Annotated in this window: 112 protein-coding genes and 1 pseudogene (1 of these 113 running past the window's edge); 64 read left to right on the forward strand and 49 right to left on the reverse strand. The window is 58.8% G+C overall.

Going from position 1 to position 110732, the window contains the following annotated elements:
- Window positions 1-86 precede the first annotated feature (86 nt).
- Window positions 87-1307: a CaiB/BaiF CoA transferase family protein gene (locus ACM6I0_RS15090; protein ID WP_285431337.1), complete on the reverse strand. Its 1221-nt coding sequence runs from the start codon at window positions 1305-1307 to the stop codon at window positions 87-89.
- Between the two features lie 13 nt (window positions 1308-1320).
- Complete coding sequence (locus ACM6I0_RS15095; RefSeq protein ID WP_090177263.1) at window positions 1321-2502, reverse strand: acyl-CoA dehydrogenase; 1182 nt, start codon at window positions 2500-2502, stop codon at window positions 1321-1323.
- A gap of 158 nt (window positions 2503-2660) precedes the next feature.
- Between ACM6I0_RS15095 and ACM6I0_RS15100 the strand changes: the two genes are divergently transcribed.
- The 11 genes from ACM6I0_RS15100 to ACM6I0_RS15150 all read left to right on the forward strand — a co-directional run bounded on the left by ACM6I0_RS15100 (window position 2661) and on the right by ACM6I0_RS15150 (window position 12760).
- Window positions 2661-3560: a LysR family transcriptional regulator gene (locus ACM6I0_RS15100; RefSeq protein ID WP_285431341.1), complete on the forward strand. Its 900-nt coding sequence runs from the start codon at window positions 2661-2663 to the stop codon at window positions 3558-3560.
- 434 nt (window positions 3561-3994) lie between these two features.
- On the forward strand, window positions 3995-5116 hold the full coding sequence (locus ACM6I0_RS15105) for a Re/Si-specific NAD(P)(+) transhydrogenase subunit alpha (protein WP_414922711.1): 1122 nt from the start codon (window positions 3995-3997) through the stop codon (window positions 5114-5116).
- Between the two features lie 15 nt (window positions 5117-5131).
- A complete protein-coding gene (locus ACM6I0_RS15110) occupies window positions 5132-5455 on the forward strand; it encodes an NAD(P) transhydrogenase subunit alpha (RefSeq protein WP_003187010.1) in 324 nt (107 codons plus the stop codon).
- Complete coding sequence (locus tag ACM6I0_RS15115; protein ID WP_208670635.1) at window positions 5455-6891, forward strand: NAD(P)(+) transhydrogenase (Re/Si-specific) subunit beta; 1437 nt, start codon at window positions 5455-5457, stop codon at window positions 6889-6891. The genes ACM6I0_RS15110 and ACM6I0_RS15115 overlap by 1 nt, the downstream gene beginning before the upstream one ends.
- Before the next feature lie 180 nt (window positions 6892-7071).
- Window positions 7072-8565: an acetyl-CoA hydrolase/transferase family protein gene (locus ACM6I0_RS15120; protein ID WP_285431346.1), complete on the forward strand. Its 1494-nt coding sequence runs from the start codon at window positions 7072-7074 to the stop codon at window positions 8563-8565.
- Window positions 8566-8884: 319 nt separating this feature from the next.
- Window positions 8885-9100 (forward strand): DUF1127 domain-containing protein, encoded by a 216-nt coding sequence (locus ACM6I0_RS15125; RefSeq protein ID WP_090177277.1) that lies wholly within the window; start codon window positions 8885-8887, stop codon window positions 9098-9100.
- 259 nt (window positions 9101-9359) lie between these two features.
- Entirely contained in the window at window positions 9360-9569 is a 210-nt protein-coding gene (locus ACM6I0_RS15130; protein WP_285431756.1) for a DUF1127 domain-containing protein, read from the forward strand.
- A gap of 144 nt (window positions 9570-9713) precedes the next feature.
- Complete coding sequence (locus tag ACM6I0_RS15135; RefSeq protein WP_285431348.1) at window positions 9714-10031, forward strand: DUF2388 domain-containing protein; 318 nt, start codon at window positions 9714-9716, stop codon at window positions 10029-10031.
- Between the two features lie 105 nt (window positions 10032-10136).
- Window positions 10137-10454, forward strand: a complete 318-nt coding sequence (locus tag ACM6I0_RS15140; RefSeq protein ID WP_285431349.1) for a DUF2388 domain-containing protein — start codon at window positions 10137-10139, stop codon at window positions 10452-10454.
- A 27-nt stretch (window positions 10455-10481) separates the two neighbouring features.
- Complete coding sequence (locus ACM6I0_RS15145) at window positions 10482-10802, forward strand: DUF2388 domain-containing protein (protein WP_285431350.1); 321 nt, start codon at window positions 10482-10484, stop codon at window positions 10800-10802.
- Window positions 10803-10834: 32 nt separating this feature from the next.
- Window positions 10835-12760: a DUF4105 domain-containing protein gene (locus ACM6I0_RS15150; RefSeq protein ID WP_414922712.1), complete on the forward strand. Its 1926-nt coding sequence runs from the start codon at window positions 10835-10837 to the stop codon at window positions 12758-12760.
- A gap of 55 nt (window positions 12761-12815) precedes the next feature.
- On the opposite strand, the gene ACM6I0_RS15155 is transcribed toward ACM6I0_RS15150, so the two are convergent.
- The 3 genes from ACM6I0_RS15155 to trpB form a co-directional block, all read right to left on the reverse strand.
- On the reverse strand, window positions 12816-13271 hold the full coding sequence (locus ACM6I0_RS15155) for an anti-virulence regulator CigR family protein (protein WP_285431353.1): 456 nt from the start codon (window positions 13269-13271) through the stop codon (window positions 12816-12818).
- 121 nt (window positions 13272-13392) lie between these two features.
- The gene (gene trpA / locus ACM6I0_RS15160; RefSeq protein ID WP_285431355.1) at window positions 13393-14205 is read right to left on the reverse strand and encodes a tryptophan synthase subunit alpha; all 813 of its coding nucleotides are present in this window, start codon (window positions 14203-14205) and stop codon (window positions 13393-13395) included.
- Window positions 14205-15440: a tryptophan synthase subunit beta gene (trpB, locus tag ACM6I0_RS15165; protein WP_285431357.1), complete on the reverse strand. Its 1236-nt coding sequence runs from the start codon at window positions 15438-15440 to the stop codon at window positions 14205-14207. The genes trpA and trpB overlap by 1 nt, the downstream gene beginning before the upstream one ends.
- A 112-nt stretch (window positions 15441-15552) precedes the next feature.
- Between trpB and ACM6I0_RS15170 the strand changes: the two genes are divergently transcribed.
- A complete protein-coding gene (locus ACM6I0_RS15170; RefSeq protein WP_414922713.1) occupies window positions 15553-16446 on the forward strand; it encodes a LysR family transcriptional regulator in 894 nt (297 codons plus the stop codon).
- Here the strand turns inward: ACM6I0_RS15170 and ACM6I0_RS15175 are convergent.
- Entirely contained in the window at window positions 16443-16769 is a 327-nt protein-coding gene (locus ACM6I0_RS15175; protein ID WP_090177306.1) for a DUF883 family protein, read from the reverse strand. The two genes, ACM6I0_RS15170 and ACM6I0_RS15175, sit on opposite strands and share 4 nt — an antisense overlap.
- A gap of 158 nt (window positions 16770-16927) precedes the next feature.
- Here ACM6I0_RS15175 and ACM6I0_RS15180 point away from each other — a divergent pair, with 158 nt between their 5' ends.
- Window positions 16928-17143 carry a dodecin gene (locus tag ACM6I0_RS15180; RefSeq protein WP_222589230.1) on the forward strand — a complete coding sequence of 72 codons (216 nt, stop codon included), beginning with the start codon at window positions 16928-16930 and terminating at the stop codon, window positions 17141-17143.
- Window positions 17144-17264: 121 nt separating this feature from the next.
- Window positions 17265-17486: a DUF1161 domain-containing protein gene (locus ACM6I0_RS15185; RefSeq protein ID WP_285431361.1), complete on the forward strand. Its 222-nt coding sequence runs from the start codon at window positions 17265-17267 to the stop codon at window positions 17484-17486.
- Between the two features lie 67 nt (window positions 17487-17553).
- Here ACM6I0_RS15185 and ACM6I0_RS15190 read toward each other — a convergent pair whose 3' ends face one another.
- Complete coding sequence (locus ACM6I0_RS15190) at window positions 17554-18555, reverse strand: LLM class flavin-dependent oxidoreductase (protein WP_414922714.1); 1002 nt, start codon at window positions 18553-18555, stop codon at window positions 17554-17556.
- Between the two features lie 243 nt (window positions 18556-18798).
- On the opposite strand from ACM6I0_RS15190, the gene ACM6I0_RS15195 reads away from it, so the two are divergent.
- Together ACM6I0_RS15195 and ACM6I0_RS15200 are read left to right on the forward strand one after the other, a co-directional pair.
- A complete protein-coding gene (locus ACM6I0_RS15195) occupies window positions 18799-19230 on the forward strand; it encodes an OsmC family protein (RefSeq protein ID WP_222589227.1) in 432 nt (143 codons plus the stop codon).
- 220 nt (window positions 19231-19450) lie between these two features.
- Window positions 19451-19684, forward strand: a complete 234-nt coding sequence (locus ACM6I0_RS15200; protein ID WP_414922715.1) for a DUF1161 domain-containing protein — start codon at window positions 19451-19453, stop codon at window positions 19682-19684.
- Between the two features lie 6 nt (window positions 19685-19690).
- On the opposite strand, the gene ACM6I0_RS15205 is transcribed toward ACM6I0_RS15200, so the two are convergent.
- Window positions 19691-20113, reverse strand: a complete 423-nt coding sequence (locus ACM6I0_RS15205) for a hypothetical protein (RefSeq protein ID WP_414922716.1) — start codon at window positions 20111-20113, stop codon at window positions 19691-19693.
- 40 nt (window positions 20114-20153) lie between these two features.
- On the reverse strand, window positions 20154-20576 hold the full coding sequence (locus ACM6I0_RS15210) for a hypothetical protein (RefSeq protein ID WP_414922717.1): 423 nt from the start codon (window positions 20574-20576) through the stop codon (window positions 20154-20156).
- Between the two features lie 61 nt (window positions 20577-20637).
- On the opposite strand from ACM6I0_RS15210, the gene ACM6I0_RS15215 reads away from it, so the two are divergent.
- A complete protein-coding gene (locus ACM6I0_RS15215; RefSeq protein WP_414922718.1) occupies window positions 20638-21714 on the forward strand; it encodes an aminopeptidase in 1077 nt (358 codons plus the stop codon).
- Between the two features lie 122 nt (window positions 21715-21836).
- On the opposite strand, the gene ACM6I0_RS15220 is transcribed toward ACM6I0_RS15215, so the two are convergent.
- Entirely contained in the window at window positions 21837-22487 is a 651-nt protein-coding gene (locus tag ACM6I0_RS15220) for an HAD family hydrolase (protein WP_414922719.1), read from the reverse strand.
- A gap of 44 nt (window positions 22488-22531) precedes the next feature.
- Window positions 22532-23077, reverse strand: a complete 546-nt coding sequence (locus tag ACM6I0_RS15225; protein WP_414922720.1) for a gamma carbonic anhydrase family protein — start codon at window positions 23075-23077, stop codon at window positions 22532-22534.
- 62 nt (window positions 23078-23139) lie between these two features.
- Here ACM6I0_RS15225 and prlC point away from each other — a divergent pair, with 62 nt between their 5' ends.
- Together prlC and ACM6I0_RS15235 are read left to right on the forward strand one after the other, a co-directional pair.
- Window positions 23140-25218 carry an oligopeptidase A gene (gene prlC, locus ACM6I0_RS15230; protein ID WP_414922721.1) on the forward strand — a complete coding sequence of 693 codons (2079 nt, stop codon included), beginning with the start codon at window positions 23140-23142 and terminating at the stop codon, window positions 25216-25218.
- Window positions 25215-25499 (forward strand): YheV family putative zinc ribbon protein, encoded by a 285-nt coding sequence (locus ACM6I0_RS15235; protein ID WP_285431376.1) that lies wholly within the window; start codon window positions 25215-25217, stop codon window positions 25497-25499. The genes prlC and ACM6I0_RS15235 overlap by 4 nt, the downstream gene beginning before the upstream one ends.
- A 59-nt stretch (window positions 25500-25558) precedes the next feature.
- Here ACM6I0_RS15235 and ACM6I0_RS15240 read toward each other — a convergent pair whose 3' ends face one another.
- A complete protein-coding gene (locus tag ACM6I0_RS15240) occupies window positions 25559-26209 on the reverse strand; it encodes a dual specificity protein phosphatase family protein (protein ID WP_285431377.1) in 651 nt (216 codons plus the stop codon).
- Between the two features lie 293 nt (window positions 26210-26502).
- Here ACM6I0_RS15240 and ACM6I0_RS15245 point away from each other — a divergent pair, with 293 nt between their 5' ends.
- Genes ACM6I0_RS15245 through ACM6I0_RS15255 form a run of 3 tightly spaced genes read left to right on the forward strand, consistent with a single transcriptional unit; the run spans window position 26503 to window position 30347 of the window.
- Window positions 26503-27243, forward strand: coding sequence for a gluconate 2-dehydrogenase subunit 3 family protein (locus ACM6I0_RS15245; protein ID WP_414922722.1), 741 nt, complete (start codon window positions 26503-26505; stop codon window positions 27241-27243).
- 2 nt (window positions 27244-27245) lie between these two features.
- Window positions 27246-29030 (forward strand): GMC family oxidoreductase, encoded by a 1785-nt coding sequence (locus ACM6I0_RS15250; RefSeq protein ID WP_414922723.1) that lies wholly within the window; start codon window positions 27246-27248, stop codon window positions 29028-29030.
- A gap of 12 nt (window positions 29031-29042) precedes the next feature.
- Complete coding sequence (locus tag ACM6I0_RS15255; protein WP_414922724.1) at window positions 29043-30347, forward strand: c-type cytochrome; 1305 nt, start codon at window positions 29043-29045, stop codon at window positions 30345-30347.
- Window positions 30348-30408: 61 nt separating this feature from the next.
- Here ACM6I0_RS15255 and ACM6I0_RS15260 read toward each other — a convergent pair whose 3' ends face one another.
- Entirely contained in the window at window positions 30409-30714 is a 306-nt protein-coding gene (locus tag ACM6I0_RS15260) for a hypothetical protein (protein ID WP_285431383.1), read from the reverse strand.
- A gap of 225 nt (window positions 30715-30939) precedes the next feature.
- On the opposite strand from ACM6I0_RS15260, the gene ACM6I0_RS15265 reads away from it, so the two are divergent.
- The 3 genes from ACM6I0_RS15265 (at window position 30940) to ACM6I0_RS15275 (ending at window position 34590) form a co-directional block, all read left to right on the forward strand.
- Window positions 30940-31998 (forward strand): PA0069 family radical SAM protein, encoded by a 1059-nt coding sequence (locus ACM6I0_RS15265; RefSeq protein ID WP_414922725.1) that lies wholly within the window; start codon window positions 30940-30942, stop codon window positions 31996-31998.
- Window positions 31999-32241: 243 nt separating this feature from the next.
- Window positions 32242-32973 carry a carbonic anhydrase gene (locus tag ACM6I0_RS15270; protein WP_285431387.1) on the forward strand — a complete coding sequence of 244 codons (732 nt, stop codon included), beginning with the start codon at window positions 32242-32244 and terminating at the stop codon, window positions 32971-32973.
- 90 nt (window positions 32974-33063) lie between these two features.
- Window positions 33064-34590: a SulP family inorganic anion transporter gene (locus ACM6I0_RS15275; RefSeq protein ID WP_414922726.1), complete on the forward strand. Its 1527-nt coding sequence runs from the start codon at window positions 33064-33066 to the stop codon at window positions 34588-34590.
- Between the two features lie 120 nt (window positions 34591-34710).
- On the opposite strand, the gene ACM6I0_RS15280 is transcribed toward ACM6I0_RS15275, so the two are convergent.
- A complete protein-coding gene (locus ACM6I0_RS15280) occupies window positions 34711-35361 on the reverse strand; it encodes a hypothetical protein (protein ID WP_285431389.1) in 651 nt (216 codons plus the stop codon).
- Window positions 35362-35731: 370 nt separating this feature from the next.
- Here ACM6I0_RS15280 and coxB point away from each other — a divergent pair, with 370 nt between their 5' ends.
- The 4 genes from coxB (at window position 35732) to ACM6I0_RS15300 (ending at window position 40116) form a co-directional block, all read left to right on the forward strand.
- Window positions 35732-36859 carry a cytochrome c oxidase subunit II gene (gene coxB / locus ACM6I0_RS15285; protein WP_285431390.1) on the forward strand — a complete coding sequence of 376 codons (1128 nt, stop codon included), beginning with the start codon at window positions 35732-35734 and terminating at the stop codon, window positions 36857-36859.
- Between the two features lie 82 nt (window positions 36860-36941).
- Entirely contained in the window at window positions 36942-38534 is a 1593-nt protein-coding gene (gene ctaD / locus ACM6I0_RS15290; RefSeq protein ID WP_259157710.1) for a cytochrome c oxidase subunit I, read from the forward strand.
- Between the two features lie 117 nt (window positions 38535-38651).
- Window positions 38652-39203, forward strand: coding sequence for a cytochrome c oxidase assembly protein (locus ACM6I0_RS15295; protein WP_208670660.1), 552 nt, complete (start codon window positions 38652-38654; stop codon window positions 39201-39203).
- Between the two features lie 25 nt (window positions 39204-39228).
- Window positions 39229-40116: a cytochrome c oxidase subunit 3 gene (locus ACM6I0_RS15300; RefSeq protein WP_259157708.1), complete on the forward strand. Its 888-nt coding sequence runs from the start codon at window positions 39229-39231 to the stop codon at window positions 40114-40116.
- A 4-nt stretch (window positions 40117-40120) separates the two neighbouring features.
- Here the strand turns inward: ACM6I0_RS15300 and ACM6I0_RS15305 are convergent, their stop codons facing one another.
- Window positions 40121-40324 carry a twin transmembrane helix small protein gene (locus ACM6I0_RS15305; RefSeq protein WP_090177370.1) on the reverse strand — a complete coding sequence of 68 codons (204 nt, stop codon included), beginning with the start codon at window positions 40322-40324 and terminating at the stop codon, window positions 40121-40123.
- A gap of 70 nt (window positions 40325-40394) precedes the next feature.
- Here ACM6I0_RS15305 and ACM6I0_RS15310 point away from each other — a divergent pair, with 70 nt between their 5' ends.
- Genes ACM6I0_RS15310 through ACM6I0_RS15330 form a run of 5 tightly spaced genes read left to right on the forward strand, consistent with a single transcriptional unit; the run spans window position 40395 to window position 44300 of the window.
- Window positions 40395-41135, forward strand: coding sequence for an SURF1 family protein (locus ACM6I0_RS15310; protein WP_414922727.1), 741 nt, complete (start codon window positions 40395-40397; stop codon window positions 41133-41135).
- Window positions 41101-41694, forward strand: coding sequence for a hypothetical protein (locus ACM6I0_RS15315; protein ID WP_414922728.1), 594 nt, complete (start codon window positions 41101-41103; stop codon window positions 41692-41694). The genes ACM6I0_RS15310 and ACM6I0_RS15315 overlap by 35 nt, the downstream gene beginning before the upstream one ends.
- Window positions 41695-41704: 10 nt before the next feature.
- Window positions 41705-42781, forward strand: coding sequence for a COX15/CtaA family protein (locus tag ACM6I0_RS15320; RefSeq protein WP_285431400.1), 1077 nt, complete (start codon window positions 41705-41707; stop codon window positions 42779-42781).
- Window positions 42769-43668, forward strand: a complete 900-nt coding sequence (cyoE, locus tag ACM6I0_RS15325; RefSeq protein WP_222589203.1) for a heme o synthase — start codon at window positions 42769-42771, stop codon at window positions 43666-43668. The genes ACM6I0_RS15320 and cyoE overlap by 13 nt, the downstream gene beginning before the upstream one ends.
- Window positions 43665-44300: an SCO family protein gene (locus ACM6I0_RS15330; RefSeq protein ID WP_414922729.1), complete on the forward strand. Its 636-nt coding sequence runs from the start codon at window positions 43665-43667 to the stop codon at window positions 44298-44300. Before cyoE ends, ACM6I0_RS15330 begins: the two co-directional genes overlap by 4 nt.
- A gap of 172 nt (window positions 44301-44472) precedes the next feature.
- On the opposite strand, the gene ACM6I0_RS15335 is transcribed toward ACM6I0_RS15330, so the two are convergent.
- From ACM6I0_RS15335 to ACM6I0_RS15345, 3 genes are all read right to left on the reverse strand, one after another.
- Window positions 44473-45243: a MetQ/NlpA family ABC transporter substrate-binding protein gene (locus ACM6I0_RS15335; RefSeq protein WP_222589201.1), complete on the reverse strand. Its 771-nt coding sequence runs from the start codon at window positions 45241-45243 to the stop codon at window positions 44473-44475.
- 62 nt (window positions 45244-45305) lie between these two features.
- Window positions 45306-45980 carry a methionine ABC transporter permease gene (locus tag ACM6I0_RS15340; protein WP_131059102.1) on the reverse strand — a complete coding sequence of 225 codons (675 nt, stop codon included), beginning with the start codon at window positions 45978-45980 and terminating at the stop codon, window positions 45306-45308.
- Entirely contained in the window at window positions 45980-46987 is a 1008-nt protein-coding gene (locus ACM6I0_RS15345) for a methionine ABC transporter ATP-binding protein (RefSeq protein ID WP_285431406.1), read from the reverse strand. Before ACM6I0_RS15345 ends, ACM6I0_RS15340 begins: the two co-directional genes overlap by 1 nt.
- Window positions 46988-47252: 265 nt before the next feature.
- On the opposite strand from ACM6I0_RS15345, the gene katE reads away from it, so the two are divergent.
- Entirely contained in the window at window positions 47253-49391 is a 2139-nt protein-coding gene (gene katE, locus ACM6I0_RS15350) for a catalase HPII (protein WP_414922730.1), read from the forward strand.
- A 119-nt stretch (window positions 49392-49510) separates the two neighbouring features.
- On the opposite strand, the gene ACM6I0_RS15355 is transcribed toward katE, so the two are convergent.
- Genes ACM6I0_RS15355 through zur form a run of 4 tightly spaced genes read right to left on the reverse strand, consistent with a single transcriptional unit; the run spans window position 49511 to window position 52313 of the window.
- Window positions 49511-50227 carry a PA5502 family lipoprotein gene (locus tag ACM6I0_RS15355; RefSeq protein ID WP_285431410.1) on the reverse strand — a complete coding sequence of 239 codons (717 nt, stop codon included), beginning with the start codon at window positions 50225-50227 and terminating at the stop codon, window positions 49511-49513.
- Window positions 50228-50264: 37 nt separating this feature from the next.
- A complete protein-coding gene (gene znuB / locus ACM6I0_RS15360) occupies window positions 50265-51053 on the reverse strand; it encodes a zinc ABC transporter permease subunit ZnuB (protein ID WP_090177401.1) in 789 nt (262 codons plus the stop codon).
- Window positions 51046-51831, reverse strand: a complete 786-nt coding sequence (gene znuC, locus ACM6I0_RS15365; RefSeq protein WP_285431411.1) for a zinc ABC transporter ATP-binding protein ZnuC — start codon at window positions 51829-51831, stop codon at window positions 51046-51048. The genes znuB and znuC overlap by 8 nt, the downstream gene beginning before the upstream one ends.
- The gene (gene zur, locus ACM6I0_RS15370) at window positions 51831-52313 is read right to left on the reverse strand and encodes a zinc uptake transcriptional repressor Zur (RefSeq protein ID WP_285431413.1); all 483 of its coding nucleotides are present in this window, start codon (window positions 52311-52313) and stop codon (window positions 51831-51833) included. Before zur ends, znuC begins: the two co-directional genes overlap by 1 nt.
- 66 nt (window positions 52314-52379) lie before the next feature.
- On the opposite strand from zur, the gene znuA reads away from it, so the two are divergent.
- Window positions 52380-53300 carry a zinc ABC transporter substrate-binding protein ZnuA gene (gene znuA / locus ACM6I0_RS15375; RefSeq protein ID WP_414922731.1) on the forward strand — a complete coding sequence of 307 codons (921 nt, stop codon included), beginning with the start codon at window positions 52380-52382 and terminating at the stop codon, window positions 53298-53300.
- 90 nt (window positions 53301-53390) lie between these two features.
- Here the strand turns inward: znuA and ACM6I0_RS15380 are convergent, their stop codons facing one another.
- Both ACM6I0_RS15380 and ACM6I0_RS15385 read right to left on the reverse strand, forming a co-directional pair.
- Window positions 53391-54341: a homoserine kinase gene (locus tag ACM6I0_RS15380; protein WP_414922732.1), complete on the reverse strand. Its 951-nt coding sequence runs from the start codon at window positions 54339-54341 to the stop codon at window positions 53391-53393.
- A gap of 58 nt (window positions 54342-54399) precedes the next feature.
- Window positions 54400-54690, reverse strand: coding sequence for a DUF2782 domain-containing protein (locus ACM6I0_RS15385; RefSeq protein ID WP_201199341.1), 291 nt, complete (start codon window positions 54688-54690; stop codon window positions 54400-54402).
- 74 nt (window positions 54691-54764) lie between these two features.
- On the opposite strand from ACM6I0_RS15385, the gene polA reads away from it, so the two are divergent.
- Window positions 54765-57536, forward strand: coding sequence for a DNA polymerase I (gene polA / locus ACM6I0_RS15390; protein ID WP_414922733.1), 2772 nt, complete (start codon window positions 54765-54767; stop codon window positions 57534-57536).
- 284 nt (window positions 57537-57820) lie between these two features.
- Here the strand turns inward: polA and yihA are convergent, their stop codons facing one another.
- Window positions 57821-58465: a ribosome biogenesis GTP-binding protein YihA/YsxC gene (gene yihA / locus ACM6I0_RS15395; RefSeq protein ID WP_285431419.1), complete on the reverse strand. Its 645-nt coding sequence runs from the start codon at window positions 58463-58465 to the stop codon at window positions 57821-57823.
- 191 nt (window positions 58466-58656) lie between these two features.
- Here yihA and ACM6I0_RS15400 point away from each other — a divergent pair.
- The 7 genes and pseudogenes from ACM6I0_RS15400 to ACM6I0_RS15430 all read left to right on the forward strand — a co-directional run bounded on the left by ACM6I0_RS15400 (window position 58657) and on the right by ACM6I0_RS15430 (window position 65951).
- Window positions 58657-58947: pseudogene (locus ACM6I0_RS15400) on the forward strand (c-type cytochrome).
- Window positions 58948-58993: 46 nt separating this feature from the next.
- Window positions 58994-59605: a c-type cytochrome gene (locus ACM6I0_RS15405; protein ID WP_222589190.1), complete on the forward strand. Its 612-nt coding sequence runs from the start codon at window positions 58994-58996 to the stop codon at window positions 59603-59605.
- A gap of 200 nt (window positions 59606-59805) precedes the next feature.
- Complete coding sequence (locus ACM6I0_RS15410; RefSeq protein ID WP_285431421.1) at window positions 59806-60447, forward strand: thiol:disulfide interchange protein DsbA/DsbL; 642 nt, start codon at window positions 59806-59808, stop codon at window positions 60445-60447.
- A 14-nt stretch (window positions 60448-60461) separates the two neighbouring features.
- Window positions 60462-61340 carry an endonuclease/exonuclease/phosphatase family protein gene (locus ACM6I0_RS15415; RefSeq protein WP_222589188.1) on the forward strand — a complete coding sequence of 293 codons (879 nt, stop codon included), beginning with the start codon at window positions 60462-60464 and terminating at the stop codon, window positions 61338-61340.
- A complete protein-coding gene (locus ACM6I0_RS15420; protein ID WP_414922734.1) occupies window positions 61337-63379 on the forward strand; it encodes a diguanylate cyclase in 2043 nt (680 codons plus the stop codon). The genes ACM6I0_RS15415 and ACM6I0_RS15420 overlap by 4 nt, the downstream gene beginning before the upstream one ends.
- 103 nt (window positions 63380-63482) lie before the next feature.
- On the forward strand, window positions 63483-64262 hold the full coding sequence (locus ACM6I0_RS15425; RefSeq protein WP_414922735.1) for an N-acetylmuramoyl-L-alanine amidase: 780 nt from the start codon (window positions 63483-63485) through the stop codon (window positions 64260-64262).
- A 75-nt stretch (window positions 64263-64337) separates the two neighbouring features.
- Window positions 64338-65951 carry an EAL domain-containing protein gene (locus ACM6I0_RS15430; RefSeq protein ID WP_414922736.1) on the forward strand — a complete coding sequence of 538 codons (1614 nt, stop codon included), beginning with the start codon at window positions 64338-64340 and terminating at the stop codon, window positions 65949-65951.
- Window positions 65952-65966: 15 nt separating this feature from the next.
- Here the strand turns inward: ACM6I0_RS15430 and ACM6I0_RS15435 are convergent, their stop codons facing one another.
- Complete coding sequence (locus ACM6I0_RS15435; protein WP_414922737.1) at window positions 65967-67757, reverse strand: KinB sensor domain-containing domain; 1791 nt, start codon at window positions 67755-67757, stop codon at window positions 65967-65969.
- 10 nt (window positions 67758-67767) lie between these two features.
- Complete coding sequence (gene algB / locus ACM6I0_RS15440; RefSeq protein WP_222589184.1) at window positions 67768-69114, reverse strand: sigma-54-dependent response regulator transcription factor AlgB; 1347 nt, start codon at window positions 69112-69114, stop codon at window positions 67768-67770.
- Between the two features lie 439 nt (window positions 69115-69553).
- Here algB and ACM6I0_RS15445 point away from each other — a divergent pair, with 439 nt between their 5' ends.
- The 5 genes from ACM6I0_RS15445 (at window position 69554) to ACM6I0_RS15465 (ending at window position 74072) form a co-directional block, all read left to right on the forward strand.
- The gene (locus ACM6I0_RS15445; protein ID WP_285431430.1) at window positions 69554-69841 is read left to right on the forward strand and encodes a hypothetical protein; all 288 of its coding nucleotides are present in this window, start codon (window positions 69554-69556) and stop codon (window positions 69839-69841) included.
- Window positions 69842-69923: 82 nt separating this feature from the next.
- The gene (locus tag ACM6I0_RS15450) at window positions 69924-70088 is read left to right on the forward strand and encodes a DUF1328 domain-containing protein (protein WP_003177151.1); all 165 of its coding nucleotides are present in this window, start codon (window positions 69924-69926) and stop codon (window positions 70086-70088) included.
- 2 nt (window positions 70089-70090) lie between these two features.
- Window positions 70091-70555, forward strand: a complete 465-nt coding sequence (locus tag ACM6I0_RS15455; protein WP_285431432.1) for an inhibitor of vertebrate lysozyme family protein — start codon at window positions 70091-70093, stop codon at window positions 70553-70555.
- A 703-nt stretch (window positions 70556-71258) separates the two neighbouring features.
- Window positions 71259-72590 (forward strand): glutamate/aspartate:proton symporter GltP, encoded by a 1332-nt coding sequence (gltP, locus tag ACM6I0_RS15460; RefSeq protein WP_285431433.1) that lies wholly within the window; start codon window positions 71259-71261, stop codon window positions 72588-72590.
- Window positions 72591-72842: 252 nt separating this feature from the next.
- Window positions 72843-74072 (forward strand): nucleoside recognition domain-containing protein, encoded by a 1230-nt coding sequence (locus tag ACM6I0_RS15465; RefSeq protein ID WP_090177461.1) that lies wholly within the window; start codon window positions 72843-72845, stop codon window positions 74070-74072.
- A 119-nt stretch (window positions 74073-74191) separates the two neighbouring features.
- Here ACM6I0_RS15465 and ACM6I0_RS15470 read toward each other — a convergent pair whose 3' ends face one another.
- The 12 genes from ACM6I0_RS15470 to ACM6I0_RS15525 form a co-directional block, all read right to left on the reverse strand.
- Window positions 74192-74818: an ABC-type transport auxiliary lipoprotein family protein gene (locus ACM6I0_RS15470; protein ID WP_285431435.1), complete on the reverse strand. Its 627-nt coding sequence runs from the start codon at window positions 74816-74818 to the stop codon at window positions 74192-74194.
- Entirely contained in the window at window positions 74815-75753 is a 939-nt protein-coding gene (locus ACM6I0_RS15475) for an MlaD family protein (protein WP_285431436.1), read from the reverse strand. Before ACM6I0_RS15475 ends, ACM6I0_RS15470 begins: the two co-directional genes overlap by 4 nt.
- A gap of 1 nt (window position 75754) precedes the next feature.
- Window positions 75755-76558 carry an ABC transporter ATP-binding protein gene (locus ACM6I0_RS15480; protein ID WP_222589178.1) on the reverse strand — a complete coding sequence of 268 codons (804 nt, stop codon included), beginning with the start codon at window positions 76556-76558 and terminating at the stop codon, window positions 75755-75757.
- Complete coding sequence (locus tag ACM6I0_RS15485; RefSeq protein WP_414922738.1) at window positions 76555-77703, reverse strand: MlaE family lipid ABC transporter permease subunit; 1149 nt, start codon at window positions 77701-77703, stop codon at window positions 76555-76557. The genes ACM6I0_RS15480 and ACM6I0_RS15485 overlap by 4 nt, the downstream gene beginning before the upstream one ends.
- Before the next feature lie 54 nt (window positions 77704-77757).
- A complete protein-coding gene (locus ACM6I0_RS15490) occupies window positions 77758-78786 on the reverse strand; it encodes a DUF5924 family protein (protein WP_414922739.1) in 1029 nt (342 codons plus the stop codon).
- A 117-nt stretch (window positions 78787-78903) separates the two neighbouring features.
- Complete coding sequence (locus ACM6I0_RS15495) at window positions 78904-80292, reverse strand: M16 family metallopeptidase (RefSeq protein ID WP_285431441.1); 1389 nt, start codon at window positions 80290-80292, stop codon at window positions 78904-78906.
- A 121-nt stretch (window positions 80293-80413) separates the two neighbouring features.
- The gene (locus ACM6I0_RS15500) at window positions 80414-82072 is read right to left on the reverse strand and encodes a Na/Pi cotransporter family protein (RefSeq protein WP_414922740.1); all 1659 of its coding nucleotides are present in this window, start codon (window positions 82070-82072) and stop codon (window positions 80414-80416) included.
- Window positions 82073-82355: 283 nt separating this feature from the next.
- Window positions 82356-82988 carry a hypothetical protein gene (locus ACM6I0_RS15505; protein WP_285431443.1) on the reverse strand — a complete coding sequence of 211 codons (633 nt, stop codon included), beginning with the start codon at window positions 82986-82988 and terminating at the stop codon, window positions 82356-82358.
- Window positions 82988-84145: a DUF2515 family protein gene (locus ACM6I0_RS15510; RefSeq protein WP_285431445.1), complete on the reverse strand. Its 1158-nt coding sequence runs from the start codon at window positions 84143-84145 to the stop codon at window positions 82988-82990. Before ACM6I0_RS15510 ends, ACM6I0_RS15505 begins: the two co-directional genes overlap by 1 nt.
- Before the next feature lie 18 nt (window positions 84146-84163).
- Window positions 84164-84661, reverse strand: coding sequence for a PAAR domain-containing protein (locus tag ACM6I0_RS15515; protein ID WP_285431447.1), 498 nt, complete (start codon window positions 84659-84661; stop codon window positions 84164-84166).
- A 281-nt stretch (window positions 84662-84942) separates the two neighbouring features.
- Entirely contained in the window at window positions 84943-85707 is a 765-nt protein-coding gene (locus tag ACM6I0_RS15520; protein ID WP_222589173.1) for a TerC family protein, read from the reverse strand.
- Between the two features lie 85 nt (window positions 85708-85792).
- On the reverse strand, window positions 85793-87100 hold the full coding sequence (locus ACM6I0_RS15525; RefSeq protein WP_090177490.1) for a CitMHS family transporter: 1308 nt from the start codon (window positions 87098-87100) through the stop codon (window positions 85793-85795).
- Window positions 87101-87419: 319 nt separating this feature from the next.
- Here ACM6I0_RS15525 and ACM6I0_RS15530 point away from each other — a divergent pair, with 319 nt between their 5' ends.
- Window positions 87420-87821 (forward strand): GFA family protein, encoded by a 402-nt coding sequence (locus ACM6I0_RS15530; RefSeq protein WP_414922741.1) that lies wholly within the window; start codon window positions 87420-87422, stop codon window positions 87819-87821.
- On the opposite strand, the gene ACM6I0_RS15535 is transcribed toward ACM6I0_RS15530, so the two are convergent.
- Entirely contained in the window at window positions 87822-88148 is a 327-nt protein-coding gene (locus tag ACM6I0_RS15535; RefSeq protein ID WP_285431452.1) for a DOPA 4,5-dioxygenase family protein, read from the reverse strand. It lies immediately after the preceding gene.
- Between the two features lie 82 nt (window positions 88149-88230).
- On the opposite strand from ACM6I0_RS15535, the gene ACM6I0_RS15540 reads away from it, so the two are divergent.
- Window positions 88231-88902: an NAD(P)-dependent oxidoreductase gene (locus ACM6I0_RS15540; RefSeq protein ID WP_285431453.1), complete on the forward strand. Its 672-nt coding sequence runs from the start codon at window positions 88231-88233 to the stop codon at window positions 88900-88902.
- Here ACM6I0_RS15540 and ACM6I0_RS15545 read toward each other — a convergent pair.
- Window positions 88889-89839: a choline sulfate utilization transcriptional regulator gene (locus ACM6I0_RS15545; RefSeq protein WP_285431454.1), complete on the reverse strand. Its 951-nt coding sequence runs from the start codon at window positions 89837-89839 to the stop codon at window positions 88889-88891. The two genes, ACM6I0_RS15540 and ACM6I0_RS15545, sit on opposite strands and share 14 nt — an antisense overlap.
- Before the next feature lie 114 nt (window positions 89840-89953).
- On the opposite strand from ACM6I0_RS15545, the gene betC reads away from it, so the two are divergent.
- The 3 genes from betC to ACM6I0_RS15560 all read left to right on the forward strand — a co-directional run bounded on the left by betC (window position 89954) and on the right by ACM6I0_RS15560 (window position 94191).
- Window positions 89954-91468 carry a choline-sulfatase gene (gene betC / locus ACM6I0_RS15550; protein WP_414922742.1) on the forward strand — a complete coding sequence of 505 codons (1515 nt, stop codon included), beginning with the start codon at window positions 89954-89956 and terminating at the stop codon, window positions 91466-91468.
- 16 nt (window positions 91469-91484) lie between these two features.
- Window positions 91485-92405, forward strand: coding sequence for a choline ABC transporter substrate-binding protein (gene choX / locus ACM6I0_RS15555; protein WP_285431458.1), 921 nt, complete (start codon window positions 91485-91487; stop codon window positions 92403-92405).
- Between the two features lie 217 nt (window positions 92406-92622).
- Complete coding sequence (locus ACM6I0_RS15560) at window positions 92623-94191, forward strand: SulP family inorganic anion transporter (protein ID WP_414922743.1); 1569 nt, start codon at window positions 92623-92625, stop codon at window positions 94189-94191.
- Between the two features lie 49 nt (window positions 94192-94240).
- On the opposite strand, the gene aroE is transcribed toward ACM6I0_RS15560, so the two are convergent.
- Together aroE and hemF are read right to left on the reverse strand one after the other, a co-directional pair.
- The gene (aroE, locus tag ACM6I0_RS15565) at window positions 94241-95062 is read right to left on the reverse strand and encodes a shikimate dehydrogenase (RefSeq protein ID WP_414922744.1); all 822 of its coding nucleotides are present in this window, start codon (window positions 95060-95062) and stop codon (window positions 94241-94243) included.
- Between the two features lie 13 nt (window positions 95063-95075).
- On the reverse strand, window positions 95076-95990 hold the full coding sequence (gene hemF, locus ACM6I0_RS15570) for an oxygen-dependent coproporphyrinogen oxidase (protein ID WP_414922745.1): 915 nt from the start codon (window positions 95988-95990) through the stop codon (window positions 95076-95078).
- A gap of 163 nt (window positions 95991-96153) precedes the next feature.
- On the opposite strand from hemF, the gene ACM6I0_RS15575 reads away from it, so the two are divergent.
- Entirely contained in the window at window positions 96154-97131 is a 978-nt protein-coding gene (locus ACM6I0_RS15575; protein ID WP_285431465.1) for an NADPH:quinone reductase, read from the forward strand.
- A 117-nt stretch (window positions 97132-97248) separates the two neighbouring features.
- Here ACM6I0_RS15575 and ACM6I0_RS15580 read toward each other — a convergent pair whose 3' ends face one another.
- From ACM6I0_RS15580 to ACM6I0_RS15590, 3 genes are all read right to left on the reverse strand, one after another.
- Window positions 97249-97806: an L-threonylcarbamoyladenylate synthase gene (locus ACM6I0_RS15580; RefSeq protein WP_008155669.1), complete on the reverse strand. Its 558-nt coding sequence runs from the start codon at window positions 97804-97806 to the stop codon at window positions 97249-97251.
- 54 nt (window positions 97807-97860) lie between these two features.
- Complete coding sequence (dprA, locus tag ACM6I0_RS15585; RefSeq protein WP_414922746.1) at window positions 97861-98961, reverse strand: DNA-processing protein DprA; 1101 nt, start codon at window positions 98959-98961, stop codon at window positions 97861-97863.
- Between the two features lie 80 nt (window positions 98962-99041).
- Complete coding sequence (locus ACM6I0_RS15590) at window positions 99042-100067, reverse strand: LysM peptidoglycan-binding domain-containing protein (RefSeq protein ID WP_414922747.1); 1026 nt, start codon at window positions 100065-100067, stop codon at window positions 99042-99044.
- Window positions 100068-100234: 167 nt separating this feature from the next.
- Between ACM6I0_RS15590 and def the strand changes: the two genes are divergently transcribed.
- The 5 genes from def to ACM6I0_RS15615 all read left to right on the forward strand — a co-directional run bounded on the left by def (window position 100235) and on the right by ACM6I0_RS15615 (window position 104953).
- Window positions 100235-100741: a peptide deformylase gene (def, locus tag ACM6I0_RS15595; RefSeq protein WP_285431471.1), complete on the forward strand. Its 507-nt coding sequence runs from the start codon at window positions 100235-100237 to the stop codon at window positions 100739-100741.
- 57 nt (window positions 100742-100798) lie between these two features.
- The gene (gene fmt, locus ACM6I0_RS15600) at window positions 100799-101758 is read left to right on the forward strand and encodes a methionyl-tRNA formyltransferase (RefSeq protein WP_414922748.1); all 960 of its coding nucleotides are present in this window, start codon (window positions 100799-100801) and stop codon (window positions 101756-101758) included.
- On the forward strand, window positions 101755-103065 hold the full coding sequence (rsmB, locus tag ACM6I0_RS15605) for a 16S rRNA (cytosine(967)-C(5))-methyltransferase RsmB (RefSeq protein WP_414922749.1): 1311 nt from the start codon (window positions 101755-101757) through the stop codon (window positions 103063-103065). Before fmt ends, rsmB begins: the two co-directional genes overlap by 4 nt.
- 23 nt (window positions 103066-103088) lie before the next feature.
- Entirely contained in the window at window positions 103089-104462 is a 1374-nt protein-coding gene (trkA, locus tag ACM6I0_RS15610) for a Trk system potassium transporter TrkA (protein ID WP_285431476.1), read from the forward strand.
- A 176-nt stretch (window positions 104463-104638) separates the two neighbouring features.
- Entirely contained in the window at window positions 104639-104953 is a 315-nt protein-coding gene (locus ACM6I0_RS15615) for a tetratricopeptide repeat protein (protein WP_414922750.1), read from the forward strand.
- On the opposite strand, the gene ACM6I0_RS15620 is transcribed toward ACM6I0_RS15615, so the two are convergent.
- From ACM6I0_RS15620 to tag, 3 genes are all read right to left on the reverse strand, one after another.
- The gene (locus ACM6I0_RS15620) at window positions 104954-105193 is read right to left on the reverse strand and encodes a PilZ domain-containing protein (RefSeq protein WP_414922751.1); all 240 of its coding nucleotides are present in this window, start codon (window positions 105191-105193) and stop codon (window positions 104954-104956) included. It abuts the gene before it with no gap.
- Window positions 105194-105265: 72 nt separating this feature from the next.
- A complete protein-coding gene (locus ACM6I0_RS15625) occupies window positions 105266-106153 on the reverse strand; it encodes a lysophospholipid acyltransferase (protein WP_090177553.1) in 888 nt (295 codons plus the stop codon).
- A gap of 40 nt (window positions 106154-106193) precedes the next feature.
- Window positions 106194-106751: a DNA-3-methyladenine glycosylase I gene (gene tag / locus ACM6I0_RS15630; RefSeq protein WP_285431479.1), complete on the reverse strand. Its 558-nt coding sequence runs from the start codon at window positions 106749-106751 to the stop codon at window positions 106194-106196.
- A gap of 81 nt (window positions 106752-106832) precedes the next feature.
- Between tag and glyQ the strand changes: the two genes are divergently transcribed.
- From glyQ to ACM6I0_RS15650, 4 genes are all read left to right on the forward strand, one after another.
- Window positions 106833-107786 (forward strand): glycine--tRNA ligase subunit alpha, encoded by a 954-nt coding sequence (glyQ, locus tag ACM6I0_RS15635; RefSeq protein ID WP_003213601.1) that lies wholly within the window; start codon window positions 106833-106835, stop codon window positions 107784-107786.
- A complete protein-coding gene (glyS, locus tag ACM6I0_RS15640) occupies window positions 107783-109837 on the forward strand; it encodes a glycine--tRNA ligase subunit beta (protein ID WP_222589153.1) in 2055 nt (684 codons plus the stop codon). Before glyQ ends, glyS begins: the two co-directional genes overlap by 4 nt.
- Before the next feature lie 4 nt (window positions 109838-109841).
- A complete protein-coding gene (gene gmhB / locus ACM6I0_RS15645) occupies window positions 109842-110381 on the forward strand; it encodes a D-glycero-beta-D-manno-heptose 1,7-bisphosphate 7-phosphatase (RefSeq protein WP_285431484.1) in 540 nt (179 codons plus the stop codon).
- An 82-nt stretch (window positions 110382-110463) separates the two neighbouring features.
- On the forward strand, window positions 110464-110732 hold the beginning of the coding sequence (locus ACM6I0_RS15650) for a lysophospholipid acyltransferase family protein (RefSeq protein WP_285431486.1). The gene runs 511 nt beyond the window's last position; only the first 269 of its 780 coding nucleotides appear in the window; its start codon is at window positions 110464-110466; its stop codon lies off the right edge, out of view.

Here is a 110732-nt window from a genome sequence, read left to right on the forward strand (position 1 = left end):
ATCAATAACTTGTAGAAGGCCTGGAAACAGGTCGATTTCCCTCTATATAGAAGCGCAAATTCACGCCTTCTATATAGAAGGCATCTTTAGAGCACTCCGGCGTCCCTGAAAGCCGCGACCGCATCAGCGTCCAGACCCAACACCCGCTGCAAAACCTCCAACGTGTGCTCGCCCAACAAAGGAGGCGCATTACGATACTCGACTGGCGTCTCAGACAGTCGAATCGGGCTCGCGACCTGCGGCACCATACCAGCCAGCACGTGTGGCAATTCAATTGCCAGCCCGCGCGCCTTGACCTGAGGATCGGCAAACATCTGAGCCAGGTCATTAATAGGGCCGCACGGCACACCAGCCTGCTCTAATTGCAGCACCCACTCCGCGGTGGTCTTGAAGACCGTCGCCTGGCGGATAAGCGGGATCAACACCGCACGATTGGCCACCCGCAGCTTATTAGTCGCAAAGCGCGGATCGTCCGCCCACTGCGGCTGACCAGCCACCTCGGCAAATTTTCGGAACTGCCCGTCATTACCCACGGTGAGGATGAAGTCGCCATCCGCTGTAGGAAAGTCCTGGTAAGGCACGATATTCGGATGCGCATTACCCAGGCGCTTGGGAGCATTGCCTGTCGTCAGGTAATTCATCGCCTGGTTAGCCAGACAAGCCACCTGAACATCCAGCAACGCCATATCAATATGCTGTCCGCCACCAACATGCTCTCGATGAGCCAGCGCGGCAAGGATCGCCACAGTGGAATAGAGCCCGGTCAGTATGTCCGTCAGCGCCACACCGACTTTCACCGGCCCTGCGCCCTCCTCACCCTCCGGTCGCCCCGTCAAGCTCATCAGCCCGCCCAAGCCCTGGATCATGAAGTCATAACCCGCACGCTTGGCATAAGGCCCGGTCTGTCCAAACCCGGTGATCGAGCAATAGATCAGGTTCGGATTGATGGACTTGAGCGTCTCATAGTCCAACCCATAAGCCGCCAGACCACCAACCTTGAAGTTCTCGATCAGGATGTCGGACTTGGCCGCCAACTCACGCACCAGCTTTTGACCCTCTGGCCGCGTGAAGTCGATAGTCACCGATTGCTTGTTGCGATTGGCCGACAAGTAGTAGGCGGCCTCGCTGGTATTCTCGCCATAGGCGTCTTTCAGGAAGGGAGGGCCCCAGGCGCGCGTGTCGTCTCCATTGCCCGGGCGCTCGACCTTGATCACTTCGGCGCCAAGGTCTGCAAGGATCTGCCCGGCCCAAGGCCCGGCGAGCACCCGCGATAAATCCAGTACCCGTAGATGCGAAAGCGCGCCCATGGCCGTTCTCCTATTAATAGAACGCCTGGATGCCGGTCTGCGCGCGACCGAGGATCAGCGCATGGACGTCGTGAGTACCTTCGTAGGTGTTCACCACTTCCAGGTTCACCAGATGGCGAGCGACACCGAACTCATCGGAGATGCCGTTGCCGCCCAGCATGTCACGCGCCATGCGCGCGATGTCCAGCGACTTGCCGCAGGAGTTGCGCTTCATCATCGAGGTGATCTCGACTGCCGCAGTGCCTTCATCTTTCATACGACCCAGGCGCAGGCAACCTTGCAGTGCCAGGGTAATTTCGGTCTGCATGTCGGCCAGCTTTTTCTGGATCAATTGTGTGGCGGCCAACGGGCGACCGAACTGTTGACGATCCAGGGTGTATTGGCGAGCGGTATGCCAGCAGAACTCGGCAGCGCCCAGTGCGCCCCAGGAAATGCCGTAGCGTGCCGAGTTGAGGCAGGTGAAAGGGCCTTTCAGTCCACGCACGTCCGGGAAAATGTTCTCTTCAGGGACAAACACGTTGTCCATCACGATCTCGCCGGTAATCGACGCACGCAAACCCACCTTGCCGTGGATTGCTGGCGCGCTCAGGCCTTTCCAGCCCTTCTCCAGAACGAAACCACGGATGTCGCCGGCATCGTCCTTGCCCCAGACCACGAACACATCAGCGATCGGGCTGTTGGTGATCCACATCTTGCTGCCCGTCAGGCTGTAGCCTCCTTCCACTTTGCGCGCACGAGTAATCATCGCGCCAGGGTCGGAACCGTGGTTCGGTTCTGTCAGACCAAAGCAGCCAATCCATTCACCGGTAGCCAGTTTCGGCAGGTACTTTTGCTTCTGGGCTTCAGTACCGAATTCGTTGATCGGCACCATGACCAGCGAGGACTGCACACTCATCATCGAGCGATAGCCGGAGTCGACACGCTCGACTTCACGGGCAATCAGACCGTAGCTGACATAGTTCAGGCCGCTGCCGCCGTACTGCTCCGGAATGGTCGCACCCAGCAGACCCACTTCTCCCATCTCGCGGAAGATCGCAGGATCGGTCTTCTCATGACGGAAAGCTTCAAGAACGCGCGGCGCCAGCTTCTGCTGAGCGAATTGCTCGGCGGTGTCGCGAATCATGCGTTCTTCTTCGGTGAGCTGTTGATCCAGCAGCAGGGGATCGATCCAGTTGAAGCTAGCTTTACCGCCCATGAGTGAGTCCTCTCGAATCGGGTCAAATTGCGTGGGACTGATCCTAGGCCGGGTTCAGCGTTACAGCAAACGAGGATTTTGCATACTGTTGTGCTAATTTCTCACTCCGTAACATCGTAAAGTGGCTTTTATGCGATGCATTAGTGAGGTAGAAGTACATGCGCCGGAAAATCCCTAGCACGACTGCGCTGATCAGCTTTGAAGCGGCCGCGCGCCACGAGAGCTTTACCAAGGCGGCGCAGGAGCTTTCGCTCACCCAGGGTGCAATTTGCCGACAGATCGCCAGCCTGGAGGAGTTCCTCAGCGTCGAACTCTTCCGGCGCTCGCGGCGGGGAGTCAAGCTGACCGAGGCCGGACTTTCCTACAGCCGCCGCGTCGCCACCCAGCTCGACGCTGTCGAGCGCGACACGCTCTCAGTGATGGGGCAACAGGGCGCCAATGTGATCGAGTTGGCCGTAGTGCCGACCTTTGGTACTCAATGGCTGCTGCCACGGCTGAAGGACTTCCAGCACAAACACCCGGAAGTGACCGTCAACCTCACCAACCGCACACGGCCCTTCCTGTTTGCCGACACTGATTTCGATGCCGCGATCTATTTCGGCGATGCGGATTGGTCGGGTACCGAATCCCACAGGCTGATGGGTGAAAATCCGATGCCAGTGTGCAGTCCCACGTTACTAGGCGATAAGACCTCCCTGTCAGCCGATGAAATTGCCGACATGCCCCTGCTTCAGCAAACCACTCGCCCCTATGCCTGGCGTCAGTGGTTCAACTCACAGAATCTTAATGTGCCGCGAGACATGACAGGACCGCGCTACGAGCTATTCTCCATGCTTGCCCAAGCGGCGATGCACGATATGGGGATAGCCTTGATTCCGCCCTTTCTGATTCAACGCGAATTGGCCGAGAAGCGCTTGGTGATTGCCAACCCCCAGGCACTGTCGAGCATCAAGGCCTATTACTTGATGATTCCGGAGCGAAAGGTCGAATCGGCATCATTACGCGCTTTTCGTGATTGGCTGGTGAACCAGGCGCAGAGCTACAGCCTAGAAGGATAAAGGGTTAGCGCTGTTTACTGACCGCGTAGTCAGGAATAACAAAACCCTACAGATATAAGTATTTGTCGCATATTCGTAGACTGTACCGAAATCAGTACAAACGTCCCACAAGCGCCTAGCCACGTGGCCTTGAGCCTCCATTGATGAGCAATGACCTCTCATTCACGGTGCCGATGCGTAAATTCTTTAAATTTCGCCGCAATCCTTGCAAGGCACGGCCTACAAGGGATTGAGGCGGTTGGTTGCGACATTCGGTCACGGGGTGACTTGTAGTTAATTTTCCGTCACCCGTCATAATCCCTTGAAGGGCACAAAGTTCGCCTGCAAAATGCCGCGCCCCGCCCTGATTTGGCGGGATCGTGCTGATCGGCCGCCCCAGCCGCACCATCCGTAGTGCCTGGGTTTACTCAATAAGATCACGCAGGAGATTTGACGTGCACATTGGTGTTCCTCTCGAAACCCAGACGGGTGAAACGCGGGTTGCTGCAACCCCGGAAACCATCAAGAAGCTGATCGGCCAGGGTCATAAGGTCACTGTACAAAGCGGCGCCGGCATTAAAGCCAGTGTTGTCGACAGTGCTTATGAAGCGGCAGGCGCGACCATTGGCAGCGCCAACGATGCGTTTGGTGCCGAGCTGATCCTCAAGGTAGTCGCCCCCAGCGACAGCGAGCTGACGCTGATTAAAAGCGGCACCGTTGTGGTGGGGATGCTCAACCCGTTTAGCAATGAAACCATTGCCAAGCTGGCCGAGTGCGGCATTACCGCGTTCGCGCTGGAAGCCGCGCCTCGCACCTCCCGCGCCCAAAGCCTTGATGTGCTGTCCTCCCAAGCGAACATCGCCGGTTATAAAGCCGTGTTGCTGGCCGCTCATCACTACCCTCGCTTCATGCCGATGCTGATGACTGCTGCGGGCACCGTGAAAGCGGCACGCGTGCTGATTCTCGGTGCGGGTGTAGCCGGTTTGCAGGCGATCGCCACGGCGAAACGCCTGGGTGCAGTGATCGAAGCGTCCGACGTGCGCCCTGCTGTGAAAGAGCAGATCGAATCTCTCGGCGCCAAGTTCCTCGACGTCCCTTACGAAACCGATGAAGAGCGCGAATGCGCCGTCGGTGTCGGCGGTTACGCGCGACCAATGCCTGCCAGCTGGATGCAGCGTCAGGCCCTGGCTGTGCACGAACGCGCCAAGCAGGCCGACATCGTCATCACCACCGCACTCATCCCGGGCCGCAAGGCTCCGACACTGTTGAGCGCCGAAACCGTGGCTCAGATGAAGCCTGGCTCCGTGGTCATTGACCTCGCGGCAGCCCAGGGCGGCAACTGCCCGCTGACCGTGGCTGACCAGGTCGTCGTCGAGAATGGCGTGACCATTTGCGGCCCGACCAACCTGGCCGGCGCGGTTGCAGCAGACGCTTCGGCCCTGTACGCCCGCAACTTGCTGGACTTCCTGAAGCTGGTCTTCAACAAGGAAGGTCAGTTCGAAGTGAACCTAGAAGACGACATCGTCGCCGCGTGCCTGATGTGCCGCGACGGCCAAGTCATCCGCAAAAACGCCTAAGCAGGGATTCAGACGATGGAAGAGCTTATCTCCCCCGGTATCTACAACCTGATCATCTTTGTGCTGGCGATTTATGTCGGTTACCACGTGGTCTGGAACGTAACGCCTGCGCTGCACACGCCCCTGATGGCAGTCACCAACGCCATCTCGGCGATTGTCATTGTCGGTGCCATGCTGGCCGCCGCACTGACTGTGACGCCACTGGGCAAGACCATGGGCACCCTGGCGGTCGCTCTGGCTGCAGTGAACGTGTTTGGTGGCTTCCTGGTCACCCGCAGAATGCTTGAGATGTTCAAGAAAAAAGCCCCGAAAGCCGTAAAAGAAGAGGCGCCCAAGTAATGAGCATGAACCTTGTCACGACGCTCTACTTGATCGCGTCGATCTGCTTCATCCAGGCCCTCAAAGGCCTGTCGCACCCGACCACGTCGCGGCGCGGCAACGTATACGGCATGCTCGGCATGGCACTGGCGATCCTCACCACGGTCGGCCTCATCTATAAGCTGGGCGCTGAGCTGGCCACCGCCGGTATCGGTTATGTGATCGTCGGCCTGTTGGTCGGTGGCACTGCCGGTTCGATCATGGCCAAGCGCGTAGAAATGACCAAGATGCCGGAACTGGTCGCCTTCATGCACAGCATGATCGGTATGGCTGCGGTGTTCATTGCCATTGCCGCTGTCGTCGAGCCGCAATCGCTGGGCATCGTCAAACAGCTGGGTGACTCGATTCCTGCCGGTAACCGCCTGGAGTTGTTCCTCGGTGCCGCCATCGGTGCAATCACCTTCTCCGGCTCGGTGATCGCGTTCGGCAAGCTGTCCGGCAAGTACAAGTTCCGTCTGTTCCAGGGCGCACCAGTACAGTTCGGTGGCCAACACAAGCTGAACCTGCTGCTGGGCCTGGCGACACTGGGCCTCGGCGTGACCTTCATGCTGACTGGCAACCTCAGCGCCTTCGCTTTGATGCTGGCCTTGGCCTTTGTCCTGGGCGTGCTGATCATCATCCCGATCGGCGGCGCAGACATGCCGGTTGTGGTGTCGATGCTCAACAGTTACTCGGGCTGGGCGGCGGCAGGTATCGGCTTCTCGCTGAACAACTCGATGCTGATCATCGCAGGCTCGCTGGTGGGTTCGTCCGGTGCGATCCTCTCGTACATCATGTGCAAGGCGATGAACCGTTCGTTCTTCAACGTACTGCTCGGCGGTTTCGGCAACACCGCGGATGCGGCTGGTCCAGCTGGCTCGAAAGAAGCCCGTCCGGTGAAATCCGGTTCGGCTGACGATGCGACGTTCCTGCTGACCAACGCCGACACCGTGATCATCGTTCCGGGCTACGGCCTGGCGGTAGCGCGGGCACAGCACGCGCTGAAAGAGCTGACCGAGAAGCTGACCCATCGCGGCGTGACCGTGAAGTATGCGATCCACCCGGTTGCCGGTCGCATGCCTGGCCACATGAACGTGTTGCTGGCGGAGGCAGAAGTGCCTTACGACCAGGTATTCGAGATGGAAGACATCAACTCCGAGTTCGGTCAGGCCGACGTGGTGCTGGTGCTCGGCGCCAACGACGTGGTCAACCCAGCCGCCAAGAACGATCCGAAATCGCCGATTGCCGGCATGCCGATTCTCGAGGCGTTCAAGGCCAAGACCATCATCGTCAACAAGCGCTCGATGGCCAGCGGCTATGCCGGTCTGGACAACGAACTGTTCTACCTCGACAAAACCATGATGGTCTTCGGCGACGCCAAGAAAGTCATCGAAGACATGGTTAAAGCAGTCGAGTAAAAACTGCTCCAATGCAATACCAAAAACCCCGGCCTTTAGTAGGCTGGGGTTTTTTTATTCCTCATGAAACCCGACCAAAGGCTCTAAATCAGGGCTCTGCATTCGACCATGGTAGCGGGAGGAATTTTTCTGAAATCACTAGACTGAACACCTTGCTTCCGTTACCCGAGATAACAATCCATGTACCGTGATCGTATTCGCTTGCCTTCGTTGTTGGATAAGGTGATGAGCGCCGCTGACGCTGCCGCTCTGATTGAGGACGGCATGACCGTCGGCATGAGTGGTTTCACGCGTGCCGGCGAAGCCAAGGCCGTACCTCACGCATTGGCCGAACGCGCCAAAATCACTCCACTGAAAATCACGTTGATGACCGGCGCCAGCCTGGGCAACGACCTCGATAAACAGCTCACTGAAGCCGGCGTACTGTCGCGACGCATGCCATTCCAGGTCGACAGCACGCTGCGCAAGGCTATTAATGCCGGCGAAGTGATGTTCATTGACCAGCATCTCTCGGAAACGGTGGAATCGCTGCGCAACCAGCAGCTCAAACTGCCGGACATTGCGGTGATTGAAGCCGTGGCGATCACTGAGCAGGGGCATATCGTGCCGACCACGTCCGTGGGCAACTCAGCCAGCTTCGCGATTTTCGCCAAACACGTGATCGTTGAGATCAACCTGGCGCACAACCCGAATCTGGAAGGCCTGCACGACATCTATATCCCGACCTATCGCCCGACGCGTACGCCGATCCCGCTGGTGAAGGTCGATGATCGTATTGGCAGCACCGCGATACCGATCCCGCCAGAAAAAATCGTTGCGATTGTGATAACCAATCAGTCCGACTCACCGTCCACTGTCCTGCCACCGGATGTCGATACCCAGGCTATTGCCGACCATTTGATCGGCTTCTTCAAGCAGGAAGTAGCCGCAGGGCGCATGACCAACAAGCTCGGCCCCTTGCAGGCCGGCATCGGCACCATTGCCAACTCGGTAATGTGCGGCCTTATCGATTCGCCGTTCGAAGACCTGACCATGTACTCCGAAGTGCTGCAGGATTCGACCTTTGACCTGATCGATGCGGGCAAACTGAGTTTTGCTTCGGGCAGCTCGATTACCTTGTCCAGCCGGCGTAACGCCGATGTGTTCGGCAATCTCGAACGCTATAAGGACAAGCTGGTTTTGCGACCGCAGGAAATCTCAAACCACCCGGAAGTGGTGCGCCGGCTGGGCATCATCGGCATCAACACGGCGCTGGAGTTCGACCTGTACGGCAACGTCAACTCTACCCACGTCTGCGGCACGCGGATGATGAATGGCATCGGTGGTTCCGGGGACTTCGCGCGCAACGCGCACCTGGCGATCTTCGTCACCAAGTCCATCGCCAAGGGTGGCGCGATCTCCAGCGTGGTGCCTATGGTCAGCCATGTCGATCACACGGAACATGACGTTGACATCCTTGTGACCGAGATCGGCCTGGCGGACTTGCGGGGCCTGGCGCCACGTGAGCGCGCCCGGGTCATCATCGACAACTGTGTGCACCCGGATTATCGCCAGGCACTGGATGACTACTTTACGGCTGCTTGCGCAGTGGGTGGACATACACCGCATATCCTGCGCGATGCCCTGAGCTGGCACATCAACCTGGAAGAAACCGGGCGAATGCTGGCTGACTGATTCAGGAAAAATACAGCTGACACAAACACAGTTGTGTCAGCTGCCCTTCGCCTTCTTCGATTCCGTTTAAAACTGTACTTCTGTACCGGTCATTTCCTACAGTATCGACCTACCAAATCGTGTGAAATGAGCATTTATGCTCTTTATTGGTGCAGACAGGTACAGTTGCCTCAATTTAGACCAGTACACCCCCTATTAACAGTTAACTGGTCCCTCACAATACAGGTGAACTGTATCTACAGGGACTGGCCAAACGAGAGGATCATTGGCATCAGTTAAACCACTACCTAATCCCGCCATAAGCGGAAGGATGTCAACCATGGAACGTACACTCAGTTCCGAACTGTTCTTCGAAGACACTGCTGCAAAATCCCAGGCTTCCATGCCTCTGCGCGTTATTGCCAACCTGATGTTGTGGCAGCGCCGCATCTCCAGCCGCCATCAACTGGCTCGTCTGGATTCGCGTCTGCTGGCTGATGCCGGGATTAGCGAAGCACAACGCTACGAAGAGCTGAGCAAGCCGTTCTGGCGCTAAATTAGCGTCGCTGGCCCTGACCCACCGGGTCCACTGCCAGCATCCAAATTGAAAAAACAGAGCCCGTCGTGGGAAAACCACGACGGGCTTTGTCGTTTTCGGCATTGGGCGGCGGCTATACAGAAGGGATAACGGAGAATAGTTACAGTTTAAGTATTTTATATATTGAACCAGTACAATTTCACCGCGGTGTATCTGTTACTCCATTACCAGCGGCATCAACATGAGCGTCCTGACTCAACAATTAAAGGACTGCGTCATGGATGACTTACTGAATGTTTGCGCCCCTCCCCTTCAAGCCAAGCTGCGATTCGGAAGGCTTAAACGATTGCTGACGGCGTTCGCTGATAGCCTTGAGCGCGCTCGAACCCGGCGTTTGTTGGGCCAAATGAATGAACATCAACTCTCGGACTTGGGCATTAGCCACGCCGATCGCCTGAGGGAAATGGACAAACCGTTCTGGCGTTGACGCTCTGCGCTGAAAGACAGGACTATTCGAAGCGATAAAAGCAGGCTTAATATCCAATCCGAACGTGGCGAGCGCTGAATGACAAGCGTCCGATACAACAGCTGCTTCATCACCTCACATTCGGTTTTCCAAAGGAGTTACACCATGTCCCGTCTTCGTCTGCTCAGCGCTGCAGCCCTGCTTGCCGTGGCTGCAAATTCCCACGCAACCAGCTTTATCGTGACCACAGATGCAGTGGTCGGCGCGCTGAAGTCCAGCTCCGATGCAACCTCCGATGTCACTTCTTCCTTTCGCGATGACAAGATTGTCCGCGCCGCCCGTGACGACGCCGCTAGCTACGTGGCCAGCGAAGGCGCCATTCGTGGTGTGAAACTGGAAAGCGCGTTCGACCACATTCGCCGCCAGGTCCCTCAACTAAACGCAACCGATGCACAACTGGCCCAGGCTATTCTGACCATCTAAGCGCTCCGTGCCATGGGATACGCCTGTCGTGTCCCAATGTTTCGACGCTGGCTCTACGCCGGGCGTTGAGCTAGCCTTGGGACTCGCTTTCGGCAATCGAGTCTCATGCGTTTTACTCCAAAGCTTGTTTTCATTTCGGTCATTCTCTCGGCTTTTTGGTCGGGCTCAACGCTTGCCTACGACGCCTTCAACCTGTCCACGCAAGGCATAGTCGCCACGGGTTACGCGACAAGCATGGTGACCGCTGCCCCCTTCGACCGTAAGCTGCTACTGGCTGCGCACGATGACGCTGCTGCGTTCATTGCCAGTGACGGCCAACTACGCGGAGCGCGACTGGAGTCGGCGCTGATTTACCTGCGCCAAACCCAACCAAAACTTCATGCAAGCGACCTTGAACTGGCGCAGGCAATTCTCGTCCAATAGTTATCCTTGTTCTTGCGGAGCTGTTCCATGCGCAACCCCCTGATTGCCGCCACTCTTGGCCTGCTGCTGTTGGCCGACATAGCCCATGCGCAAACCTTGGTTGCCACCAGTAACATCCTCATCAATGCCACGCGGCGCACGCTCGATTTCACGTCTGACACCACGACGTCCATCCGCGACTCCAAGATCGTCCGTGAAGCCCACGACGATGCAGCCAGCTTCGTTGCCAGCAACGGCGACATACGCGGCGCTCACCTGGAAGCGGCCCTCAATACCTTGCGCATCCGCGTACCGGAAGCCCGCGACGCCAGTGATCAGGTACTCGCCGAAGCCATCCTCGCGCTGTGAAGTTGCCCGGCGCCTGGCTCCTGGCCGGGGTAATGTTGCTGCTTTGCAACACGGCTCAGGCGAGCTTGCAATTACGGCTCAAGACAGAAGGCCTTAGCCCTGAACAACAGCAGGCCAGCCAAACATTGCTTGATGAAGCCATGCAGGCCTTGCCGCCACGCTTCATTGAGCAACTGGACCGGCGCATTGATGTCGGCTGGACCGATGACATGCCAAGCAATGCTTTCGGTCAGGCGTCGCTGGTCTCTGAGCTCGATCTGAACCGCAACTTGCTCGCCAGCCTCACCGATGGCAGTGCCGCGACAAAGAAAACCTATCGCCCCCACGGCACTGTCCGCCGCGAAATGCTCGCCACGGTGCTGCATGAGCTCACCCACATTTACGATCGCTCACGCCTGTGGCCAGACGCGGAGCGCAAGCTGATCCAGCGTTGTACCCGACGTAATGACAGTTCGGGCCTGATTGGCCTGCCCGATGAATGCCGAGGCCAGTCCGCACGGCGCTTTACCTTTAGCGATGACCCTCGTCTGCTGGATCTGGCCGGATGGCCGCAATACGTCGGTCGCCGTGGCGAGCGCGAACAGCACAACCGACAAATTGCCCGCAGCCCGGACATCTACGAGACGAGCAGCCCCAAGGAGTTCGTCGCGGTCAATATGGAGTATTTCCTCCTCGACCCGAGCTATGCCTGCCGGCGTCCCGCGCTGTATCGCTACTACAAGGAACATTTCGGTTGGGCGCCCGCCGCCAAAGACACTTGCGCCAAATCCTTCGCCTTCCTCAACGCCGGCAACGACTTCGCCAAACAACCGCTGGGGCAGGTCGATCCGGAACGGGTGTATGCCGTCGACTATCTGTTGGCCGAAGCCAACCAGAATTGGGTCAGCCGCTGGGGCCACAGCATGTTGCGCCTGGTGATCTGCGCGCCAGGGAGGCCAAGGGGACCGGACTGTCGTCTGGATCTGGACCAGCATCTGGTGTTGTCCTACCGGGCCTTTGTCGGTGACGTGCAACTCTCAAGTTGGGATGGACTAGTCGGCAAATACCCGTCGCGTCTGTTCGTCCTGCCGCTGTCCCAAGTAATCGATGAGTACACCAAAACCGAGCTGCGCAGCCTTGCGTCGGTGCCCCTGAACCTGTCACGTCGCGAGATCGAAGACGTGGTGGAGCACGCCGCCGAGATGCACTGGAGTTACGACGGCAATTATTTTTTCCTGTCCAACAACTGCGCGGTAGAAGGCCTGAAATTACTACGCAGCGGCACCAACAATGCGCAATTGGTCGGGCTCGACAGCATCATGCCCAACGGTTTGCTTGAAGTGCTCAAGGGCCGGGGGCTGGCTGATACCAGTGTACTGGATGATCCAAGAGAAGCCCTTCGCCTGGGCTATCGCTTTGACTCCTTCCGCGATCGCTACCAAGCGATGTTCGACGTGCTGAAAAAGCATTTGCCGATCAAGCAGGAAAAGGTCGAGGACTGGCTGGCGTTAAAAGCCGTCGAACGTCGGCAATGGTTCGAACAGGCTGATTTGCGAACCAGTGCGGCATTGCTGTTGCTGGAGCAGGCAAGCTTCCGTCAGCAGTTGGTGTTGGCCCAGGACGAAGTGAAACAGCGTTATCTGGGTGCAAGAGAGTTGAAGAACGGCGGAATGGACAAGGCCAATGCAACCTTGCAGCAGATTCTCGCCAATAGCGGCTTCCTCAGCCGTCCGGCAGAACTGCTGGGTACCGGCGGATATGGTTTGCCTCAGCCGAGTGAATGGCAGCGCCTGGAGTCGGAAAGCAGTCTGCGCCAGAAGCAGCTTCAGTTGCTCACTGGCGATCTGGACAAGGAAGTCCGGGCGCTGCTCGATCCGAGTCGTGCGGCTGAGATGGCCGCCAATGAAGCGAACCTGAAACAGATTGGCGAACATTTGCGCAAATTGCACAAAGCGGCTGGCGGATTGGAATTGCCATAAATAAAAAAGGCTTCGTGGATGATCCACGAAGCCTTTTTGTTACCTGCAGGTTAAATCAAAGCACGCCTTCCAGAATTTCATAGACGATCCCGGTGCCCACGGCGATCAATACAATGTCGCCGCCCGCACGGCGCCATTCGTAACCCGGGTAATACGGCAGTCGACCCAAGGCCCGGTTATCCAGGCGTTCGCCGTAATAGCCATGAGGCAACGGTCGGCCGCGAACCAGGTGAATACCTGGAGGTGGCGGCGCACCCCGTACGAAATAGCCGTGATTGTCATGAATGGTCTGACGCACCGGGCCGAAGTCTCGCGGTGGAGGGCCGCCGCGACGGTTGTCCTGCGGACCACGGTGATCATCACCATGATTGTCACCACGGTTATCGTAATGGCCCTGCTGCTGGCCGTCGCGGTCGTGATCGTCACGCTGATCGGCGCTCGCATGCAACAGAGGGGTGGCACTGAGCATCAGCACACCCAAGCTGGCAATCAGACGTTTCGGCATTTTCATCAGGTCTTTCCTCACTGCGCATACAGCAAAAAGGGCTCCAGAACGGTGTCCTGAAGCCCTCGGTCTTGCTATTTAGTGTGTGCCGCGAGGCGCTAATTCCTCTGTATCAGGAACTTTACCTTCAGCTGACGCGGGCCTTACGCACGCCATCGGCCAATGCCGCGCAAAGACTCAACACCCCATCCACTGCCTGTTCCGACGTCGAGGCATTGGCGATGTGGTCGATCAGTGCCGAACCCACCACAACACCATCCGCCAGGCGTGCGATGGCCGCCGCTTGCTCCGGTGTCCGAATGCCAAAACCGATGCTGATCGGCAGATCGGTGTGGCGACGCAGCCGCGCCACCGCTTCTTCCACGTGTTCCAGCGTCGCCGCGCCAGCACCGGTCACACCGGCAACGGACACGTAGTAGACAAACCCCGAGCTGCCGTTGAGAACGGTCGGCAGGCGCACATCATCGGTCGTCGGTGTCGTCAGACGGATGAAGTCCAGGCCTGCTGCCTGAGCCGGATCGCACAGCTCAGCGTTATGCTCCGGCGGCAAGTCGACCACGATCAGGCCATCAACGCCTGCCGCCTTGGCGTCGGCAATGAAACGCGGCACGCCATACATGTGAATCGGGTTGAAGTAACCCATTAGCACCAGCGGCGTGTCGCTATTGCCTTCACGGAACTCGCGAACCATTTGCAGGGTTTTCGCCAGGTTCTGCTTGGCGCCCAGCGCACGAATGTTCGCCAGTTGGATCGCCGGGCCATCAGCCATCGGATCGGTAAAGGGCATGCCCAACTCGATCACGTCGGCACCCGCACCGGGCAAGCCTTTGAGAATCGCCAGGGACGTGTCATAGCTCGGGTCGCCGGCGGTGACGAAGGTCACCAGAGCGGCACGGTTTTGTTCCTTGAGTTCGGCAAAACGCGTTTGCAGGCGGCTCATCAGTGTTTCTCCTGCTGGGAGTGCTCTTGTTGAGAGTGTTCCATATGGTGCATCACGGTTTGCATGTCTTTGTCGCCACGACCGGACAGGTTGACCACCATCAGGTGATCTTTCGGCAAGGTCGGCGCACGTTTGAACACTTCGGCCAAGGCGTGGGCGCTTTCCAGTGCAGGAATGATCCCTTCCAGGCGACAGCATTTATGGAACGCGTCGAGGGCTTCGTTATCGGTCACCGAGGTGTACTGGACGCGACCAATGTCATGCAACCAGGCGTGCTCAGGGCCGATGCCTGGATAGTCGAGGCCGGCAGAAATCGAGTGGGCGTCGATGATCTGGCCATCGTCGTCCTGCAGCAGGAAAGTACGGTTACCGTGCAGCACGCCTGGCACGCCACCGTTCAGGCTGGCGGCATGCTTGCCGGTTTCGATACCGTATCCAGCGGCTTCGACACCAATGATCTCGACGCTTTTGTCGTCGAGGAACGGATGAAACAGGCCCATGGCGTTGGAGCCGCCACCGATGCACGCCACCAGGCTGTCCGGCAGACGGCCTTCCTGGGCTTGCAGTTGATCACGGGTTTCCTTGCCGATAACGGCCTGGAAGTCACGGACCATGGCGGGATAAGGGTGCGGACCGGCGACGGTGCCGATCAGGTAGAACGTGCTGTCAACGTTGGTTACCCAGTCACGCAGGGCTTCGTTCATCGCATCTTTGAGCGTGCCAGTGCCGGCCACCACCGGAATCACTTCGGCGCCGAGCAGTTTCATGCGGAACACGTTGGCCTGCTGACGTTCAATGTCAGTGGTACCCATGTAGATCACGCACTGCAGGCCGAAGCGCGCTGCCACGGTGGCAGTCGCCACGCCGTGCATGCCGGCGCCGGTCTCGGCGATGATGCGTTTCTTGCCCATGCGCCGCGCCAGCAGAATCTGGCCGATGCAGTTATTGATCTTGTGCGCGCCAGTGTGGTTGAGCTCTTCACGTTTCAGATAAATCTTCGCACCGCCGCAGAACTCGGTCAGGCGCTCAGCGAAATACAGTGGGCTTGGACGTCCGACGTAATCACGCTGGAAGTAGGCCAGTTCTTCTTTGAACGCCGGATCTTCCTTGGCCAACTCGTATTCACGGGCCAAATCGAGCACCAACGGCATCAAGGTTTCGGCAACGTAGCGGCCGCCGAACGAGCCAAACAGGCCATTGGCATCGGGGCCGGTACGCAAATTAGTCTGGGTCATGGGTCGCTCCAGTTGGATTCGTGAGATGACAATGACGATCACTCTACCCCTGACGCCCTGGCCTGAAAACCGATAAGATCGCCACAACCTGTCAGGAAAACTCACAGATTCCATGAGCCACGATCTCCCCCCGCTGAACGCCCTTCGTGCTTTCGAAGCCACTGCCCGCTTGAACAGCGTCAGTCAGGCCGCCGAACAACTGCACGTCACTCATGGCGCCGTCAGCCGGCAACTCAAGGTGCTTGAAGAACACTTGGGCGTCAGCCTGTTCATCAAGGATGGACGCGGCCTTAAACTCACAGATGCAGGCGTGCGTTTACGTGATGCCAGCAGCGAAGCCTTCGAGCGTTTACGCACGGTGTGTGCCGAGCTGACCCGAAGCACCGCCGATGCGCCATTCGTCCTCGGTTGCTCGGGCAGCTTGCTGGCGCGCTGGTTTATTCCGCGCTTGGGACGACTGAATGCGGACCTGCCGGACCTGCGTCTACACCTGTCGGCAGGGGAAGGCGATCTGGATCCGCGTCGGCCGGGGCTCGATGCCTTGTTGGTGTTTGCCGAGCCGCCATGGCCGGCAGACATGCAAGTCTACGAGCTGGCCAGCGAACGAATCGGCCCTGTGATGAGCCCGCGCTTCGCGGGTTACGAAAGGCTGCAAGGTGCACCGGCCAGCGCGCTGCTGACCGAGCCGTTGCTGCACACCACATCGCGCCCGCAGGCCTGGCCGAGCTGGGCACAGCAAAACGGCCTCGACGCCAAGGCGTTGAAGTACGGTCAGGGTTTTGAGCATTTATATTATTTGCTGGAAGCTGCAGTCGCGGGGCTGGGCGTGGCGATTGCGCCTGAGCCGCTGGTGGCCGAGGACTTGAAGGCCGGTCGCCTGGTTGCGCCATGGGGTTTCAGTGAAACCCCGGCGCAACTGGCGTTGTGGCTACCCAAGCGCGCCGCGGACGGGCGCGCTCGGCAGTTGGCGCAATGGCTCAAGAATGAGCTGCGCCAACCCGATTAGTCACCGCGCTTGCACAGCAGGTACGCCGCCAGCAGACCGAGGGCACCGACAGCAACGCCAGCGGTAGTCCAAGGGTGTTCCTGGGCGTAGTCCCGAGTGGCAATCCCGGTTTCGCGGGTTTTGACTTTGACTTCCTCATACGCATCGCTAAGCAGATGGCGCGAGTGTTTCAGCGCGTTCTCGGCGTTGCTTTTGAGCGCTTTAAGGGTTTTACGCGACTCGTCCGAGGCATCGTCTTTCAGGCTTTCCAACGATTTGAGCAGACTCTCGATCTCGGCTTCCATGCTTTGCAATGAGGCTTTACGTAAAGAGGTGTTGGCCATGGTGGCTCTCCTTCATTGATATGAGTTGCGTGTGTTGGTTGGGACTTCAACGGTTCGAGAAAGTGCAGTAAATCTGAACTTATGCGTGGAATCAGCCGACAGAAGTAAGACGAAAAATCACTGCTAGGCTGTATTTCACACCCTGAGGAGAACGCCACATGACTGATCACCACACCTACAAAAAAGTCGAGCTGGTTGGCTCATCCACGTCCAGTATCGAAGACGCGATCAACAATGCACTGGCCGAAGCCAGTAAAAGCATCAAATACCTGGAATGGTTCGAAGTCACCGAAACCCGCGGACACATCAAGGACGGCAAAGCGGCGCATTTCCAGGTGACTCTCAAAGTCGGGTTCCGGATTGCCAGCAGCTGACTTTGAGCTAGTCTTCTGAACTTGCGCGCTGGCCGAGCGCCATAGGGAAATGGCAAGCGCTATATGAGTGCCTCTGGCCCGTGGCTGGATGCTCCCTTTGACCCGACCAGGAATGCGACCGATGAAGAATCTTATTTTGGCGGTAGGTTTGTTGAGCCTTGCGGGGACGGCCTTCGCTGATGGCAAATCGTGTGAAGCGCTGAAAGCAGAAATCGCGGCGAAACTTGATGCCAAGGGCGTTTCCGGTTATTCACTGGAAATCGTCGATAAAGGCGCCGAAGCCGGCGGCAAAAAAGTTGGCACCTGTGAAAAGGGCGCCAAGGTCATCGTTTACAAGAAGTAAGCGGGTTCCCGCGCAAATGAAAAAGCCGACGCAATGCGTCGGCTTTTTTGTAAGTCCATTTTGGGCCTCAGCCCTTCATGACCTGCGCCAGCAACTCATAGGAATGCACGCGGTCGGCGTGTTCGTACAGATCACAGGTGAAGATCAGTTCGTCTGCCTGGGTCTGCTCGACCAGCACGTCCAGTTTGGCGCGGATTTTCTGTGGGCTACCCACCATCGCAAGGCCAAGGAAATCGCCGACGGCTTCTTTCTCATGGGGCAACCACAATCCATCCATGCTCTTCACCGGCGGGCGCTGTACCAGGCTCTGGCCGCGCATCAACGCGAGAATACGTTGGTAGACCGATGTCGCCAGGTAATCCGCTTGCTCGTCGGTGTCGGCTGCGACCAGCGGCACACCGAGCATCACATAGGGCTTATCCAACACCGCTGAAGGCTTGAAGTGATTGCGGTAGACGCGAATCGCTTCATGCATGAAGCGCGGTGCGAAATGCGAGGCGAACGCGTAAGGCAAACCGCGTTCACCGGCCAGTTGAGCGCTGAACAGGCTGGAGCCGAGCAGCCAGACCGGGACATTGGTCCCGGTGCCCGGCATGGCGATGATCCGCTGGTCCGGCGTACGAGGCCCGAGGTATCGCATCAGTTCGGCGACGTCCTCGGGGAAATCGTCAGCACTGCCAGAGCGTTCACGACGCAGCGCCCGGGCGGTCATTTGATCGGAACCGGGCGCACGGCCCAGGCCCAGATCGATCCGTCCCGGGTAGAGACTCTCAAGGGTGCCGAATTGCTCTGCAATCACCAACGGCGCATGGTTTGGCAGCATCACACCGCCGGAACCGACCCGAATGGTCGAGGTGCCGCCGGCCAGATACCCAAGCAATACCGAGGTGGCCGAACTGGCGATGCCGTCCATATTGTGGTGTTCGGCGACCCAGAAGCGGTTGTAACCGAATTTCTCGACGTGTTGCGCAAGGTCCAGCGAGTTACGCAGCGACTGGGCCGCACTGCCATTCTCGCGCACGGGTACCAGATCGAGGGTCGAAAACTTGATATCGGACAGTCGTTTCATAAACCTGCTTCTCCAATTGAGGTCGCAGGTTTTTTTTCGCGAACGAAAACCTGCCGAATGCATAAGCGTGCTTCATGCAATAAGGGCATATACCCGAGTTTCAATAGCCACGGCAAAAAAACCTACGAAAACGGTAGGAATAATCAGATCAGGTGAACTTTGCGCCACCGTCTATCCTCAGAACCCTAGCAACCGAAAACCACAAAGGTGCGACGTTCCGCACCGGATCTTGAGGAGGCAGACATGGCTATTACGAAGAAAGCATCGGCTCATTGGGAAGGTGACCTGAAAACCGGCATCGGCTCGATCTCCACTGAAACCGGCGTACTCAGAGAAGCGCCTTATGGCTTCAAGGCTCGTTTCGAAGGCGGTAAAGGCACCAATCCCGAAGAGCTCATCGGCGCAGCCCACGCAGGCTGTTTCTCCATGGCGTTTTCGATGATCCTCGGCGATGCCGGCCTCAAGGCTGAGAGCATCGACACCAATGCCGAAGTTACCCTGGATCAGGTCGAGGGCGGTTTTGCGATCACCGCAGTGAAGTTGATCCTCAAGGCGAAAATTCCTGGGGCCACGCAGGCGCAGTTCGAGGAGTTGAGCAACAAAGCCAAAGAAGGCTGCCCGGTGTCCAAAGTGCTGAATGCGAAAATCAGCCTGGATGCAACGCTGGTTAGCTGATAACCAGGTACTGACGTCTTCACGAGCAGGCTCGCTCCCCACATTTGGAATCCATTCAAAATGTGGGGAGCGAGCCTGCTTGCGATGCGAGTTTATAAACGACACCCCCCAACGGCTCAACCTGTGAGCGATGTCAGAACTCGCTTTGCAAAACTGTGGTCGAATAAATGACAGCAGCTGAAACGCAGGTCCCTGCGTGCTGCCTCAATGGAGCCTCACAATGAAACGTTTTGCCTTGGCGATTATGTGTTGTGCACTGGCCACATCGGCTCTGGCGGCAACGAAATCCTGTGAAGAACTCAAGGCCGAGATCGAAGCCAAGATCCAGGCCAACAACGTCTCGTCCTATACCCTGGAAATCGTCACCAACGAAGAAGTGCACGATCAAAACATGGTCGTCGGCTCTTGCGAAGCCGGTACCAAGAAAATCATCTACCAGAAGAACGACCGCTGATCCGCCTCACATGAGGCAATAAGATTCTCGATCTTCGGCGACGATTTCCCGCTTGGCGTTATACAACCGGGCACCGGGGGTAAACGCCATCGACTGGCCTACCAGCACGTAACGCTGGCCGGCTTCGAAATGATCGTATCGGATGGTCAGGTAGCACAGCCGCTCCGTAGGCCCATCCATCAAACTCGGGCCACCCCCGCCGGGCACTTCGAAGTCGAATCGAACAATCAGCTCATGGCTGCCGGGCGTCACTTGAAAAAAACGCCCGTCAGGCATTCGCTGCTTATCCAGACGTTCGGCCATGAGCAATTTGTCGTTGGGGAACGGTGTGGAAAAATCCACCCAGGCCATTTGCGGGTTAACCGCCGGCAACGGGCTCTGGCAGCCGGCAACGACGCCGGCAGCGAGCAACAACATCAACCTGCGCATGATGAATGTCCCACTGATTGGTGATTCAGCATACCGCCGATCAGCTGCGTTGGCAGCCTGCCGGTGTGCCATGACCAATCACTTTTCGCTGCTGATCATAAAGTTTCGCCCACGGCCGAAAACCGATATTTCCCGCTTGCAACTGATACCGCTCGCCGGCGTTGAAGTCGTTGAATTTCACATTCAGCTGGCAGTCGCGCCACAGCGGCTTGGCGTCAGGACCGATGTTGGTGGGCTGCACCGCAAACTGGTAACGCACCGTCAACTCATGGCTTCCCGGCTGAACCTGGAAATAGCGTTTGTCGGGTGAAGCCTTTTTATCGACTTCCAGTGCTTGCAATGTGGTGTCTTCCTGCCGCGAATCCAGATCGATCCACGCTTGAGACGGATCATGGTGAGGGAATCCGAATCCGGCACAGCCGGTCAGCATCAATAAGCCTCCCGTCAGCATCAATTTGCGCATAGCGGAGCTCCAGTCAGGCGGGATAGTCTTGCGGGCAGACTTTCCATGGATGATTTTTATTTTGATCAGGCCGCTTCCAAGCCTTGGGTTACTTGATCGCGTTTTTCGGATTTTGTTTCCGGGTGTATTGCTTTTACTGCTCAGCGGCTGCGCCAGCGTCAGCTATTACAGCCAACTGGCCAGCGGTCAGCTGCAATTGCTGCGAGCCAGGGAGCCAGTTTCCAGCGTCATCGCCAATCCGCAGCGCAGCGAGCAATTACGTGCGCATCTGGCGCAATCACAAAAGGCCCGCACCTTCGCCAGCCAACAGCTGCACCTTCCGGATAATCAGAGCTACCGCCTGTATGCCGACATCGGCCGGCCGTTTGTCGTCTGGAACGTCTTCACCACGCCGGAATTTTCCCTCACCCCACAGAACCATTGCTTCCCCATCGCCGGCTGCGTCGCCTACCGCGGTTATTACAGCCAGAGTGCCGCCCGTGGCGAGGCTGCGTTGCAACGCCTGAAAGGTATGGACGTGTCGATTGGCGGCGTCGAGGCCTATTCGACGCTTGGCTGGTTCAACGATCCGATTATCAGTTCGATGATGGGCTGGGGTGACGAGCGGTTGGCGACGTTGATCTTCCACGAGCTCGCCCATCAACGCTTTTATGTGAAGAACGACACTGAATTCAACGAGTCTTTTGCCACCTTTGTCGAGCAGGAAGGCACTCGCCAATGGCGTGCATTACGCGGCCAGCCTCCGGACGATGGCGTGCAGTCACAACACCGGGATCAGTTCATCCAGTTGGTTCTGGACACTCGTAAACGGCTTGAAAAGCTGTACGCCCTGCCGTTACCCACAGACCAGATGCGCCAACGCAAAGCCGCTGAGTTCGAACGACTGCGCCAAGAGTATCGACAGCTGCGCGACAGCCGATGGGCCGGCGACAAACGCTACGACGCGTGGATCAATGCGCCGATGAACAATGCGCGGTTGTTGCCGTTCGGGTTGTATGACCAATGGGTGCCGGCGTTTGCCACGTTGTTTAAGCAGGTTGACGGGGACTGGGTGAAGTTTTATGCGGCGGTCGAGAGGCTGGGTGCGTTGCCGATAGGTGAACGCAAGGCGGCGCTGAAGGCTTTGGCGGGGTCATAAAATTTCAGTGGCTTAAAGGGCCTCATCGCGAGCCGGCTCGCTCCCACAGGTCCGTGTCGTGTACGAAAAATGCGTACGACCCAGATCCTGTGGGAGCGGGCTTGCCCGCGATGGCGATTCAACTAGCGCTGCAAAAACGCCTGATGCATCTCTTCCAGCGTTTCGAAGTGATACGCGGGCGCTTCAGCGCTCAACTCTTCCCGGCTGCCAAAGCCGTAACCCACCGCCGCCGCATCCAATCCATTACTACGAGCACCGATCAGGTCGTGTTTGCGATCGCCAATCATCAGCGTGCTGGCCGGATCCAGGCCTTCCGCGGCCATCAGGTGGGCTATCAACTCGACCTTGTTGGTCCGGGTGCCATCCAGTTCGCTGCCGTAAATCACTTTGAAGTGCTTGGCGAAATCGAAGTGCCGGGCGATTTCCCGGGCAAACACCCACGGTTTGGACGTCGCGATGTACAGCTGGCGCCCTTGCCCGCTCAAGGTTTCCAACAACGGCGTAACGCCGTCGAATACGCGGTTCTCATACAAACCGGTCACCTTGAAACGTTCGCGATAGAAATTCACGGCTTCCCAGGCTTTGGCCTCGTCGAACGCGTAAAACTGCATGAACGCCTGCAACAACGGCGGGCCGATGAAGTGTTCGAGCTTGGTCAAGTCAGGCTCATCGATGCCCAGTTTGTTCAGGGCAAACTGGATCGAGCGCGTAATGCCCTCACGCGGATCGGTCAGGGTGCCATCGAGGTCGAACAGTACGGTTTGGTAATGCATGAAAATTCCTGGGCAAGAGCGAAACGCTTTCCGTTAGTCGAGGCTCAGAGCGGGTCGTAGCCTTCGGCCATGTGCAAATCCTTGAGCTTCACGTAATTCGCCGCACTGTAGGTAAAAAAGGCTTTTTCCTTGTCCGTCAGCGCGCGGATCTGTTTCACCGGGCTCCCCACATAGAGGAAGCCGCTTTCCAGGCGTTTGCCCGGCGGCACCAGACTGCCGGCGCCGACAATCACATCGTCCTCGATCACGGCGCCGTCCATGACGATGCTGCCCATGCCGATCAGAATCCGGTTGCCGACGCTGCAGCCATGCAGCATGACCTTATGGGCAATGGTCACGTCGTCTCCGATCAGACAGGCAAAGCCATCCGGATTGAATGGCCCGGCGTGAGTGATGTGCAACACGCAGCCATCCTGAACACTGGTGCGCGCGCCGATACGGATGCGGTGCATGTCTCCACGGATGACGGTCAGCGGCCAGACCGAGCTGTCTTCGCCGATTTCGACGTCGCCGATCACCACTGCCGAACCGTCGACAAAAGCGCCTTTGCCCAGTAGCGGCGTATGGTTCTGATACTTGCGAAGGGTCACGATAGGGTTTCTCTCTGTTACCGATAGCTGCGGTGAGCGTCGATTGTAATTAAGATGGCCGCATGTTTCTTCCAGCCAAGGTGCCAACCGTGAGCGTGAACAACCCTCTTTTGCAGTCCTACGACCTGCCGCCGTTCTCGGCGATCCGCGCCGAACACGTGCAACCGGCGATTGACCAGATTCTGGCTGACAACCGCGCCGCCATTATCGAGATCCTCAAAACCCAGCGCAAACAGCCGACCTGGGCCGGCCTGGTGCTGGCGATGGACGAACTCAATGATCGTCTGGGCGCAGCCTGGAGCCCGGTCAGCCACCTCAACGCCGTTTGCAACAGCGCCGAACTGCGCGAAGCCTACGAGTCCTGCCTGCCGGCATTGAGCGCCTACTCCACCGAACTGGGCCAGAACCGCGAACTGTTCGAGGCTTTCGAAGCCTTGGCCAACAGCCCTGAGGCTGCCGGTTTCGACGTGGCGCAGAAAACTATCCTGGAACACTCCCTGCGTGACTTCCGTTTGTCGGGTATCGACCTCCCGCCAGCCGAGCAAAAACGCTACGCCGAAGTGCAGAGCAAACTGTCGGAACTCGGCAGCCGCTTCTCCAACCAGTTGCTCGACGCCACTCAAGCCTGGACCAAACACGTTACCGACGAAGCCGCCCTCGCCGGCCTGACCGATTCGGCCAAGGCGCAAATGGCTGCTGCGGCCCAAGCCAAAGGCCTGGAAGGTTTTCTGATCACCCTGGAATTCCCAAGCTATTACGCGGTGATGACCTACGCCCACGACCGCGCCTTGCGTGAAGAAGTCTACGCCGCCTACTGCACCCGTGCGTCGGACCAAGGCCCGAATGCCGGCCAGAACGACAACGGCCCGGTGATGGAAGAAATCCTCGACCTGCGCCAGGAACTGGCCAAGTTGCTGGGTTTCGCCAGCTTCTCGGAACTGAGTCTGGCGACCAAGATGGCCGAATCCAGCGATCAGGTGCTGAGTTTCCTACGAGACCTGGCCAAGCGCAGCAAACCGTTTGCCACCCGCGACCTGGAACAACTCAAGGCTTACGCCGCCGAACAAGGCTGCCCGGGCCTGCAAAGCTGGGACAGCGGTTTCTACGGTGAAAAACTGCGCGAACAACGCTACAGCGTTGCCCAGGAAGCACTGCGAGCCTACTTCCCGATCGACAAAGTACTGGGCGGTCTGTTCGCCATCGTCCAACGCCTGTACGGCATCGAGATTGCCGAGCTCAAAGGCTTCGACACCTGGCACCCGGACGTTCGCCTGTTCGAAATCAAGGAAAACGGCCAGCACGTCGGCCGCTTCTTCTTCGACCTCTACGCTCGCGCCAACAAGCGTGGCGGTGCATGGATGGACGGCGCACGCGACCGTCGCCGTACCATTAGCGGCGTATTGCAAAGCCCGGTGGCTAACCTTGTGTGCAACTTCACACCGGCCGACAGCGGCAAACCTGCGCTGCTGACCCACGACGAAGTCACCACACTGTTCCACGAATTCGGTCACGGCCTGCATCACCTGCTGACCCGCGTCGAACACGCTGGCGTGTCCGGCATCAACGGCGTGGCGTGGGACGCGGTCGAGTTACCAAGCCAGTTCATGGAAAACTGGTGCTGGGAGCCGGAAGGCCTGGCGCTGATTTCCGGTCACTACGAAACCGGAGAGCCGCTGCCGCAGGACCTGCTGGAAAAAATGCTCGCGGCGAAAAACTTCCAGTCCGGCCTGATGATGGTCCGACAGCTGGAGTTTTCGTTGTTCGACTTTGACCTGCACGCCACCCACGGCGACGGCCGCAGCGTGGCGCAAGTGCTCGAAGGCGTGCGCGACGAGGTGTCGGTCATGCGTCCACCAGCCTACAACCGTTTCCCCAACAGCTTTGCGCACATCTTCGCCGGCGGTTACGCGGCGGGTTACTACAGCTACAAATGGGCCGAAGTGCTGTCGGCGGATGCCTTCTCGAAATTCGAAGAAGAAGGCGTGCTGAACGCCGAGACCGGTCGCGCTTTTCGCGAAGCGATCCTGGCGCGCGGCGGTTCTCAGGAGCCAATGGTGCTGTTCGTCGACTTCCGCGGACGTGCGCCGTCGATTGACGCACTCTTGCGCCACAGCGGCCTGACTGAGGTCGCGGCAGCATGAGCGAGGGTCCTGTGATTACGAAGAAGCGCTTTATCGCCGGGGCGGTCTGCCCGGCCTGCAGCGAGCCCGACAAATTGATGATGTGGAATGAAGACGAGGTTCCGCACCGCGAGTGCGTGGGCTGCGGTTATTCCGACACGTTGAATGAACAAGGTCTGTCCGTGCCCAAGGAATTGGGCACGCGGGTCAATACATCGGCGCTGAAGGCGCCGGACGCCAAGGTTCAGGCGGTGCAGTTTTTCCCGAACCCGAAGCTGAAGAAAAAGCCTGACGAGCAATAATGAATCGCCACCGTCCACACCTTCAGGTGTGTGGACGGTGGCCTCATGATCCCTTCTTGCTATTTATTCTCGACGTTCGCCGATTTGAACCAGTTCTTCATCGAGCACATGGCGAAAGGGCTGGTACTGCAATCGCCATTGGCCAATGCGGTACGCAATTTGTCGGTATCCGCCTGCATCATGTAGCGAACACCGTCCTTGAAGTGGGTGCTGTCACCAAAACCGCCCTCGGTCATTTCGTTCAGAGCGTCTTCCTTGCTCCAACCCTGCACAACCACCCGATACATCGCTGCCATCAGGCCCGTGCGGTCGGAACCGTGCTTGCAATGCATCAACACCGGGCCTTTGGCCTCGGCCTCCTGAATCGCGCGAAGAGCAGCGATGACCTGCGCATCATCCACGTGATTGGTGCGATAGGGCAGCTGGACCTGGTTGATGCCTGGTGTAGACAACCAGCGCGAGTCCGACTCAGGCAGGAAGTTGATGACGGTTCCAACCTTGAGCTTTTCCAGCAGCGGCACCACTCCACTGTCCGGCAATGCGCTGCGGTAGAGAGTCGGGGACATCTGGAAGAGGTTGTACTTCGCCTCCACCGGCTGCGCCCATTCCGCAGGTCGCGATGGTGTGCTGTCGCCGGCCAGGGCCAGCGATACATTGAACAAGGCAACAAGCGACAGACACATCGCTGGGATAAAACGAGTAATGAGCATGCTCGGCGGCCGTAGGGAATAAGCGGATTAATGACATTCAGCTTCAGGCTTGAGCGGTCAAAGCACTGTGAGCCAACTGTCAAAGAATCGTGAATGCAGCAACTTTCGTCGCAAAACCCGGTTTATTTCAGCTGAATCGGTTCATCCTGATACTTAGGCTGCTACCATTTGTTACCAAAGTTTGCAGATGCGCAGCGCTCTCACGATCGCCAAGGATCCGCATCCCTGCCAAAACGAAAAGCCTTTCGACGAAACGGCTGAAAAAACCATCAATGCCTGATGAGGTGCCCCCCATGTCTGATCAAGATCGAGACAACCCGCGGCGTGAGTTTTTGCGCAAATCCCTGACCTTGATCCCGGTGGTCACCGTCGCCAGCACCGCGCTGGGCAGCTCCGTCCTGCTCGCCGCGCCAGAATCGACACCGACCACCCCTGGCAAAACTCCCGTCAGCACCAGCACCTATGAGCCCACCTACTTCACCGCCGAAGAATGGACATTCATCAAGGCCGCCGTTGCTCAATTGATTCCGAGTGATGCCCAAGGGCCTGGAGCGCTGGAAGCCGGCGTGCCGGAATATATCGACCGGCAAATGAACACCCCTTACGCCGCCGGTGCCCTGTGGTTTATGCAAGGGCCATTCAACGCCGACGCCGCGCCAGAAATGGGCTGGCAGAGCAAACTGGTGCCCAAAGAGATCTATCGCCTGGGTATTGCCGCCACGGATGCTTGGTCGAAGGCGTTCAACGGGAAAATATTTTCCGAGCAAGACAGCGCTACCCGAGACGATTTGCTGAAACAACTCGAGGCCGGAAGGCCTGAGTTCGATAGCGTCTCGTCAAAGATTTTCTTCAACCTGCTGCTGCAAAACACTAAGGAAGGGTTTTTCTGCGACCCGATCCACGGTGGCAACAAAGGCATGGTCGGCTGGACCATGATCGGCTTCCCCGGCGCCCGCGCCGATTTCATGGATTGGGTGGAACGCAACGAGCAATACCCCTTCCCGGCAGTTTCGATTCGCGGCGAGAGGGCATAAGCATGGCAACGGTAATGAAGAAGGTCGATGCAGTCATCGTCGGTTTTGGCTGGACTGGCGCGATCATGGCCAAAGAGCTGACAGAGGCAGGCCTGAACGTGCTGGCGCTGGAGCGCGGACCGATGCAGGACACCTACCCTGATGGAAACTATCCCCAGGTGATAGACGAACTCACCTACAGCGTGCGGAAAAAACTCTTCCAGGACATCTCCAAAGAGACCGTTACCATTCGCCATAGCGTGAATGACATTGCACTGCCGAACCGCCAACTCGGTGCGTTCCTGCCGGGCAATGGCGTGGGCGGCGCCGGCCTGCACTGGTCCGGCGTGCACTTTCGGGTCGATCCAATCGAGTTGCGGATGCGTAGCCACTACGAAGAACGCTACGGCAAAAGCTTCATCCCCAAGGACATGACCATCCAGGACTTCGGCGTCAGCTATGAAGAGCTGGAGCCGTTTTTCGATTACGCCGAGAAGGTGTTCGGCACTTCGGGTCAGGCCTGGACGGTGAAAGGCCAGCTGGTTGGTGAAGGCAAGGGCGGCAACCCTTACGCACCGGATCGCTCGAATCCCTTCCCGCTGGAATCCCAGAAGAACACGGTTTCCGCACAACTGTTCCAGAAAGCCGCTACAGCTGTAGGTTACAAACCCTACAACCTGCCGTCGGCCAATACGTCCGGTCCGTACACCAATCCCTACGGCGCCCAGATGGGCCCGTGCAACTTCTGCGGTTTTTGCAGTGGATACGTTTGTTACATGTACTCCAAGGCTTCGCCGAACGTGAATATTCTTCCGGCCCTCAAGCCGCTGCCGAATTTCGAGTTGCGGGCCAATTCCCACGTGCTGCGGGTCAACCTCGACAGCACCAAGAGCAAAGCCACCGGCGTGACCTACATCGATGGCCAGGGCCGGGAGATCGAGCAACCCGCCGACCTGGTGATCCTCGGCGCGTTCCAGTTCCACAACGTGAGATTGATGCTGCTCTCCGGCATCGGCAAGCCTTACGACCCGATAAGCGGCGAAGGCGTGGTCGGCAAGAACTTCGCCTACCAGAACATGGCCACCATCAAGGCGTTCTTCGACAAGGACACCCACACCAATAACTTCATCGGTGCCGGCGGCAATGGTGTGGCGTTTGATGACTTCAACGCCGACAACTTCGACCACGGCCCCCACGGCTTCGTCGGCGGCTCGCCGATGTGGGTCAACCAGGCCGGCAGCCGGCCAATTGCCGGGACGTCCAACCCACCAGGCACGCCGGCCTGGGGCAGTGCCTGGAAACGTGCCACCGCCGATTATTACACCCACCAAGTGTCGATGGACGCCCACGGCGCGCATCAGTCCTACCGTGGCAACTACCTGGATCTCGACCCTGTTTACCGCGATTCCTACGGCTTGCCACTGCTGCGGATGACCTTCGACTGGCAAGAAAACGACATCAAGATGAACCGTTTCATGGTCGAGAAAATGGGCAAGGTCGCCGAAGCAATGGGCCCCAAAGCCATTGCCGTGATCGGCAAGCAGGTCGGTGATCACTTCAACACCGCGTCCTACCAGACCACCCACCTCAACGGTGGCGCGATCATGGGCACTAATCCGAAAACCAGTGCCTTGAACCGTTACCTGCAGAGCTGGGACGTGCACAACGTGTTCGTCCCTGGCGCGTCGGCATTCCCACAAGGCCTGGGCTACAACCCTACAGGCCTGGTCGCCGCATTGACCTACTGGTCGGCCCGGGCGATCCGCGAGCAGTACCTGAAAAACCCCGGCCCGCTGGTTCAGGCTTAAGGAGCGATGACCATGAAAGCATTCGTTATCGCGACCTTCGCCCTGCTTGGCAGTGGCTCGATCAGTGCTGCTGAAGTTGATCAAAACCTGATCAAACAAGGCGAATACCTCGCCCGTGCCGGCGACTGCGTGGCCTGTCACACCGCCAAAAACGGCAAGCCATTCGCCGGTGGCTTGCCGATGGAAACGCCGATAGGGACGATCTATTCAACCAACATCACGCCGGACAAAACCGGCCTGGGCGACTACAGCTTCGAGGACTTCGACAAAGCCGTGCGCCATGGCGTCGCCAAAAACGGCAGTACTTTGTACCCGGCGATGCCGTATCCGTCCTACGCCAGCGTCAACGCAACCGACATGCAAGCCTTGTACGCCTACTTCATGCACGGTGTGGCACCGGTTGCTCAGGAGAACAAGACCAGCGATATTCCCTGGCCATTGAGCATGCGCTGGCCGCTGATGGGTTGGCGCTGGCTGTTCGCCCCGGCCGTGGCTGACGACAAAGCGGCGCCTGGCGCAGATGCCGTGGTCAGTCGTGGGGCTTATTTGGTTGAAGGCCTGGGACATTGCGGCGCCTGCCATACGCCGCGTGCGTTGACCATGCAGGAAAAATCCTTGAATGCCGGTGAAGGCAGTACGTTTCTGTCAGGCAGTGCGCCACTGGAAGGCTGGATTGCGAAAAATCTTCGTGCAGATCACAAGGATGGCCTTGGCAGCTGGAGCGAAGAGCAGCTGGTGCAATTCCTCATGACCGGGCGCAGTGATCGCAGTGCGGTGTTCGGTGGCATGAGCGATGTGGTCACCCACAGCATGCAGTACATGACCGACGCTGACCTGACCGCGATTGCCCGTTACCTCAAGTCCCTGCCGGCCAATGACCCCAACGACCGGCCGCACGAGTACGACAAACAAGTCGCCCAGGCGTTATGGAAAGGTGACGACAGCAAGCCCGGCGCATCGGTATACATCGATAACTGCGCGGCCTGCCACCGTACCGACGGTCACGGTTATACGCGGGTGTTCCCGGCGTTGGCGGGCAACCCGGTGTTGCAGTCGGACGATCCGACGTCGTTGATTCACATCGTGCTCAAGGGCGGGACTTTGCCGGCCACGCATACGGCACCGTCCACTTTCACCATGCCTGGGTTTGCCTGGCGGCTGTCGGATCAGGAAGTGGCGGATGTCGTGACCTTCATCGGCACAAGTTGGGGAAATAAAGGAGCGACCGTAAAGTCCAGCGAGGTAGCCAAACTGCGCAAGGATGATTTGAAAACAACTTCCGGCGACGATCTTGGCCAACTTACCCAGCATAACTAAGCTGTCGTGATGAAGTGAACCTGCATGAGCGATCATGCAGGTTTAATTAGTTATCCAACTATCAAGGATTGACGATAACGGAATAGGCCTTGGCCAGAGCCAGCAGCTTTTCCTTGTCATGACTATCGATATCACCGTCACCATCCACATCACTGCTGACTGTCCGGATGTTAAAGGATCGACCGCCATCCGCCGAGACTGCCGTGATGTAGACGGACTCCACCAGTGCTTCGGTCTGTACGCCATTGACAGCATCCCAATCCAACTCCTTGCGGGCAAGTTGCATCGATACTTGCGCTTCCTTTGGATTGACAATAGTCGGGGCCAACAACTGCAAAAAGATACCGCGCTGATTAAACATAGACATTTATTAATTCCATTTAATAAGTAATTCACGAAGGCTTCGTGTGCTGGAGATAGTACTTACCTCACCACACAACAACCTACTATTTATATGTTTCCCATGATGACGACAGACCTCGTTATTACTCCCGATACAAAAACAGTTTTGATGCGACAGATCGCCGAACGGCACTGGCCGAATTCCCAGAGCCCCTATACTGTATGCACATACAGTCAAGAGCAATAAATCATGGCCACCCCTCTGCCCCCACGCGGTCGCGGCACCGCCACCAACCCGCACAATCGCTTCGCACCGAATCGCTCGGTGTTCGAGGATGACGGCTGGTATCAGGAAGCGCCGGTCACCCAGGGCACCGAGGTGCGCATCGAAACGGCAAAAACCATCATCACCCGCAACAACTCACCGGATCTGCCCTTCGATCGCTCGATCAACCCCTATCGCGGATGTGAGCACGGTTGCATTTACTGCTACGCGCGTCCCAGTCACGCTTACTGGGACATGTCGCCAGGGCTGGACTTCGAAACCAAATTGATCGCCAAGACCAACGCTGCCGATGTGCTGGAAGAACAACTGTCCAAGCGTGGCTATCAATGCGCGCCCATCAACTTGGGCTCCAACACCGATCCTTATCAACCGATCGAGCGTGAACACAAGATCACTCGCAAAACCCTCGAAGTGCTGCTGCGCTACCGCCATCCGGTGACTATCATCACCAAGGGCTCGTTGATTCTTCGCGATCTGGACCTGTTGGCCGAACTTGCGGAGCAAAGGCTGGTGGCGGTGATGATCAGCCTCACAACCCTGGACGATGAGCTCAAACGCATCCTCGAACCCCGTGCCGCGGCGCCCAAGGCCCGGTTGCGCGCGATCAGGGTGATGCGTGAAGCGGGTATCCCGGTGGGCGTGCTGTGTTCGCCGATGATTCCGATGATCAACGACAGCGAACTCGAAAGCCTGCTCACCGAGGCTCACGCGGCGGGCGCGCAAAGTGCGGCTTATATGATGTTGCGTTTGCCGCTGGAAGTGGCGCCACTGTTCGAAGAATGGCTGGCGGCCCACTACCCTCAGCGTGCCGCGCATGTGCTGAGTTTGATTCGGCAAAGCCGCGGCGGCGAGCTCTATGACAGTCGGTTCGGTTCCCGGATGCGCGGTGAGGGGCCGTTTGCCGATCTATTGGCGCAACGATTTGCCAAAACCATCAAACGCTTGGGGCTCAATCATAGCGAAGGCTTTAATCTGGACTGCGATTCCTTCTGCCCGCCGGGTCGCCAGATGTCATTGATTTAAGGACAATGGGCGTATGGTTGAGGAATGGAAAATACACTTGGCCATGACGCCGGTCACGTTTTTTGTGACCTGGAACACACGTTCTAGAGCGTTCGATTCAGTTTGAGTTAAGTTTCGACGGCTACCTTGTTCATCGAGTGACTGACGGGTCGAGCTTCACGGCCTGGATGTTTTTTAAACAGCCACTGGCTTCACACCGGACAAAACGGGAAAATTCCCTGACTCCGCCAAAGAGGATGAATCATGAGTGACAAGGATAAACAGCCGTTGGCTGCGTCGGCTTCAGCCCAACACGAGGCGGAAACCGCCGATGCAGCGCTGAAACATATTGTTGACGGCTTTTTGCACTTTCATCACGAGGTTTTCCCGCAGCAGGAAGAACTCTTCAAAAAACTCGCCACGGCCCAAAGCCCACGAGCAATGTTCATCGCTTGCGCCGACTCGCGCATCGTTCCCGAGCTTATTACCCAAAGCGCCCCCGGCGACTTGTTCGTGACCCGTAACGTCGGCAACGTCGTTCCCCCTTATGGTCAGATGAACGGCGGGGTTTCCACGGCCATCGAATACGCCGTGCTGGCCCTCGGGGTGCAGCACATCATCATTTGCGGGCACTCCGATTGTGGCGCGATGCGCGCCGTGCTCAACCCGCAAAGCCTGGAAAAAATGCCCACGGTCAAAGCCTGGCTACGGCATGCCGAAGTGGCGAAAACCATGGTCCAGGAAAACTGCCATTGCGCTGATGAAAACGAGAGCATGCATGTCCTCACCGAGGAGAATGTGATCGCCCAGCTACAGCATCTGCGCACTCACCCTTCGGTCGCTTCGCGCATGGCCAATGGTCAGCTGTTTATCCATGGCTGGATCTACAACATCGAAACCAGCGAAATCAGAGCTTACGACGCTGATCAAGGGTGCTTCCTGCCGCTCGATGGCAGTCATCCGATTCCGGTGGCGACGCCCAAAGCGCGCTTCTAAATCCTCCTAAATCTATGTGTGGTTTAGCCGAGGCTGCTGATTAAGCAGTCTGGCTTTGCCATGCCTGAAGAAAACTTCGGGAGAATCTCCATGCGTGCTGCGCAATTGAAAGCTGTTCTGCCACGGGAGCTGCTGGCATCCGTGGTCGTGTTTCTCGTCGCCCTACCCTTGTGCATGGGCATCGCGATCGCTTCGGGTTTGCCACCCGCCAAAGGTTTGATCACCGGGATCATTGGTGGACTGGTCGTCGGTTGGCTTGCCGGCTCGCCTCTGCAAGTCAGTGGCCCGGCGGCAGGTTTGGCGGTGCTGGTCTTCGAATTGGTGCGCCAGCACGGTATTGCCATGCTCGGGCCGATCCTGCTGCTGGCGGGTTTTCTGCAACTGGTGGCCGGGCGCTTGAAGCTGGGTTGCTGGTTCCGGGTCACGGCGCCAGCGGTGGTGTACGGCATGCTTGCCGGGATCGGTGTGCTGATCGTGCTTTCACAGGTGCACGTGATGCTCGACGCCGTGCCCAAGCCTTCTGGACTGGACAATCTCTCGGCCTTTCCGGCTGCCGTAATGCAGGCCTTGCCGTCCTTTGGCTGGCAGGCAGGTTTGCTCGGGTTGTCGACGATTGCCGTGATGTGGCTGTGGGAAAAATTTCGCCCTCACTCATTGCGCTTCATTCCCGGGGCACTGCTCGGCGTCGGGCTGGCGACTGTCACTAGCCTGATCCTTGCGTTGCAGGTCAAACGGGTGGAAGTCCCGGCCAACCTGGCCGAGGCCATCGATTGGTTGAAACCCACCGACCTGCTCAACCTGGCGGACCCGACCCTACTGATCGCCGCTTTTGCGGTGGCCTTCATCGCCAGTGCCGAAACCTTGCTCTCGGCAGCAGCCGTGGACCGTATGCACAGCGGGCAGCGTTCAGACTTTGACCGGGAATTATCGGCGCAAGGGGTGGGCAATATGCTTTGCGGCCTGATGGGTGCGCTGCCGATGACCGGTGTGATCGTGCGCAGCTCGGCCAACGTTCAGGCCGGTGCCACCACACGTCTGTCGGCGGTGTTCCATGGTTTGTGGCTGCTGGCTTTTGTGTTGCTGTTGTCCAGCGTGCTGCAGAGTATTCCGGTAGCGAGCCTGGCGGGTGTGCTGGTGTACACCGGTTTCAAACTGGTCGACCTGAAAGCCTTTCGAGGCCTGGGCCGCTATGGCCGGATGCCGATGTTCACTTACGCGGCGACAGCGCTGGCTATCATCTTCACCGACCTGCTGACGGGCGTGTTGATCGGCTTTGGCCTGACGTTGGCGAAACTGGCATGGAAAGCTTCGCGACTGAAAATCAGCCTGATCGACCTGCCCACGGACGGTGAAATGGAGTTGCGCCTGATGGGCGCCGCGACCTTTCTCAAAGTACCGGCGTTGACCCAAGTCCTGGGGACCATCCCTGCAGGTACGACGGTGCATGTGCCGCTCAATAACCTGAGCTACATCGATCATTCGTGCCTGGAGTTACTGGAGGAATGGGGCCGGGCCAATGCGGCCAAGGGATCGAAGCTGATCATCGAAGCGCGGGGTCTGAAGCGCAGGCTGGAAGGGCGTTTGCGGACAACGTCCGGCGTGGGTTCAGCCGCGTAGAAAACAATGTGGGAGCGGGCTTGCTCGCGAAAGCGGTGTGTCAGTCAACATCAATGTTGAATGATCGACCGCATTCGCGAGCAAGCCCGCTCCCACAGGTGTTCGGTTTCTCCCGTTGGATCAAGCCGCCGGCTGATCCAGTTCAAGGCTCACGCCCAAGCGGCGCGACATGCACGGCCAACGCTTCCACGCGGCGCCAGTGTCCGGGCTGCTGAGCTTTTCACGGTAGGCCTCAACCGACTCCAGCGCAAAGCCTTCGTCGTTGAGCATCTCGTCCACAGCGTGATGTACCGCCTCGTCCAGCTGGTTGGCGAACGCCTCACCGATCAATTGGTGGGCAATCAGGTTGGCGACAGTCATGTCCAAGGGGATCAGTGGCTGGCCAAAATGCTTGATGTACAGGTCATTGACCTCTTCAACCAACCGATGTGCCAGATACGCCTCGTCCAGCAGGCCGTCCAGACCAACATGACCGGCCATGATCGCCGGCGGCTGAAGGAAATACTGTTCGGCAATTGTCAGCACCGGTTTGATCTGTGACTCGATACCCGCTTCCCTAGCGACTTCATTGGCTGCATCCAGCAGATCAGGCACTTCATTGATGTAAGCGGCGACGAAACGCGCCAGCACACCATTGGCATCCGCTTCCGGTAATTGGATCGATGGGTGTAAATGAGGCAGTTTGCTTTCCAGCTGACGAGTCAGCAGGCCGGTCTCGGCTTCATGTTGTTGGGCTTTTTGGATCTGCTCGCGCAATGCGGCGGTGTTCATGAAAACTCCAGGAAACAAGGCAATGAAATAGGGAAGACATAACTTAGCTGGCCTATGACGAACGCTAAGACGCATTTGTCATAATTATTTCATCCTTGAGACGCCTCCGTTATATCGGTTTGCCACCACTCGTCTGCATCCTTCTCCATTCGTGACCTTGAACGCAAGTCCCAGCTGTTTCAGGTCATTTACGCCATCACATTGCGAGGTCGCGGTCGCTGTCTATACTCGGGTTGGAATGGAGTTAGCTGATGACGCCCGACTGCACATGCAGCAAGGCACGGCAATTCAAGTTCGTAGTCTGAAAAAGCCGCTCCCTTGCCGCTGGTGTTTGCCGGCGGGATAACAAGAACGATAAGGGGAACCCGCAATGATGCGACATCCACACGTCTGGATGGGCCTCCTGTTGTGGTCGATTTTCAGTCCTGCGCACGCCGCCTGGACTGTGAATATGGCGCCGGGAGCGACTGAAATCAGTCACGCAGTATTTGACCTGCACATGACCATTTTCTGGATCTGTGTGGTGATCGGCATCATCGTCTTCGGCGCCATGTTCTGGTCGATGATCCTCCACCGCCGCTCGACCGGGCAGGTGGCTGCAAAATTTCATGAAAGCACCACCGTCGAAATCCTCTGGACCATCGTGCCCTTCCTGATCCTGGTGGCCATGGCGGTTCCTGCGACCGCAACCCTCATCAAGATGTACGACGCCAGTGAACCGGATATCGATATCCAGATCACCGGCTACCAGTGGAAGTGGCATTACAAATACCTGGGCCAGGACGTTGAATTCTTCAGCAACCTGAACACGCCTGCCGATCAGATCCACAACAAGGAAACCAAGGGCGAGCACTACTTGCTCGAGGTCGACAAACCGCTGGTGCTGCCGATTGGCGCCAAAGTTCGCTTCCTGGTGACTTCCGCCGACGTCATCCACTCCTGGTGGGTGCCGGCCTTCGCGGTCAAGCGCGACGCGATCCCGGGGTTCGTCAACGAAGCCTGGACCCGCGTCGACAAACCGGGCATCTACCGTGGCCAATGTGCCGAATTGTGCGGCAAGGACCACGGCTTCATGCCGATCGTGGTCGAGGTCAAGGAAAAGGCCGATTACGACAAATGGCTGGCCGAGCGTAAAGCCGAGGCCATGCAGCTTAAAGAGCTGACCAGCAAGGAATGGACGCTCGACGAGCTCAAAGAGCGCGGCGACAAGATCTATCACACCACTTGCGTCGCCTGTCACCAGGCCGAAGGCCAAGGCCTGCCGCCAATGTTCCCGGCGCTCAAAGGCTCGCCGATTGCCACCGGCCCTAAAGCCGACCACCTGCACCGCGTTTACTTCGGCAAACCTGGCACCGCCATGGCGGCGTTCGGCAAGCAGCTTTCGGAAGTCGATATCGCGGCAGTCGTGACCTACGAACGTAACGCCTGGGGCAATAACAAAGGCGACATGGTCACTCCTAAAGAAGTGCTGGAGCTGAAACAGGCGGAAAGCAAATGACCCGGTCTATTGCGCACGTAAGGAACCGGTCGGGGCTGCGCGCCCTGACCTGCCCAGCCCCTCTGTTTGCAGGAGACAGGACATGACTGCTGTCGTCGATGACCATGTTCAAACCGAGACCGCCCACGCCCACGGCCCCGCCAAAGGCCTGATGCGTTGGGTGCTGACCACTAACCACAAGGATATCGGGACGCTGTACCTGTGGTTCGCGTTCTGCATGTTCCTGCTGGGCGGTTCGTTTGCGATGGTGATTCGCGCCGAGCTGTTCCAGCCCGGACTGCAAATCGTCGAACCGGCGTTCTTCAACCAGATGACCACCATGCACGGCCTGGTGATGGTCTTTGGCGCCGTGATGCCGGCCTTCGTCGGCCTCGCCAACTGGATGATTCCGTTAATGATCGGCGCGCCGGACATGGCCCTGCCACGGATGAACAACTTCAGTTTCTGGCTGTTGCCGGCCGCGTTCATCCTGCTGGTCTCGACCCTGTTCACCCCCGGTGGCGGACCGAACTTCGGCTGGACGTTCTACGCCCCACTCTCCACGACCTACGCACCGGAAAGCGTGACGTTCTTCATCTTCGCCATCCACTTGATGGGGATCAGTTCGATCATGGGGGCGATCAACGTGATCGCGACCATCCTCAACCTGCGCGCCCCCGGCATGACGTTGATGAAAATGCCGTTGTTCGTCTGGACCTGGCTGATTACTGCGTTTCTGCTGATCGCGGTAATGCCGGTATTGGCCGGGTGCGTGACGATGATGCTGATGGACATCCACTTCGGCACCAGTTTCTTCAGCGCGGCCGGTGGCGGTGACCCGGTGTTGTTCCAGCATGTGTTCTGGTTCTTTGGACACCCCGAGGTGTACATCATGATCCTGCCGGCCTTCGGTGCCGTCAGCTCGATCATCCCGACCTTCTCGCGCAAGCCGCTGTTTGGCTACACCTCGATGGTCTATGCGACAGCGAGTATTGCGTTCCTGTCATTCATCGTCTGGGCGCACCACATGTTCGTGGTTGGCATTCCGCTGGTGGGCGAACTGTTCTTCATGTACGCCACGTTGCTGATCGCCGTGCCGACCGGGGTCAAGGTGTTCAACTGGGCCAGCACCATGTGGCAAGGCTCGTTGACCTTCGAGACGCCGATGCTGTTCGCAGTGGCGTTCGTGATCCTGTTCTCCATCGGCGGGTTCTCCGGCTTGATGCTGGCCATCGCCCCGGCGGACTTCCAGTACCAAGACACGTACTTCGTGGTCGCGCACTTCCACTACGTGCTGGTGCCGGGGGCGATCTTCGGGATCTTCGCGTCAGCCTACTACTGGATGCCGAAATGGACCGGTCACATGTATGACGAAACCCTCGGCAAGCTGCACTTCTGGCTCTCGTTCATCGGCATGAACATGGCGTTCTTCCCGATGCACTTCGTAGGCCTGGCCGGCATGCCGCGGCGGATTCCGGACTACAACCTGCAATTCGCCGACTTCAACATGGTGTCGTCGATTGGCGCGTTCATGTTCGGTGCCACGCAACTCTTCTTCCTGTTCATCGTGATCAAGACCATTCGCGGCGGCCCGCCAGCACCGGCCAAACCGTGGGATGGGGCCGAAGGACTGGAGTGGAGCATCCCGTCACCGGCGCCGTATCACACGTTCACTACACCGCCGGAAGTGAAATGAACATCCTCGGCCTTGTGGGAGCTGGCTTACCTGCGATGGCTGCGACGCGGTGGGTCAGACTCACCGCTATCGCGGGCAAGCCCGCTCCCACATGGGGTTATGTGGAGGGCTTGCTCCATGGCTGATTCAATTTCGCTGAAGAAGCTCGTCACCCGCCTGTTGCTGGTGGTGGTGGCGATGTTTGTCTTTGGCTTTGCCCTGGTGCCGATCTACGACGTGATGTGCAAGGCGTTCGGCATCAACGGCAAAACCGCCGGGCAATACGAAGGCGAGCAAGTGGTGGATATGTCGCGGCAAGTGCGCGTGCAGTTTCTGTCGATGAATAATGCCGACATGGTCTGGGAGTTCTATCCCAAGGGCAATGAGTTGACGGCGCATCCGGGGGCCGTGAACGAGATGATTTTCGTCGCCTACAACCCGACCGATCACCCTATGAGCGCCCAGGCAGTGCCGAGCATCGCGCCCAGTGAGGCGGCGGCGTACTTCCACAAAACCGAATGTTTTTGCTTTACCCAGCAAGTGCTGCAGCCCGGTCAACGGATCGAGATGCCGGTACGTTTCATCGTTGACCGTGACATGCCCAAGGATGTGAAGCACCTGACGCTGTCCTACACGCTGTTCGATATCACCGCCCGACATCCACCGGTAGCTGTAAACACTGGCGGTTGAGCGTGCCCGATAAGGAGAACAATAAATGGCAACTCATGAACATTATTACGTTCCGGCCCAGAGCAAATGGCCGATCATCGCCACGGTCGGCATGCTCACGACCGTTTTCGGCCTGGCCACCTGGTTCAATGACCTGAAAGCGGCGCGGCCCGAATCCCACGGCCCGCTGATCTTTTTCGTCGGCGGCCTGCTGGTGGCCTACATGCTGTTCGGCTGGTTCGGCACGGTGATCAAGGAAAGTCGCGGCGGCTTGTACAGCGCGCAGATGGACCGCTCGTTCCGCTGGGGCATGAGCTGGTTCATCTTCTCCGAGGTGATGTTCTTCATCGCTTTCTTCGGTGCGCTGTTCTATGTACGGCACATTTCGGGTCCCGCTCTCGGCGGCGAAGGTCCGAAAGGTATCGCCCACATGCTTTGGCCTAACTTCCAGTTCGCCTGGCCGCTGCTGCATACCCCGGATCCGAAACTGTTCCCGCCACCCAAGGAAGTCATCAGCCCTTGGGGTTTGCCGTTGCTCAATACCGTGTTGCTGGTGAGTTCCAGCGTCACCATTACCATCGCCCACCACGCCTTGAAAAAGGGCCATCGCGGTGCGCTGAAAATCTGGCTGGCGATCACCGTGCTGCTGGGTTGCGCGTTCCTCACCTTCCAGGCCGAAGAGTACATGCACGCCTACCACGAGCTGGGCCTGACCCTCGGCTCGGGTATCTACGGCGCAACATTCTTCATGCTCACCGGTTTCCACGGGGCCCACGTGACCATCGGCACCATCATTCTGTTTGTGATGCTGATGCGGATCATGCGTGGACACTTCGATAACGAACATCAGTTCGGCTTCGAGGCCGCGAGTTGGTATTGGCACTTCGTGGACGTGGTGTGGATCGGGCTGTTTGTTTTCGTCTACGTGCTCTGAGGCTTTACCAAGGTGCTGTAGAGACCAACTGGCCGCTGTAGAAACCCCAGGCGATCAAGCCGACGGTCACGGCGGCCAGTGCTACACGAACACTCAAGGCAATGACGAGGCGGTTCGAGCTGCTGTCGTCCTTGACCAGAAAAAACAGGCCGCTGAACAGGCTGACAACCGTGGCAATCAGCATCAGGACGATGGCTGCTTTGAGCATGGTGAAACTCCGGGGGAAAGGCGATGCACTTGAGTATAGCTATCGCGATGACCGACTTTTTGGCGACGCCATGAAGCACTTCCGGCCGGGTGTCGTGCCGACGCTGGTGGTCGCAATCCTGCTACCGCTGCTGGTGTCGCTCGGGTTCTGGCAGTTGAGCCGGGGCGCGGAAAAAAGTGCGCTGCTACACACCTACACCGAACGCCGTGCCGCCGAACCGATGGCCAGCACCGCACTGCAACACACCGAAGATCCGGCGTTCCGCCGCGTTCACCTGCGCGGCCAGTTCGATCCCGCCCACAGCCTGCTGCTGGATAACCGCCAACGCGACGGCAAGGTCGGCGTCGAGTTGTTGCAACCGTTCCAGGATCAGGCGACCGGGCTCTGGCTGCTGGTCAATCGCGGCTGGCTGCCGTGGCCTGACCGGCGCACACCACCGCAATTCACTACGCCGACCGAGGCATTGAACCTTACCGCCTGGGTTTACGTGTCCCCCGGCGCGACTTTTCAGCTGCACGCCGACCCCAGCACCACAACCTGGCCGCAGCTGGTGACGGCCGTTGACCCGGCGAAGCTATGGACCACGCTCGATCGTGAAGGCTTTGCTTACGAATTACGTGAAGAAACCGGCCCCGCGTCCTACCAGGCCGATTGGCCCGTGGTGGCCATGGGGCCGGAGAAACACATCGCTTATGCCGTGCAGTGGTTCGCCATGTCGATCGCCCTGCTCGGCCTTTTCATCTACCTCGGCTGGCACAACGCAAAGGAGAAACACCATGGGAGCGGCCATGAATCCACCCAGCATGTCTGAGGCGAAAACACCGGTGAGCCGGCGTAAGGGTCGCCTGCAGTTGCTGCTGATCCTGCTGGGGGTGATCGGTCCGATGATCCTCGCCACCGGCATGTACAAATTGCAGTTCTGGGTGCCGGAGGGCCGCAGCTATCACGGCGAGCTGATTGGCAATGGCCAGTCCCGCGCCGACCTTGGCGTGCAGACGCAAGAGGATCGTTGGCAGTTGCTGGTTACGGCGCCCAAAGAGTGTTCGGTCGACTGCCAACAACTGGTGTACCTGGCGCGACAAGTCCAGATCGGCCTTGGCCCCGAGGCGGGGCGCGCCAGTCACGCGCTCGCCGCGGCGCAACCGCTGAGCAGCGATTACGACGCCAAACTCACCCGCGAGTATCCTCAATTACAGCGCTATCCACTGAATTTGACCGATTTCCATAAAACCGTCGGCGACCAGTCAGTGCCGCAACTCTGGATCATCGACCCTCACGGCAATCTGGTGCTGCGCTACGACCCGACGGTCAAGGGTAAGGACCTGCTCAACGACCTGCGTCATCTGTTGAAACTGTCGAACATCGGATAAGGGCATCGTCATGGCCAAACCTGGATTTCGCCTCGCGCTGTTTGCCACCTTGCTGGCACTGATTGTGGTGCTGCTCGGCGCCTACACCCGCCTGACCCACGCCGGCCTCGGCTGCCCGGACTGGCCGGGTTGCTACGGTTTCATCAGCGTGCCCAAAGGCGAGGCTCAACTGGCCCATGCCGAATTGCATTTTCCCGAGGCGCCCGTCGAAGCCCACAAAGGCTGGAACGAGATGGTCCACCGCTATTTCGCAGGCACGCTGGGGCTGTTGATTTCGGTGCTGGCCGGGCGTGCCTGGGTGCATCGCCGTCATCCGGGGCAACCGGTGAAGTTGCCGTTGTTTCTGCTGGGCGTGGTGTTTGCCCAAGCGGCGTTCGGCATGTGGACGGTAACGCTCAAGCTCTGGCCGCAGGTTGTCACCGGGCATTTGCTCGGCGGATTTGCGACGTTGAGTCTGCTGTTTTTGCTGACCTTGCGCCTGTCCGGCGTCGTGCCGGCGCTGACGGTGCCACGGCGTCTGCAACACTGGGCGACAGCCGGGTTGCTGCTGGTGATCCTGCAAATCGCCCTCGGCGGTTGGGTCAGTTCCAACTACGCGGCAGTGGCCTGCATCGATTTCCCGACCTGCCATGGGCAATGGCTGCCGCCCGCTGACTTCGCCAACGGCTTCCACCTGACCCAACACATCGGCCCCAATTACCTCGGAGGGCAACTCGACAGCGATGCCCGCACGGCGATTCACCTGACTCACCGGATCGGCGCGTTGCTGGTGACGCTCGTACTGCTCGGTCTGGCCTGGCAACTGAAAGTGGTCGGCATGACCCGTCTGGCAGGGCTGGTGCTGATTGCACTCGGCGCACAAATTACCCTCGGCATCAGCAACGTGCTGTTCCACTTGCCTCTGCCGGTGGCCGTTGCCCATAACGCCGGCGGCGCGGTCCTGCTACTCACGATGGTGCTGGTCAATTATCACGCGCGAACCAGCCTGGTTCGGGTGAAGCAGCAAACTCCGCGCTGGCGGTTCAGCCCGCGTAAACATTCAGCCGGCCCCATAACAATAAAAGGAGAGACGCCATGGCGACTCTGATCGGCGCGCGTCACAGTCAGGCCATCTGGCGTGACTATCTGGAGCTGACCAAGCCTAAAGTGGTGGTGCTGATGCTCATCACCTCGCTGGTCGGCATGTTTCTCGCCACCCGCGCCGGAGTGCCGTGGACCGTGCTGGTGTTTGGCAATCTGGGGATCGCACTGTGTGCGGGCGGCGCAGCGGCGGTTAACCATGTGGTCGACCGGCGTATCGATGCGGTCATGGCTCGCACGCACAAACGCCCCTTGGCCGAAGGTCGGGTGTCCCCGGCGGCCGCGCTGATTTTTGCCCTGGTGTTGGCGCTGCTTGGACAAGCCGTGCTGTTGGCCTTCACCAATGCGCTGACGGCCTGGCTCACCCTCGCCTCGCTGCTCGGCTACGCGGTGGTCTACACCGGTTTCCTCAAGCGTGCGACGCCGCAGAATATTGTCATCGGCGGCTTGGCCGGTGCCGCGCCGCCGTTGCTCGGCTGGACCGCCGCGACGGGGCATGTCAGCGCCGAACCGTTGTTGCTGGTGTTGATCATCTTCGCCTGGACCCCGCCACACTTCTGGGCCCTGGCCATTCACCGCAAAGAGGAATACGCCAAGGCCGACATTCCGATGCTGCCGGTCACTCATGGCGAGCACTACACCAAAATCCACATCCTGCTTTACACCTTCGCGCTGCTGGCCGTCAGCCTGATGCCCTACGTGATCCACATGAGCGGCATGCTGTACCTGATTTGCGCGCTGGGACTCGGCGCGAGGTTCCTGCAATGGGCCATCGTGCTGTACCGTGGCACTCGGCCGCACGCGGCGATCAACACCTTCAAGTACTCTATTTATTACTTGTTCCTGCTGTTTATCGCGCTGCTCGTAGACCACTACCTACTGTTGAACCTATGACTCGAACTCAGAAAACCGTCTTCATCCTTGTCGCCCTGATCGCTCTGGTTCTGGGCCTGACCATCAACAAAGTGCTGTCCGGCAAAGGCCAGGGCGATCCCACAGCGCTGATCGACGCCGGGATCATTTTGCTGCCGCAAAGCCGCAACCTGCCGAACGTGACGATGACGGACGAAGACGGCAAGCCCGTCATGGTCAATGAGCTGAAAGACAAATGGTCGCTGTTGTTCTTCGGCTACACCTTCTGCCCGGACATCTGCCCGACCACTCTCGCCCAGCTACGTCAGATCAAAAGTGAATTGCCGCCAGAGGCGGTGGCCAAGTTGCAGATCATTCTGGTCAGCGTCGACCCGAACCGTGACACGCCCAAGCAACTCAAGCAGTACTTGGGTTACTTCGATCCACAGTTCAAAGGCCTGACGGCCTCTTCGGTGGACGACATTCAAAAACTGGCCAACGCGGTGAGCATTCCGTTTATTCCGGCGGACACCAGCAAACCGAACTACACCGTCGACCACAGCGGCAACCTTGCGGTGATCGGCCCGGACGGAACTCAACGTGGATTCATTCGAGCGCCATTGAACAACACGAAGTTGGTGGCGCAGTTGCCGGTGATGCTCAAACGCAAATAAGAAAACCGGCCCAAAAAAAACCGCAGCCCAAGCTGCGGTTTTTTGCATCTGATCGTTCCCACGCTCCGCGTGGGAATGCAGCCAGGGACGCTCTGCGTCCCCAAACGGACGCGGAGCGTCCGGTGAGGCATTCCCACGCAGAGCGTGGGAACGATCGGTGTAGAGGGTTAGATCAGAACGCCGGCAATACCGCGCCTTTGTACTTCTCGAGGATGAAGGCTTTCACTTCCGGGCTGTGCAGGGCAGCAACCAGTTTCTTCATCGCGTCGCTGTCCTTGTTGTCCTCACGGGCCACAAGGATGTTCACGTACGGCGAATCGTTACCTTCGATGACCAGCGCATCCTTGGACGGATCAAGCTTGGCTTCCAGCGCGTAGTTGGTGTTGATCAACGCCAGATCGACCTGAGTCAGCACGCGAGGGATGGTCGCGGCTTCCAGTTCACGGAATTTCAGGTCCTTGGTGTTCTCGGTGATGTCCTTGACGGTCGACAGGATGTTGTTGGAATCCTTCAACTTGATCAGACCAGCCTTGGCCAGCAGCAACAGCGCACGGCCGCCGTTGGTGGCATCGTTCGGAATCACCACGTTGGCGCCACCTGGAAGTTCGGTCAGCGCCTTGTACTTGCTGGAGTAAGCGCCCAGCGGTTCCAGGTGCACGCCGGCAACGGCCACCAGGTTAGTGCCCTTGGCCTTGTTGAACTCATCAAGGTACGGCTGGTGCTGGAAGAAGTTGGCGTCCAGGCGCTTTTCGGCGACCTGCACGTTCGGCTGGATGTAATCGGTGAAGACTTTGACCTTCAAGTCCACGCCTTCCTTGGCCAGGGCCGGCTTCACGAATTCGAGGATTTCTGCGTGCGGAACCGGGGTGGCCGCGACGGTCAGTTCATCGGCGTGAGCAGCGAACGCTGCAACAGCGGCGAACGCGACAAGTAGTTTTTTCATTCAGCTAACTCCATGTGAGACGCCTGCATTTGGCGCCTGCCAGCGAATGGCCGGCTCATTTGTCATTTACGTGAAAAGTGTACGACCAGCTTATCGCCGACGGTTTGCAACACTTGCACCAGCACCAGCAGCAACATCACCGTCACGACCATCACATCGGGCTGGAAACGCTGGTAACCGAAACGGATCGCCAGGTCGCCCAGACCACCCGCGCCCACCACACCTGCCATTGCTGTGTAGGACACCAGTGTAATGGCTGTCACCGTAATCGCCGCGAATATGCCCGGGCGGGCTTCCGGCAGCAAGGCATTGGTGATGATCTGCCGCGTCGTGGCGCCCATCGCCTGGGTCGCCTCGATGATGCCGCGATCGACCTCACGCAGGGCGGTTTCCACCAGTCGGGCAAAGAATGGCGTAGCGCCTATCACCAGCGGCGGGATCGCACCGGCGACACCCAGGGACGTACCGGTGATCAGCACAGTGAACGGGATCATCACGATCAGCAGAATGATGAACGGCAGCGACCGCAGGATATTCACCATCAGCGACAGCATCGCGTAGACGCCTTTGGCTTCCAGCAACTGGCGTGGGCTGCAGAGGAACAACAGCACGCCCAGGGGCAGGCCGAGTAAAACGGTAAACAACAGCGAACCGAAGAGCATCAGCAATGTATCGCCGGTGGCCAGCCAGATTTCAAACCAGTCGATATTGACGAAGAAACTTGTCAGGACTTCCATCAGCGCAACACCTCCATGTGGACTTCAGCGGCGGTGAAATGAGCGAACGCCGCTTCCATGTCGCCACCGGTGACGGCCAGGGTCAATTGCCCGTAGGGGATGTCTTTGATGCGATCGATACGACCGGCGAGGATGCTGTAGTCCACACCCGTTTCCCGGGCAACGGTTCCCAGCAATGGCGCGTAGGTCGCTTCGCCCTGAAAGGTCAGGCGTACGATGCGGCCCGGCACGTGAGCGAAGTCATCGCGCTGTTCGCTTTCGTCGATCTGTTCGTCTTCTTGCACGAAGCGCTTGGTGGTCGGGTGCTTCGGATGCAGGAACACCTCGGCCACCGAGCCTTGTTCGACGATCACGCCCGCGTCCATCACCGCCACTTGATCGCAGACCCGACGGATCACGTCCATCTCGTGGGTAATCAGGACGATGGTCAGCTTCAACTCGCGATTGATCTCGGCCAGCAATTGCAGGACCGACGCAGTGGTCTGCGGGTCCAATGCGCTGGTGGCTTCGTCACACAGCAGGATTTTCGGCTTGGTCGCCAGGGCGCGGGCAATGCCGACGCGCTGCTTCTGGCCACCGGACAACTGCGCCGGGTATTTTTTGGCGTGATCGGACAAACCGACCCGTGCCAGCAATTCCGCCACCCGCAAATCGATTTCACTGCGCGACAGTTCGCCAGCGAGGGTCAGCGGCAGCGCGACGTTGTCGGCCACCGTCTTGGATGCCAGCAGGTTGAAGTGCTGGAAAATCATCCCGACCTGCTGGCGGAAACGCCGCAGGCTGTTGGCGTCGAGCGCCGTGACTTCTTCGCCGTCGACAATGATCTTGCCGCCACTGGATTCTTCCAGGCGATTGATCAGACGCAGCAGGGTACTTTTTCCCGCACCGGAATGGCCGATCAGGCCAAAGACCTGACCGTTCTCAATCGTCAGACTGGTCGGGTGCAGGGCGGGAATATCCTTACCGGCGACGCGGTAGGTTTTGTGGACGTTTTGAAACTCGATCACGTAGCGAACCTTGTGGGGCGCGTTGGAAAAGGATCAGCGGTTAGCCGGGCGCGCATTTTAGCCTGTCCGTATAGAGGTTATTAGCATTTATTCCGCATTCAACCTTCCATTTGGCAATAACGCGATCAAAGGTTAGAAAAAAGGAACGGCGCAAAACGTCATCAGTCACTAATTAGGCAACTCGAAAACGCCCCCGGTGCCGTGCCTGGGGAATTGCTCAAGAGTCCTGGCTACGGCGGGAGTCGCAACGAGGAGTTTAAAACTGATGAGTACCAAGAAGCCTGCCGCACCAAAAAGCGCACTGGCCGGGACCGATACCCTGGACCGAGGCAATACCAATTCCAAGCTCGACAGCCTGGAAAAATTTCGCTCCGATGCCACTGACCAGGCCCTGCGCACCAATCAGGGCGTGAAAGTTTCGGACAACCAGAACACCTTGAAGGTCGGTGCCCGCGGGCCGTCGTTGCTGGAAGACTTCATCATGCGTGAAAAAATCACGCATTTTGACCATGAACGCATTCCCGAGCGCATCGTCCATGCCCGTGGCACGGGTGCTCATGGCTATTTCCAGACGTACGAAAACCATTCAGTCCTGACCAAGGCCGGTTTCCTGCAAGACCCCGGTCATAAAACCCCGGTCTTTGTGCGTTTCTCTACGGTCCAGGGCCCGCGCGGCTCGGGTGACACCGTGCGCGACGTGCGTGGTTTCGCCGTGAAGTTCTTCACCGAGGAAGGCAACTTCGACCTGGTGGGCAACAACATGCCAGTGTTCTTCATTCAGGACGCCATCAAGTTTCCTGACTTCGTGCACGCAGTAAAACCGGAGCCGCACAACGAGATTCCTACCGGAGGCTCGGCTCACGACACCTTCTGGGATTTTGTTTCGTTGGTGCCGGAGTCGGCGCACATGGTGATTTGGGCCATGTCCGACCGGGCGATCCCGAAAAGTCTGCGCAGCATGCAAGGCTTCGGTGTGCACACCTTCCGGTTGATCAACGCCGAAGGTAAATCACGCTTCGTCAAATTCCATTGGCGCCCTACCGCCGGGACTTGCTCGCTGGTATGGGATGAAGCGCAGAAGCTCGCCGGTAAAGACACCGATTTCCACCGTCGCGATCTCTGGGAATCGATCGAGATGGGCGACTACCCGGAATGGGAACTGGGCGTACAGATCATCGAAGAGGAGAACGAGCACTCGTTCGACTTCGATATCCTCGACCCGACCAAATTGATTCCGGAAGAACTGGTGCCGATCACACCGTTGGGCAAAATGGTGCTCAACCGCAACCCGGACAACTTCTTCGCTGAAACCGAGCAAGTCGCATTTTGCCCGGGGCACATCGTGCCGGGCATCGACTTTTCCAACGATCCGTTGCTGCAAGGTCGGCTGTTTTCCTACACCGACACGCAAATCAGCCGCCTCGGTGGGCCGAACTTTCACGAGATTCCGATCAACCGTCCGGTCGCGCCGTTCCACAACGGTCAGCGCGATGCCATGCATCGCACCACCATCGACAAGGGTCGCGCGTCCTATGAGCCGAACTCAATTGATGGTGGATGGCCAAAAGAAACGCCACCGGCGGCACAGGACGGCGGCTTCGAGAGCTATCCGGAGCGCATCGACGCCAACAAGATCCGCCAGCGCAGCGAATCGTTCAGCGACCACTTCTCCCAGGCGCGGCTGTTTTTCCACAGCATGAGCAAGCACGAGCAGGAACATATCATCGCGGCCTACAGCTTTGAGCTGGGCAAGGTTGAGCGTGAGTTTATTCGTGCGCGCCAAGTGAATGAGATCCTGGCCAACATCGACCTGGAACTGGCCAAGCGCGTTGCGACAAACCTCGGTTTGCCAACACCCAAAGCCGGCACCGTCGAAGTGCGCAAGACGTCGCTGGATCGCTCACCGGCCCTGAGCCAGGCGAACCTGCTGCCGGCGGATATCAAAACCCGCAAAGTGGCGATTCTTGCAGCCAACGGTGTCGATGGCGCGGCGATTGATGCGATGAAGAAGGCGCTTCAAGCAGAAGGCGCGCATGCCAAATTGCTCGGCCCAACCTCCGCGCCCGTTAAAACAGCAGATGGCAAATCACTGCCGGTGGATGCATCGATGGAAGGATTGCCTTCGGTGGCGTTCGACGCCGTATTCGTACCGGGTGGCGCAGCGTCGATCAAAGCGTTGAGCGGCGATGGTGTGGCGCTGCATTACCTGCTTGAGGCGTACAAGCACCTGAAGGCCATTGCGCTGCATGGCGAGGCGAAACAGTTGTTGGATGTGCTCAAGCTTGAGGTCGATGCGGGGCTGATCGTGGGCGCGGATGCCAAGTTGATCAAACCGTTCTTTGCCGCCATCGGGCAGCATCGGGTTTGGGATCGGGAGCCGAAGGCCAAGGCAATTCCAGCTTAAGTTTCTGCATAGACAGGTGGGATGCCTTCGCGGGCAAGCCCGCTCCTACAAGGATTAGGGCCGTTCGCTATTAGGTGAACGACGTGAATCCTGTGGGAGCGGGCTTGCCCGCGATGCTTTTAAGGTTTACGCGGACTCAACACCATTTGTGCCGGAACGTTGCGCAGGACCTGCTTCTCAAGGTTCAGATCAAACCCGGAATCCAGTTTCTTCACCCGCTTGGTGAGCAGCGTCGTCAACCAAGGGAAATCCTCGGTGCGTGGCGCTTGAATGCTCACATCGCACTGGTAATTCACCACATCGGCGGCAATCGCATCGAGTTGCCGGCGAAGCTTTGTCATATCCGCGAGGTTCAACGCAATCGTCGTGCTTTCCGCAGTCGGATCGATCACTTTCGCCTGGGGCTTGGCTTCTGCGGCCATGAGCGCAGCTTCGGCTCTGTCCAGCTCGGCCTTGCGAGCATTGACGATGGCATTGTTGACGCCACCTGTCAGCGCCGGAGCCTTGGGCATCAGTGCGCGAGCCCGGGCCAGCGCCGTTGCGGCAGCATTGACATCACCTTTTTGCAGCACGATCTGGCTTCGACGCAGGTACGCTTCCGCCAATTGCCGCTGATACGGCACAAGGGATGGATCGTTCGGCGACTGTGCCTGTAAGGCAGCCAGTTGGTCTTCGGCAGTGGCCAGCTCGCTGCTGGCCAGGTTTTGTTCCAGCTGCGCGATGGCCGCAGCCCGTGCATCGGTCGCCTCAGTGGCGGCCGGCGGCGTGCTTTGGCAAGCGCCCAGTAGCAGCGAAAATGCGACAAGGAGCAGATAACGGGAGGCTAACAGCTTCATTCCTGCGACTCTCTATTTGCGCAAAAAACGAGCAAGTCTACACCCCTCTACGGGGCAGGACAAAACTCAGCAGAAACAGTGCGGCGGCCGTCACAACAATTGACGGGCCCGCCGGGGTGTCTTTGAACCATGACAACGCCAACCCGCCACAGACCGCGAGCATGCCCAGCAGGCTCGCGCCCAGTGCCATCTGCTCCGGAGACCTTGCGTGACGTTGTGCCGCAGCCGCCGGAATGATCAGCAACGAAGTGATCAACAACACACCGACAATCTTCATCGCCACCGCGATCACCACGGCGATCAGCAACATCAGGGTCAGGCGCAACGCCGCGACCGGCAAGCCTTCGACCGTGGCCAGTTCTTCATGCACCGTGATTGCCAGCAACGGCCTCCACAATGTCACCAGCAAGGCCAGAACGGCCGCGCTGCCACCGAGAATCCAGGACAAGTCCGTCGGACTGATCGCCAACAAGTCACCGAACAGGTAGGCCATCAGGTCGATCCGCACTTCGTGCATGAAGCTTAGTACGACCAGGCCCAAAGAGAGCGTGCTTGGCGCGAGAATGCCCAAAAGCGTGTCGGAAGCCAGTGGCTGACGCTGCTGCAAGGTCACCAGCAACACCGCCAGCAGCAGGCAGCCAACGGTCACGGCCACGGCCGGGCTGACGTCCAGCAGAAAGCCCAACGCCACACCCAGCAAGGCCGCGTGGGACAAGGTATCGCCGAAATAGGCCATGCGCCGCCAGACCACAAATGAGCCCAGAGGTCCCGCGACCAACGCCAAAGCCAGACCTGCAAGCAGGGCGTAAAGCAGAAAATCAGCCATGCTTGCAGCTATCTCCATGGACGTGGGTATGGACCGCCGGGGTCGCGGTGACCACTGAGCCATGCAGGTCATGGGCGTGGTCGTGATGGTGGTGATAAATCGCCAGGCTTTGTGCGTTCTTTCCAAACAACTCGACGAAAGCCGGATCGCCGCTCACCTGTTCCGGGTGCCCGGAGCAGCAGACATGGCGATTGAGGCAAACCACCTGGTCGGTAGTGCTCATCACCAGGTGCAAATCGTGGGAAACCATCAACACGCCACAACCGTGACGGTCGCGCAGGCGTGTGATCAAGCTGTAGAGCTCGGCCTGGCCAGCCACATCGACACCTTGCACAGGCTCGTCGAGCACCAGCAATTGCGGTTCGCGCAACAATGCCCGAGCCAACAACACGCGCTGCATTTCGCCGCCGGAAACACTTTGCACCGGACTGTCGATCACCTGCTCGGCGCCAACTTCCTTGAGGGCCGACAGGGCCATGGCGCGATCCACACCCGGTACCAGGCGCAAGAAGCGCAGCACCGAAAGCGGTAATGTCGGGTCGACGTGAAGTTTTTGCGGCATGTAACCGACGCGCAGCTTCGGCTTACGCCAGACGCTGCCGCTGTCGGGCCTCAACAGGCCGAGTACCGCCCGAACTAACGTGGTCTTACCCGCGCCGTTAGGGCCGATCAGCGTCACGATCTGCCCTGGCTCGACGCTCAGATCGATATTGTCCAGCACGTTTTGCCCGGCAAAAGTGACGGCAACCTTTTCGAGGCGGATCAGCGTGTTGCTCATCAAGCCCCCTGACAACCCGAGCAGAGCCCGACCACTTCAACGGTCTGGCCTTCGACGATGAAACCAACCTCCTTCGCGCTGCCAATAATGGCGTCGCTGATGGACTTCTGTTCCAGCTCGATGGCGGCGTGGCATTCGCGGCAGATCAGGAACTGCCCTTGGTGGGCATGCTCCGGGTGATTACAGCCGACGAAGGCGTTCAGTGACGAGATACGGTGCACGAGGCCGTTTTCCAGCAGGAAATCCAGCGCTCTGTACACAGTGGGCGGCGCGGCGCGGCGACCGTCCTGCTCGCTGAGCACCGCCAGGATGTCGTAGGCGCCCAGCGGTTTGTGGCTTTGCCACACCAGTTCCAGCACCCGCCGACGCAAGGCGGTCAGGCGCAGGCCTTGCCGCGCGCACAAAACGTCGGCCTCTGACAGAGCGCTATGCACGCAATGAGAGTGGTCGTGGGGACGGCTGGCAATCGGTGTTTTAGGCATGAGCGGCGACGAGTTTTGTGAGAGACGTTATTATGTTACCCGTTCTCGCCTCTTCGAGTGGTCATCGTGTCCCGAATTTTTTCCTTCTTTTTCGCCTTTTCCGCCAGTTTCCTGTTGATCGGTTCGGCGCATGCCGACGTCAAGGTCCTGACCAGCATCAAGCCGCTGCAGTTGATAGCCGCTGCGGTGCAGGACGGCGTGGCGATCCCGGAAGTGCTGTTGCCACCGGGGGCTTCGCCGCATAACTACGCACTGCGTCCTTCCGACGTACGGAAGGTGCAGTCGGTGGATCTGCTCTACTGGATCGGTCCGGACATGGAAGGTTTCCTGCCTCGTGTGCTCAATGGCCGCTCGCTGCCAAGCGTCGCCGTTCAGGATCTGCCGGGACTTAAACTTCGTCGATTCGCCGAAGATAGCCACTCACACGCCGAAGAAGCCGACGAGCATGACCACGATCACCGTCCCGGCAGCCTGGACGCGCATTTGTGGCTGTCGCCGGTCAACGCCCGGGTCATCGCGGCAAAAATAGCGACTGACCTGAGCGCGGCCGACCCGGCCAACGCGGCGCGCTATCAGAGCAATCTCAAAGCGTTCGATGAGCGTCTTGATGCGCTGGATATACGCCTGAAGAAACGTCTGGCCGCTGTCGAAGGCAAACCCTACTTCGTGTTCCACGAAGCGTTCGACTACTTCGAAGACGCTTATGGCCTCAAGCACACCGGCGTGTTCAGCGTTGCCGCCGAAGTGCAGCCTGGTGCCCAACACGTCGCAGCGATGCGTGCGCGGTTACAGGAAGTCGGAAAGACCTGTGTGTTCAGCGAGCCGCCACTGCGTCCACGCCTGGCGGAAACCCTGGTAGCCGGCCTGCCGGTGAAACTGGCTGAGCTGGACGCGCTGGGCGGGTACACCCCGGCGACCGCTCAGGGGTATGAGCAGGTGTTGGAGAAATTGGGGAATGATTTGGCGGGGTGCCTGGAGTCGCTTTAAACGTTATTCGGCTTCGCCTCAATCGCGGGCAAGCCCGCTCCCACAGGTTCGCGGTGATCCTTGTGGGAGCGGGCTTGCCCGCGATGCTTTTCAGAGGGCGAAGGGCAATGAAGTACTAACCTTCTGGCGCTGCGCCAAGCGCTGCTGAAACTCCATCGGATCGTGAATCAACACGTCCTGCCCGGCGAAAGATTCCGCGGCGATCAACCGTGACAACCAGAACCGCACACACGCCACGCGCAGCATGGTTGGCCACAGCTCAGCCTCGGCTGCCGTGAACGGTCGTAACGCGGCATAGGCCCCGAGCAACGCCCGTGCTCGCGGCCCGTCGATCAGCCCGTCTTCATCCGAACACCAGTCATTCAAAGCGATCGCAACGTCATAGAGCATCGGACCCGAACAGGCGTTGTAGAAGTCGATCAGGCCGGTCAGGTGCGTGCCTTCGAACATCGCGTTGTCGCGGAACAGATCCGCGTGGATGTTGGCCCGTGGCAACGCGAGAATTTTCGTCTTCTGCTCGGTGATTTCATCCAGTGCACGTTGCAGCAGATCGCTTTGCTCGGCATTCAGGTGCGAGAGGAATTGCGTGCCCTCCTCCAACATCCAGTCCAGGCCACGATCGGTCTTGCGCTTGATCATTTTGGCTTGGGTCGCCAAGTGCAGATGGCCGAGCAACTCGCCAACTTGAGCGCAATGCTGCGCATTGGCTTCCTTGATGTGTTTGCCGGCCAGGCGTGGCTGCAGCAGCGCGGGTTTGCCGGCCAGTTCGCGCAGGGCGACACCGTCGGTGGTTCGCAGCGCGTACGGCACTGGCAAGTCAGCCTCGTGCAGCACGTCGAGCAGTTCGATGAAGAACGGCATCTCCTGCACCGGACCACGCTCAACCAGGGTCAGGACAAATTCGCCCTGCTCCAGGCTGATAAAGAAATTGGTGTTTTCGCTACCGGCGGCAATCCCCTGGAATTCAAGCAGGCGGCCGAGCCCGTATGGGGCGAGAAAGGTTTCCAGCTCGGGCCGAGCCAGCGGGGTAAACACAGACATGTTTTAACTGCCAGTACGGGCGCCGCTGCTTGAGCCAGCGCCGATTGAAATTAAGAAACTACTTCCACTCAAAGATTTTCCACGACGGAATCAGCATATCCGGCTGATCCGAGCGGATGAAGTTTGCATCCGTACCGTCCGCGCGCACCAGAAAATATGGCGGCGCACCCTTCGGCGTGACCTTGATGGCGTACAGGAAACCGTTTTGGCGGTATTCCTGAATGACCTTGTCCCCTTCCGTATGGATAGTGACTTCAGGCTCAGCCTTTGACACATCGTCCGCCGCCATGACGGCAAGCGGAACAGTTGCAAACAAGCCAGCCAGCAACAGGCGATTTAGTGTGCGCATGATAACCTTGTCCCTTTGTCGTCAACGGTCCCGCTATTCTAGCGCCGGACCCGCCGAAAAGGTTGATCCTGCTCATGAGCCAAGCCCCCCTCGTCCTGGTGGACGGTTCTTCTTACCTGTACCGCGCCTTTCACGCCCTGCCACCGCTGACCACCTCCAGGGGTTTGCCGACCGGTGCGGTCAAAGGCGTGTTGAACATGCTCAAGAGTCTGCGCAAGCAGTACCCGGACAGTCCGTTCGCCGTGGTCTTTGACGCCAAGGGCGGGACCTTCCGCGACGAAATGTTCGCCGAGTACAAAGCCAATCGCCCGAGCATGCCCGATGACATGCGCGTGCAAATCGAGCCACTGCACCAAAGCGTGATCGCCCTGGGCTTCCCATTGCTGTGCGTCGAAGGCGTCGAAGCCGATGACGTGATCGGCACCCTGGCCCGCAGCAGCGCGGCTGCTGACCGCCCAGTGGTCATCTCCACCGGCGACAAGGACATGGCCCAACTGGTCGACGGCCACATTACCTTGGTCAATACCATGACCGGTAGCGCGTTGGACGTTGAAGGCGTGAAGGAGAAATTCGGCGTCGCTCCCGAGCAGATCATCGATTATCTGGCATTGATGGGCGATTCTTCCGACAACATCCCCGGCGTTCCGGGCATCGGTCCAAAGACGGCTTCTGGCTTGTTGGTCGGCGTAAACGGCGGTCTGACCGAGCTATATGCAAATCTCGACATCGTTCCGACGCTGCCGATTCGCGGTGCCAAGACACTGCCGGCCAAGCTGGAAGAGCACAAGGACATGGCGTTCCTCTCCTATCAACTGGCGACCATCAAGATCGACGTACCGCTGGACATCAGTCTCGACGATCTCCACATGGGCCAGCCGGATCACGACAAACTCGCCGAGCTCTACACCCTGCTGGAATTCAAAAGCTGGTTTGAAGAAAACCAGCGCGATGCCAAGCGTTCCGGTCAGGAAGTCTCTGTTCCGGTGGCAGAAGAAGCCGCAGTCGACACCGAGCTCAAGTACACGACGATCCTCACCCAGGCCGATTTCGATCTGTGGCTGAAGAAACTCAACGACGCCAAACTGATCGCCTTCGACACCGAAACCACCGGCATCGATGCGCAGCAGGCGCAACTGGTGGGCCTGTCTTTCGCTGTACAAGCCAACGAAGCGGCCTACATTCCGCTGACCCATTCCTACATGGGCGTGCCGGATCAGCTGGATCGCGACACCGTGCTGCGGGCGCTGAAACCGATTCTGGAAGATCCGAACAAACTCAAGGTCGGCCAGCACGCCAAGTTCGACATGAACATCCTGGCCAACTGCGCCATCGGCGGTGACCAAAGCTGCGGCATCACCGTGCAAGGCATTGCTTTCGACACCATGCTCGAATCCTACGTGCTGGACTCCACGGCCACCCGCCACGACATGGACAGCCTGGCGCTCAAGTACCTGAATCACACCACCACCAGCTTCCAGGACATTGCCGGCAAAGGTGCAAAGCAGCTGACCTTCGACCAGATTTCCCTGGAACTGGCCGGGCCTTACGCCGCAGAAGACGCCGACGTGACACTGCGCCTGCATCAAACCCTGCAGGACAAGCTCAATGCCATTCCGAGCCTGAGCAAAGTCCTGAGCGAAATCGAAATGCCGCTGGTGCCGGTGCTGGCGCGGATCGAACGCCAGGGCGCGCTGGTCGATGCCAACCTGCTGGGCATTCAGAGCGTTGAACTGGGCGACAAAATGGTCGCGCTCGAACGTGAGGCGTTTGCCATCGCCGGTGAGGAGTTCAACCTCGGTTCGCCCAAGCAACTGGGCGTGATCCTGTACGAAAAGCTCGGCCTGCCGATCCTCAGCAAAACTGCCAAGGGCCAGGCATCCACCGCCGAAGCGGTGCTGGCTGAACTGGCCGAGCAGGATTACCCGCTGCCCAAAGTGCTGATGCAGTACCGCTCGATGAGCAAACTGAAAAGCACATACACCGATCGCCTGCCGGAACAGATCAACCCGCGCACTGGGCGGATTCACACTTCGTACCATCAGGCAGTCGCCGCGACCGGTCGTCTGTCGTCCAGCGATCCGAACCTGCAGAACATCCCGATCCGCACCGCCGAAGGCCGTCGCATCCGTCAGGCTTTCATTGCCCCCAAAGGCTACAAACTGCTGGCTGCGGACTACTCGCAAATCGAATTGCGCATCATGGCTCACCTGGCAAAAGATGAAGGGTTGCTCCATGCATTCCGCAATGACCTGGACGTGCACAAAGCCACGGCGGCCGAAGTCTTCGGTGTCGAACTGGCCGACGTCACCACCGATCAGCGTCGCAGCGCCAAGGCGATCAACTTCGGTTTGATCTACGGAATGAGTGCGTTTGGCCTCGCCAAGCAGATTGGGGTTGATCGCAAACAGTCACAGGCGTACATCGACCGTTATTTCGCCCGCTATCCGGGTGTTCTGGATTACATGGAGCGCACTCGCGCCCAAGCGGCCGAGCAAGGTTTCGTTGAAACCATTTTCGGACGTCGCTTGTACTTGCCGGAAATCAACGCGAAAAACCCGGCCCTGCGCAAAGGCGCCGAGCGCACGGCAATCAACGCCCCGATGCAAGGCACTGCGGCGGACATCATCAAGAAAGCCATGGTGGCTGTGGATAATTGGCTGACGACTTCAGGGCTGGACGCCAAAGTCATCCTGCAAGTGCACGATGAATTGGTGCTAGAGGTGCGTGAGGATTTGATCGACCAGGTTCGCGATGAAATACGCGTGCACATGAGCGACGCCGCGAAACTCGATGTACCGCTTCTGGTTGAAGTCGGCGTGGGCAACAACTGGGACGAGGCTCACTAAGCAGTCTAGTCCGGGGTTTTCTGCTGCGGCACAGTGCCGCGGCAGAACAACTGAGGGGGCTTATTTCGGAAAACGAGGGGGCTTATTTCAAATGGTTTCTGAAGCGCCGGAACTAAACCTGTGAACTGCCACTCAGAGTTACTGAATGGCTGGTGAAGCCCTTCGATGCTCCTATGTTGTGTTAAGTGTTGGCAGATATCTGGACCCCGCCCTAGCGGTCCGGAACTTGAACCCCGGAACTTCCCCCTCCCCATAAGAAGTCCGGGGTTTTTTTTGCTCGCGATTTATTGCTCGACAATCTCCGAGCCCTTGTCCGCGAGTTCCATCCAGCCTGCCAGTACAGTGTAGGCGTCTTCCAGGCCCATGCGTTTCGGTGCCGAAAACAACTGGATGCTGATCGCATCACCCCAGCCTTTGCGGATATCTGCCTGAACCTTGAGCAGCACGTTTTTCGCTGCGCCGTACGTCAGCTTGTCGGCTTTGGTCAGCAAAATGTGCATCGGCATGCCGGCGGCGACTGCCCAGTCGAGCATCAACAGGTCGAAATCAGTCATTGGATGGCGGATGTCCATCATCAAGATCAGACCTTTCAAACTCTCGCGACCACCCAGATAAGCTTCCAGGTGACGCTGCCAGTGCAGCTTCAACGGGATGGGTACTTTTGCGTAACCGTAGCCCGGCAGGTCGACCAGACGCCGATCATCGTCTAGCTTGAAGAAGTTCAAGAGTTGCGTGCGACCCGGAGTTTTCGAGGTTCGCGCCAGGCTGGCATGGGTCAGAGTGTTCAATGCGCTGGATTTACCGGCATTGGAACGCCCGGCGAATGCCACTTCAAAGCCTTCGTCATCAGGACATTGATCGACTTTGGCAGCGCTGAGCATGAAGGTGGACTGTTGGCACAGGCCGAGGATGGGGTTCTTGAGTTGCATGGGATTTCCGATGTGGGCGGTGCCGGGAATGGACGCGGCGAGCAGTGTCGTTTCCGTTTCAGTGACGCCAGTATATAATGCCGCAGATTTTGTGTGCGCTTTGTCCCAGCGTAGGATGAAGTTCACGAGAGCGAATGACCTTGACTGCGCATTAGAACGCAAAACGCTCTCAACCCTGAAAAGGTCGTTTTATGACGAAATGGCTGCTAGTTGCCGGTGTCTTGATGCCGCTTTACAGCGCTCAGGCTACACAGGATCCGGAAGCTGTGTACAACCGTGTTTGTGGTGCCTGTCATTCCGGCCAACTACCCATGGCCCCCCAAAAGGGCGATCAGGAAGCTTGGACGCCGAGGTTGGCGAAAGGTATGGAGACGCTGGTGTAACACGTGACCCAGGGTTTCAAGGCGATGCCGCCGCGTGGTTTGTGCATGGACTGCAGTGCCGAGGATTACCAGGCCATCATCCACTGGATGAGCGAGTGATCCCGGTCCATAACTCTTTAACCCTTAGCCGTAGTTGGATTAGCTGATGAACAAATTGATCGTGAGTCTGCTGTTGACCGTGGGGATCTCCGGCATTGCCCATGCTGCAGGTGATGCAACTGCTGGTCAGGCGAAAGCCGCAGTATGTGGCGCCTGTCATGGCCCGGATGGCAATAGCATGGCGCCTAACTTTCCGAAACTGGCAGGCCAGGGCGAGCGTTATCTGAACAAGCAGCTGCACGACATCAAGTCCGGCAAACGCACGGTACTGGAAATGACCGGTTTGCTGACCAACCTGAGCGATCAGGACCTGGCCGATATCGCCGCCTACTTCTCCAGCCAGAAAGGCAGCGTTGGCGCCGCCGACCCTAAAGTCGTGGCTCGCGGTGAAGCATTGTTCCGCGGTGGTGACCTGGCCAAGGGCCTGCCCGCCTGCACCGGTTGCCACTCGCCCAATGGCGCAGGCAACCCGGCAGCTGGCTTCCCACACCTGGGCGGCCAACACGCTCAATACGTTGCCAAGCAACTGACCGAGTTCCGCAAGGAAGAAGGCGGCCGCACCAACGATGGCGACACCAAAACCATGCAGACCATTGCCAAGCGGCTGAGCGACGAAGACATCGCAGCAGTGTCCAGCTACATTCAGGGCCTGCACTAAGACCGGCGAATGGGGCGTCGCGCAGGGTGTACATCTCCTGCAACGTTAACGCTCTATTAATCCGTCGCAGCAAGTATAAAAAGGGTGGCTTAGGCCGCCCTTTTTTGTGGCCGCTGCCGTTACACTACAGAACTCACGCCCGCCATGACCTGTCTGAAAACAGGTCGCGCGAAGCGACCAAAATTGTCCAGGAGTAAAGCATGCGTAATCTGATCATCAGCGCCGCACTCGTCGCTGCCAGCCTGTTCGGCATGACTGCACAAGCTGCCGAAGCACCCGCCGCCCCTTATGTCGAACTGAGCAATCCGGTTCCGGTCGCCGTGCCTGGCAAAATCGAAGTCGTGGAGCTGTTCTGGTACGGCTGCCCGCACTGCTACGCTTTTGAACCGGTGATCAATCCTTGGGTCGAGAAGCTGCCTTCGGATGTAAACTTTGTCCGTATTCCGGCGATGTTCGGCGGCCCTTGGGATGCACACGGCCAGATGTTCCTGACCCTTGAAGCCATGGGCGTCGAGAGCAAGGTTCACGCCGCGGTGTTCAACGCGATTCAGAAAGAACACAAAAAGCTGACCGATAAAGCCGACATGGCCGACTTCCTCGCCACTCAAGGCGTAGACAAGGACAAGTTCCTGGCGACGTTCGACTCCTTCGCCATCAAGGGCAAGATCGTCCAGGCGCGTGAACTGGCCAAGAAATATGAAATCTCCGGCGTTCCAACCATGATCGTCAACGGCAAGTATCGCTTCGACATAGGCTCTGCCGGCGGCGCCGAGCAAGCCCTGCAACTGGCCGATAAACTGGTCGACAAAGAGCGAGCGGCTAACAAGGCTGCCGCCAACTAAGCGCGGGGCCTGCCATGCGCCGCTGGGGTACTGAACGGGTCGTTGGCCTGCATGATCCGCAGGTCAACGAACATCATCTGGAATCGACGGGCTTGCCCGCAGACAGCCGTCTGCGCCTGCTCAGTTTCAATATCCAGGTCGGCATCAGTACCGAGCGTTATCGGCACTACCTGACCAGGGGCTGGCAACATCTGTTGCCACACACCGGGCGTGCCGACAACCTGCAAAAGATCGGCAATCTGTTGGGCGACTTCGATCTGGTTGCCCTGCAGGAAGCTGATGGCGGCAGCCTGCGATCGGGTTACGTCAATCAGGTTGAACACCTGGCGCAACTTGGAGCCTTCCCCTACTGGTATCAGCAACTCAACCGCAATCTCGGTCGCCTCGGCCAGCACAGCAATGGCGTGCTGAGCCGACTGCGCCCGTGGGCGATTGAGGATCATCCACTGCCGGGCCCCAAAGGGCGCGGAGCCATCCTGGTGCGCTTCGGCGAGGGTCCGGAGGCGTTGGTGGTGGTGATGATGCACCTTGCGCTCGGCGCTCGGGTGCGCACGATGCAACTGGCTTACATTCGCGAGTTGATCGGCGGCTACAAACACCAGGTGCTGATGGGCGACATGAACACCCACGCCAGTGACTTGCTGCAAAACTCCCCGTTGCGTGACCTCGGCCTGCTCGCGCCACAACTGGAAGCGACCTTCCCCAGTTGGCGTCCGCAGCGCTGCCTGGACCATATTCTGCTCAGCCCCACCCTGACCCTTGAAAAGGTCGAGGTGCTGGCACAACCGATTTCAGACCACCTGCCCGTCGCGGTAGAGATTCGTCTGCCGGGTTCGCTCACGGCCGATGCATTGCCCGCGTTGAGTCCTGCCCCTCGCGGATCCCTTGAATGAGCGACGAAACAGAGCGTTGGAAAGAGAAATACCTCAAAAGCATTGAACAACAGGAAAAGCTCGAACGCCGATGGAACGCCAGGCTCGACCTGCTGCGCCGTGGCCTGGTGCGCAGCACGCTTGCCGCGGAAGGCACCGATCGCGCCGTTGATCAATGCATGAAGGAAATGCGCGAAGTCGTGCGCACCGATGATATGGACGCCGGCCTGGCCGCCCTGTTGCCACGGCTCGAAAAAGCGGTGCTCGACTCAGAACAGCGCCGGGAAACCCGGGTCAATCAGACCAGCGCCGCACTGACTGCACTGGTGGCCCAGCTGCAAACACTGCCGCTGCCGCGTGAAGTCAGCCGACCGCTCAAGAATTTTGCCAAACAACTGGATGGCCGGGTCAGTCAGGCAAGGGAAATTCCGTTGCTGCTCAGCGAGCTGAGTGGCCTGCAAGGCAACGCCTTGCGCCAACTGGATAACCCGACAGAACCTGATCGTCCTGGTTTCTTGCAGAGGCTGTTCGGTAACCGGGAAGGGAATGAGGCCACGTCGGTTGCCGTCGCTACCGTGCAAGCGCCTGCCCAGCAGACCGTTGAACCGACAAACCCACCGTCTGCCGAGACTCAACCGGTAACAGTCAATCCCGCGCCCACGATCGAGCCGCCTCCAGTCGCGCCGTCACCGGAACACGACGCCCAACTTGTCGCTGCAACCCCTGAGCCCCTGGTAATACAGGCCGCTCCCAATGAGGTTACCGCTCCCGACGTCGTGCCGTTTGTCCCGCCAGTTCTTGCCCCCGCACCTGAATGTGCGCAGCCGGTAGAGCCACAGGAGCCGAGCGATTTTGAACAACTGGAAGAGCCAGCACAGCCAGTCGTCGCACCCGCCGCGCAGGTTCCACAGGCAATCAATCCTGACGAATTGAACTCGGCAGTGGCGAGCGACAATGCGCAGGAACCTGAGTCAGGTGACGTTGTTTATGCCTTGCCGGACTCACCCGAGCCTTCCTACAGTTCTGTAGCCAAGCATATTGAAGACACGCTGTTGGGCCTCCTTGACGACCTGACGCTGCCTGAACGCCATCGGCCGCAAGCCGAAGCGATGCGCGACCGCCTGCAAAACGGCTTGAATTGGTACGAGTTGATCCCGATCCTCGACGATCTGGCGACATTGATGCTGGCCATCACCGACAGCGGCCAGCACGAATTCGAAGCTTACTTGCAGCACCTCAACGAACGACTGGAGTCATTCCAGAGCAACTTGCAGGCAGCCAGTGACGGCCATGCCGACAATCGATCTGCCGCGCGCGAAATGGACACGCAGATCCGCGAGCAGGTCGACGGTTTGCAAAGCAGCATGCAGGAAGCGGCAGATCTGGAGGACCTCAAGCACGTCCTTGAGAACCATCTCGAAGGCCTGCTTGGCACGATGGACCAACACCAAAAGCAGCGCGACGAGCGTGAACACGAAATCGCCGCACGCCTGCAAAGCTTGGCCGAGCGAGTGGCGCACATGGAGCAGGAAGCGCTGGGCTACCGCGAGCACCTCGAAGAACAGCGCCAGAAGGCCTTGATCGATCCGCTCACCAGCCTGCCCAATCGAGCCGCCTGGAGTGAGCGACTGGAGCACGAGGTTCACCATTGGCAACAACACGGCAACACCTTGTTGCTGGCGATGCTGGACCTCGACCACTTCAAACGCATCAACGATAACTACGGGCACCTTGCGGGTGACAAAGTACTGAAAATCATCGCCAGCGTGCTGCGCAAACGCCTGCGGGGAACCGATTTCATTGCACGATTCGGAGGTGAGGAGTTTGTCATGTTGATGCCTGACACCTCATTGGTAACCGGCGCAAAGCTGCTTGAAACTTTTCGCGCCTCCATTGAAGCCTGTCCTTTTCACTTCAAGGGCGAGCGAGTGACCATCACGCTGTCCGTAGGTTTTACTGCATTGAAAACCGCGGAACACAGTGATCAAGCATTGAAAAGAGCTGATCAGGCGTTGTATCGCGCAAAGAATGGTGGCCGCAACCGGGTCGAACCAGGCTGACAGATAATTGTTCCTTTTCATTTAAAACAACGCTTTTGACCTCTGCGCGCGAGGCAGTACGTTACACTGTTGCATTACTGCCTTGCGTGTATTGCCTACAGCCATGAAATGTCTTGCTCTCATTGTGTCGCTGCTCCTGTTGGCCGGTTGTGCCAGCGGCCCGCGGATCGACACCAGTCACCCTTCAGCCAATTACGACAGTCGCATTCAGTTCGTGGTGGTGCATTACACCAACGCCTCGCTTGAGCGCTCGCTGCAGCTGCTGACCCACGGCGAGGTCAGCAGCCACTATCTGATCGGCGACGATAAAGGCGCCACCATCTATAAGCTGATGGATGAAAATCTGCGCGCCTGGCACGCCGGTGAAAGCGAATGGCAAGGCCGGACCTGGCTGAACTCCAGCTCCATCGGCATCGAGATCGTCAATCCGGGCTTCAAAGACACCCCGACCGGTCGCTTGTGGTATCCCTACAGCGAAGCTCAGGTTCAATCGTTGATCTTCCTGCTCAAGGACATCAGCAAACGTCACAACATCAACCCTGATGCCATCATCGGTCATAGCGACATTGCGCCGCTGCGCAAGCTCGACCCTGGCCCGCTATTCCCTTGGAAACGCCTGGCCGCCGAAGGCCTGGGTCTCTGGCCCAACGAGCAGGCGGTTGCACGCCAGCAAGCCCGGTATGAAGTCGAACTGCCAAGCATCAGCTGGTTTCAGTCACAGCTGGCTCACCTGGGTTACGCCACGCCGCAAACAGGTGAGCTGGATGTAGCGACACGCCATGTATTGGCCGCTTTCCAGATGCATTTCCGCCCCACCCGCTTCGACGGCACCCCGGACGCTCAAACCGCAGCGTTGCTACAGGTTTTGAATCAGACAAAATAATGACGCCCGCCCGACGGTCAGGGCTATTTCCAAATCAACAGCTATAACTCATTGGTAATTCTTCGGATATCCATGATGGCTGTAGCTCGAGAGACGCTTCGTAGTTGGTTCTATCGCCCCTGGTTCTTGGCGATACTGGCTGCTGCCTTCAGCGCGACGCTATTGATGGCCGGCAGCCTGTTCGTGGCAATGCATCAGGTCGAACAGAGCGAAAGCGAGGAAATGAACGCTCAGGGCGAGCGCTTCCTGGTCCGCCTGGAGCAGTTGTTCGGCCAGCTTCGAGAGAGCCTCGACGACCTGGAAGCCCAGCCGCTGCGAACGTGTGATACGGCGATGGTCGCGACCTTGCAACAAGTCAGTTTCAACTACCGCTTCGTTTACGAAGCCGCTTACATGGATGGTCCGCGAATCTGCTCAAACCGTCCTCGCCAGGAAGTGTTGTCGCTGACACGACCACCGGACATCAGGGGCCCTACCTACAGTTTCTGGTTGAACACCACGACCGAGCCCGATGAAAACCGTGCTGCGCTGATGCTCGGACGTGGCAACTTCCGTGTCGCGACGTCTCGCGGACATTTGACCGACATGGTCGATTTGTCCCCGGGCAGCAGCCTGCTGGTCGTGCTCGATCACGGTAACCGCGCGATTCCGGTTCTGGGTGTCGAGCAACTCTGGCCACCCACGGAACCCTGGCCGCCAAAAAGCCAGGACGCACTGCAAGTGACACAAACCCGCTTGATTTACCGCATGCCCACCAACAACCCCGAATACCAATTAGTGCTGATCACCCCGCGCACGGGCATGCATGTGCCTGCCGTGTGGTGGTGGCTGCTGCCGGCCAGCCTGGCCTTGGGTGTCTTCGTTGGTTTCATGGTGTTTTTGCTGGTGCGACAGCGACAGTCGCTGGACGCCGAATTGAACGGCGCCATTCGCCGAGGCGAATTGCAGGTGTTGTATCAACCCATCTTCGATCTCAACAGTCGCAACTGTGTCGGCGCCGAAGCCTTGCTGCGTTGGCGAAGGCCGGACGGCACGCTGACCAGTCCCGACCTGTTCATCCCGATGGCCGAAAACACCGGCCAGATCCGTCAGATGACCGACTTCGTATTGCAGCGCTTGCTTGAACAACTGGGACAGTTGCTGCGCGCCAATCCGCAGCTATACATCTCCGTCAACCTGGCGGCTTGCGACGTCATGGTCCCGCGTATCGGTCAGGTGATGGCTCGCCTGCTGACCTTGCATCGGGTTGCGGCAAACCAGATCGCTTTCGAGGTGACTGAACGCGGCTTGATCGATGTGGTGGTGGCCAGGGAAAACCTGCAAGCGCTGCGCGATGTCGGGCATCAGGTGCTGATCGATGACTTTGGCACGGGTTATTGCAGCCTCGCCTACCTGCAAACCCTGCCGGTGGACTGCCTGAAAATCGACAAGGCGTTTATCGATGCACTGGGCCATGACGCCGCCAGCAGCGGTGTAGCACCGCACATCATCCATATGGCGCAAGCCCTGCAACTCAAGGTGATCGCTGAGGGAATCGAGCATGAAGCCCAAGCGAAGTTTTTGAGCAGTGAAGGTGTGAGGTATGGTCAGGGTTGGCTTTTCGCCCATGCGCTGAGCGCCGTACAGTTCATTGAACTGATTACCCGCGGTCGCCGGCTGAGCGCCCGGCGTCTGGATGATGAAGCCTGAAGAGATGGCTGCGGCTTATACCGCCAGCGCCATGTAGAACTGGGTCCCCTGCCCCGGCCGCGAATAGACACCCATTCGGCCGCCATGCAACTGCACGATTTCCTTGCAGAGGGCCAAGCCAAGCCCCGCGCCACCCTTCTTGCGGCCGACCTGAACAAAGGGCTCGAAGATGCGCCCCTGCTGGCCGTACGCAATGCCTTCACCGTTGTCTTCTACGCTGATAATCACCCGTTCCCCATGACGTCGGGCCTGCAAACGTATCAACCCACCCTCGGCGGTGTGGCGCAAGGCGTTATCAATGAGGTTATCGAGTACCCGGTCCAGTTGCCCCTGGTCGGCCTGCAACCTGGGTAGCGGCCCCTGCACTTCCACCAGCAATTCAATGCCCTTGAGCGCCGCAGCCCCGGTAAAACGGCCCCGGGCCTGCTCAAGCAAATCCTCGATGGCACAAGGTGCCAGCGTGAGCTTCTGCAATCCGTTCTGGTAGCGTGAAAAATTCAGCAGGTCGTTGATCAACTGCATCAAGCGCTGCATTTCTTCGTTCACGGTGTCCAGCAAATCAGCTTCGCGCGAATCCTCAGGAAACTTCGTCCGTTCGCGGAACAAGCCGAACGCCATGTGCATGCCGGTCACCGGGGTCCGCAGCTCATGGGAGGCCCGCAGGACAAACTCACTGCGCACCCGTTCGAATGCGCGCTGCTCGGTGACGTCATGCAACACCATTACAGCGCCAAGAATGTGACCCTGTGTATGACTGACCGGCGTCAGGCTATAGGTCAGCAACCTCGATTCACCATCCACCTCAACGCTCAGGTCTTCCGGTGCCCGCTCGAGCGTCCCGCCGCGTAGCACCAGCTGCAGTTGTTCATCGAGTTCGGGCCGTTCAAGTGCCGCCCCCAGCCCTTGGCCGAGACGATCGGTGTCCCAGCCCAACTGGCGTTGCGCCACTGGGTTGAGGTGCTCGAGATGACCATCGCGATCGATCATCAGCAATCCGTCGTCAATGCTGTCGAGTACGGCCTGCAATCGTTGCTGACCGGCAAGCAGCTCGTCGACATTCATCGCCTGGTGCTCGCGCAACGCCTCGGCCATGATGCCGAAACGCTTGGTCAGCTGGTTCATCTCCACGGCGGAGGACACCGGCAGGGTCACTTCGAAATTGCCTTGGCCGATGTTATCCGCAGCCTGCACCAAAGCTTCGATCGGAGCGCCAAAACGCCTGGCGATGGCATGGGCAGTAACGAACCCGATGATCAAGACCGCCAATCCCACCAATCCCAGCAAACCGGCGATCAGCAGCGCCCGCTCACGGGCCTTGCGTTCGGTGTCATTGATGTTATCCAGCGCGCGCTTGTGTTCGGTGATCAGGCCGTTGCGCAGTGCGTTGAATTTTTCAGTGAGCGCTTCTTTGCCACTCAATACCTGTGTCGGTTCACGTGCCTGGCTGTAGGCCTGAAGAAAGTCGAGGTAATCTGCCTTGGCCTGCTTGAATCCGTACAAGTCGTTGTTGCCCTCTTGTTCATGGGCGATGCCTTCGTCCAACAACTGGAGGTAATGCTGGCGGGTCGACTCAAACGCTTCAGGGTTGGGCGTTTCATTGACCATGACCATGAGCTGATCGCCCAGGGTCTGACGCAATTTCAGCCCCAGATCCAGCGTGACAAAGTTTTCGCGAACCATTGCTTCCTGAGTCGCGGCCATCTGCATCACGCTCACCAGCCCGAGCAAGAGCCCGAGCAACGCCACCGTGATCAGCGCCGAAATACTCAGGAACAGCCGGGTTCGCAGCTTCATCGCCAGTTTCATCGGACAGCGCTCACAGGTTGTACTGCTTGCGCTTGCGATACAGGGTCGAAGCGTCGATGCCAAGGGTTTTGGCCGCCTGATCCAGCGTGTCGGCCGTGGCCAGCACGGCACCGATGTGGGCTTTCTCCAGCTCATCCAGACTCAACGCAGCACCGATGCGCGGCGCATTGTTGATCGGAGTCTCGGCCATGCCCAAGTGACTGATCTCGACCCGCTCCTGTGGACAAATGATGCTCGCCCGCTCCACCACGTTACGCAGCTCGCGAATGTTGCCGGGCCAGCGGTAACCCAGCAGTGCCTCACGGGCTTCATCGCTGAAGCCTCTCGCCGGTCGGGCATACTCTTTGACGAAGCGCGCAAGAAAGCGGTCAGCCAGGTTCAGAATGTCTTCCCTGCGCTCACGCAGCGGCGGCAGGTGCAGGGTAATGACGTTCAGGCGATAGAGCAGGTCTTCACGGAAACGACCGTCGCGTACCATGTCCTCCAGGTTCAGGTTGGTCGCCGCAAGAATTCGCACATCGGCGCGGCGCGTCACTGGGTCGCCCACACGCTCGTATTCTTTGTCCTGGATGAAACGGAGCAATTTTGGTTGCAATGTCAGAGGAAAATCGCCGATCTCGTCGAGAAACAGCGTGCCTCCATCCGCTTGATTAACTCGTCCCAAGGTGCTTTCACTGGCACCCGTAAACGCGCCACGGCTGTGGCCGAAGAGCTCGCTTTCCATCAATTCCGCCGTCAGCGACGGGCAGTTGATAGTGACGCAAGACTTCTTCTGACGTTTGCTCCAACCGTGAATGGCTTGCGACAGCTCACCTTTACCAGTCCCCGACTCGCCAAGGATCAGGATGTTGGCGTCGGTGCCGGCCACTTGGCGTGCGGTCTCCAGCACGACTTTCATCGCCGGGCTATGTGAGTCCAGGCCGTCCTTGGATTTGCGCACTTCGCCTTCAAGGGCCTCAAGGCGCGCGGAGAGTTGGCGCACTTCCAGCTGCTTGGCCGTGGCCAGGCGCAATTGGTCGGGGCTGCAAGGTTTGACAAGATAGTCGGCAGCACCGGCCTGAATGGCATCGACTGCGGTGTCTACGGCGGAGTGAGCGGTGACGATCACCACGCGCATCCAGGGTGCCTGGATGCGCATCTGGGCCAAAACATCCAGGCCATTGTCTTCACCCAGGCGCAGATCGAGAAAGCACAGATCGAACACCTGGCGCTGCAACAAGGCGTCGGCCTGTGCTGCGCTGTTCGCGGTGGCGACGCTATAGCCTTCATCTTCGAGGCAATAACGGAAGGTTCGCAGAATGGCGGATTCATCATCCACCAGCAGAATGCGGCCTTGATGCTCAGTGGCTGATTCCATGTTCCTGCGCTCCATTTAATGAATGATCTTGGTTAGTCCCGGAAAAATCGGGCAAGTTGCATGGTTTATTCTGATCCATTCCAACCCTGGCAGGGTAGCTCTCTACCAGCCTGTTAGCTAATGGTCTGATTTACCTGGTTTTTTACTCAGATATCGCTTTTAAGGCGATTACCCACGTCCTTTTCTGACATCTGCGCCCTCCTCGCAATTCAAAAATTCTCAAAGTTCCCTCGATGCGATCGTGCAATACGCACGACCTTGCGCAGGACATCGTGCAGGATGCGTCCTGCGTGCTTTTCACTAACGACCTAACTACTTGATTTTAAACGATTTAATTCTACGAAAAAGCTGGCATGCAGGCTGCAATAGATAGGGTAAGCAGGGCATAAATAATCGACGCCCACTAGCAGATCACCACCAGAGTGGGAGGAGCTTCAGGATGAATCGTCAACGTGCCGCCCAATTGCGTATCTCGCCATTGCATATCCAGCAAGGCCTGTTTGCCCTTCTGGCCCTGTTGATCACGCTGATCGCAGGCCAACAGTTCCTTCTTTGGGAACAGAGCCAGCAGCCAGAGGCGCCGCACGCATCGATTCACCCGGCAACCCAGACTCATTTCAGAGCCGTCAGCAGTAACCAGGCTGACCTCGCTCCAATGCGAATGATGGACGTCGACCAGGCTCAGCCTGCGGATCAGATGCCACGTCAGGAACATTGGGTGTTCTAGGCAAACGAACTTGGCGTGATCGATGCGCCGGGAAAAGCACCACACGCACTACCTCTAATATAGAAGCGTAAGGAGAATCACCATGTTGAGCTGGGCAATTACATTCTTGATCATTGCCATCATTGCTGCGGTACTGGGCTTCGGTGGTATCGCGGGCACCGCCACGGGTATCGCCAAGATTCTCTTTGTCGTGTTCCTGGTGATGTTTATTGCTTCGTTCTTCTTTGGCCGTCGCGGTCGAGGTTGAAGATGAGCGTCACGTTTAAGACATTGGCAGCCGCCCTGCTTCTGGGCGGTAGTGCCATGGCAATCGCTGCCAATGATGGGCAGTCGCGGGTCAACGAGTTGCTGAGCGCAGACCCGCAGTACCGTGAAACCTGGACAAAAGTCGTTAAAAAGGAACAACGACTGCCGGAATGGGTGATGAACCTGTCTGGCGATGCCGAGCAAATGAATGCTGTTGAAGAAGATCACGACAAGTATCTGGTCGGGCCACTGTGCGAAACAAAGTCGACGTGCCGGACTAAACGCCTGATTGTGGCATTCAGTTTCGACAAAAAGGACGCCTACGCCATGCTGATCGAAGTGCCCGCAGGGCTGCCAGCCGACAAGTCGCCAACGCGACATGCCGACTACCGCTTCCTCGGCAAACCCGATCAAGGTATGCAGGATTTGTTGATGGAACAGCTCAAGAAAGATCCAAACTGGTACTGAGTTCGAAACACGGGAGAGGCGGCACCGCTTCTTCCCTATGCGCTACCCGAGGAAGGTAGTCGCATGACCAAGGGGTCGGGACGTTCTGACTGTTACAGGGTCGGAGTGACCTACGGGCACACGGAGTGTCTGCGCAAGGGCCGGGTCAGGAATAGCTGCGACGCAAGTTCGCCGATCCAGTGCGATTTGACGAGCTTGCGTAGAGCTTTTGCATGAAAAGTATCGTCCTAGAGCGTTCTGCTCATTCCCGGCGCTTAACGAATTCGACTCTTCGCAAAACCGTTGCGCGGTGTTTCTTTCGTGACCGTATATCGAGAAAGATCTGCTTTGCGAACGAAGTGTTTTCGCTTTGAAACGTAGGCTTTTTCCTAAGTTTTGCCCTATTCCCCCCCGCTCAAAAAATGACCAACCTCCCCTGTAATGGCCGGTTCACGGCACTTATGCCTGCCGAAATGTCGTATTCGAACCGGTTGGGACGCGAGTTTCAATTGAAAAAGCTCATGCCGATTCGGCATAGGGTAGGCGTTTACGGCATTAGACGTCGCAGCCTTGCATCGGAATAGTTGCGCCTTTTTTCGCCTGCCAGAGAGCCATACAACTCGCTCCGGGGCACCTTATACGGGGGCAGAGGCACACGACTTTTTCGCCACAAGCGTTCCAGTTCCTGCATCTGCCTGAGTCAAACGCAAGTAAGGGTAAAGATATGAAGAAGGCAAAGCTTAGCCTCGCCTGGCAGATCCTCATCGGTCTGGTATTGGGGATTGCAATCGGTGCGCTGCTCAACCATTTCAGTGCCGAAAAAGCCTGGTGGATCAGCAACGTCCTGCAACCGGCAGGCGATATCTTTATCCGTCTGATCAAGATGATCGTTATCCCGATCGTCATTTCCTCGCTGATCGTCGGCATCGCAGGCGTTGGTGACGCGAAGAAGCTTGGACGTATCGGTCTGAAGACCATCGTTTACTTCGAAATCGTCACCACCATCGCCATCGTGGTCGGTCTGGTGCTGGCCAACGTGTTCCATCCGGGCACCGGCATCGACATGAGCACTTTGGGTACGGTGGATATTTCCAAGTACCAGGCAACTGCTGCCGAGGTTCAGCACGAACACGCGTTCGTCGAAACCATCCTCAATCTGATCCCGTCGAACATCTTCGCGGCCATGTCCCGCGGCGAGATGCTGCCGATCATCTTCTTCTCCGTATTGTTCGGTCTCGGCTTGTCGAGCCTGCAGTCGGACCTGCGTGAACCGCTGGTGAAGATGTTCCAGGGCGTCTCGGAAAGCATGTTCAAAGTCACCCACATGATCATGAACTACGCCCCGATCGGCGTTTTCGCACTGATCGCGGTGACCGTGGCCAACTTCGGTTTCGCCTCCCTGCTGCCGCTGGCCAAACTGGTGATCCTGGTTTACGTCGCCATCGCCTTCTTCGCCTTCGTGGTGCTGGGCCTGATCGCCAAGGTATTCGGCTTCTCGGTGCTCAAGCTGATGCGCATCTTCAAGGATGAGCTGGTGCTGGCTTACTCCACCGCCAGTTCCGAAACCGTGCTGCCGCGCGTGATCGAGAAAATGGAAGCCTACGGCGCACCGAAAGCCATTTGCAGCTTCGTGGTGCCAACCGGTTACTCGTTCAACCTCGACGGTTCGACCCTGTACCAGAGCATCGCGGCCATCTTCATTGCTCAGCTCTACGGCATCGATCTGTCGATCAGCCAGCAACTGCTGCTGGTGCTGACCCTGATGGTCACCTCCAAAGGCATCGCCGGTGTACCGGGCGTATCCTTCGTGGTGTTGCTGGCCACCTTGGGCAGCGTCGGCATCCCGCTCGAAGGCCTGGCGTTCATCGCCGGTGTCGACCGCATCATGGACATGGCCCGTACCGCACTGAACGTGATCGGCAACGCCTTGGCCGTGCTGGTCATCTCCCGTTGGGAAGGCATGTACGACGATGCCAAGGGCCAGCGCTACTGGAACTCCCTGCCGCACTGGCGCAGCAAGGAAAAGCTGCCTGCCGGCGAAGCGTCCAGCAACTAACGCATAACCTGCGCAGATGGGCTTTTCTGTGGGAGCGAGCTTGCTCGCGATAGCGGTGGATCAGTCGACATTAATGTTGCCTGTGAGTCAGTCATCGCGAGCAAGCTCGCTCCCACAGTGAATTGAGGCCAGCCCATAGCATTGGGTGCAACAAGGTCCAATGCGGTACCAAACAAACCCCGGAGAAATCCGGGGTTTGTCGTTTCTGCACACCCCGCTATCATTCGCCGCATCTTCCGGGGGATTTGACTGATGCTTAATGGCCTTTGGCTTGGCTTCTTCATCGTGGCTGCCATTTCGGCGCTGGCGCAATGGCTGATTGGCGGAAACGCCGGGATCTTCGCGGCGATGGTGGAAAGCATCTTCGCCATGGCCAAGTTATCGGTCGAAGTCATGGTCCTGCTGTTCGGCACGCTGACGCTCTGGCTGGGCTTTCTGCGAATTGCCGAAAAAGCCGGCATCGTCGAATGGCTGGCAAAAGCGCTTGGCCCGTTGTTCCTGCGTCTGATGCCGGAAGTACCACCCGGTCACCCGGCCATCGGCCTGATCACGCTGAACTTTGCTGCCAACGGCCTGGGCCTGGACAACGCCGCCACGCCGATTGGCCTTAAAGCCATGAAAGCGCTGCAAGAGCTCAATCCCAGCGACACAATTGCGAGCAACGCTCAAATCCTGTTTTTGGTGCTCAACGCCTCTTCGCTGACCCTGCTGCCAGTGACAATCTTTATGTACCGCGCCCAGCAAGGCGCGCCCGATCCGACGCTGGTGTTTCTGCCCATCCTGCTGGCCACCAGTTGCTCGACCATCGTGGGCTTTTTGTCGGTAGCGTTCATGCAACGCCTGCGCATCTGGGACCCGGTGGTGCTCGCCTATCTGATTCCGGGTGCCTTGGCCCTTGGTGCCTTCATGGCGCTGCTGGCGACCCTCTCGGCGAGCGCTCTGGCGGGTTTGTCATCCATCCTCGGCAACCTGACGCTGTTTGGCTTGATCATGCTGTTCCTGGTGATCGGCGCGCTGCGCAAGGTGAAGGTGTACGAAGCGTTCGTCGAAGGGGCAAAAGAAGGCTTCGACGTGGCCAAGAATCTATTGCCGTACCTGGTGGCGATGCTGTGCGCGGTCGGCGTGCTGCGAGCCTCCGGGGCGCTGGACTTTGGTCTGGACGGTATCCGTCATCTGGTGGCATGGGCTGGTTGGGACACGCGCTTCGTCGACGCACTGCCAACGGCGATGGTCAAACCGTTCTCCGGCAGCGCCGCTCGGGCAATGCTGATCGAAACCATGAAGACATCGGGTGTAGACAGCTTCCCTGCGTTGGTCGCGGCGACAGTGCAGGGCAGTACGGAAACGACGTTCTATGTCCTGGCGGTGTACTTTGGCGCGGTGGGAATTCAGCGTGCGCGGCACGCGGTCGGGTGTGCGCTGCTGGCGGAGCTTGCCGGCGTACTGGGTGCTATCGGCGTTTGCTACTGGTTCTTCGGTTAACCGAAATTCCCAGTGGGAGCGGGCTTGCCCGCGATGGCGTCGTATCAGGCGACGATGATGTCGACTGATAGTCCGCTATTGCGGGCAAGCCCGCTCCCACAGGGGGTTCTGTGGTGGATTCAGGGCTTTGGCGGCGGCGCGACTTTCTGGCCTTGCTCAACCGCCCAACTCACCACCTGCGCCGTCAGCTGATCACTGGCCTGGCCAAATCCCGCCACCACCGCCGGTACCTGCACATCGCTCAACGGTTGGCGCACTTCGAAGCGACGGCTGGCGAGGATCCGCTGGTCATACCCGCGCACCAGCAACGCATCCAGACGCACGACCACACTGGCCGCCGTGCCTTGATACTCCGTCTGGAAGGCCTGCAGATTGCCGCCCAATTCCAGATCAGCCTGGAAGTTGCTGTCATCGGTGCTCAACAACGGCACCCGACCATCACGCTGGAAACCATCGAGCAGGCGATTGCGCAACAGGACCGGCGCCGGATCGCTCCAGCGTGACGCCTTGTAGCTGCTGAGCAGGTCGCCCTGAGGGATAACCGCGATGTTCGGGCTGTTCAAGGCCTGGCTGGCCTGAGGCTTGGCCAGGCGCAGCGACCAGCGTAGCGGCGCGCCGTGGCTGGCCGCTGCGCTGCCCTGGGACGCGGGCAAGCGATAGACATCGGACGGCTCGGACTTTGGCAGGATCGAACAGGAGCTGACCCAGGTGAAGCTGGCGAGGAGGGCGAGGTGCGCAAACTTCATGGCGTGAATTCCTTGTTCTTGTCATCACCCAGCAGATAACCGCTGGGGTTTGCTTGCAGGCGTTGGGAGATGGCCCGCAATGCCGTCAGGGTATCGCGCAGTTCACGCACCGCTGGCGCCAGGCCATTGAGGCCCTGCATCCCGCTGTTGAGCGAATCCTGATTGGTCGTGAGGAGGGTGTTGATGGTCGCGCTGCTTTGCTCCAGCGATTTCATCGCCTGCTCGGCGCTGCCGAACATCTGCTTGCCCTGATCATTGAGCAGGCCATTGGCGTTGCGCATCAGCGCTGACGTCTGTTCGAGCATGCCACCGGCTTGCTTGCCGACCGACGCCAGTTGCTGCATCGCCTGACGAATATCACCGCGTTGATCGGCGATGGTGCCGGTGGTTTGCTCCAGATGCTCAAGCGTCTTGCTGACGCGCTCGACGTTGTCAGGAGAAAACATCTGATTGGCGTTATGCATCAGCGCGCTCACGCCTGCCATCAAGTCATTGCTGTCGTTCATCAAGCGCGCGATGGGCGAGGGCGACGCAACAATCGTTGGCAAATGACCGTCCTTGCCCCTCAGCGTCGGGCTTTGCGGTGTGCCACCGCTGAGCTGGATGATCGACGTCCCCGTGATCCCGGTCAGCGCCAACTTGGCCTGGGTGTCCTCCTTGATCGGCGTATCACCCCCCAGGCGAATCCGCGCCAACACCCGACGCGGGTCTTTCGGGTCCAGGCGCAACGTCACCACGTCGCCAACCTTGATCCCGCTGTACTGCACCGCACTGCCCTTGGACAGGCCGCTGACCGCCTCATTGAAGACGATCTCGTAATCCTTGAACTCGGTATCGACGCTGGACTTGGCCAGCCACAGACCGAAGAGCAGGGCGCCTGCCACCACCAGCACGGTGAACAGGCCGATCAATACATGATGGGCTCGGGTTTCCATGTCAGACCTCTTTCAACTGTTGAGCGGCCGTCAGCGCCGCGCGGCCGCGAGGGCCATGGAAGTATTCGTGAATCCACGCGTCGTCGGTTTCCGACACCTTGTCGATGGCGTCCGCCACCAGCACTTTTTTCTGCGCCAGCACCGCCACACGGTCGGTGATGGTGTAGAGCGTGTCGAGGTCGTGGGTGACCAGAAACACGCTCAATCCCAAGGCATCACGCAGGGTCAGGATCAATTGATCGAACGCCGCAGCGCCAATCGGGTCGAGGCCGGCGGTAGGCTCGTCGAGAAACAGGATGTCCGGGTCCAGCGCCAGCGCCCGGGCCAGCGCCGCACGCTTGATCATGCCGCCGGACAGCGAAGCAGGGTACTTGTCGGCCGCCGACAGCGGCAGACCGGCCAATGCGAGCTTGACCGCCGCCAAATGCTCGGCGTCTTCACGGCTCAGACCGGCGTGTTCGATCAAGGGCAGGGCGACGTTTTCGGTCACGGTCAGCGAAGAGAACAGGGCGCCTTTCTGGAACAATACGCCGAAACGCCGTTCGACCAGTGAGCGCTCGTGTTCGGACAGGGTTGGCAGGTTCTTGCCAAAGACTTTCACCACCCCCTCACTGGGCTGACGCAAGCCGACGATACTGCGCAGCAACACCGATTTGCCGCTGCCGGAACCGCCGACCACGGCGAGGATTTCACCCTTGTACAAATCGAGGTCAAGGTTTTCGTGCACGCTCTGGCTGCCAAAGCGATTGCACAGGCCACGGACTTCGATCACCGCCTCGGAAGGCGCGCGCGGTTGTCGACTCACCAGCCCATCTCCATGAAAAACAATGCGGCCACGGCGTCGAGCACGATCACCACGAAAATCGACTGCACCACGCTCGACGTGGTGTGCGCACCGACAGATTCAGCACTGCCGCTGACTTTGAAGCCTTCAAGACAACCAATCGAGGCAATCAGGAAGGCGAAGATCGGCGCTTTGACGATCCCCACCAGAAAGTGCTGAACGCCAATGTCCGATTGCAGCAGCGAAAGGAACATCGCCGGCGAGATATCCAGCGACACGGCGCACACCACACCGCCACCGACAATGCCTGAGAGCATCGCCAGAAAAGTCAGCATCGGTAGCGAAAACAGCAAGGCCAATACGCGCGGCACCACCAGCAACTCCACTGGGTCGAGACCCAGCGTGCGGATGGCGTCGATTTCTTCATTGGCTTTCATCGAGCCGATCTGCGCAGTGAACGCACTGGCGGTGCGCCCGGCCATCAGGATCGCGGTCAGCAATACACCGAATTCGCGCAGGAAGGAGAAGGCCACGAGGTCCACGGTGAAAATGCTGGCGCCGAAACTGGCCAACACCGTAGCCCCAAGAAACGCCACCACGGCGCCGACCAGAAAGGTCAACAGGGCAACGATGGGCGCGGCGTCGAGGCCGGTCTGTTCGATGTGCGCGACCATCGGCGTGATACGCCAGCGCGCGGGGCGAAACAGATTGCGCGCGATGGTTTCAAGAATCAGGCCGACGAAACCCAGCAGTTGCAGGGTGTCCTGCCAGACCGCATCGACGGCGCGACCAATGCGTGTCAGCAGTTGAATGCCGACGCTGATTTCCGGTTCCTTGAGCGGCACGCAGAAATCGGTGAGCGAGCAATAAACCGTCTGCAACAAGGCACGGTCGGCAGAGGAAAGCGTGCAATCGGGATGCTCGGCGGACCGGCCCAGGCGCTCGGAGCCGAGTAATTCCACCAGCAGCGATGCCCCGGCAGTGTCGAGGGCACCGAGGCCGTTGAGGTCGATGTGCGTGCTGTCGTCGTACTGGCCACGGAGCTTTTCGCTCAGTTGCTTGAGATCGGCGTAATGGGCGAGCGTCCAGTCACCCGTAACCCGCAGTTGAGCAGGGGAGTGAGAGGCGTCTAGTCGGGCATTGCCGGCCATTGTGCTACTGGTCATAAGCTCCGTGCTTGTTCGGCTGATACGCAGGTCTACGTAATAGCACGAACCGGATTAGTTTTCTTTGATCGGTGTGCTGTCCGTGATCTCGAAGCGCAGCACCCCGATCAACTGGCCGTCTTCGGTCAGCACCCGAACCTGCCATTTACCCGCCGGGTTGCCAGGGAAGTTCTGCTTGTGGGTCCAGGCCCGATAGCCTTCCTTTCGCCCGCCGTGGATGTCCAGGGCGATGCGGTCGACCTCTTTGCCGTTGAACATCCACACGTGATAAATCCGTTCATCCAGACCGCGTGGAGCGTTGATCGCGGTGTAGGCGTACAGGCCATCTCCGCGGATCTGCTCGGCGCTGACCTCATCAAGGCTCTTGCCTGGCGTGCGGTCTTGCAGCTGCGTGCTGATCGCCACGTCGGTCATCCACAGCGTCGCCGGCGGCACCCACGAACGCAGCACCCAGCCAACGCCACCGATGCCCACGGTAATGCTCAGAATCGCCAACGCGTTGCGCACGGTCCGTATCGGGAAAATCGACGCCAGGCTCGGGAACGACAGCACGACGGAGATACCCAGCGCCAGTTTGAAACTCTGGGAGGTGGTCAGGTGCATGATGACGGGCAGGGCGGTGAGCAGCGCAGCAAACAGCGTCAGGGTGTGCAGCGCCAGGAACGCCCAGCGTCGGGGCGCCAGCCATTTGTAGTAGAGCGGGTCGATGATGGAAATCAGCGCCGCAATCCCCAGCATCCCGGTAAAAAACAACTGACCGCTGTTCCAGGTGGTGGTGATGAAAAAGAATGGCAGGACGAAGAACAGACTTTCCTGGTGGATCATCTGCGTCGCGTAGCGCAGCAAAGGCTGGGGGATTTCGCGTTTGAAGATTCTGGTGAAGAGCTGGGTCAGGCTGTTTTCCAACATCAGCCAGATCCAGCTGAGCACCATGATGATGGTGATCCACGTCGCCAGGCTCTGTTGGCGATCCACCAGAATGAAACTGCCGACCCCGGAGATAAAACCGCCGAGCGCAATGACGCCTGGATAGCGCTTCATCAATTCCAGGATGCGCTGTACGAATAGGGTCAGAGTCGGCATTCGGCGATTCACAATAGTCGTGGGAAAAATCCTCGACAGACTACCGCCCGCGGGGCGGTGTGGCGAGGTTCGCAATCCAGACCCGCCCCCCCTTGTAGCCACCGCCGAAGGCAGCGGTTATTCGGTTGGTGGAGCCCTTCGGTGCATGCGCCAGCCCAGCACCATCAACACGATAAGGCCAAACACGCCGGCAATCGCCCACATCAACTGGTCATAGCTCATCAGTGGCTTCTCGATCCGCAAGTAGCCCGGCTGCATCAGCAACTCACGCATCGCTTTGTTCGCTTCTTCCAGCGTCACGCCTTGCAGCTCCTTGGCCGGGTCAGCGAAACGTCCGTCCTCGTAGTCTCCCAGCGCACTCCAATAGTAATCGGCCAGTGCGCTGTTTCCTTGAACGGCCCAGGCCTGGCGAGCGATCGCGGCCTGTTTCAGCCGGTTGAAGGTGTTAGCGTTCAGGCCGTCCCTGAGCATTCCGGCCTTCAAGTCTTCCAGCACTTGTTTGGCTTCAGGCACGTCGTCGCGTTCCAGGTCTGCGTTCAGGCTCATGAAACCCACCCCGCCAAACAGCTCGCGCTCAGCGGAAGGGCCATAAGACAAACTGTGGCCCAGGCGCAATTTGCGATAGAGCGCCCAGTCCAGATACTCCTTGAGCAAATCGAAGGTTTCGTCATGCAGGTCCTCCAGCACCGGCTCCGGAACCAGCCAGTGCAGCTTGGCGCCCCCCCCGACGAACCCATTGTTCAGCGTTCGCTCGTGGGCAGCACTGGCCTGGATTTGCGGCAGGGCCAAGTGATCGGTCGGGTCGACAGCCGCAAGTTCGCCATACGAGCGCTCCAGATAGGCTGGCAACAGGCGGTCGAGTTCGCCAACGACGATCAGCGTCATGTTGTTGGGCGCATACCAGGCCTTGCGCACTTTCTCCAACTGTTCACGGGTCAGGTGATCGACTTGGGCCCGCTCCGGGCATTTGAGGCCCAGTTCCACCGCCAGTTGATTACTCGCCGTGTGGCCCAGGTCCTGACGATCCAGCCAACGTTGCAGGTGCGAGTAATGGCCGCCGTCTTCGCGCTCGACCACCAGTTTGGCCGCGTTGATGGCGTTGTCATCGATTCGGGTCTGAGTCAGGAGCGCCAGCAGCAGGTCGAGGACCTTGCGCTGATTTTTCGCCGGGGCTTCGATGGTGAATGTGGTGTCGGCGTTGCTGGTGAAAGCGTTCCACTCACCGCCCAATGCCTGCATGCGTTCTTCCAGACCGCCTTCGCCGGTGGCATCGATGCCGCTGAACAGCAAATGCTCAAGCAGATGCGGCAGCTCCTTGTCGGCGCAGCTGAAATCATCCAGGCCAACGCCGACCACCAGACGTATCGCCACATGCCCGCGCTCGGTGCCGGGCTTGAGCAGCAATTGCAGGCCGTTGGGCAGCGTATAGCCTTCGACCTGAAAGCGATCCAGGGCAAACGACGGCAATGAACCCAGCAAAAGAAAGGCGAACAACAGACAACGCATAAAAGGCTTCCAGGCAACCAATCGGAGATCCGTGTCGTCCTTCAGGCCGCTATCGCGGGTTGCCCACGAAGACGGCCTTGAGGCTGAACCACTGTAACTGACTGACCACACTGCCAGACGTTCAAGGCGAATGCGTAATGTCAGCCAAATCGTCGACGACGAGTGCGCCAGTGTCAGACGTTTCCAGCACCACATAAGCGCTGCTGCAGAACAACGAATTCCAGCGCTTCATGTCGGAAATCAGTTCCAGGTGTAACGAACTGGTCTCGATACTTTGTACGATCTTACGTTGCAACCGGCTGACATGCGCATGGGCCAGGCGGCGTTCCTGTGCGCGAAAGCGACGTTTCTCACGCAGTAACTGGCGGGCACTTTCCTTGTCGGCACTGAGGAACACCGACAACCCCAAGCGCAGGTTAGAGATTAGCTGAGTGTGCAATCCCGCAAGCTCTTCCAGGCCGACCTCGGAAAAAGACCGGCGCTGCGAGGTTTTCTGCTGCTGGACCTTGCGCAACATGCGCTCGATCAGATCGCTGGCAAGTTTGAGGTTGATCGCCAGTTCGATGATTTCTGCCCAGCGCCGACTGTCTTGATCGCTGAGGTCCTCACGAGGCATCTGCGCCAGATAGAGCTTGATCGCACTGTAGAGCGCTTCGACATCATCGGTCAGCCGTCGCATTTCCTGGGTGATAGCGCTCTGTTTACCGCGCAGCACGTCGAGCATGGCTTCAAGCATGTTGTCGATCAGATCGCCAATGCGCAGGGTTTCCCGGGCGGCGTTGGCCAGTGCCAGGCTCGGCGTGACCAGGGCCGTGAGATCAAGGTGCCGCGGTTTGGCCGTGCCGTTGAGTTCCGGGCGCTCCGGCAGCAGCCACGCACAAAGCCTGGCCATCGGGCCGACGCTGGGCAACAGGATCAGGCATCGCGCGGTGTTGTAGAGCAGGTGGAAGCCAATGACCATTTCCTGAGGGCTGAAATCCAGGCTGTCGATCCAGTGCACCAGCGGATCGAGTACCGGAATAATCAGCAGCAGGCCGATCAGCTTGTACAACAGGCTGCCCAGCGCCACCTGACGGCCGGCGGCGTTTTGCATGCTGGTGCTGAGGAACGCCAGGATCCCGCTGCCGATATTGGCACCAATCACCAGACCAATAGCCACTGGCAGACTGATCACCCCAGCGCCGGCCAGCGTTGCCGTCAGCAGGACGGCGGCCAGGCTGGAATAGGAGATCATCGCGAACATCGCGCCAACCAGGGCATCGAGCAGAATGTCGCCAGTCAGTGAGGCGAAAATCACCTTCACGCCCTGCGCATGAGTGATGGGCGCGGCAGATTCGACAATCAATTGCAGCGCCAGAATGATCAGGCCCAAGCCAATACCGACGCGGCCCATCTGCCCCAGCCGCGTCTGTTTGCGTGACAGAAAGAAAATCACCCCGAGGAAGATCAGCAACGGCGACAGCCACGACAAGTCGAACGTCAGCACCCTCGCCATCAGCGCCGTGCCGACGTCGGCGCCGAGCATGGTCGCCAGGGCCGGCGTCAGCGCCATCAGGCCTTGGCCAACAAAGGAAGTGACGAGCATGGCGGTGGCGTTACTGCTCTGGACCATCGCGGTCACGACGATCCCGGAGATGAATGCCAGCCAGCGTTTGGACATGTTCTGGCCGATGACATGGCGCAGATTGGAGCCGTAGACCCGCAAGATGCCGGTTCGGACGATGTGCGTGCCCCAGATCAACAAGGCCACGGCGGATAACAAATTGAGCAGGGTGAGCATAAGGGCCCCCTGTGGTGGTAGCGCCCCAGAGGGGCAAGTTGACGGTGCCGCGCGACGTTCTACGTTCTGTACTTAAGCTGTAGTTGGCTAACGGTCTGCGCGCCAGCATCGCACAGCTAAAGAAGCGATTGAAACAAAACTGTCATGAAAACAGGTTGATGCGGATGTGAAAAAGGGGCCGGAGGTTTCAGCCATCATATGCATAGGTGCTTCAATGCCAGGCCTGTGATGAGAGAACATGCTCCCGCGTGGCTGCGCAGCAGTCTTAACATTGAAAGAGTGTTCAATCGCTGAAGTGATCTTCTCCTAGCCCCACATCGATCAGATACCTGGCTGTCTCGGGGTTTCTTTCGTCGCAGCGGGCATAGCATTTAATGTGAAGGATCAAGCTGTACTTGTGCGGAATTAACAGAATGAGGCCATCCGGTTGATCAAAAAGTTTGGCCTGAAGTCGCTGTTTGTCTTCTGCGCTTTCTGTTCTCAGCCAATCGTTGCCTTCCACCGCCTCCGGACTCCAACCGGCCTGTCTAAACATATTTTGCAGGTTTTGAAAAAGCTCTACAGCTTGCCCAAAAGGCAAAGTTTCCAGCATCGGAGAAGTGGATAGGGTTATCGCTTTGAATTCGGACCACCCAATCGCACCAAACTTTGTCGCAGGCAATGTGAATCCATGTTGATTATCATCAAACGTGATAATTACTGGCTTGCTGATCCAGGTCGAGCTTGGATGGGGTGGGTCGCTGGGATAGACAGCGGTTTCGTTCTTTACAGGAAATGTCGAATCGCGCACCACATCGTCGTAACTTTTACCAATGTGGAAGGAAATTTGTTCCGGACCACGGCTGAAATAAAAAGCTGCAGTTACCGTCACCAACGCAACAGCGGTAGAAAATAAGTAGATATTTCGCTTCCGCATCACTTGATGCCCCCGCCGCGTGCAATGTCAGCAATGGACTGTTTTAACTTTGCTCGAGAGGCTGGCTCATTAAGCAACATGTCAAACTGAGTGGCGGCACGCAGGACAAACTCCATCCTTTGGTTCTTGTCGGCGAGGTTGGCAAGCGGATTACTACCGAAAGCAACCTTCCTGTTGTCAGGCGCTTTGCATTGACTAGCTAGGGTAAGCTGGATTTCCTCAGCTGCCCCAGGCAACAAACCTGTTACGACTGAAATGACATCGCCTCCATGAGTGCCCCGCATGAGCATCGCGAAGTGATTTTCGTCGTACATTGCTGGTTGAAGGATATTTACTTGTTCATGAGTTGCCATCCGCTCGACGCTATCCTTGATCTTTCCTTCGTCGATGGCTTTGAACGTTGCGTAGATCTCCGGGCTGTCCGCACCAAACTCCACCTTCCCTGCAATCGGCCACATCACGTCTTTCACAATGCCACGACGGCTCTTCAAGCACTTCTCCATTTCCTTATAGCCCCGCACCATAAAAAACCGATGCAACGGATAAACATCCAGAAATAGCGAGGTGTTACCAAGGGCCAGCATTTCATACACGTAGTCCAACTGCTGCTGAACAGCGGAACGGGAGTTGTCGCCGAAGGTAATATCCTCAGTGGGAAGAGGATTGGCCGCTTTGGCGTTCGCTAATTCTTTCTCGATTTCAGGATCAGTCTTACTGAGCTTGAACCCGAAACCTTCAAAAATGGTTTCCGATTTACCTGTCCGCAACTTCTCCTGCGCAGCCTTCTGCGCCGCAATAGCCGTTTGCAATTTAGTGGCATGAATCAACCCACACCCCACCTGCTTCGAAGCAAACGCCGCCAACCCCGCCCACTGAAACCGGTTATCCGCCAACCACAACTGCGCGTAGGCCGCGTTGATCTTGCGGTTGCGAGCTTGCGGGTCGGCAATCAACACGCCGCCCGGTGCGACCCATTCTTCGGCTTCTTTCTGAAACCTGCGCCACAGACAGTTACAGGTCAGCAATGGCACTTCGACACGGGTTTTCGGGTTGGGGCCACCCTTGGTGGTTTCGCGCTTGCAGACGGGGAGTTCGCAGGTGCTGTCCCATAGTTTCTTCATGTCCAGGTCGTCTGGGGCCATGCATTGTCCGGTCATTTCATTCTTCCTTGAGGGTCAGACGGTCCAGCGAACGACGGCGAGGTCGGGTTGCAGGGTGACAACGCTTTGGGTCATGCCCTCAGCGTTGGTCTGGCCTTTGACGATGCGGCCTTCGGCGGTTTCGATTTCGTAGTCTTGTTGGGCAATCGGTTCGCCATTGCCAGCACTGACGGCTTTGAATTCGACCAGGGGTTGGCCAATGATCGGCAGGGGCGGAATGAAGGGCGCGGGGGTGTGAGAGCTGCCAATGATAACGTTGCCGGAACCGCCGATCACTACGCCACCATGGCTCGTGGTGCTGTCGAGGGTCATGGCGTTCAGGCCGTTGATGAACACCGTCGAAGAAAATCCGCCGTTCAAAGTCTGGCCGCAGGTGCATTTGTCGCTGACCCGAGCGGCCGCAAGACCGTTGAAAAAGACATCGGGAGAACCGCTGGCAATCGGGTTGGTGCCGTGGCCGGGGAGGGGGCAGGTGGTGGGGTCGGTGAGACGTGCAGCCGGTTTTCCTGACATATGCATTCCTTGTCATTGTCGTTTGAAGCGAGCGAGGGACGCTAACCACCATAGCTCGGTGAGTCAACCGTTGAACAATCGTCGTGAAGAATTCGCAATCGAGTGCTGGATAAACTGAATCCGCCAGGGCAATCCCAGCGCAAAAAAATGTGGGAGCGAGCTTGCTCGCGATAGCGGCCTCTCAGTCAACATCAATGTTGAATGTAATGGCCCTATCGCGAGCAAGCTCGCTCCCACAGGTTTTGTGCACTGACTGACACCAGCCAGTGCACGGGTTCGGATTATTGCCCCGGAATGTCCTTGCGCAGTTTCACCGGCTCCTGCTGCTTTTTCTTCGCCATCGCGGTGCGCATCTTGATGTTGATCGCTTCAACCGCCAGCGAGAACGCCATGGCGAAGTAGACGTAGCCTTTTGGCACGTGCACGTCGAACGACTCGGCAATCAGCACCGTACCGACGATCAACAGGAACGACAGCGCCAGCATCTTCAACGACGGGTGCTTGTCGATGAACGCGCTGATGGTGCCGGACGCCCACATCATCACCAGCACGGCAACGATGATCGCCGCGACCATGACCGGAACGTAGGAGACCATGCCGACAGCGGTGATCACCGAGTCCAGCGAGAACACGATGTCGATGATCGCGATCTGAATGATGGTGTAGAAGAAGTTGCCGCCCTTGCCGCCCGGCTCCTCATTGCTTTCGTCTTCGCCTTCGAGCGCGTGGTACATCTCTTGCGAGCTCTTCCACAACAGGAACAGGCCACCGAAGAACAGGATCAGGTCACGCCCGGAAATGCCTTGGCCAAACACTTCGAACAGGTCGGCGGTCAGGCGCATGACCCAGGTGATCGACAGCAGCAACAGGATCCGCGTGACCATGGCCAGCGCCAGGCCGAAAATCCGCGTGCGCTGTTGCATGTGTTTGGGCATGCGGCTGACCAGGATCGAAATCATGATGATGTTATCGATACCCAGGACGATTTCCAGGGCGGTCAGGGTAAAGAAGGCAACCCAGATTTCAGGGTTGGTCAGCCATTCCATGTGTATTCCTTTGAGCGAGTGTTAAACCATAAAGGGCCCGGGCTTCAAACCGCAAAGCCTGGACCCGATACGGTGAGTCTTGGGCTTATAGAGTGCTGAACAGCGGAAAGATCCCCATCAGCAATGCTGCAACCAGTATGCACATGCAGACCAGCACCGCCCATTTCAGGGTGAAGCGCTGATGGTCACCAAAATCGATACCGGCCAGGGCCACCAACAGATAGGTCGACGGTACCAGCGGGCTCAACAAGTGGACGGGCTGACCAACAATCGAGGCACGTGCCATTTCAACCGCGGTTATACCGTAGTGACTGGCTGCTTCGGCAAGTACCGGTAACACGCCGTAATAAAATGCGTCGTTCGACATGAAAAACGTAAACGGCATGCTCACCAGCGCGGTGATCACGGCCAGGTACGGGCCGAGGAAATCCGGGATAACCGCCAGCAGGCTTTTCGACATGGCGTCGACCATGCCGGTGCCCGAAAGGATACCGGTGAAGATACCGGCAGCGAAGATCAAACCGACTACCGCCAGCACGCTACCGGCATGGGCCGCGACGCGGTCTTTCTGCTGTTGCAGGCATGGATAGTTGACGATCATCGCGATACTGAACGCCACCATGAACAGCACGGGCAGCGGCAACAGGCCGGCAATCAGGGTGCACATCAATGCGAACGTCAGGGCACCGTTGAACCAGATCAGCTTTGGACGACGGGCATCCGGGAACTGCGAAACGCTGATTTCACTGTGGTCGACTTCTTCGCCCACCAGGTGCAGTTCACCCAGACGCGCACGTTCACGTTTGCCGTAGAAGTAGGCGATCAGGAGGATGGCCACCACGCCGGCGGCCATTGCCGGAATCATCGGCACGAAGATGTCGGAAGGGTCCACATGCAGCGCACTGGCCGCACGGGCCGTCGGGCCGCCCCATGGGGTCATGTTCATCACGCCACCGGCGAGAATGATCAGACCGGCCATGATTCGCGGGCTCATGCCGATGCGGCTGTAGAGCGGCAACATGGCCGCCACGCAGATCATGTAAGTGGTCGCGCCGTCACCATCGAGGGAGACGACGAGCGCCAGTACGGCGGTGCCGACCGAAACTTTCAACGGGTCGCCCTTGACCAGTTTGAGGATCTTGCGCACAGCCGGGTCGAACAGGCCGGAGTCGATCATCAGGGCGAAATACAGAATGGCGAACATCAGCATCACGCCGGTCGGCGCGAGTTTGGTGATGCCTTCGAGCATCATCGGGCCGATCTTCGGCGCAAAACCACCGAACAGCGCGAAAACGATCGGGATGATGATCAGGGCGATCAGCGCGGACAGGCGCTTGGTCATGATCAGGAACATGAACGTGATGACCATGGCAAAGCCAAGGAAAGTCAGCATAGGAGTACTCCAGGCATAGCGCGGCTAGGGAATGGGCGAACCGGGTGGGGTCAGCGCAGAACGGGAAGCGCGAGGCGTATGGACGGAGTGACAGCGAAGCGGCGGGTAGCAAAGGACATCAGGATCACCATTGTTGTTGTTAAATGGACCGTGCGAGCAATCAAACACGCGCGTTGGCCAACCGGTCTGTTGCCGGCAGTGGGGGCGATCCTAATCGGGGAAGCTTTCAGCCAGCTTTCGCCGACGAAAGCATTGACCGGATGCGCAACCGGTCGTCGGACAGGGCTTATGTCCCGGAATACGGGACAGGAGGAGAAAAATGGATGACATTCATTCGGGCGGCTGTCACTGCGGACATCTGCGCTATCAATTCAACGGGCCGCTGCACGACATCGCCCACTGCCATTGTTCAATTTGCCGGCGGGTCAGCGGCGGGATCGTGACCACCTGGATCACCGTGCCCTCATCGGCGTTCCAATGGATGAAAGGGACGCCGGCGCAGTACGCGTCCTCGACCAGCTGCGTACGCTATTTCTGCCCAACGTGTGGGGCGCAACTGGCACTGGTATCACGCCTCAGCCCGGAAACTATCGACGTGACCATCGCCACCTTCGACCACCCGGAGCAAGCACCGGCCGAGCGGCACATCTGGACGGACAGCCAATTGCCCTGGCTGCACCTGGACGAACACTTGCCCGGCGAAGCGCAAGAAAGCCTCTGATCAAAAAACGGACAGGTCCAGCGGACGGACCGCGCCCATCCAGATCGCGTGCTCGGTATGGTCCAGCAAGTCGTCACCCGTGTCAGGGTGCAGGAACACCACCAACCCCTGGCGATTGAGCGCCAGCCAGGGCAGCACGTCGCCGAGCAATTCCGGGCCAAACGCCAGCTGGCAGCTCCAGTCCGGGTGCGGACCGACGGGGCGCTCATGCACGCGCCCCATCTTCAACGGGAACAGTTGCGCCGCTCGCTCACAGACATCCCGCGCCCGCTCGATGCTGTCGGCGTCAAAATAGACATGGGCGTGATAACCCTTGATCTGCTGCATCTCAATCCCTCTGAAACCCTTTCGAACCCTCACCGTTCCCCACAGGTCACACGCCATATACGTAGAAAACAAGGAATCAGCCATGAAAAATGCCGAAACCCCCGTAGTGAAAGTGGTGCTCTATGGTGCCATGAGTAGCCTGGGCAGTGCGCTGATGGCTGAAATGCTGCGACGCCAGCATGAAGTCATCGCGATTCTGGACGACCTGACGGCGCTCGCGCCTCGCCCGGGTTTGCGCACCAAGACCGGTGACCTGTTTGAGGCTGAACGGGTGAAGCAAAGCGTTGCAGGCAGTTCAGCGGTTATCTGTTTGCTCGACGCGCCAGGGCTGCCGTTCAACAGCGACAGTGTGGAAAAGACCATCGTCCCGGGCCCAGTCGAGCAAGTGCTGGCCGTGGATGCGCTGATCGACGGTATGCAGGCTGCGAGTATTTCCCGGCTGTTTCTGGTGGGAGATTTCGAAGTACTGGACGATCTTGAGACTGAAGATCGCCTGCAACGCCATGCCGCCGAAGAGATCCGCGAAGCACTGCAAAGCAGTGCATTGCACTGGACGCTGGTGAACGCGCCGCGTGGGGTGCCCGGACTGACCATCGAACATTTCAGCCACGTCAGCAGCAGCCTGGAACCGGGCCTGGCCGAACCGCTTGAACGGTTGAACCGCGTCGCCGTCGGCATTGCCGATGAGCTTCAGCTGAACCTGCACGTTCGCGAGCACGTCAATTTCGTCGCGGTGGACGCTAAACAGCGATAGACGGCAACGCCAGGCCGGTAAGCGATTGCGCACTGCTGGCTTGCTCCGCCATCAACCAATCGACAAATTGTTGAATCAACGCCCCCCGCCGTTTGCGTTGAGGCAACACCACGTAATAGCCGAGCCTGGAAATCACCGTGTCTGCAATCGGCCGGCACAACAAACCTTGTGCCAGCAAGTTATCCACAAGGTGACGCCAGCCGATCGCCACGCCTTGGCCGCCAATCGCGGCCTGAATCAACAGCGTGTAATTATCGAAACGCAATTGCCCCGGCGCAGGCGCTGAAGTGATGCCCAGCTCGCGAAACACGCCGCTCCAATCGAACCAGTTACTGCTGTTTTCTCCGCGCAAATGCAGCAGCGGAAATTCCAGCAATGATTGAGCGGGCAAGGGCAGGGGACGATCCTTCAACAACAGCGGGCTGCACACCGGAAACACTTCTTCGCTGAACAACCAATGGCTTTCGCCCTGTTTGAAGCGCCCGTCGCCGAACAGCACCGCCACGTCGATATCGGTGCGCAGCATGTTGTGGTTGCGCTCGCTGGTGACCAGGCTCACATCCACTTGAGGATTGGCGGCATGAAAGCGGTGTAATCGCGGCATCAGCCAATACGCGGCAAAAGCGAAGTCGGTGGCGACCTGCAAAACCTCGTGTTGCTGTTGTGCGGTTATCGCGCTCAATCCTGCGTCGATATTCTGCAAACCGAGCTGAACCTGCTCGAAAAGAATGGCCCCGGCTTCCGTAAGTTCAATACCGCGATAGATACGGTCGAACAGCCGTGTGCCGAGTTGTTCTTCCAACCGCTTGATCTGCTGGCTGATGGCCGGTTGCGTGGTGCCAAGCTCCACGGCGGCCGCGGTGAAACTTCGCTGACGGGCGGCGGATTCAAAAGCGCGAAGCAAATCCAGCGACAAATCACCAAGGGCGTCATACATAAGCTCTGCTTATCCTAGTCATTGCCGTGCATGGGCTTTACCACAACAAGCATGGACTCCATGCTCGATTGCAGCACTCTCGCATAAATATTCACTATGGAATGCCGCGATCACATGAAGCGCAAGAATATTCTTTTCATCATGGCCGATCAGATGGCCGCGCCAATGTTGCCGTTCTACGGCCCTTCGCCCATCAAACTGCCTAATTTGAGCCGCCTCGCCGCCGAAGGCGTGGTGTTCGACGCTGCCTATTGCAACAGCCCGCTGTGCGCGCCATCGCGCTTCACGCTGGTCAGCGGTCAATTGCCGAGCAAGATCGGCGCTTACGACAACGCGGCTGATTTTCCCGCCGATGTACCGACCTATGCCCACTACCTGCGTCGCCTCGGCTACCGCACCGCGCTCTCGGGCAAGATGCACTTTTGCGGCCCGGACCAACTCCACGGTTATGAAGAACGTTTGACCAGCGACATTTACCCGGCCGACTACGGTTGGGCCGTGAATTGGGATGAACCGGACGTCCGTCCGACCTGGTATCACAACATGTCGTCGGTGCTGCAAGCCGGGCCGTGCGTGCGCACCAATCAGCTGGATTTCGATGAAGAGGTGGTGTTCAAGGCCCAGCAATACCTGTTCGATCACATCCGTGAGGATGGCGATCAGCCGTTTTGCCTGACCGTGTCGATGACACACCCACACGACCCGTACACCATTCCCAAGGCTTTCTGGGACCTGTACGACGATGCCGACATCCCGTTGCCTGAAACACCTGCGCAGGCCGAGCTCGACCCGCACTCTCAGCGCTTGCTCAAGGTTTACGACCTGTGGGACAAGCCGCTGCCTGTGGATAAGATTCGCGACGCGCGACGCGCTTACTTCGGTGCTTGCAGTTATATCGACAGCAACGTCGGCAAACTCCTGCAAACACTCGAAGAAACGGGGTTGATTGATGACACGATCATTGTCTTCTCTGGCGATCACGGCGACATGCTTGGCGAGCGCGGCCTCTGGTACAAAATGCATTGGTTCGAAATGGCCGCGCGAGTGCCTTTGCTGATCAGTGCGCCGGGGCAATTCGGGGCTGGCCGGGTCAGCGCGTCCGTTTCCACCGCTGACCTGCTGCCCACCTTCGTGGAACTGGCCGGCGGTTCGCTGGAGCCAGGCCTGCCGCTGGACGGCCGCTCGCTGGTACCGCATCTGCAAGGGCAGGGCGGTCACGACGAAGTGTTCGGCGAATACATGGCCGAGGGCACCATCAGTCCTTTGATGATGATTCGTCGCGGCGCCTACAAATTCATCTACAGCGAAGTCGACCCTTGCCTACTCTTCGACGTACACAATGACCCGCGCGAGCAAGAAGAACTCAGCCAATCGCCGCAGCATCGGCAGCTGTTCGAGGATTTTCTCGCCCAAGCCCGTGCCAAATGGGACATCCCGGCCATTCACCAACAGGTGCTCGCCAGCCAGCGACGCCGGCGTTTCGTCGCCGATGCGTTGACCATCGGCAAGCTGAAGAGCTGGGATCACCAGCCGCTGGTGGACGCCAGTCAGCAGTACATGCGCAACCACATCGACCTCGATGACCTGGAGCGCAAAGCACGTTATCCACAACCCTGCCAAAACCAATAATGTTAAGGGGAAGTCCATGCAAAAGTTATCCACAGTACTGACGGTCGGGCTTTTGGCTCTGGGCAGCGCATCGGTCTACGCCGACCAAAGCTGCGACACGGTGAAAATGGCCGACCCTGGCTGGAGCGACATCGCCGCGACCAACGCCATCACCGGGTTTCTGCTGGACGGCATGGGCTACAAGGCCAAGGTCGATACCCTTGCGGTGCCGATCACCTTTGGCGGGTTGAAGGATGGCCAGGTGGATGTGTTCCTGGGTAACTGGATGCCGGCGCAGCAGGGGTTCTACGACAAGTTCGTGGCCACCGGCGATGTCACGCAACTCGCCAAGAACCTCGACGGCACCGAGTTCACGCTGGCAGTCCCGGATTACGTGTGGGACGCGGGTGTGCATAACTTTTCCGACCTGAACAAGTTTGCCGACAAGTTCGACAAGAAGATCTACGGCATCGGCTCCGGCGCCCCGGCGAACATTTCGCTGCAAGAGATCATCAAGAAGAATGATTTCGACATGGGTCAATGGAAATTGGTCGAATCCAGCGAGCAGGCGATGCTCGCCGAAGTGTCTCGCGCGGTGAAGAAACAGAAATTCGTGACCTTCCTCGGCTGGACCCCGCACCCGATGAACGTGCAGTTGAAAATGCATTACCTGAAGGGCGGCGAGAAGTATTTCGGCGACACTGGCAGCGTCCACACGCTGACGCGCAAAGGTTATGCACAGGCCTGTCCGAACGTTGGCAAGTTACTGACGAACCTGAGTTTCACTCAGGAGATGGAAAACAGCATCATGGCCGAGGTGGTGAACAAGAAAGTCAGCAATGCCGATGCGGCCAAAGCGTGGATCAAGGCGAACCCGGCCGTGCTCGACAAGTGGCTTGACGGCGTGAAGACCGTGGATGGAAAGGATGCGTTGACGGCAGTAAAAGCCAAGCTTTAACCCCAGCCGCTGATCGTTCCCACGTCGAGGCGTCGAACCGTCTGCGTGGGAATGCATCCCGTGACGCTCCGCGTCACATTCCGAAGCAGACGCAGAGCGTCCATGGCGGCATTCCGACGCAGAGCGTGGGAACGATCAGTCGGTTCGACGCCACGACGTGGGAACGATCTTTGTCTGGTGCTGATACCCTTACGTAAACTCCCATCCGAGAGGATCCATGGCCTTTCCCAGCCGCCATTCACTCTTCCCCTTCCTTTCCTGGTTGCCCCGGCAAACCCGCGCCAGTGTCGGCCGCGACCTGATCGTCGGCCTCAGTGGCGCCATTCTCGCGTTGCCGCAATCCATTGCCTACGCACTGATCGCCGGTCTCCCGCCCGAATACGGCCTCTATGCCGCGATCATCCCGGTGTTGATCGCCTGCCTGTGGGGTTCGTCGTGGCATTTGATCTGCGGTCCGACGGCGGCCATTTCCATTGTCCTGTACGCGAGCGTCAGCCCACTGGCGGTTCCAGCGACACAGGATTACGTGACATTGATCCTGTTGCTGACCTTTCTGGCCGGTATTTTCCAGTGGCTCCTGGGTTTGCTGCGGTTTGGCGCACTGGTGAATTTCGTCTCGCACTCGGTGGTGCTGGGTTTCACCCTCGGCGCGGCGGTGGTGATTGCCATCGGCCAACTGCCGAACCTGCTGGGGCTGGACCTGCCCAATCAAGCCACGGCGTTAAATAGCCTGACGATGCTGTTGAGTCATCTCGGCGCGATGGACAAGCCTTCACTGGTACTGGGCGTGGCGACGGTCGTGGTGGGCGTGATCCTGAAAATGCTGCTGCCACGCTGGCCGACACTGCTGATCACCTTGGTGTTGAGCGGACTGCTGGTGTGGGTTTGGCCATCGATGTTCGGTCATGTGAAATTGGTCAGCGCGTTTGTCGGGCGACTGCCGCCGTTCAGCCCGCTGCCGCTGGACCTGGATCTTATCCTGCGCCTGCTGCCCAGCGCCGTGGCCGTCGGAATGCTCGGGTTGGTGACGAGCCTGTCGATTGCCCGTTCCTTGTCGGCGCGCTCTCAGCAATTGCTCGACGCCAATCAGGAAGTCCGCGCCCAGGGATTATCGAACATTGTCGGTGCGTTCTTTTCCGGATCACTGTCGGCCGGCTCCTTCACCCGTTCGGGCCTGAGCTACGAAGCGGGTGCGTGCTCACCGTTGGCTGGTGTCTTTTCGGCCATGTGGGTGGCGCTGTTCGCGATCTTCGGCGCGGTGCTGATCGCACACATTCCGATCCCGGCAATGGCAGGCAGTATTTTGCTGATCGCCTGGGGCCTGGTGGATCATCGCGGCATTCGCGCGTTGTTGCGGGTCAGTCGCGCCGAGTTCCTGGTGATGGCGCTGACCTGTGTCGCCACGCTGCTGCTGGAGTTGCAGACGGCGATTTACGCCGGGGTGCTGGCGTCCTTGTTCTTCTATCTCAAACGCACTTCGCAGCCGCGCGTGCAGCATTGGCGCGAAGGCGATGAAGATATTCTGCAGGTCGGCGGGTCGATCTTTTTCGGCGCCAGCCATTACCTGCAAGTACGTCTGCAACGCATGCACGGCGCGCGGGTCGTGATCGAGGCGCAGCAGATCAACTTTATCGACTATTCGGGGGTGGAAATGCTGCACCAGGAAGCGCGACGGCTTCTACGCCAGGATCGCAGCCTGACCCTGCGTGGCGCTCGGCCACCGGTGATAGAAGAACTGAGAAAGCTCGAAGGCGCGGAGAAATGCCCGATCCGGTTTGAGGATTGATCCGTCATGGCGCAAATCCCCTGTGGGAGCAAGCTCGCTCCTACAGTAGTTACAGGGCGAGTTGCCGGCGAAGTTCGGCCAGCACCGGCGCCGTGTCCGGGCGCACGCCGCGCCACAGGAAGAAGGCTTCCGCCGCTTGTTCAGCCAGCATGCCCAAGCCGTCCATCGACACTGCCGCGCCGTGTTCACTGGCCCAACGACAGAACGAAGTCGGCTCTTTGCCGTACATCATGTCGTAGCACACCGTTTTGCCCGCTTCGATCAGGCTGCTGGCAATCGGCGGCACATCACCCGACAAACTCGCCGATGTCGCATTGATGATCAGGTCCACCGGCTCGCGCAACCAGTCAAAGCCACTGGCCGACACCGGCCCCAAGTCGCAGAACAGCTCCGCCAGCAGCTCGGCTTTTTCCACCGTGCGGTTGGCGATGATTACCGACGCCGGCTGCTCCGCCAGCAGCGGTTCCAACGCACCACGCACCGCGCCGCCAGCACCGAGCAACAGGATGCGTTTACCCTTGAGGCTGAAACCGGCGTTGACGGTCAAGTCGCGCACCAGCCCGGCACCGTCAGTGTTGTCACCGAGCAGCGTGCCATCGTCGAGTTTGCTCAAGGTGTTTACCGCGCCAGCCCGCTGTGCCCGTTGCGTCAGGCTATCGGCCAGGCGAAAGGCATCTTCCTTGAACGGCACCGTGACATTCGCCCCACGACCTTCGAGGAAAAATGCCCGGGCGAAGCCGGAAAAATCGTCGAGCGGCGCCAGCGAAGTGCTGTAGTCCAGTTCCTGAGCGGTTTGCTCGGCAAACAAACGGTGAATCAGCGGCGACTTGCTGTGGCCAATCGGGTTACCGAATACGACGTAACGGTCCATCAGAACTCCTCGTTCAGGCTTCGGCCAACCAATCGCGATCTTGCAGGAAGTAGTCGGTCAGGCGTGCTTCTTCGCTACCAGGCTCGGCTTTCCAGTCGTAGCTCCAGCGCACTTGCGGCGGCAGCGACATGAGGATCGACTCGGTGCGCCCGCCCGATTGCAGGCCGAACAGCGTGCCACGGTCGTAAACCAGGTTGAACTCGACGTAGCGCCCGCGACGGAATTCCTGGAATTCACGCTGCTTGGCAGTGAAGGGATCCTTTTTGCGGCGCTGCATGATCGGCAGGTAGGCGTCGATGTAGGCGTCACCGATGGCGCGCATGAAGGCGAAACTGGTGTCGAAGTCCCACTCGTTCAAGTCATCGAAGAACAGACCGCCGATGCCGCGCGGCTCGTGACGGTGCTTGATGTGGAAGTAGCTGTCACACCAGGCTTTGTAACGCGGGTAGACGTCCGGACCGAACGGCGCACATGCCTGCTCGGCGACTCGGTGCCAGTGCACGCAGTCATCGACGTTGCCGTAATAAGGGGTCAGGTCGAAGCCGCCGCCGAACCACCAGACCGGCTCTTCACCTTCTTTTTCCGCGATGAAAAAGCGCACATTGGCGTGGGAAGTCGGCACGTGTGGGTTGTGCGGGTGAATCACCAGCGACACGCCCAGGGCTTCGAAGCCACGCCCGGCCAGTTCTGGTCGATGAGCGCTGGCGGACGGTGGAAGGCCGCTGCCAAAGACGTGGGAAAAGTTGACGCCGCCCTTTTCGATCACTGCGCCGTTTTCGATCACTCGCGTGCGACCACCGCCACCAGCAGGCCGGGCCCAGGCGTCTTCGACGAAGTGCGTGCCGCCGTCTTCGGCTTCCAGGGCTGCGCAAATGCGGTCTTGCAGGTCGAGCAGGTAGGCTTTTACGGCCTCGGTGCGGGTCGTCATGTCATCACCTTGAATCGGGCAAAGCTACGCGGCGCTCCATCGGAACGGGGGCCGGCGCAAATGGGCGCGTAGCATAACATCGCAGATGGGCCTGCCGCAGTTGACGAAGGTCAAGCTTAGGAGTCCGATAGGGAGCTTCGCAAATGACCTAAGGAGAGTTCTGATGGCAAAGCGTATCCAGTTTCGCGCCCATGGCGGCCCCGAAGTGCTCGAGTATGTCGACTATCAACCCGCCGAGCCCGGCCCGCAGCAGGTTCGCGTGGCCAACAAGGCCATCGGCCTGAACTTCATCGATACCTACTACCGCAGTGGTCTCTATTCGCCACCCGCCCTGCCATCGGGCCTGGGTGCGGAAGGCGCGGGCGTGGTCGAGGCAGTGGGCAGCGAAGTCACCCGCTTCAAGATCGGTGATCGTGTGGCGTACGGCAGCGGCCCATTGGGCGCTTATAGCGACGTTCATGTATTGCCCGAGGCCAATCTGGTGCACCTGCCGGATGCCATCAGTTTCGAACAGGCTGCCGGGGTGATGCTCAAAGGCCTGACCGTGCAATACCTGTTGCGTCAGACCTATGAACTCAAGGGCGGTGAAACCATTCTGTTTCACGCAGCGGCCGGCGGTGTCGGTTCGCTGGCGTGCCAATGGGCCAAGGCTCTGGGCGTGAAGCTGATCGGAACGGTCAGCTCGGCGCAGAAAGCGGCGCTGGCAAAGGCCAACGGTGCCTGGGCAACCATCGATTACAGCCATGAAAATGTCGCACAACGCGTACTGGAATTGACTGACGGGAAAAAAGTCCCCGTGGTGTACGACGGCGTAGGCAAGGACACGTGGCTGACGTCACTGGACAGCGTTGCTCCGCGCGGCCTGGTGGTGAGTTTCGGCAATGCGTCGGGAGCGGTCGACGGGGTGAACCTGGGGATTTTGGCGGCGAAAGGATCGTTGTACGTCACCCGGCCGACGCTGGCGACTTACGCCAACAATGCAGAGAACCTGCAGCGCATGGCGGATGAGCTGTTCGAGATGATCATCAGTGGGAAGTTGAAGGTGGACATCAGCCAGAAGTATCCGCTGGCTGAAGCGGCGAAAGCGCAGGCTGAGTTGTCGGCGCGGCGTACGACTGGCTCGACGGTTTTGTTGCCCTGAAGGACGCCATCGCGAGCAGGCTCGCTCCCACATGAGATCTTCAGCGAACACAGATTGGGTGTTCGGCAATGATCCACTGTGGGAGCGAGCCTGCTCGCGATTGGCAGCGCCGCGGTCTTAATCCGGGCGGATGACGTTACCGGTCGCCAGGTCTCGAATCACGCTCGGATTCTTGCGCCCGCCCAGATTCCCACCCAACACGTAATCCACTTGCCCACGGAAATACTGCTCGACGCGAATTCGCGTGCGCGCCGCGGGCTGGCCCTGTGGGTTGGCCGACGTTGAAACCAACGGCCCGACCACTGCACACAAATCCCTCACCAACGGATGATCGCTGACCCGCAGCGCCACCGTTTCATGCACGCCGGTAATCCACTGCGGCAACATATTCTGATGCGGCACCAGCCAGGTGTTCGGCCCAGGCCAGGTGCTGGCCATGCGATCCATCCACAATTCAGGAAAGTCTTCGAAAAGGAAGTCGAACTGGCGAATGTTGTCAGCCACCAGAATCAACCCTTTTTCCACTGACCGACCCTTGATCGCCAGCAGACGATAGACCGCCTCTTCGTCCCACGGGTCGCAACCCAGGCCCCAGACGGCTTCGGTTGGATAGGCAATCACCGCCCCTGCGCGAATGGCTCGTGCGGCTTGTTGCACACGCCAACTGTTGACCATGAAAAACTCTCCGGAATAAGGCTCTGCGCAGTTTACCGATCTTCCTTATAAAACCTAGCTCACCCGTGCAAACCAACGCCCGCTTTCACAGACTGCCCGGCCGTCCATTTCCAGCTCCGTCAACGCCGCCAGCACTTTGGACAAGGCCCAACCGCTGCTGACAGACAATGCTTCACTGGTGTGGGGCGCGGCGTGGAGCAACTTGAGCAACGGGTGCGCCACCGCCGGAGTGTCTGTGGATAACGGCAACCGTTGCCAGCCGCGTAGCGCTTCAAGGATATGTTCAATAGTTTCCACCAACACCGCGCCGTCGCGGATCAATTGATGACAGCCCTTGGCGCCAGGATGATGGATCGATCCCGGAATCGCGTAGACCTCGCGACCCTGTTCCGCCGCCAGTCTCGCGGTAATCAACGAACCGCTCGCAATACTGGCCTCGACCACCAGCACACCCAGGGATAAACCGCTGATGATCCGGTTGCGCCGAGGGAAGTTGCTGGCGCTAGGGCCGGCGTCCAGCGGGAACTCGGAAAGCACCGCGCTACCCGATGCAATCATGGCGTCCGCCAGCCGTCGATTGCGCTGTGGATAAAACTTTTCAAGTCCCGTGCCAAGTACACCGACCGTTCGCCCGCCCACGTCCAAAGCGGCCTGATGCGCGGCGGCATCGATGCCCAGCGCCAGACCACTGGTAATGACGAAACCGGCACTGGCCAGACTGCGCGAAAACGCCGTGGCAGTGTCCATGCCCGGTCGTGATGCGCGACGACTGCCGACCATCGCCAGCTGCGGAATTTCCAGAATCCCCGGATCGCCCGCCACAAACAACAGCGGCGGAGCATCGCTGATCTGTGCCAGCAGCGCCGGGTAGTCAGGCTGGTCCCACATCAGTAAATGCTGGCCCGAACGCTCTAGCCAGGCCAATGCGTGGCTCGCGCCATCGCGTACTTCCTGGGCTCGTCGCGCATCGGCGCAGGCCAGCGGCAAGCCCAACGAGCGCCAGGCGCTGGCTGGTGCGCTGATGGCTTTGGAGGCCGATCCAAACGCTTCGAGCAATTTGCGAAAGCGCGCAGGACCGATTTCCGGCAAGCGATGCAGGCGTAAACGAGCTTCCAGTTCCGAAGGGGAAACCGGTGTGACGGCAGACAGCGACATGGATCATCCTTGATCGTTATGAGCCCCGTTCAAACGGGAATAAGCTGTGGATAACTCTGTTGGTAACTTGTGGAGCAGGCCTACGGATTTCGCACCTTGTCCATGACGGCCAAGGAGCGCGACGCGTTGAGCACCAAACCGTAACTAAGCTTGTCGTAGGTGCGGAAAACCATGAGCAATCCCGCACGCTCATCAGGAATTTTCAACGGTTGACCGGTGATCCGGTCACGCACGGTTTCACCGGTTTTCATCACCACCAGCACGTTGCCTTCGACCAGACCATCGCGCTGGCCTTTGTTCAACGTGACAACATCCAGGGCACCAATCTGGGTGACCCCGCGCGGCACATCGATAATCAACCCGTTGACCGGTGTCTTGGGCGCACTGGGCATGAAGGTCGAGTTGATGGATCGCTCTTCCCCACTGAACAAACGGTCACCCAGTCGAACCTCCTGAGTCGTGCGTTGCAGCGCCAGGGTGGCGACATCACCCTCGGTGGCGACAATCTCACCGCCGCCGATGTCGTCGGCGTTGATCCCCAGAAACTCTTTGCTGTCGGGATCGGTATAGACCTTGCCCTGACGGAAGATGCCGTAGACCGGCTGGTTCGGATCGAAATGGCCGCGAGCGAAGATGCGATCGCCGGTGCCGCTGAGCACGCGTTCGGCATCTCCGGCAACAATGTAGGGCGCCTTGTCGAAGTCCTCGACCTTGTCGACGATGCGGTTGCTCAACAAGAAACTGTTGATCGATTTCAACGGAATGCTCGGGATCGAGTCAGCCACCGGCGCACTGCGCACCCGAGGAGAGAGCTTGATGGTGCCCCGGGAAGCGCCACGATTGAGGGTCAGGCGCGGCTGGCCATTGACGTAGACCAGCGACAACGAATCGCCGGGATAGATGAGATTGGGGTTTTCGATCTGCGGGTTGGCCTGCCACAGCTCCGGCCATTTCCATGGCTCTCGCAGAAATTTTCCTGAAATGTCCCAGAGTGTGTCCCCCGCGACCACCGTATATTGCGCTGGAAAACCTTCCTTGAGTTGCACCTGCCCGTGCGCCAAACCGGCCGAGGCCAGAAGGAGCAAGGCGAGTAGTGATTTCCTCATGCGGTGAATCCCTTTATTATGTGCGTTCGCGTGAAACGCCAGAGCCCTCGTGGCTCGCTCATCTATTCTGAAAAGAACAGGGAGCTACGCTTCACAACGGTAGCCGGCATCTTCGGACCCGCCAGGCCATCGCCCGACTTTACCTCACACGTGCAGCAATTAAGCTTATGGCCATTTTAGACATCCTCGAATTCCCCGACTCGCGCCTGCGCACGATCGCCAAACCGGTGACCGTAGTGGACGACGAAGTGCGTCAGTTGGTCGATGATATGTTTGAAACAATGTATGAAGCGCCAGGCATCGGCCTCGCCGCGACCCAGGTCAACGTGCACAAACGTATCGTCGTGATGGACCTCTCCGAAGACCGCAGCGAACCGCGGGTGTTCATCAACCCCGAGTTCGAAGCGCTGACCGACGAGATGGAGCAATACCAGGAAGGCTGCCTCTCGGTGCCGGGTTTCTACGAAAACGTCGACCGTCCGCAGAAGGTCAAGGTCAAGGCCCTGGATCGCGACGGCCAGCCTTACGAAATGATCGCCGAAGGCCTGCTCGCGGTGTGCATCCAGCATGAATGCGACCACCTGAATGGCAAATTGTTCGTCGACTACCTGTCCAACCTCAAACGCGACCGAATCAAGAAGAAACTGGAAAAGCTCCATCGCCAGAACGCTTGATGCCCTCCTTTCAAAGGCTTGCCGCGGCAAGCCTTTTTCTTTTCAGAGATTGCTCCCATGACTGAGCCACTGCGCATCGTCTTTGCCGGCACCCCGGAATTCGCCGCCGAACACCTCAAGGCCCTGCTCGACAGCCCTTACGAGATCGTCGCGGTCTACACCCAGCCGGATCGTCCGGCAGGTCGCGGGCAAAAACTGATGCCGAGCCCGGTCAAGCAACTCGCGCTGGAAAACAACATCCCGGTGTTGCAACCGCCCACCCTGCGCAACGAAGACGCCCAGGCCGAACTGGCTGCGCTCAAGCCGGACTTGCTGGTGGTGGTCGCCTACGGCCTGATCCTGCCGCAAGCGGTGCTGGATATTCCGCGCCTGGGTTGCATCAACAGTCATGCCTCGTTGCTGCCGCGCTGGCGCGGTGCGGCGCCGATCCAGCGCGCCGTCGAAGCGGGCGATAGCGAAAGCGGCGTGACCGTGATGCGCATGGAACTGGGCCTGGACACCGGGCCGATGCTGCTCAAAGTCACCACGCCGATCACCGCTGAAGACACCGGCGGCAGCCTCCACGACCGTCTGGCCGAAATGGGCCCACCGGCGGTGATTCAGGCGATTGCCGGGCTCGCCGCCGGCACGCTGAAAGGCGAAGTGCAGGACGACAGTCTTGCCACCTACGCGCACAAATTGAACAAGGACGAAGCACGCATCGATTGGAGCCGCCCGGCGGTTGAGCTGGAGCGTCTGGTCCGTGCCTTCAACCCATGGCCGATCACTCACAGCACGCTCAATGGCGAAGCCCTGAAAATGCTGGCCGCGAGCGTGGCCGAAGGGCAGGGCGCACCGGGGGAAATCCTCAGCGCCAGCAAGGACGGCTTGATCGTCGCCTGCGGGGAGCACGCCTTGTGCCTGACCCGTTTGCAATTGCCTGGCGGCAAGGCGCTGAACTTCAGCGACTTGTTCAACAGCCGTCGTGAGAAATTCGCCGTCGGCACCCAGCTCGGCCAAGTGGCGGACGCTCAATGAATCCGCGTCTGGCCGCCGCCAAGGCACTGGCTGCTGTTCTCAACGGTAAGGCATCCCTCAACAGTTCGCTGCCCACACAAATGGACAAGGTTGAAGACCGTGATCGCGGCTTCACCCAGGACCTGGCATTCGGCACCGCGCGCTGGCAACCGCGTTTGTCGGCGCTGGCGGCCAAGTTGCTGCAGAAGCCGTTCAAGGCGGCGGACGCTGATGTCGAGGCGTTGCTGCTGGTCGGTCTCTACCAATTGCTCTACACCCGCGTTCCGGCCCACGCCGCCATCGGCGAAACCGTGGGCTGCGCCGACAAGCTGAAAAAACCGTGGGCCAAGGCGTTGCTCAATGCCGTGCTGCGCCGCGCCCAGCGTGAAAGCGAAGCGCTGCTGGCCGAACTGGAACATGATCCGGTGGTGCGCACCGCTCATCCGCGCTGGCTGCAGAAATCCCTGAAGGCATTCTGGCCTGAACAGTGGGAAGCCATTTGCGCGGCGAACAATGCGCATCCGCCGATGATTCTGCGGGTCAACCGTCGCCATCATTCTCGCGATGCTTATCTCGGCTTGCTCGCGCAAGCCGGTATCGCCGCCACGCCGTGCATTTACAGCCAGGACGGCATCATCCTCGAAGCAGCGGCCGACGTGCGCAGCTTGCCCGGCTTCGCCGAAGGCTGGATCAGTGTGCAGGACGAAGCGGCACAACTGGCCGCCGACCTGCTCGACCTGGCGCCAGGCCAACGGGTGCTGGACGCCTGCTGCGCGCCGGGCGGCAAAACCTGCCACATTCTTGAAGCCGAGCCAAAACTGGCGGGCGTCGTGGCGGTGGACCTGGAAGCCAAGCGTCTGGTGCGAGTGCGCGAAAACCTTGCGCGCCTTGGCCTGAGCGCCGAACTGATCGCCGCCGATGGCCGCGACACCGCCACCTGGTGGGACGGCAAACCGTTTCAACGCATCTTGCTGGACGCGCCGTGCTCGGCCACCGGCGTGATCCGTCGTCACCCGGACATCAAGCTGACACGCCAACCCGACGACATCGCCGCATTGGCAGTGCTGCAAGGCGAGTTGCTCGATGCCCTGTGGATAACGCTGGAAGTCGGTGGGATTCTGCTTTACGCCACCTGCTCCACGCTGCCGACCGAGAACACCGAGGTCATCGAAGCGTTCCTCGCTCGCACGCCGGGTGCCCGTGAGCTGGACCTCGCCACGACGGCCGGCATCAAGCAGCCGCACGGTCGACAGTTGCTGGCACAGGAAGGTGGTCACGACGGTTTCTACTACGCCAAGCTGATCAAGATCGCCGCCGCGCGCGGTTAACCGGATTTCAAGGGAGTGACTGGATGAAAATCATCATCCTCGGCGCAGGGCAGGTCGGCGGTTCGCTGGCGGAACACTTGGCCAGCGAGGCCAACGACATCACGGTGGTAGACACCGATGGCGAACGCCTGCGTGACCTCGGCGATCGGCTGGACATCCGCACTGTGCAGGGCCGCGGCTCATTGCCGACGGTGCTGCGCCAGGCCGGCGCGGACGACGCTGACATGCTGGTGGCGGTGACCAACAGCGACGAAACCAATATGGTCGCCTGTCAGGTCGCCCACACCCTGTTCCACACTCCGACCAAAATTGCCCGGGTCCGCGAAGCGGCGTACCTCACGCGATCCGAGTTGTTCGATAACGACGCGATTCCGGTGGACGTGCTGATCAGCCCGGAGCAAGTGGTCACCAACTACATCAAGCGCCTGATCCAGCATCCGGGCGCCTTGCAGGTGATCGACTTCGCCGAAGGCAAAGCGCAATTGGTGGCCGTGAAGGCTTACTACGGCGGCCCGCTGGTGGGTCAGCAACTGCGTCAGTTACGCGAGCACATGCCAAACGTTGAAACCCGTGTTGCGGCCATTTTTCGTCGTGATCGGCCGATTTTGCCTCAGGGCGATACCGTCATCGAGGCCGACGACGAAGTGTTTTTCATCGCCGCCAAAGCGAATATTCGCGCGGTGATGAGCGAAATGCGCCGTCTGGATGAAACGTACAAGCGTATCGTCATTGCCGGCGGTGGGCAGATCGGTGAGCGTCTGGCCGAGGCGATCGAAAGTCGCTACCAGGTCAAGATCATCGAGATGAACCCGGCACGCTGCCGCCATCTCTCGGACACCCTCGACAGCACCGTGGTGTTGCAGGGCAGCGCCTCCGACCGCGACTTGCTGATGGAAGAGAACATTGCCGACGCTGACATCTTCTTGGCCCTGACCAACGATGACGAAGCCAACATCATGTCTTCGCTGCTGGCCAAGCGCCTCGGCGCGAAGAAGGTGATGACGATCATCAACAACCCGGCGTACGTTGATTTGATTCAGGGCGGCGACATCGATATTGCCATCAGCCCGCAACTGGCGACCATCGGCACTTTGCTGGCCCACGTGCGCCGCGGCGATATCGTCAGCGTGCACTCACTGCGCCGCGGCGCGGCGGAGGCCATCGAGGCGATTGCCCATGGTGACGCGAAGTCGAGCAAGGTGATTGGCAAGGCCATCGAGAACATCGGCTTGCCGCCGGGTACAACGATTGGCGCGATCATTCGTGATGAAGAAGTGATCATTGCCCACGACGACACAGTGATCGAAACGGGCGACCATGTGATTCTGTTCCTTGTGGATAAGAAGCATATTCGGGATGTGGAAAAGCTGTTCCATGTGGGGCTGAGCTTCTTCTGATCCGTATTTTGTGGTGACCGAACCGGCCTCTTCGCGGGCAAGCCCGCTCCCACAGGAATCTCGGCCCTACGCAAGAGAGTGTTCACTGCATAACCCTGTGGGAGCGGGCTTGCCCGCGAAAGCGATCTCAAGAACACACAGGCATCCCTGAAAAACCTCAACAAGGAGTCCCCTCCATGATTGAATCCCTGGAAAAAATGCTCGCCAAGGGTGTGGATAACTCATTGCTGCGCTTCGGCCTGGGCAAGGGTTACCTGGATCTGGGGGAAAACGCCAAGGCGGCCGAGCATTTCCAGCGTTGCGTCGAATTCGATCCGAAGTATTCGGCGGCCTGGAAACTATTGGGCAAGGCTCATCTGGCACTCGCGGACGTTGCGGCCGCGCGTCAGGCATGGGAACGAGGTCTGGAAGCTGCCCGTGCCCATGGCGACAAGCAAGCAGAGAAAGAGATGACGGTATTTCTGAAAAAGCTTGAACGCCAGTCGCACTGATCAGAGATAGCGCAAACCTATGCCATCGGCATCGACCAGCACCACTTCCATGCGCACCCGCGGAGCACCTGTGGGTAAGTCCTGCACTTGACCATAAACCACTGCGCCTCGGGACAACGACGACAAGCGCGCATGCTTGACGTAGACGCCTGTATCCGAAAGATTGCGGGTCTGGCCAAGGCATTCGCCAAAACTTTCGTGAGTGATCTTGATGCGAAACGATTTGCGAAGTTCGGACATCTTTTGCGCCCTTGAATGAACGGTTGTGGATAACCCTGGCCCCAAGGTTATCCACAGATCATGCCAATCGAGTCAATACCAGCGCTCTTCGCCTGGCGGACGTTTCTTGAAGCGCTTCATGCTCCACATGTATTGGCTTGGATAAGCCCGTACATAACGCTCCACGACCTGGCTCATGGCGGCGCAGGAGGTCTCGGTATCCGTGCTGTACATGGCTTCTGGGGCGGCTTCGAGGATCACTTTGTAACCGGAACCGTCCGGCAACCGCAGCGCATGCAGGAACACACCGACGGCTTTACCGCCAGCGAGCATGTTCGGCACGAATTTACTGGTCAGCGCCTGCGTGGCGAAGAACGGTACAAAGATCCCGGCGGATTCAGCCGGTTCCGGGTCAGCCGGAATGCCGACTGCACCACCTTTGCGCACTTCCTTGATAACGCTGAGGATGCCTTCCTTGGTCGAAGCAGCCACCCGGTTGCCCAACTGGACACGCTGCTTGCGCAGCAAATCATCCACCGCCTTAAGCTTGGGCGGACGATAGAAGATGATCGGTTTGCACTGGCTGCAATAGAAGTGGTTCAACACTTCCCAGTTGCCCAGGTGGCTGGTGATGCCAACGACACCTTTGCCAGAGGCAAGCGCGTCTTTCAACACGTCGAGGCCTTCGACTTCGCGCACCAGGTCGATGGAGCGCTGGGCCGGCCAGATCCACGCACAGGCGCTTTCGGTCAACGACTTGCCAATGTCTTTCAGGCTTTGGCCCACCAGACGCTCACGCTCGGCCGGGTCCATCTCGGGAAAGCACTTGGAAAGGTTGATCCGCACCACGTCGCGGGAACGGTTGGGGGTTTTCCACATGACCCAGCCAATGGCCGAGCCCACGGCTTGCACTGCCCGCCAGGGAAGCAGGGCAAACAGCCGCAGAGCGCCTACCAGCAAGGCGCCTTTAAACTTATCCACAGGTCACTCCTGATCTTGTGCTGTGCGCGAGGCGGCTATTCTAACCGCCGTTGGCGAGCTGAGCGTAGCGGTCGCAGTCTTGCGTGTGATCCATGACCATGCCCGAGGCTTGCATCAGCGCGTAGCAAATCGTCGGGCCGACGAAGGTGAAGCCGGCCTTTTTCAAGCCTTTGCTCATCTCCACGGCGACTGGCGTGATCGCCGGCACTTCGGTGCGATCCTTGAAATGATTGATCACAGGCGTGCCGCCAACGAAAGACCAGAGAAACTCCACCGGGTCTTCCAGCGTCAGCCAGGCCTGGGCGTTGCGCCGGGCGGCGTTGAGTTTCAGGCGATTGCGGATGATGCCTGGATCGAGCATCAATTCATCGATTTCCGCATCACTCATCTGCGCCACACGCTGGACGTCGAAGCCGAACAACACCTCGCGATAACGCTCACGTTTACGCAGCACGGTGATCCATGAGAGGCCTGCCTGGAACCCTTCGAGCAAAAGCAACTCGAACAATCCCTGCGCATCGCGTAGCGGCGCGCCCCACTCCTGGTCGTGATAAGCCATGTACAGCGGATCTTCGGAACACCAAAAGCAGCGTGGCATAAGGCTCCAGGGGGCGTGCGCAGCAATGAATCGGGTATACTCCCGCTCTTTAAATCGCAGCCCAAGAAACAGGTGAATTTCGTGAGCCAGCCTACGCCAGCCGTGCGTACCTTCCAAGACTTGATCCTCGCCCTCCAGCAATACTGGGCCGAGCAAGGTTGCGTGGTACTTCAGCCCTACGATATGGAAGTAGGCGCCGGTACTTTCCACACTGCCACGTTTCTGCGCGCCATCGGCCCGGAAACCTGGAACGCCGCTTATGTGCAGCCCAGTCGTCGCCCGACTGACGGCCGCTACGGCGAAAACCCGAACCGTCTGCAGCATTACTACCAGTTTCAGGTTGTCCTGAAGCCGAACCCGGACAATTTCCAGGAACTGTACCTGGGCTCCCTCAAGCACGTTGGCCTGGACCCGTTGGTCCACGACATTCGCTTCGTTGAAGACAACTGGGAATCGCCGACACTGGGCGCCTGGGGTCTGGGCTGGGAAGTCTGGCTCAACGGCATGGAAGTGACGCAGTTCACTTACTTCCAGCAAGCGGGCGGCATCGAGTGCTACCCGGTGACCGGCGAGATCACTTACGGCCTGGAACGTCTGGCGATGTACCTGCAAGGCGTGGACTCGGTCTACGACCTGGTCTGGGCGGACGGTCCGTTCGGCAAAGTGACCTACGGCGACGTGTTCCACCAGAACGAAGTGGAGCAGTCGACCTACAACTTCGAACACGCCAACGTCGAAAAGCTGTTCGAACTGTTCGATTTCTACGAAAGCGAAGCCAAGCGCCTGATCGAACTCGACCAGCCGCTGCCATTGCCGAGCTACGAAATGGTGTTGAAGGCGTCCCATACCTTCAACCTGCTGGATGCGCGCCGGGCGATCTCGGTGACCGCGCGTCAGCAATACATCCTGCGTGTGCGCACCCTGGCGCGTTCCGTTGCGCAAGCCTACCTGCTGGCTCGCGCCAAGCTGGGCTTCCCGATGGCGACCCCGGACCTGCGTGATGAAGTACTGGCCAAGCTGGAGGCTGCACAATGAGTGCTCAAGATTTTCTGGTTGAACTGGGCACCGAAGAACTGCCACCCAAAGCCCTGAACACCCTGGCCGACGCGTTCCTGGCCGGTATCGACAAGGGCTTGCAGGCCGCCGGCCTGAACTACGAGACCAAAACCGTCTACGCCGCGCCCCGTCGTCTGGCTGTACTGATCACTTCTCTGGCCACCCATCAGCCGGATCGCAGCATCAACCTCGACGGCCCGCCACGTCAGGCCGCGTTCGACGCCGAAGGCAACCCGACTCAAGCGGCACTGGGTTTTGCCAAGAAGTGCGGCGTCGACCTGAGCGAAATCGATCAGAGCGGCCCGAAACTGCGCTACAGCCAAAGCATCGCCGGCAAGCCGACCGCGAGCTTGCTGCCGACCATCGTCGAAGATTCCCTGAACGACCTGCCGATTCCCAAGCGCATGCGCTGGGGTGCTCGCAAGGAAGAATTCGTTCGCCCAACCCAATGGCTGGTGATGTTGCTCGGTGACCAGGTCATCGACTGCACCATCCTCGCCCAGAAGGCTGGCCGTGATTCCCGTGGTCACCGCTTCCATCACCCGGAAAGCGTGCGCATCACTTCGCCGGCCAACTACCTGGCCGATCTGCGCGGCGCTTACGTGCTGGCCGATGCCAACGAGCGTCGCGCGCTGATCAGCAAGCGCACCGAAGAGCTGGCGACGATGCAGGAAGGTACTGCAATCGTGCCACCAGCCTTGCTTGACGAAGTGACTGCGCTGGTTGAGTGGCCGGTGCCGCTGGTGTGCTCGTTCGAGGAGCGTTTCCTCGACGTGCCGCAAGAAGCCCTGATCACCACCATGCAGGACAACCAGAAGTATTTCTGCCTGCTGGATGCCGACGGCAAGTTGCTGCCACGTTTCATTACCGTGGCCAACATCGAAAGCAAAGACCCGCAGCAGATCATCGCCGGTAACGAGAAAGTGGTTCGTCCGCGCCTGACCGACGCCGAGTTCTTCTTCAAGCAAGACAAGAAGCAGAAACTCGAAGACTTCAACCTGCGCCTGCAGAACGTGGTGTTCCAGGAAAAACTCGGCAGCGTCTATGACAAGGCCGAGCGTGTTTCCAAACTGGCCGCGTTCATCGCGCAACGCATTGGCGGCAACGCAGCCTGGGCTTCCCGTGCCGGCCTGCTGTCCAAGTGCGACCTGGCCACCGAGATGGTCGGTGAGTTCCCGGAGATGCAAGGCGTCGCCGGTTACTACTACGCCCTCAACGACGGCGAGCCGGAAGATGTCGCCCTGGCACTGAACGAGCAGTACATGCCGCGTGGTGCCGGCGCTGAACTGCCGACCACCCTGACCGGGGCGGCCGTGGCCATCGCCGACAAGCTCGACACCCTGGTCGGGATTTTCGGCATCGGCATGTTGCCAACCGGCAGCAAAGACCCGTATGCCTTGCGCCGTGCCGCGCTCGGCGTGTTGCGCATCCTGATCGACAAGAAGCTCGACCTCGACCTCAACGATGCCGTGGCGTTTGCCGTGAATGCGTTCGGTACCAAGGTGAAGGCTGCCGGTCTGAATGACGCGGTGCTGGAGTTCATCTTCGATCGTCTACGTGCCCGTTATGAAGACGAAGGCGTGGACGTCGGCACTTACCTGTCGGTACGTGCCCTGAAACCGGGTTCGGCGCTGGACTTCGACCAACGCGTACAAGCGGTAGAAGCGTTCCGCAAATTGCCGGAAGCCGCTGCCCTGGCCGCGGTGAACAAGCGCGTATCGAACTTGCTGAGCAAGGTCGAAGGCTCTGTTCCGTCGGTCGTGGAAGCCAAGTACTTCGACAATGCCAACGAGTTCTCCCTGTACTCGGCGATCCAGCAGGCTGACCAGGCTGTACAGCCGATGGCCGCTGCGCGTCAGTACCGTGAATCGCTGGCGCGTCTGGCTGCCTTGCGCGAGCCGGTGGATGCGTTCTTCGAGGCCGTGATGGTCAACGCTGAAGATGCCAAGGTCCGCGCCAACCGCTATGCATTGCTGGCGCGTCTGCGTGGGCTGTTCCTCGGCGTCGCCGACATTTCGATGCTGGGCTGAGGAATTGCTGTTGAAACTGCTGATTCTCGATCGGGACGGGGTGATCAATTACGACTCCGACGCTTACATCAAGTCGGTGGAGGAGTGGATTCCGCTCCCGGGCTCGATCGAGGCGATTGCGCAGTTGAGCAAGGCCGGCTGGACGGTGGCGGTGGCTACCAACCAGTCGGGCATTGCGCGCGGTTATTACGACATCGCCACCCTGGACGCCATGCACGAGCGCCTTCGCTCGCTGGTGGCGGAGCAGGGCGGTGAAGTCGGGCTGATCGTCTATTGCCCGCACGGGCCGGACGACGGCTGCGATTGCCGCAAGCCAAAACCGGGGATGTTGAAAACCATCGCCACGCATTACAACGTTTCGCTGACAAATCTATGGTTCGTTGGCGACACGCTCGGTGACCTGGAAGCCGCCAAAGCCGTCGATTCTCAACCAGTTTTAGTAAAGACCGGGAAAGGCGAAAAGACTTTGGGCAAGACCCTGCCGGTGGGCACCTTGATTTTTGACGATCTTGCGGCGATTGCCGCAGAACTTATCCACAATTAGAGTGCTTTCGAATTTCCTGACCAGGGATTGATCGGGAGTGCACTTTATATAGACGGGCAGAGCCCGCACGGTAAATGTCGCCATGTCGATACTGCAGGCCATCAGAACCTTCCTCTTTTACCTGCTGCTGGGCACCAGCTCCTTGCTTTGGTGCAGCCTGAGCTTTTTTATCGCGCCCTTTCTGCCGTTCAAGGCGCGTTATCGCTTTATCAATGTTTATTGGTGCCGTTGCGCCTTATGGCTGAGCAAAGTCTTTCTGGGCATCAGCTACGAAGTGAAGGGCGCCGAGAACGTGCCAGACCAGCCCTGCGTGATTCAGTCGAACCACCAGAGCACCTGGGAGACGTTCTT

Source organism: Pseudomonas sp. IT-P294, from assembly GCF_949767865.1.
Lineage (GTDB): Bacteria > Pseudomonadota > Gammaproteobacteria > Pseudomonadales > Pseudomonadaceae > Aquipseudomonas.

Excerpts from the sequence above, each read along its gene's own strand:
- ACM6I0_RS15090 (WP_285431337.1), bottom strand. The coding sequence starts at position 1,307 with ATGGGCGCGCTTTCGCATCTACGGGTACTGGATTTATCGCGGGTGCTC.
- ACM6I0_RS15095 (WP_090177263.1), bottom strand. The coding sequence starts at position 2,502 with ATGGGCGGTAAAGCTAGCTTCAACTGGATCGATCCCCTGCTGCTGGAT.
- ACM6I0_RS15100 (WP_285431341.1), top strand. The coding sequence starts at position 2,661 with ATGCGCCGGAAAATCCCTAGCACGACTGCGCTGATCAGCTTTGAAGCG.
- ACM6I0_RS15110 (WP_003187010.1), top strand. The coding sequence starts at position 5,132 with ATGGAAGAGCTTATCTCCCCCGGTATCTACAACCTGATCATCTTTGTG.
- ACM6I0_RS15115 (WP_208670635.1), top strand. The coding sequence starts at position 5,455 with ATGAGCATGAACCTTGTCACGACGCTCTACTTGATCGCGTCGATCTGC.
- ACM6I0_RS15120 (WP_285431346.1), top strand. The coding sequence starts at position 7,072 with ATGTACCGTGATCGTATTCGCTTGCCTTCGTTGTTGGATAAGGTGATG.
- ACM6I0_RS15125 (WP_090177277.1), top strand. The coding sequence starts at position 8,885 with ATGGAACGTACACTCAGTTCCGAACTGTTCTTCGAAGACACTGCTGCA.
- ACM6I0_RS15130 (WP_285431756.1), top strand. The coding sequence starts at position 9,360 with ATGGATGACTTACTGAATGTTTGCGCCCCTCCCCTTCAAGCCAAGCTG.
- ACM6I0_RS15135 (WP_285431348.1), top strand. The coding sequence starts at position 9,714 with ATGTCCCGTCTTCGTCTGCTCAGCGCTGCAGCCCTGCTTGCCGTGGCT.
- ACM6I0_RS15140 (WP_285431349.1), top strand. The coding sequence starts at position 10,137 with ATGCGTTTTACTCCAAAGCTTGTTTTCATTTCGGTCATTCTCTCGGCT.
- ACM6I0_RS15145 (WP_285431350.1), top strand. The coding sequence starts at position 10,482 with ATGCGCAACCCCCTGATTGCCGCCACTCTTGGCCTGCTGCTGTTGGCC.
- ACM6I0_RS15150 (WP_414922712.1), top strand. The coding sequence starts at position 10,835 with ATGTTGCTGCTTTGCAACACGGCTCAGGCGAGCTTGCAATTACGGCTC.
- ACM6I0_RS15155 (WP_285431353.1), bottom strand. The coding sequence starts at position 13,271 with ATGAAAATGCCGAAACGTCTGATTGCCAGCTTGGGTGTGCTGATGCTC.
- trpA (WP_285431355.1), bottom strand. The coding sequence starts at position 14,205 with ATGAGCCGCCTGCAAACGCGTTTTGCCGAACTCAAGGAACAAAACCGT.
- trpB (WP_285431357.1), bottom strand. The coding sequence starts at position 15,440 with ATGACCCAGACTAATTTGCGTACCGGCCCCGATGCCAATGGCCTGTTT.
- ACM6I0_RS15170 (WP_414922713.1), top strand. The coding sequence starts at position 15,553 with ATGAGCCACGATCTCCCCCCGCTGAACGCCCTTCGTGCTTTCGAAGCC.
- ACM6I0_RS15175 (WP_090177306.1), bottom strand. The coding sequence starts at position 16,769 with ATGGCCAACACCTCTTTACGTAAAGCCTCATTGCAAAGCATGGAAGCC.
- ACM6I0_RS15180 (WP_222589230.1), top strand. The coding sequence starts at position 16,928 with ATGACTGATCACCACACCTACAAAAAAGTCGAGCTGGTTGGCTCATCC.
- ACM6I0_RS15185 (WP_285431361.1), top strand. The coding sequence starts at position 17,265 with ATGAAGAATCTTATTTTGGCGGTAGGTTTGTTGAGCCTTGCGGGGACG.
- ACM6I0_RS15190 (WP_414922714.1), bottom strand. The coding sequence starts at position 18,555 with ATGAAACGACTGTCCGATATCAAGTTTTCGACCCTCGATCTGGTACCC.
- ACM6I0_RS15195 (WP_222589227.1), top strand. The coding sequence starts at position 18,799 with ATGGCTATTACGAAGAAAGCATCGGCTCATTGGGAAGGTGACCTGAAA.
- ACM6I0_RS15200 (WP_414922715.1), top strand. The coding sequence starts at position 19,451 with ATGAAACGTTTTGCCTTGGCGATTATGTGTTGTGCACTGGCCACATCG.
- ACM6I0_RS15205 (WP_414922716.1), bottom strand. The coding sequence starts at position 20,113 with ATGCGCAGGTTGATGTTGTTGCTCGCTGCCGGCGTCGTTGCCGGCTGC.
- ACM6I0_RS15210 (WP_414922717.1), bottom strand. The coding sequence starts at position 20,576 with ATGCGCAAATTGATGCTGACGGGAGGCTTATTGATGCTGACCGGCTGT.
- ACM6I0_RS15220 (WP_414922719.1), bottom strand. The coding sequence starts at position 22,487 with ATGCATTACCAAACCGTACTGTTCGACCTCGATGGCACCCTGACCGAT.
- prlC (WP_414922721.1), top strand. The coding sequence starts at position 23,140 with ATGTTTCTTCCAGCCAAGGTGCCAACCGTGAGCGTGAACAACCCTCTT.
- ACM6I0_RS15235 (WP_285431376.1), top strand. The coding sequence starts at position 25,215 with ATGAGCGAGGGTCCTGTGATTACGAAGAAGCGCTTTATCGCCGGGGCG.
- ACM6I0_RS15240 (WP_285431377.1), bottom strand. The coding sequence starts at position 26,209 with ATGCTCATTACTCGTTTTATCCCAGCGATGTGTCTGTCGCTTGTTGCC.
- ACM6I0_RS15245 (WP_414922722.1), top strand. The coding sequence starts at position 26,503 with ATGTCTGATCAAGATCGAGACAACCCGCGGCGTGAGTTTTTGCGCAAA.
- ACM6I0_RS15250 (WP_414922723.1), top strand. The coding sequence starts at position 27,246 with ATGGCAACGGTAATGAAGAAGGTCGATGCAGTCATCGTCGGTTTTGGC.
- ACM6I0_RS15255 (WP_414922724.1), top strand. The coding sequence starts at position 29,043 with ATGAAAGCATTCGTTATCGCGACCTTCGCCCTGCTTGGCAGTGGCTCG.
- ACM6I0_RS15260 (WP_285431383.1), bottom strand. The coding sequence starts at position 30,714 with ATGTCTATGTTTAATCAGCGCGGTATCTTTTTGCAGTTGTTGGCCCCG.
- ACM6I0_RS15265 (WP_414922725.1), top strand. The coding sequence starts at position 30,940 with ATGGCCACCCCTCTGCCCCCACGCGGTCGCGGCACCGCCACCAACCCG.
- ACM6I0_RS15270 (WP_285431387.1), top strand. The coding sequence starts at position 32,242 with ATGAGTGACAAGGATAAACAGCCGTTGGCTGCGTCGGCTTCAGCCCAA.
- ACM6I0_RS15275 (WP_414922726.1), top strand. The coding sequence starts at position 33,064 with ATGCGTGCTGCGCAATTGAAAGCTGTTCTGCCACGGGAGCTGCTGGCA.
- ACM6I0_RS15280 (WP_285431389.1), bottom strand. The coding sequence starts at position 35,361 with ATGAACACCGCCGCATTGCGCGAGCAGATCCAAAAAGCCCAACAACAT.
- coxB (WP_285431390.1), top strand. The coding sequence starts at position 35,732 with ATGATGCGACATCCACACGTCTGGATGGGCCTCCTGTTGTGGTCGATT.
- ctaD (WP_259157710.1), top strand. The coding sequence starts at position 36,942 with ATGACTGCTGTCGTCGATGACCATGTTCAAACCGAGACCGCCCACGCC.
- ACM6I0_RS15295 (WP_208670660.1), top strand. The coding sequence starts at position 38,652 with ATGGCTGATTCAATTTCGCTGAAGAAGCTCGTCACCCGCCTGTTGCTG.
- ACM6I0_RS15300 (WP_259157708.1), top strand. The coding sequence starts at position 39,229 with ATGGCAACTCATGAACATTATTACGTTCCGGCCCAGAGCAAATGGCCG.
- ACM6I0_RS15305 (WP_090177370.1), bottom strand. The coding sequence starts at position 40,324 with ATGCTCAAAGCAGCCATCGTCCTGATGCTGATTGCCACGGTTGTCAGC.
- ACM6I0_RS15310 (WP_414922727.1), top strand. The coding sequence starts at position 40,395 with ATGAAGCACTTCCGGCCGGGTGTCGTGCCGACGCTGGTGGTCGCAATC.
- ACM6I0_RS15315 (WP_414922728.1), top strand. The coding sequence starts at position 41,101 with ATGGGAGCGGCCATGAATCCACCCAGCATGTCTGAGGCGAAAACACCG.
- ACM6I0_RS15320 (WP_285431400.1), top strand. The coding sequence starts at position 41,705 with ATGGCCAAACCTGGATTTCGCCTCGCGCTGTTTGCCACCTTGCTGGCA.
- cyoE (WP_222589203.1), top strand. The coding sequence starts at position 42,769 with ATGGCGACTCTGATCGGCGCGCGTCACAGTCAGGCCATCTGGCGTGAC.
- ACM6I0_RS15330 (WP_414922729.1), top strand. The coding sequence starts at position 43,665 with ATGACTCGAACTCAGAAAACCGTCTTCATCCTTGTCGCCCTGATCGCT.
- ACM6I0_RS15335 (WP_222589201.1), bottom strand. The coding sequence starts at position 45,243 with ATGAAAAAACTACTTGTCGCGTTCGCCGCTGTTGCAGCGTTCGCTGCT.
- ACM6I0_RS15340 (WP_131059102.1), bottom strand. The coding sequence starts at position 45,980 with ATGGAAGTCCTGACAAGTTTCTTCGTCAATATCGACTGGTTTGAAATC.
- katE (WP_414922730.1), top strand. The coding sequence starts at position 47,253 with ATGAGTACCAAGAAGCCTGCCGCACCAAAAAGCGCACTGGCCGGGACC.
- ACM6I0_RS15355 (WP_285431410.1), bottom strand. The coding sequence starts at position 50,227 with ATGAAGCTGTTAGCCTCCCGTTATCTGCTCCTTGTCGCATTTTCGCTG.
- znuB (WP_090177401.1), bottom strand. The coding sequence starts at position 51,053 with ATGGCTGATTTTCTGCTTTACGCCCTGCTTGCAGGTCTGGCTTTGGCG.
- znuC (WP_285431411.1), bottom strand. The coding sequence starts at position 51,831 with ATGAGCAACACGCTGATCCGCCTCGAAAAGGTTGCCGTCACTTTTGCC.
- zur (WP_285431413.1), bottom strand. The coding sequence starts at position 52,313 with ATGCCTAAAACACCGATTGCCAGCCGTCCCCACGACCACTCTCATTGC.
- ACM6I0_RS15380 (WP_414922732.1), bottom strand. The coding sequence starts at position 54,341 with ATGTCTGTGTTTACCCCGCTGGCTCGGCCCGAGCTGGAAACCTTTCTC.
- ACM6I0_RS15385 (WP_201199341.1), bottom strand. The coding sequence starts at position 54,690 with ATGCGCACACTAAATCGCCTGTTGCTGGCTGGCTTGTTTGCAACTGTT.
- polA (WP_414922733.1), top strand. The coding sequence starts at position 54,765 with ATGAGCCAAGCCCCCCTCGTCCTGGTGGACGGTTCTTCTTACCTGTAC.
- yihA (WP_285431419.1), bottom strand. The coding sequence starts at position 58,465 with ATGCAACTCAAGAACCCCATCCTCGGCCTGTGCCAACAGTCCACCTTC.
- ACM6I0_RS15405 (WP_222589190.1), top strand. The coding sequence starts at position 58,994 with ATGAACAAATTGATCGTGAGTCTGCTGTTGACCGTGGGGATCTCCGGC.
- ACM6I0_RS15410 (WP_285431421.1), top strand. The coding sequence starts at position 59,806 with ATGCGTAATCTGATCATCAGCGCCGCACTCGTCGCTGCCAGCCTGTTC.
- ACM6I0_RS15415 (WP_222589188.1), top strand. The coding sequence starts at position 60,462 with ATGCGCCGCTGGGGTACTGAACGGGTCGTTGGCCTGCATGATCCGCAG.
- ACM6I0_RS15420 (WP_414922734.1), top strand. The coding sequence starts at position 61,337 with ATGAGCGACGAAACAGAGCGTTGGAAAGAGAAATACCTCAAAAGCATT.
- ACM6I0_RS15425 (WP_414922735.1), top strand. The coding sequence starts at position 63,483 with ATGAAATGTCTTGCTCTCATTGTGTCGCTGCTCCTGTTGGCCGGTTGT.
- ACM6I0_RS15430 (WP_414922736.1), top strand. The coding sequence starts at position 64,338 with ATGGCTGTAGCTCGAGAGACGCTTCGTAGTTGGTTCTATCGCCCCTGG.
- ACM6I0_RS15435 (WP_414922737.1), bottom strand. The coding sequence starts at position 67,757 with ATGAAACTGGCGATGAAGCTGCGAACCCGGCTGTTCCTGAGTATTTCG.
- algB (WP_222589184.1), bottom strand. The coding sequence starts at position 69,114 with ATGGAATCAGCCACTGAGCATCAAGGCCGCATTCTGCTGGTGGATGAT.
- ACM6I0_RS15445 (WP_285431430.1), top strand. The coding sequence starts at position 69,554 with ATGAATCGTCAACGTGCCGCCCAATTGCGTATCTCGCCATTGCATATC.
- ACM6I0_RS15450 (WP_003177151.1), top strand. The coding sequence starts at position 69,924 with ATGTTGAGCTGGGCAATTACATTCTTGATCATTGCCATCATTGCTGCG.
- ACM6I0_RS15455 (WP_285431432.1), top strand. The coding sequence starts at position 70,091 with ATGAGCGTCACGTTTAAGACATTGGCAGCCGCCCTGCTTCTGGGCGGT.
- gltP (WP_285431433.1), top strand. The coding sequence starts at position 71,259 with ATGAAGAAGGCAAAGCTTAGCCTCGCCTGGCAGATCCTCATCGGTCTG.
- ACM6I0_RS15465 (WP_090177461.1), top strand. The coding sequence starts at position 72,843 with ATGCTTAATGGCCTTTGGCTTGGCTTCTTCATCGTGGCTGCCATTTCG.
- ACM6I0_RS15470 (WP_285431435.1), bottom strand. The coding sequence starts at position 74,818 with ATGAAGTTTGCGCACCTCGCCCTCCTCGCCAGCTTCACCTGGGTCAGC.
- ACM6I0_RS15475 (WP_285431436.1), bottom strand. The coding sequence starts at position 75,753 with ATGGAAACCCGAGCCCATCATGTATTGATCGGCCTGTTCACCGTGCTG.
- ACM6I0_RS15485 (WP_414922738.1), bottom strand. The coding sequence starts at position 77,703 with ATGACCAGTAGCACAATGGCCGGCAATGCCCGACTAGACGCCTCTCAC.
- ACM6I0_RS15490 (WP_414922739.1), bottom strand. The coding sequence starts at position 78,786 with ATGCCGACTCTGACCCTATTCGTACAGCGCATCCTGGAATTGATGAAG.
- ACM6I0_RS15495 (WP_285431441.1), bottom strand. The coding sequence starts at position 80,292 with ATGCGTTGTCTGTTGTTCGCCTTTCTTTTGCTGGGTTCATTGCCGTCG.
- ACM6I0_RS15500 (WP_414922740.1), bottom strand. The coding sequence starts at position 82,072 with ATGCTCACCCTGCTCAATTTGTTATCCGCCGTGGCCTTGTTGATCTGG.
- ACM6I0_RS15505 (WP_285431443.1), bottom strand. The coding sequence starts at position 82,988 with ATGCGGAAGCGAAATATCTACTTATTTTCTACCGCTGTTGCGTTGGTG.
- ACM6I0_RS15510 (WP_285431445.1), bottom strand. The coding sequence starts at position 84,145 with ATGACCGGACAATGCATGGCCCCAGACGACCTGGACATGAAGAAACTA.
- ACM6I0_RS15515 (WP_285431447.1), bottom strand. The coding sequence starts at position 84,661 with ATGTCAGGAAAACCGGCTGCACGTCTCACCGACCCCACCACCTGCCCC.
- ACM6I0_RS15520 (WP_222589173.1), bottom strand. The coding sequence starts at position 85,707 with ATGGAATGGCTGACCAACCCTGAAATCTGGGTTGCCTTCTTTACCCTG.
- ACM6I0_RS15525 (WP_090177490.1), bottom strand. The coding sequence starts at position 87,100 with ATGCTGACTTTCCTTGGCTTTGCCATGGTCATCACGTTCATGTTCCTG.
- ACM6I0_RS15530 (WP_414922741.1), top strand. The coding sequence starts at position 87,420 with ATGGATGACATTCATTCGGGCGGCTGTCACTGCGGACATCTGCGCTAT.
- ACM6I0_RS15535 (WP_285431452.1), bottom strand. The coding sequence starts at position 88,148 with ATGCAGCAGATCAAGGGTTATCACGCCCATGTCTATTTTGACGCCGAC.
- ACM6I0_RS15540 (WP_285431453.1), top strand. The coding sequence starts at position 88,231 with ATGAAAAATGCCGAAACCCCCGTAGTGAAAGTGGTGCTCTATGGTGCC.
- ACM6I0_RS15545 (WP_285431454.1), bottom strand. The coding sequence starts at position 89,839 with ATGTATGACGCCCTTGGTGATTTGTCGCTGGATTTGCTTCGCGCTTTT.
- betC (WP_414922742.1), top strand. The coding sequence starts at position 89,954 with ATGAAGCGCAAGAATATTCTTTTCATCATGGCCGATCAGATGGCCGCG.
- choX (WP_285431458.1), top strand. The coding sequence starts at position 91,485 with ATGCAAAAGTTATCCACAGTACTGACGGTCGGGCTTTTGGCTCTGGGC.
- ACM6I0_RS15560 (WP_414922743.1), top strand. The coding sequence starts at position 92,623 with ATGGCCTTTCCCAGCCGCCATTCACTCTTCCCCTTCCTTTCCTGGTTG.
- aroE (WP_414922744.1), bottom strand. The coding sequence starts at position 95,062 with ATGGACCGTTACGTCGTATTCGGTAACCCGATTGGCCACAGCAAGTCG.
- hemF (WP_414922745.1), bottom strand. The coding sequence starts at position 95,990 with ATGACGACCCGCACCGAGGCCGTAAAAGCCTACCTGCTCGACCTGCAA.
- ACM6I0_RS15575 (WP_285431465.1), top strand. The coding sequence starts at position 96,154 with ATGGCAAAGCGTATCCAGTTTCGCGCCCATGGCGGCCCCGAAGTGCTC.
- ACM6I0_RS15580 (WP_008155669.1), bottom strand. The coding sequence starts at position 97,806 with ATGGTCAACAGTTGGCGTGTGCAACAAGCCGCACGAGCCATTCGCGCA.
- dprA (WP_414922746.1), bottom strand. The coding sequence starts at position 98,961 with ATGTCGCTGTCTGCCGTCACACCGGTTTCCCCTTCGGAACTGGAAGCT.
- ACM6I0_RS15590 (WP_414922747.1), bottom strand. The coding sequence starts at position 100,067 with ATGAGGAAATCACTACTCGCCTTGCTCCTTCTGGCCTCGGCCGGTTTG.
- def (WP_285431471.1), top strand. The coding sequence starts at position 100,235 with ATGGCCATTTTAGACATCCTCGAATTCCCCGACTCGCGCCTGCGCACG.
- fmt (WP_414922748.1), top strand. The coding sequence starts at position 100,799 with ATGACTGAGCCACTGCGCATCGTCTTTGCCGGCACCCCGGAATTCGCC.
- rsmB (WP_414922749.1), top strand. The coding sequence starts at position 101,755 with ATGAATCCGCGTCTGGCCGCCGCCAAGGCACTGGCTGCTGTTCTCAAC.
- trkA (WP_285431476.1), top strand. The coding sequence starts at position 103,089 with ATGAAAATCATCATCCTCGGCGCAGGGCAGGTCGGCGGTTCGCTGGCG.
- ACM6I0_RS15615 (WP_414922750.1), top strand. The coding sequence starts at position 104,639 with ATGATTGAATCCCTGGAAAAAATGCTCGCCAAGGGTGTGGATAACTCA.
- ACM6I0_RS15620 (WP_414922751.1), bottom strand. The coding sequence starts at position 105,193 with ATGTCCGAACTTCGCAAATCGTTTCGCATCAAGATCACTCACGAAAGT.
- tag (WP_285431479.1), bottom strand. The coding sequence starts at position 106,751 with ATGCCACGCTGCTTTTGGTGTTCCGAAGATCCGCTGTACATGGCTTAT.
- glyS (WP_222589153.1), top strand. The coding sequence starts at position 107,783 with ATGAGTGCTCAAGATTTTCTGGTTGAACTGGGCACCGAAGAACTGCCA.